Origin of the sequence: Marinifilum sp., assembly GCF_965230805.1 — a bacterium.
In the GTDB taxonomy this organism is placed as follows: domain Bacteria; phylum Bacteroidota; class Bacteroidia; order Bacteroidales; family Marinifilaceae; genus Marinifilum.
In genome coordinates, this window is the sequence record NZ_OZ246019.1 from 1,730,142 (window position 1) to 1,845,484 (window position 115,343).

Sequence of the window (115,343 nt, forward strand, 5' to 3'; positions counted from 1 at the left end):
TCCAAATTCATTCGAATTATAATAACTGACAGTTATTTTTTTTTCTTGAGCAGTAGTTGTTAGTGCTACAAAAGCAATTAAAAGTAATAATAATGTTCTTTTCATTTTAATAATTTAAATGATTAATATGTAATATTTTAATGATCTTAATATAAAAAATAAGGAGTTTAGAATAGTGCCTAATTTGATCAATATCCATAATATAATAATTGCGCATAACTATATATACATGTCCTAATACTCTGGCCATCATCAATAACAATAACATAATCTCTGTCATCTCCATCACCACCTTTTACTTTAGCTAATCCATCTTTACTAAGAATATCACCTGATTTTAATTTTGTTTTCAATTCTTTTAGTTTTTAATGTGTTATAAATTTGGTTTAATACACACAAAACTAGAAATCCAAAACCCTAATAGCAAATAAGTTTCAACTTCAAATCAATGAGAAATCTAATTACAAATACATCTTCTTTCTAATTAGAAATTATTACATTGTGCACCACAAAAGACTTATGTTGCATTTTTCACGTTGGGAAATAATTACTGATAGCTAAGAGTATTAAATGCACTCTTCTCTCTAATTACTTGGTTAGATTTTTGAATCATTACAATTAGAATTAACGGAACATATGAATAGAAAAGAAACAATCTTTTTTTTACTTTTAATTAATTTAGATTAGTTCTAATTAGACCATTATTGTACTTTTGTTAACAATGTTATATCTTGTAGAATACTGATTTTTTTAGTCGGCTTGTAGCCTTTATGATGTTAGTTCTTGCGCTACTTATTTTTTCGCAGGGGTTATGGCTCTGGCAACAATTAAACGAAAAAACATAATTGATAGTTTATTTATTAAAGGATCTAACTACAAGGAATCACAAAATATCTTCAACAAAACTCAATTTAGTTTTCCTCTCAGAACAACCGACACTTATACTTTTCGTTTCACATTTAAATTGAGAACTTTCCCATTCCTAAAACAAATGTTGTATACCATAAGTATTTCAGGAATTGCGATTATCCTGATTGCAATTTTTACGCTTTGGTTACTTTGGCTACTTCACCAACATATAGATCATTTATAATGGCGTGAACAAGCTGTCAGAGGTATTGTGCACGATCTAAAATCACGAATCTCCTATGTTTATACATTTGTAGATTATATTTTCAGTAAAGAGCAAAAGCCCTCAATAAAAAAACAGCTCCATTTTCTCCAGAAAAATAAACTGTTCCCTGATTGCTTGAAAGACCCAGATTTTTTTTATCATGATCCCAGATCCTGAAACAGGAAAGTTTAATGCAATAAAAAAGCCGTTTCATTTCTGAAACGGCTTTCATCCTAAGTACCCGGGGCGGGACTTGAACCCGCACGGCCAAAAGGCCACTGGATTTTAAGTCCAGCGTGTCTACCAATTCCACCACCTGGGCATCCTTATTGGATTTTGAGCGAGAAACGAGACTCGAACTCGCGACCCTAACCTTGGCAAGGTTATGCTCTACCAACTGAGCTATTCTCGCATTCTGCAATGCTTTAAGAGTGAACCCTTGTTCCCTCAATTGCGATGCAAATATATGCGTATTTTTTTATTCCGCAAAAGAAAAAAAACATTTCTGTCACTTTTTTTTAATCTATCGAAATACTTTTTCTTATTAACATTTTCTGATTGATTGAAAGTCAGACACTACACTGCTTAAGCCTTTAAAAATGCGCAACTCACATTTTTTTATCTTTTCCCCATTTCTAAATACCAGATATCTTTTTTATCTCATTTAATTTATTGAGTGCCTCAATTGGAGTGAGGTTATTAATGTCCAAACCTGTAATCTCTTCTCTAATTTGTTGCAGGATCGGATCATCAAGCTGAAAAAAGCTCATTTGATAACCTTCTCTCTGTTGAGCAATCTCATCAACCGGCTTGGCTAATGTTTCACTATTCTTGTCCCCTTCCAATTGAATTAAAATTTCATCGGCACGCTTAACCACCGATTTTGGCATTCCAGCCATTCTTGCTACATGAATCCCAAAACTGTGATTTGACCCTCCCGACACCAATTTTCTTAGGAAAATGATCTTGTTATTCACTTCTTTTACCGAAACATTGTAATTCTTCACCCGGTTGAATGATTTTTCCATCTCATTTAACTCATGATAGTGAGTAGCAAACAATGTTTTCGCTTTGGCTTTTACATTTTCATGAATATATTCTACTATCGACCAGGCAATGGAAATGCCATCGTATGTGCTGGTTCCACGACCTAACTCATCTAGCAGAATTAAACTTCGCGACGAAAGGTTGTTCAAAATACTCGCTGCTTCATTCATTTCAACCATAAAAGTCGACTCTCCAAGCGAGATGTTATCCGACGCTCCTACACGGGTAAAGATTTTATCCACATAGCCAATCTTGGCAGATTCCGCTGGAACAAAACTTCCAATTTGTGCCATTAACACAATTAAAGCAGTTTGTCGAAGCAAAGCCGATTTACCAGCCATATTCGGACCCGTAATAATAATCACCTGTTGGTTTTCATTATCCAAAAAAACATCATTGGCAATATACTGCTCGTCAATTGGTAACTGCTGTTCGATAACCGGATGCCTTCCCTGTTTGATATCAATCACCTGCGACTCATTAATCTCAGGACAAGAGTAATTGTTTTCTCTAGCCAAACGAGCGAATGACAACAAACAATCCAAACGGCCAATCATGGATGCGTTTAACTGAATAGAAGAAATGTAATCTGCAATGCTTAAAACCAAATCGTTGTACAACCTGGTTTCCAGTGCTAATATCTTTTCTTCGGCACCAAGAATTTTTTCTTCATATTCTTTTAACTCCTGCGTAATGTATCGCTCGGCACTCACCAAGGTTTGCTTCCTAATCCACTCTTCAGGCACTTTATCTTTGTGAGTATTTCTCACCTCGATATAGTATCCGAACACATTGTTAAAGCCTATTTTAAGCGAAGGGATTCCAGTTCTCTCACTTTCGCGAACCTGCATTTGCACCAGGTAATCTTTCCCTGAAAAGGCAATTTTTCTCAACTCGTCCAGCTCTTCGGAAACTCCATTGGCAATCACACCTCCTTTGCTCACCATATTGGGTGGATCAGCTTTTATTTCTTTTTCTATTTTTTCGCGGACATTGAGGCAAGGATTGAGCTGATCACCAATTTTAACAAGGCCTTCGTTTCCAGAGTTCAAACAAAAGTTCTTTATTGGCTCAATGGCAAGCAAAGCATTTTTTAATTGAACTACTTCTCTTGGGCTGACTCTTCCTACAGCTACTTTCGAGATAATTCTTTCCAAATCGCCAATTTGCCTGATTTCATCTTCTAAAGTTAGGGCTTCGGATTCTTTATTATAGAAGTACTTCACTACATCCAATCTGCTATTAATACGAGCTGTATCTTTTAAGGGTAACGCAATCCAACGCTTTAATAAACGAGAACCCATCGGGCTTAGTGTTTTGTCCATAATCTGCGAAAGCGTATGAGCACCATCATTTAAAACACCAAACAATTCCAGGTTTCGAACAGTAAACTTATCCAACCATACATAACGATCTTCCTCTATTCTAGAAAGCTGAGTAACATGTCCGGCCTCACTGTGCTTGGTGATATCCAAATAGTGCAAAACTGCACCCGAAGCAATAACCCCATTCCTTAAGCTTTGCACGCCAAACCCTTTTAACGAAGTGGTTTCGAAATGGCGCAACAACCTATCCTTGGCTGCACTTTCGGTAAACACCCAATCGTCCATTGTGAAAGTATAGAACTTGCCGCCAAACATTTCATGAAATATCTTTTCTTTTCCTTTTTGATACAAAACTTCCTTAGGCTGAAAGTTTCCCAATAGCTTATCAATGTATTCAAAATTACCTTCGGCTGTTAGAAACTCACCTGTCGACGCATCAAGAAATGCAATCCCTGCAGATTTTTTCTCTAAATGAATACATGCCAAAAAGTTATTTTCTCTATGCTCAAGCACATTGTCGTTGTACGAAACACCTGGGGTAACCAACTCAATAATACCCCTCTTTACTAATTTTTTTGTTTTTTTCGGATCTTCCAATTGCTCACAAATGGCAACGCGCATCCCTGCACGAACCAGTTTTGGCAAATAAGTATCTATGGCATGATGTGGAAATCCCGCTAACTCAACATAAGAAGCCGAACCATTCGCTCTTTTGGTTAAAGTAATCCCTAAAATCTCAGATGCACGAATGGCATCATTCTCAAATGTCTCATAAAAATCTCCAACCCTAAACAACAATATTGCATCAGGATGCTTTTCTTTCATCTGATAATATTGTTTCATCAAGGGAGTTTCGACTGCTTTCTTCTGTTTTGCCAAGGGAAATTATTTTGTATGATTGGAACTCTATTTCTATTTCGAACAAATATACTCATTCCACAAGAAAGTAGCGGAGAGGTTTTATGATTCAACAAAAGAAAAAAAGCCAAAATCTCATGGCAATTCAATATACAATGTTGTAATTTTAAGCTGATCGCATCTAAAATTTGACACTAAAAATCATGACTAACATTCTTATCATTGGAGCTGGTCTTTCATCCACAGATCTGATACAGTATTTGTTAAAACACTCCGAAAAATACAATTGGAAGGTAAGCGTTGGTGATATGTCGCTCGAACTTGCCCGACAGAAAGTTGGAAATCATCCTAATGGATCAGCTTTCCGATTTAATTTAAAAGATTTGGAACAAAGAGCCTCGGAGATTTCTGCTGCTGATATAGTAATCAGCATGGTTCCTGCCTCTATGCATATTATTGTGGCTCGCGAATGTCTTCAGTACAAAAAGCACATGCTAAGCCCTTCGTATGTAAGCCAGGAAATGTTGGATTTACATGAAGAAGCAAAAGAATTGGGGCTTAATTTTCTTAACGAGCTGGGCGTTGATCCGGGTATCGATCACATGTCGGCCATGCAGGTAATCGATCGAATTAAGAAGGAGGGTGGCAAGTTGTTGTCCTTTAAATCTTTTTGTGGCGGTTTAGTTGCTCCTTCTTGCGATGATAACCCTTGGCATTATAAATTTTCCTGGAATCCAAGAAATGTGGTGATTGCCGGACAAGGAACTGCACAATACAAAGAAGATGGTCATTACAAATACGTTGCTTATAACAATCTTTTTCACCAGCTTACAAAAACTTCGGTAAATGGATACGGAGATTTCGAAGTTTATCCTAATCGCGATTCGTTGAAGTATTGCAAGTTATATGATATAGAAGACATTCCTACCATTATGCGCGGAACCATGAGGCGTCCCGGCTATGCCGAAGCATGGAATGTATTGGTTCGGCTGGGTTGTACCGACGATTCCTACATCATGCAAGATTCGCACAAGCTATCAAATAACGATTTTATAAAAAGCTTTCTCCCTGAAAATGGCAACTGCACAAAAGAAAAGCTTGCTAATTTCATTGAGATTGATCCAGCATCAGAAATCATGGAGAAATTATCGTGGCTGGAACTTTTCTCTGATGATGTAATGGAAATAAAGGAAGCTACTCCAGCTTATTTCTTGCAAAAAATACTTGAGAAAAAATGGGCTTTAGGCGATAAGGATCGGGATTTATTGGTTATGCAACATCAGTTCGAATACGAAAATACTGGCATGAAAAAGAGAATCATATCATCTATGACATATGAAGGAACCGATCGCAACCACACTGCTATGTCATATACTGTGGGTACGCCTCTGGCCATTGCAACCAAGCTTTTAGCCGCAGGAAAAATAGATTTGCCTGGTGTTCACATTCCTACCACACCCGAATTGTACTCGCCTATTTTAAAGGAGCTGGATAATTTAGGGCTTAAATTTATTGAAGAAGAAAGTATCATTTAGTGATCCGTTTTTCTTCTTACGAATGCTAGCATTCTCAATTCTAAATCTTAGTTTTGCTGGCATTCAAGTTTAATTCTCAGGATATGACCAGGAAACATATTTTAGTAATATTTATCGCAGTGATATTGCAAGCTTGTGCCAGCTCAGTCAAGTTTACTTCCTATTGGAATTCAAATCACGATTCCTTTTCTCAGAAACAAGCTTTATTCTATCATTCAGCAGATAAAATCTCGATTAAAGTTTTCAACAACAACCAATTTGTTGATATCATTCTGGAGACCAATTCGCCCCTTACGCTGAGAAAAATTTACAACCTCGGACTAAGCTTGTGGATAGATCCTAATGGAAAATCGAAAAATGTTTATGCTGTAAATTTTCCTTTGCCAACTGATTTCCCTTACACCGATAAACAATTCAGATCCTATCTTTCGGGTTTCAATAAAGTTGAATACCAGGAAGAATTGTTAGACCGGTTTCAAGCCTATGAGATTATTGACAGCCGGATTAATGAAAGTGTTTTAACCAGTACCATTGCAAACGACGAAATAGTTAAAGTAAAACTAAAAACCACCGATCAGGTATTGTTCAGTTATCAATGCCGAATACCTGTTCAGATTTTATACCCAATTGATACTGATAAAAAAGTAATTAGTATTGGAATTAGCAGTGTAAACATGGCCAACGAAGAATACTATTCTGCAATGAGCAGCAAGCAAGTCATTCAAAAAAACCTTGACGAATTAAAAGCGGGTACTTACCAGAATAAATTTGAATTGGACGAATGGTGGGTGAATTTTATACTGGCTGACAATTCTGGTTTAATGATAAAGTGAGTCTCAACTTGCTTCGCTTATTAGAAAACAATCAAAACTTCAAATAAAAATCCTTTGTCAATTCTATATATTGGGGAGAATAAACATGACGTTGGCCATTCTCTACTATAAGTTCCTCATTCAAACATTCACAATCCTGCAAGCAAAGCTCCAGCAAGTATCTTTTTGCCGGTTTCCCGGGATTTGGCAAAACTTTACATTTTCTTTTCAAGCCAAAACCTGTTAGTTTTGCCAGCCGAATAAATAAATCTCCTTCTTCAATGGGCAGTACAACAGAAAAACTGCCTTTCATATTAAGTAGCTTCTTTACCCCTACCAGCAAATCTTCAAAGGGCAAGTGGTTGGCATTACGGGCTTTGGTTCTCGATTCTTCCTTGGCATTTAAACCATTCATAAAATAGGGAGGATTGCTTACAATTACATCGTATTTCTTTTTTGATATCAAACTATAATCCTGAAATGAATTATGCACGGCGTTTACTCTATCTTTCCAAGGACAAGCATTTATATTTTCTTCAGCTTGACGATATGCCGAATCATCTATTTCAATGGCATCAATAATGCTATCAGAATTGGTACGTTGGGCCAACATAATGGCGATTAAACCTGTTCCTGTTCCAATATCAAGTAGTTGTTTTGATTGTTCTACATCTGCCCAGGCACCCAAAAGAACTCCATCGGTTCCCACTTTCATTGCCGAAGCTTCTTGATGAATTGTAAACTGCTTGAATTTGAAATAATTGTTTGGCATTGATATAAGTAAAAGAGTAAATAAATAAAAATGCAAGTGAATGAATTGATGCAAGCCTTAAAACTTTTCAAATATTCCAAGGCCAAATAGTGCATAGTCATACTTTACAGGATCTTGCGGATCGAATTTACGCAGATTCATGGTGATTTCTTCCACAGCCGACCAATCGCTCTGCTTTCTCTTTAGCAAACCCAGTTTTCTACCCACATTCCCTGTGTGAACATCCAATGGCAAGAACAAATTTTTTGCTTCAATGTTTTTCCACAAACCAAAATCTATCCCTCTTTTATCATCCCTAACCATCCAGCGAAGGTACATGTTTAAACGTTTTGCCGATGATTTTTTTAAAACATTAGAAATATGCTTCTCAGTTCTTAAAAGGTGTTCCTGCTCAAAAAATACTTCCCTAAAATAAGCCAAAGCCGATTTCACATCCCCGGCTTGCCGATAAGCATTGGTAAAAACAGCTTCCAGTCCGCCATGTTTTTGATAAATATTTTTCAATGATTTGATAAAGAAAATACAATCATCGCCATTAAAAGTTCTGTGCTTAAACTCCTTGAACACCTCTAAATCCTTCTCGCTTGAATTCATTAAAAACTCATGGGGTTGTTGATTCATGAACTCCATTAATCGCTTGGCATTGCGAACAATTGTTGGCCGCTGCCCCCAGGCAATACTGGCAGTCAAAAATCCCGCAATTTCAACATCTTCTTTACCAGTAAATTGTTTTGGAATTTGTATCGGATCTGTTTCAATAAAAGTTTCACGATTGTACAAGTCATACTTCTCTTCCAGAAAATCCTTTAAATCAGTAAAATTCATACATTCAATTTTCAATCAGCCCGTCCGAGATCACAATTTTTCGATCCGACATCTCAGCCAGCTCCAAATCGTGGGTAACAATTACAAAGGTCTGATTAAATTTATCTCTCAGCTCAAAGAACAGTTCGTGCAGTTCCTGACGAGTTTTGGAATCCAGATTTCCTGATGGCTCATCGGCAAGAATCACCAAAGGATCATTAATCAATGCTCTGGCCACTGCAACCCTCTGCTTTTCTCCTCCCGATAATTCCGATGGTTTATGATCGATTCTATGGCCAAGCTTTAACATTTCCAGCAATTCCTTCGCTCTTCCACTTGCTTCTGCTTTTGATTTTTTTGCGATATACGCAGGAATACAAACATTTTCGAGAGCAGTAAACTCTGGCAATAAATGATGAAACTGAAAAACAAAACCAATGTTAGAGTTGCGAAATGCCGACAAGTCTTTTTCGTTTAAAGAAGCCACATTTTGCCCATCGTAAACAATAGCACCACTATCAGGCCGATCAAGGGTTCCCAAAATTTGAAGCAGAGTAGTTTTTCCTGCCCCACTGGCTCCTACCACCGATACAATCTCTCCTTTTTTAATGGTCAGGTCAACCCCTTTAAGAACATTTACTTCGCCAAAACTCTTTTTGATTTGCTCTGCAATAATCATATCTCATCCATTATTTTACAAAAACCAAATATACATACAAAAAGTAGGAAGAAAGCAGCAATATGCCTTTCCAGCGATGCAGTTTCCCTTTTTTTAATGGCAAAATCAGTAAAAACAACAGCACCGATACCGCCAGCATAAACAATGCATCAAAAGAAATAATTTCGGCACTTACTCTTATGTTCTTTATTATAGATGTTACACCCAATACACCAAGAATATTAAAAATATTCGAACCAATAATATTTCCTATCGAGATATCCATTTCTTTTTTATAAGCCGCAACAGCAGATGTTGCCAATTCGGGAACCGATGTTCCAAAAGCAACAATGGTTAATCCAATTACACGTTCACTTACTCCAAATTGAAACGCAATCGTTTTGGCACTTCCCACCAATAGGTTTGCACCAAAGTACAATCCCAATGACGAAATTGCAATAAGCAATACAGATACAGGAATGGAATATTTGCCAGGCTTTGTTTCTTCTAAAAGCTTTCGGTTTTCTCTTCTCGAATTCCAAATGGTCCAAACCATAAAGCAAATCAGTAATATCACACAAACAATTCCTTCGATGGTTTGCAATTTCCCGTTTAAGGCTAAAATGTAGAAAAGTACTGATGCTCCCATCATTACAGGCCAATCGTACTTTATAGAATTACTGCGAACCGGCAAAGGCAACAAAATGGCTGTAAAGCCAAGCACCAATGCAATATTCGATATGTTCGATCCAACAACATTTCCTATTGATATATCCGGACTACCTTCGAGAGCAGCTCCTAAACTAACAAATAATTCGGGCGCCGAAGTACCAAAAGACACCACGGTAACCCCAACCACCAAGGTTGAAACCTTAAAATGCGAAGCCAGGGCAACCCCTCCTTTTACAAGAAGATCACCACTATACAATAGGATTATAAATCCTAGTAATAAATAGATATAGTCCATTGATACAAATAAATTTATCCGGAAAGGATAAGAATGGCAATTGTCTGTTTTAAGAAACTGATTAAAATATTCTCTTGATTTTCATCGATAAAAAATCTAAAGATCCATTTGCTTAATTTTTATAGCTTTTTATTGATATCATCCTTAAAATCCTTAATGGTATCAAGAATATCAGTTTCATCTTTTATTTCCTTTTTGATATCGTCGGCCGCTCGTTTGAATTCCTTCATTCCTTTTCCTAATCCTTGCGCCAATTCAGGAATTTTTTTCGATCCAAAAAGTAGAAGAACCACAAGCAAAACAACTACAATCTCGGCTCCACTAATAAATAAAAGTATGCTTTCCATCTGATGAATATTTTTCACAAATATACCTAAGAAATTTCAAATTAAGACGATAGTTCGGGATACATGCTCCTTTAATACCAATTTTGTTATGGGTAGAGCCTTAACTTGTTTTGATATTTTTGAGTTTAATAAAGGCATAAAAGTGGAATCATAGCCTTAACTAGTGTGAAGAGTGTTAATAAAACGAATTAAAGTTTTTGAAAATATTTTTCTTTTTACAAGGCAAGGTTTACAGGCATAGCCGTAGCTACGGCGAAAAAGCTTAACGCAGTAGAAAGGAAAATAGGTCAAAAAATTAGTTCGGGGAATTAGCATTCTTTACACTAGGCCGGTATTTTTTTAAGGACGAATAAACTCATTAGAACAAAAGCAGGCAACTCTTTTCAGGATAATGCAGGTACCTTTGATTCATAAAAATATTGGCATAAATAACGTAAGTTCAACGTAAAATTCGTTCACAGTTTGATCTGATTTTGAGTAGAATTTTTATCAAATTTTCGAAGGAATATCGGGATATCTCAAGAAGATTTGAGGAAATTTATGCCGAAAGCAGGCAAATACATAATGGAAAGTTCTCTTTACGACATCTTCACATTAAAAGTTCCTCAAAATAGCCCGCTATTCTTTCCAAATTTTTAATGCAAATCTATCCCAAATATAACTATCTGTGGATAGAATGTTACGTCGAACTCACGTTATCTGAGTAGTGCAATGTATGCTTTGTTAAAGCAGCAAGCCGTGTAATTTATTCGACAATTGTTTCATTTATAGCGTTCAACTAGTAAAGTGCATCCTTCTGGCGATAATCGCCTCCCTTCCACCCGCCATCTTCGCTGTTCGAGCTGGCATTGTTTCACTATTTGTTAATAAGTGCATCGTTCTACCTCCCATCTGCACCCTTCGATCTGCCAAGTGCATCCTTCGTGTTGATAAATGCATTGTTCGTGTTAATAAGTGCACCGTTCTACCTGCCATCTGCGCCGTTCTACCTGCCAGGTGCAAGGTATTTGTTGATATCTGCACTGTATTTGTTAATAAGTGCAGTGCATTTGACAGGAAGTAGGGAAACAATGCCAGGTGGAACGGTACTTTTATCAGGAAGTAGGGAAACAATGGCAGGTAGAAGCATGCGTATCGGATAAATTATGGGAACAATTACAGGTAGAAGTGTGCAGATGGCCGGTCTCTTGCAAGCACTATTAGGCAGAATGCAAAAATTGACAAGGGGAAAGTACACAGCAGAAGGATGTTTGGATTAAGCACCTTCAGGGATTACAAGCAATAACGGGCTTTCTGCTGCAAGTATTTATTACAGGATTTTAATGGGGCTTTAGCCCTAAGATCTTAGCAGAATAAAAGAAGACTTGCTAATGCGAAGGGGCGCTAGCCCTGATCTCTTAAAAAACAAAACAGATGGCTTATTTTACCAGGATATCATTTTTCCCATTTGTCCGATGGAAGCCACTAAATCAACATTATCATTACCAAATATCTTTTTCGAATTGCGTGGATCATGCTCGTTTCATAAAAATACTGACACAAGTGCTTTATAAAGAAATTGCGGATGCAAGAAAGCACAATATGTAAGGGCAGGCTGAGAGGTATGAACTTAATTTTACCTCAATTTAAAACAAATTTATACGCTCAATTGTTAGAAATACATTGACGATTCGTAAATTAAAGAAAAGATTCTTTAATTTGTAAAAGATAAAAGAGTCCTTAATCCGAAAAGAAGAATAAACGGGCAAAATGGCACATTTTTTTTAAAAATCAAATGCAATGATGGATAGCATAAAACACATTCTCGAGAACGGAAAAACCAGAGTAGTAATTGTTGGCGGAGGCTTTGCGGGCTTAAAGCTGGCAAGACAATTGGCCAAAACAAAATATCAAGTAGTGTTAATTGATCGCAACAACTTTCATCAGTTTCAACCTCTTTTCTACCAGGTAGCAACCTCTGGATTGGAACCAAGTTCCATAGCATTTCCTTTACGCAAAATATTTCAGAAGAAGAGTAATGTGCATTACCGAATGGCCGATTTATTGGAAGTGAAATCGGAACAAAACGAAATTTATTCCAGTGTGGGAAAACTGAAATATGATTATTTGGTTTTGGCAACCGGGGTAAACACCAATTATTTTGGAAATAAAAATATCGAAGCGTTTTCGATTCCAATGAAAACAGTATCCGAAGCCATTTTTCTGAGAAACTCAATCTTAAGAAATTATGAGAAAGCACTGAATGAGTCTGACCCCGAAAAAGCTGCCAACTACATGAGCATTGTTTTGGTTGGTGGCGGCCCTACCGGTGTTGAGCTGGCAGGAGCTTTAGCCGAAATGAAAAGGCACATCCTTCCGAAAGATTATCCTGAACTGGACTTTAGTTTAATGAATGTGTACTTGTTCGAGGCTTCGGATAAGCTGTTGAATGGAATGTCGGATAAAGCATCAGCGAAAGCGAAAAAATTTCTTGAAAAATTGGGCGTGATTGTAAGAACCAATGCTAGAGTTGCCGATTACGACGGGCTAAGCATTCGTTTGGATGATGATGAAGAATTTAGGTCTTACACCATGGTTTGGGCTGCAGGTGTGGCGGCGCGACCAATCAAAGGAATCAGCGAAAATGCCGCTGTTCATGCAGGAAGGCTTAAAGTTGATGGCTTCAACAGAATTGAAGGAATGAACAATGTGTTTGCCATTGGCGATATTGCTTTTCAGACCGAAGGAAAGTTTGAAAGCGGGCATCCACAGGTAGCTCAGGTTGGTTTGCAACAGGCTGGAAATCTTGCAAAAAACTTTAACCGAATCGTTCGAAACAAAGAGATGAGGGCTTTTCGCTACCAGGATAGGGGTACGATGGCCACCATAGGTAAAAATTTGGCTGTTGCCGATCTTCCCGGAGTAAAGCTGCAAGGATTCTTTGCCTGGGTACTGTGGTTGTTTGTGCATCTTATGGCAATTGTTGGCGTAAAAAATCGATTTTTTATCCTGATCAATTGGGTTTGGAATTATTTTACTTCCGATCAATCCTTGCGGGTTTTAATCCGACCTAAAAAAAGAAGTTTTACCGATAAAGCCAAGCAAAAAGGGAAGGAAAACAATGTGCTGGCCTGATTAAAATTAAAACAATCATACTTTCTGAAAGTGCCGATTCATAAGGGATTCGGCACTTTTTATTTTTTTGGCACACGCTTTGCAAAAACTTAGCCAAAGTATACCGGGTAATTACTTTACGGATTCATCCCTACCATAGGATGACGATATTTTGCCAAAAACAATTACACAAGTAATGTTTTATTGCTGCTAGTTTGAGGAGAGCAGGATGGCTCTAACATTTAAATGCCAAAGCTATGAGAACGTCGAAGTATTACAAGTTGCTAGCCAGTATGGTATTGGTTTCAACAATCACATTATCAACCAGCAATGTGTTTGCTCAAAGAAGAGTTCACAACGAGGAAGCTGCCCGATACGAGGAAAGAAAAAGAAACAAACCGCTATACGACTATAACAAGAGAGATCGATACAAAAAAAGTATTTATAAGTATGATGATGATCGAAAATCACACAAAAAAGACAATCGATCAAAGCATAAGAAATCGTATTATCAGGAATCGTGACAACGATGCACACAAAAAACATTATAAGCACAAAAAGCATTTCAAAAAGCACCAACACGATAAGTATCACAAGTATCACAAACATGGGCATGTAGAAAGCAGGCATTATCATGGTGATTACTGTAGACACAAACACAGGTATCATCGCAAGCATAATTATCCCTTTTACAGATACAAGCACTATTACAATAAATATGGGCACTCTTGTTACAAGCATTCGAGATATGGTGAGGTAGTTTGGAGTTTTGCTTGTGAGCCAAGGGTGATTCACCATCACGATGGGGATTTTTACTATTCGGACGGATATTATTACAGGTACTACCCTGAATTTGGATTTGTTCATGTAGAAGCACCAAGATCGGTATATTTTACGCGCTTGCCAGGAGATTGTCATAGGGTACGAATTCGGGGTGATGTATATTACACCAATGGCGATTTGTGTTTTGCTAGATACCGAAAAGGATTCAGATTGATAACTGCACCTAAGGGAATCCATTTTTCGATCCGATTTTAGGCTTATATTTAACAGTATTGAATTGGAGAATATTTTATAAAATCCACACAGAGGGGTTAACATTAAAAATCCTGCAAAATTCTATTCGATTTTAACGAAAATGCACCCCTTTAGCTTTAAAAAATGACGTTTTTAGGATAGGTTAAGTCAAAACGGGGCGCATTAAAGATCTGTTATTTTTCTTCAAGTTCACGCCACGGTAAAAAGAGGATGAGATTCATAAATATTGATGATTTTAATGATTAAATGCCTTTTGAAAGGGGGTGAACCAAAAAAATAAGATTTTAACCGTCGAAAACGGTTTCGAAAAGCTGTTGCAAAACAGCTTTTTTTATTGTTTCAGAAGTAAAGATAAAGTGTTGAATCGCCTGATTTTATTGGGTATTTGAATGATTTTAGGCTAACATCCGAAATTCGCCAAACTTTTTGGAAAATATTTGTGTTCGCATCTATTTTTATCACAACAGCTAACAAACACAACAACTATTAAAAAAGTGGGCATATGACCAGAGAAGATTATAGATTAGATCCTAATAAATTGGTTCAGTTTCTAAAAAAACCAAGTTCGCAGTTTACAAAGGAAGATTTAATTGAGTATATCGTAGAGAATGACATTAAAATGATCAACTTTCGATATGTTGCAGAAGATGGAAAGTTAAAAACCTTAAATTTTATTATCACAGGCTTAGATCATTTAGATAGTATCTTGTCGACTGGTGAACGTGTTGATGGTTCAAGTTTGTTCTCATATATTGGAGCAGGATCGAGCGATTTGTACGTAATTCCAAGATTCAAGACAGCTTTTGTTAACCCATTTTCAGAAGTGCCAAGCCTGGATATTCTTTGTTCTTTTTACACAGCAGAAGGGAAACCACTTGAAAGTGCACCTGAGTATATCCTTAAAAAAGCAAACAGGGAGTTTAAAAAAGCCACTGGCCTTACATTTAAGGCAATGGGTGAGTTGGAGTACTATATTAAAAGTGCCAACCATACACTTTACCCTGATATTGATCAAAAAGGTTACCATAGCTCTCAGCCATTTACCAAGTGGGAGCAATTGCGCAGAGAGGCAATGGTTTTAATTGCCCAATGTGGTGGAAAAATAAAATACGGACACTCGGAGGTAGGGAATTTTACGGCTGGCGATGATGGGTATGAACAGCATGAAATTGAATTTTTACCGGTAGAGGCTGAGGATGCGGTTGAACAATTGTTAATTGCCAAGTGGATTGTTAGAATGCTTGCAGCCCGAGAAAAAGCATTGGTAAGCTGGGCGCCAAAGATTACGGTAGGCAAGGCTGGCAGCGGATTGCATATTCACATGTTGGTTGAAAAAGATGGCAAAAACATCTGCATTGAAGATGGTAAGTTAAGTGATACAGCAAAAAAAATGATTGCAGGCATCATGGATCTTTCAGGTGCATTAACTGCATTTGGCAACACCATACCAACCTCTTATTTAAGATTGGTTCCGCATCAGGAAGCTCCAACATATGTGTGTTGGGGAGATCGTAACCGTTCGGTTTTGGTGCGTGTTCCATTAGGATGGGTAGGAGCAACAGATATGATCAAGGATGTGAATCCCCAGCAGGATGCCGACCCAAGGGATTTTTCGAGCAAGCAGACTTTTGAGTTTAGAGTGCCAGATGGATCAGCTGATATCTATCAGTTGATTGCAGGCCTGATTGTCGCAGGTCAACATGGTATAGAAATGGAAAATAGTTTGCAAATTGCAGAAGAATTGTATGCTGATGTAGATATTTTTGCTCCTCACTACAAAGATAAATTAGAGAAACTTGAACAATTACCAACTTGTTGTTGGGAGAGTGCTGATTGTTTATTAGAGAAAAGAGAAATTTTTGAAAACAATGGAGTATTCCCAAAAGGGACAATCGATTCAGTTGCGAAGAACTTAAAGCTATACGAAGACAATGGTCTGAACGACCGCATATTGGGGAAAGTGGATAAGATTATGGAGATTGTAGATAAGTACATCCACTGTATGTAATCATCAAACTCAACTTAATCGAATCATCTAAAAATAAAGATCCTGCAAATAATTGTTGCAGGATTTTTTTTAATCAAAACTCTTTGTGGTTTATACATCTATTACCAGCATCACCTTACTCAATTGCATACAAAGAGTATTGAATGGGTTTGCGATTGTTTTTGTGGGCTGTTAAGCTTCTATCTTTTAATAAATTTGGTTTACAACATAGAAGCTTATTATCTTCGAAAGAAAAATTTCGAAATATGAATGTGCAAATTGAAGAATCCTGGAAGCTGAGGTTGCAAGATGAGTTTTCAAAAGATTATTTTAAACAATTGGTTCAATTCGTAAAATCAGAATATCATAGCAAGAATATTTATCCGCCAGGCAAGCTAATTTTTAATGCCTTTAATAAGTGCGCATTCGATAATGTAAAGCTCGTGATAATTGGGCAGGATCCTTACCATGGATTGGGACAAGCCAATGGTTTGTGTTTTTCGGTTAATCATGGCGTGGCTCTGCCACCCAGCTTGCAGAATATATTTAAGGAAATTCATTCAGATCTGGGTTTATCTGTGCCAAATAATGGAAATCTGGAAAAGTGGAGCGAGCAGGGCGTTATGCTTTTAAATGCTACATTAACCGTTCGTGCCAATCAGGCCGGATCTCACCAAAACAAAGGCTGGGAACAATTTACCGATGCCGTGATAAAGTGTTTGTCTGAAGAAAAAGATGGACTTGTTTTTTTGCTTTGGGGGGCATATGCACAAAGAAAAGGAGAGCAGATTGACAGATGCAAACATTTGGTATTAAAATCGCCTCATCCATCGCCTTTTTCTGCCGACCGGGGCTTTTTTGGCTGCAAGCACTTTAGCAAAGCCAATACCTATTTAAGGAAAAAAGGAAAAGCCCCAATTGATTGGAGCCTTTGATATTTTTAACGTGAGTTCGACGTAAAATTCTATCCACAGAAAGTTATATTTGCGATAGATTTGCATTAAAAATTTGGAAAGAATAGCGGGCTATTTTGAGGAATTTTTAATGTGAAGATGTCGTAAAGAGAACTTTCCATTATGTGTTTGCCTGCTTTAGGCATAAATTTCCTCAAATCTTCTTGAAATATCCCGATATTCCTTCGAAAATTTGAGAAAATTTCTACTCAAAATCAGTGCAAACTGTGAACGAATTTTACCTCGAACTCACGTTATTTAACTGATTCGTTAATCTTTTTCGATGTTCAACTGGTGAACAATGAATTTTCCATTCTGTTTTTTTAGCAGGAAACTTACACGGAAATTTCCTTTTCGGGTGAGAAGGTCACCTGTTACATACCTGGCGCCAGTTTTACCTCCGGTATGCTTCTTTTTGAAATCCGTTGGCGGAAAATCTCTAAAAAATTTCCCAATAATCTGTTTGGCTTGAGACTTGCTGTATATGGCTTCCTTATTTTGAATAGATAGTTCTACCCTATCGCCAAAATAATTTGATAAACTTACACTATTGCCTTTTTTAAAAGCCAATATTAAGTTATTTGGCAAATCGTTATTGTTTTGCGAATGAGCTCCAGATACAGAGACCAGCACAAATAGAATTCCTATAAATATGTATTTAATGATTCTCATCTGAATAGTTTTAATTCAATATCATTTACCTTTACACAAATTCTGTGCGAAAAACTTATCGCAAGATAAAAAAAATCTGATCTTCATCCTTTTTTTATGTAGAGTTTTGATTCTAAAACAAACCATTAAGCTGTTCTATGCGATAATGCATTGCTAAGGTTTATAGTAAATTTTGTTGAGATTAGATTCGAAAAATTAATAGATATATGAAAGCAACTCTTTTGGTTATTGGGAAAACAGATAAGGACTTTGTAAAAAAAGGCATTGAAGAATATCAAAAACGCTTGGTGCATTATTTGCCTTTCGATATTAAAATCATACCCGATTTAAGAAATACGAAGAACTTAAGTGAGAATCAGCAAAAGCAAAAAGAGGGAGAGTTAATTCTTGGAAAAATAAATTCTTCGGATACCTTAATCTTGCTTGATGAAAATGGCAAAGAATTCTCATCGATAGGTTTTTCGAAATTTATAGAACAAAAAATGATTAGTGGTACCAGAAATCTGGTTTTCGTTATTGGTGGCCCCTACGGTTTTTCCGAAGATGTATATAAAAAAGCTCAAGGAAAAGTGTCATTGTCAAAAATGACTTTTTCTCATCAGATGATTCGAATGATATTTATTGAGCAACTTTATCGTGCAATGACAATTATTAAAGGAGAGCCTTATCATCATGTTTGATGATTTAATTGAATTCTACTAATTTGTGGGAGGTTTAGCATGAATTTTGCAAATCGAAACAAGAAATTCAAAACGATTCAACTTGAAAAATAAACTTCTCAAATACATTCTGGGAATATCTGTACTGGTGTTCTTCCTATTGGCCATCTCTTCGGATTATCTCTATAACAGGGAGGATAGTATGATGCGATCTGCCAATCGAATTCAACAAATCTTTCAAGAGAAGGAACCATCATTAAAAAAAGATTTAACTGAATTGCGCAATGCAATCGCCAATAAAAATGGCGGTTTAAGCAACTACGATAATTTTACTGAATTTGAGCACGACCTTAAAAAGGATGGCTTTGTTCTTTTGGCCTTTAAAAAGGACAGTCTGGTTTTTTGGAGTGACAATACGTTTATTATACCTAAACTGAATCAATTTGAAGATGCACATGGCAAAGTCAGAAGATTTGAAAATGGATGGTATTACATTCAGAAACAAGCATATGATTCTATTGATTTATACGCCTTATTACTAATTAAAAAAATATACCCTTACCAGAACAGATACTTAAAGAATCATTTCGAACGAGAGTTTGATATTCCTGCAGAATTTAACATTTCTTTGAATCAAAAAAAGGGAGTTCCAATACATGATAAAGATGAGAACTACTTATTTTCGCTGGAGCATCGCGACTTTGGATACAGTGCTCCAAGGTTTCAAAACAGAATAGGGATCTTTTACGGAGTTTTTATATTGCTACTCTTAATTCTAATCAGTGTTCTAATTCTTGAAATCACTAATGTAAGAGTTGGTTTAAGTGTTATAATAGCTTGGGGAATATTATTATTAGTTCTCCGATACTTGATGATTCAGTACTCATTTCCGTCTGTTTTTTCCAATTTGGAAATATTCTCACCCATGCTTTTTGCCAAGTCTTTTTTCTTTCCATCCTTGGGTGATTTCTTCTTGAACATTTCGTTTCTGTATTTATTTACATGCACTTATGTATCTTATGGATGTAAGCATGATATTTTAAAAGGAGTATCTGAAATGGGATCTGCAGCACTTTTAAGCTTACACCTTTTATTATACTGGTTGCTTTTCTATTGCACAAACGGATGGGTAAATAGCTTGATGATTGACTCAAGCTTTAGTTTGCAAATGTTTGTTTTTCAAGATTATGGTTTTTATGTTTTTGTGGGCTTCCTGATATTACTTTTGCTAATGTATGCTTTGGGGTATTTTGCACATTTTATTGCCAAGTTGGCAAAGTCAAACTGGTCAATCAAAAAGTATTTGATATTTACTTTAGGTGTATCTGTGCCATTGATTATATACATCCTTCTGTTTTCTTACGATACTAAAGATTACCTTTTTCTTATTTTGCCATTGGTAATTTTACTTTTTGTTGGTTTTGCAAATTATAAAGCCGAAAAAGGAGCTTACCATTCTTTAATGATTGTTTTGCTTTTGTTCGTAGCAGTGGCTCTTACCGGTCGAATTAATGTGCTCTCTGATAAAAAAGAAGCACTTGATAGAAAGGAAGTAGCAATTGGTTTGTCTGCTGAATATGATCCAACTTCAGCAAACTTATTAATAAACATGCAAAGAAAAATTGATTCTGATATTCAATTGAAGCAAATGTGTCAAATTCCATTTAGGAACGATAACGAATCAAAGATAATTGAATATATCGCATCAAAATATTTTTCGGGATTCTGGGAACAGTATTACTTGCAGATTACCATTTGTGATCGCATAGATAAATTAGAAATTGAACCCGACAATGAAACTCGAAATTGTTTTGAATTCTTCGAAGAAATGATTCTTGAATCGGGCGAGAAAATTCCCAATACAAAATTTTATTACTTAAATGATTTTGATGGAATGGTATCCTATCTGGGGAAGCTTGAATATAAGACAAAACAATCGGGAGCAGTTAAAATTTTTATTCGTCTCGATTCAAAGCTTGGCAACGAAGGTATCGGATATCCCGATTTGTTGCTAGATGAAAAGATTGCTTTAAAACAAAAAGGAAATTACTATTCGTATGGGAAATATAAAGATGGCAAATTGATTGCCTCATCGGGTAAGTTCAATTACTATATGAATGAGAACGTTTTTGGCGAGAGTAGCGAAAAATACTTACATGTAAAGCTGGATGATTATGACCACTTGGTATATCGATTCGATAATAATACTGTGGTTGTTAGTTATCCCATAGTTAATTGGTACAATAGATTGATAACCGTTCCATACATTTTTGTGTTTTTGTATTTGTTTGGGCTGTTCATTTATTTGTTAAGAAACTTTCCTTGGAATTTTAAATTCAACATGAGCTTTAAGTACAGAATTCAATATTCAATTGTGGGTTTATTAATGTTGTTCTTTTTGTTGTTGGGCGGAGGAACTGTTTACTATACCATTGAAAGAGCCGAAGAAACAAATAATAAAAAGCTTGAAGAAAAACTTCAATTGGTAAAGCAGGAAGTGGTTTCAGGATTAGGTGAAAATTTAAATATTGATTATTTAACGGATAGATTACGGAAATTATCAAGCCTAATATATGCTGATATCCATTTGTATGATCTATCGGGAGAGCTGATCACTTCATCGCGTAGAGAAATTTTTGATAAAAACCTGCAATACAATAAAATGAACTTTGCAGCCTATTATCAGCTGTTTTTTAAAGAAAAAACAAGCTTCATCCACAAGGAAGAGATTGGCACAATGTCTTATCTTTCTGCATACGAAACCATTGTTGATGATAACAATGAGATTATCGCTTTTGTAAATTTGCCTTATTTTATAAAGAGTCAGGAGCTGGAAAGAGAGATGTTTAATTTGGTACTGGCAGGAGTAAATTTGCATGTTTTTATGATTTTACTTGCCATATTCCTATCTGTATTTATCTCCAATAAGATTACCTACCCCCTTCGGATCATACAAAATCGCTTAAAAGCAACTCGATTTGGTTCTTACGGAGATAAAATAGAATATTCAAAAGACGATGAAATTGGCAGTTTGGTAAAAGAATACAATCAAATGCTGTTGGAGCTCGGAGAAAGCGCAAAAAAACTGGCTCGTTCCGAGCGCGAATCAGCCTGGAGAGAAATGGCACGCCAGATTGCGCACGAGATTAAAAATCCCTTAACGCCAATGAAGTTAAGCATACAGTTCTTGCAAAAAAGATTTGAAGATAAATCGGAAAACCGTGAAGAGCATTTGCAACAAGTAAGCAAAACCTTAATTGATCAGATCAATGCCTTGTCTTCTATTGCAACAGCTTTCTCAAATTTTGCAAAAATGCCTACAGCCAATAACAAAACACTTAATCTGGTTGATGTTCTCAATCATGTGGTTTCGCTGTTCCGAAACGATGAATTGGATTTAAAACTTCAGTTGAATGGAATCGAATCGGCTAGGGTTTTTGTAGACCGGGAACAGTTTATTCGTGTATTTGTAAATTTAATCAACAACGCCATTCAATCCATTCCTGACAACCGCAATGGACAAGTAATTGTAGAACTGGAAGAGGAAAAAGACTATTATAAGGCCTGTGTAATTGACAATGGAAATGGCATTAGCGATGAGGATAAAGAAAGACTTTTTAATCCTAACTTTACCACCAAATCGGGAGGAATGGGTTTAGGTTTGGCCATTGTGAAGAATATTGTAAAAAATGCCAAAGGAGATATTTGGGTGGATTCAGAGCAAGGAGTTGGTTCATGTTTTAATCTTAGAATTCCTAAAAAGAGGGATTGGTAATGAGAATCAAAGTACTATTAGATAATACTGCGCTAGACGGATTTGTATCGGTTCATGGTTTCTCTTTGATTGTGGAAGCCGATGAAAAGATCTTATTCGATGTTGGCCCAAATGATTTATTTTTGGATAATGCACGCCGTCTTACTGAAGATCTTTCGGATATTGAATATGTGGTTCTGAGTCATGGACATTGGGATCATGGAAATGGATTGTTGCATTTATCGGGTAAGGAATTGTTATTGCATCCTGATTGCTTCATTACAAGATATCGTAAGCGAAATAATACTCCTGTTGGCTTATCCAAATCAAAAGAAGAGCTGTCCAAAAATTATAAAATCAAAGAAAGTAAACATCCTTACCAGATTTCGGAAAATATGGTTTTTTTGGGCGAAATTCCACGAAACAATGATTTTGAGTCTCAGGTGAGTCCCTTTCTCTTGCCCGACGGTTCGCCTGATTTTGTTCCGGATGATTCAGCCATCGCAATCACTATGGATAAAGGTTTGGTGGTAATTAGCGGATGTGCGCATGCAGGCATTTGCAACACGGTTGATTATGCCCAAAAAGTGTGCAAATGCAACGAGGTTTACGCTGTATTAGGTGGTTTTCACCTAAAAGAAATAGATGAACTTACTTCCAAAACGATTGACTACCTGCATTCCAAAAACATCAAGTTTCTGGGACCAACCCATTGCACAAGCTTTAAAGTTCGCGATGAATTTGCAAAGCATTTTAATGTTTTAGAATTGGCAGCTGGAACTGTCTTAGAGCTTTAGCTATTTTAACGTGAGTTCGACGTAAAATTCGTTCACAGTTTGATCTGATTTTGAGTAGAAATTTTCGAAGGAATATCGGGATATTTCAAGAAAATTTGAGGAAATTTATGCCGAAAGCAGGCAAACACATAATGGAAAGTTCTCTTTACGACATCTTCACATTAAAAATTCCTCAAAATAGCACACTATTCTTTCCATATTTTTAATGCAAATCTATCCCAAATATAACTTTCTGTGGATAGAATTTTAAGTCGAACTCACGTTATTTTACTTCGTCCATAGAGATGAGATTATTCAAAATTGCATAAACCGTTAAGCCCGAAACAGATTTAATCCCCAATTTGTGGGTTATGTTCTTTCGGTGGGTTACAACCGTGTGTATGCTTATAAATAATTGATCGGCAATCTCTTTATTTGTAAATCCAAGAGCAATGTGCTTTAGTATATTTTGTTCTCTGGCGCTAAGTGTTTCGTTTGATTTAGTATTCCGATCTTTTCCAGATTTTTGCTCAATAATTTCCTCTAAAAGCTTTAAGATATCTTTCTGGTTATCTTGATAATGGATAAAAGCGTCAGCTTTGTACTTTCTGCGAATCGAGTCATCACCGGATATTAAAACCAAACTCATATCTTCTGCTGATACAAAAGTCCTTTTTGCATCCTCATCCTCAAAATTAAGCATGTTAGGATTTACAATTAATATTCCCGGTTTCAATCTGTTTACAAGTTCGTACAATTCGTTTTTGTTAGTAACTGAATGAAGAATCTCAGCATTTCCAAGATTATGAAGTATAGCTCGAAGCCCTTTACGAATCAAACATGTGTTTTCTGCAATAAGAATGGTGGTTCTAGGCATATTTGAAGATTAAAACAGGTTTTGAATTGATTTCTCCATTAATATAATTTTGGGAATTAAAACCTTTTCCTCAATTCTTGAGTGGTGATTCAAATCTTCTTCGAGTCTGAACAAATCAAGAATAATGCTATGATATAATGTCGAATTTGAAGGCGGAGCCACATACTTAATCATGATGGTACGCAAATCCATTAGCTTTTCTTCCACATCATCATGATCTTCTTCATATTCCTCAATCGAAAACTGCTCAAATATTTCCTTGTTGATATCAGACATCGACTCTGATTTAATAATTTCGTCAACAGCCAAAACATACGGAAATACAACATCTTCTTCTCTCATAATATGATCGGTAAGCTCCGATTTGTATCCTTCAAAAAAGTTTCTGATTAAGGCTATGTGTTTTTTATCTTCACTACCTTCCATCTCCAGGCTTTTTATTTTTTGCTCGATATCAGTTACCGTATCGTTTAGGTAGCTTGCATGAGTCATCTTAAGATAAGCAACAATCTCGCCTACAGGTATACTTTGTAATTCTTCCTTTGGGAAATAATCCTGATCGTGATATGCATTTAGCAATTGCAAAAAAAAGTTTAAATCTACATTGCTCTCTTGGCAAACTTCACTCACGGTTTTATCTCCAAATCCTAATTCAATTCCAAATCGATGAATGACAGGAATCAGCATGTAATTCATCTGAATCACATCTGCCATTTTCATACTCTCTTTTATGTGCATGTCGGTGTTTTTATCGAATCTAAATTAGTAAAAAAAAGGAAATCGAATCAGAAGAAGGGAAAAATAGCAATCGAAAGCCGAAACCAAATGAGTAATAACACTAAAAAAGAAATACCATGGCAAAAGATTTCCTGAATTCACTTGGCCTCGGTTTCGGGAGCTTGTTTTTAAGTCAATACAAACTTAATCAGCTAAACTTGAGTTCGCAATACCAACATTTAGGTATAATCGCTTTTAACCTGATTTCGACTAACAATATTGTCACAGTTTGAACTGATTTGGAGTAGTGATTTTCTCAAATTCCCGAAGAAATATCGGGATATTGCAAGGGAATTTGAGGATGTTTATGCCAAAAGATGTGAGATGACTTTCTGTGGCGAATTTTTTTAATCGAAATCAGGTTTTTATTTTTCGAAATGGATTTTCTCTTTTATATTCAGAATTCTTGATTTTGAATACTCATAACGCTCGCCACCAATATCATTGGTTTGGTTGATGTACTTCGAATAGTATTGAAGCGCCTTCTTTTTATTGTCGCCAAACTCTTCGTAGGTGGTAGCAATTTCGTAAAGAATTTCCGGATTCGAATCATCAAGCTCAAAGTGCTTTTTATACTCTGCTACTGCTTTCCCGAACTCACGATTTGCACTATAGGCTTTAGCCAGATACAAATGCATGGATGATATAATAGGCGGAGTAATGTAATCTAAAGCGTTTGTAAGGTATACAATGCCCTTTTCGTTCTTGTTCAAACGCGAGTAACAAACCCCCAGGTAAAAGTTCAACATTGGATCTTTTTCAAATGCTTTGACGCAAGTCTGAAAAGATTTAATGGCTTTTTCATATTGTCGGGTTTGCATGTAGCAAACACCTAATTGTTTGTAACCGTTCTGATTAAGTTTTTTTCTCGATTCCAGATCTTTGTACATGTTTAAAGCATTCTCATACCATTCCAAGCCAACCAAACATTGTGCCTTCTTTTTTTGTATCAAATGATTATTTGGGTAAACTTCAAGTCCTTTATTGCAAAATTCCAAAGCTTGTTCAAGACCTTGCATTTCGTAAAATTTCTGAATCACATGCAGAATTGTAGATAAGTCCTTCGAATTAAGCTCATATGCTTTTAAATAAGATGCCAATGAACCAAGGTAATTTTGCATTCTATCTTTTAAATTACCTGCTTGTTTATGAAGATATGGATTTAAAGAGTCGCGCTCAATTAATTTATTATAGATTTCCAATCCCTTACGATAATTACTAAGATTAGCATAGGTTTTTGCCAGTAACAAATTGCCTTGATAGTGCATCGAATCAATAGATTGAAGTTTTAAAAGTTGTTTTTGCGATTCAGGAAAATTCCCCGATGAATAAAGGCAACTGCAATAATTAAATAGTATTGCAGTTGAATTTGCTTGCAATTTGTGTGCAACCTGATAATTCTCTATGGCAGCTACATACTGATTAAGATTTTGATAAACTTTCCCCAATCGAAAATACAATTTACCATTGGTACTATCCTTTGTAATCATCTGCTTAAGAATTGGAATTGCACTTTCATATTGCCCGTTAAAAAGCATTTGGTCTACCTTATTGATGCGTTGCGAAAATGCATTGGGAATAAATAAAATATTTGCTAGTACAAGGGTTAAAATTAAATGTTTCATAGTTTTCCTGTTTTTTACAATTATCATATAAAGATAACTAAATGATTAGTTTAGAAAAATAATTGTACAAATTTGAGAAAAAAAAAACCGACTCAGACTATCTGAATCGGTTACTATAATTGCACTTTAGAGTTATTTTTTTCTCATAAAAATCTGGATAGGAACACCTGTAAATTTCCAGTTTTTACGAATCTGGTTTTCAAGATATCTTTTGTAAGGATCTTTAATATACTGAGGCAAATTGCAGTAGAATGCAAAAGTAGGAGCCAAAGTAGGCAATTGTGTTACATACTTAATCTTAATAAATTTACCCTTTACCGAAGGAGGCGAAAATGCATCAATGGCTTCCTGCATTACTTTGTTTAGTTCAGAAGTTTGGATTTTACGAACCCTGTTTTCGTGAACTTCCAGAGCAGATTCCAATACATTCAATAATCGTTGTTTCGAAATGGCAGATGTAAAAATGATTGGTACATCGTTAAAAGGAGCTATTCTGTTTCTGATTTCCTGCTCAAACTCCTTCATGGTGTTGGTTTCTTTATCTATTAAATCCCACTTGTTTACCATGATCACCGCACCTTTTCTGTTTTTGATAATCAAATCAAAAATGCTCAAATCCTGGGCTTCCACACCGCGTGTTGCATCAAGAATTAACACGCAAACATCAGCCGTTTCGATGGTTCTGATCGAACGCATTACCGAATAGAATTCCAGATCTTCGTTAACTTTTGGTTTTTTACGAACCCCGGCAGTATCAACCATTACAAAGTCGTGCCCAAATTTTTGGAATCTGGTGTGAATCGAATCCCTGGTTGTTCCGGCAACATCGGTAACAATATTTCTCTCGATGCCGATTAGCGCATTTACCGTTGACGACTTTCCAACATTAGGACGGCCAACAAATGCCAGTCTTGGCAAATCGCTGTCTTCATCTTCGGGTTTTTCTTCAAAATCTGCAACAACAGCATCAAGCAAGTCTCCTGTTCCCGAACCATTCACCGAGGAAATTGGAAAAACAACATCTCCAATACCAACCGAGTAAAATTCGTTGGCAGCAAAAATCAAATTGCTATTGTCGGCTTTGTTGGCTACCAAGTATACCTTTTTGCTAGTTCTGCGAAGAATTCCGGCTACAGCTTCATCCAAATCAGTCATTCCATGTTGCACATCCAAAACAAACAAAATAGCATCTGCTTCGTCTATCGCCAACATTACCTGCTTGCGTATTTCTTCATCGAATACATCTTCCGAATTGAAAGAATATCCACCTGTATCTATTACCGAAAACTCCTGTCCGTTCCAATCTGCTTTTCCGTAATTACGATCGCGAGTTACCCCTGCAGTTTCGTTTACGATGGCTTTTCGGCTTCCTATTAATCGATTAAAAAGTGTAGATTTTCCAACATTTGGACGACCTACTATTGCAACAATATTACTCATACCTCTTAATTGTGAACTGTTTTACTGGTTGTACCCGAATCCTTTTAATTTATTTTCTTTATTTCTCCAATCTTTGGCAACTTTAACGTAAATCTTTAAAAATACTTTCTTACCAAAGAATGCTTCCATGTCTTTTCTGGCTTCGGTTCCAACTTTTTTAAGTGCTTTACCCTGGTGGCCTATGATGATTCCTTTTTGTGACATTCTTTCAACATTAATCACTGCCATAATGTTGATAATTTTAGGTTCATCTTTGAACTCTTCCACTTCCACTTCCACAGCATACGGAATTTCTTTATCGTAATTCATCAAAATTTTTTCCCTGATGATTTCATTCACAAAGAAACGAGATGGCAAATCAGTCAATTCATCCTTTGCAAAGTAAGGAGGCCCTTCAGGCAAAAGCTCCAAAATTCGATCAAATAAATTGGACACATTAAAATTCTCTTTTGCCGACATGGGAAAAATCTCAGCATTAGGTAATTTTTCTTTCCACAAATCCATTAATTCAACCAATTTATCCTGGGTGGTTAAATCAATCTTATTTAAAATCAGGAGTACCGGAATATCAGTATTCTGAACCTTTTTAAGAAATTCCTCATTCTTATCGATGGTTTCTACAACATCAGTAACATATAAAATAATGTCAGCATCAACCAATGCAGATGTAGAAAACTTCATCATCGATTCCTGAAGTTTGTAATTCGGTTTTAAAACTCCCGGAGTATCAGAATATACAATCTGAAAATCATCACCATTTACAATTCCCTTAATTCTATGGCGTGTAGTTTGCGATTTCGAGGTAATAATCGAAATGCGCTCTCCAACCAGTTGATTCATTAATGTCGATTTTCCAACATTCGGATTTCCAATGATATTTACAAAACCTGACTTGTGAGGCATAACTACTCCAATTAAGTGATTTAAAAATTTTTGCAAAGATAGAATAATTAATGTGATTAACGAAAATGGATGTCCATCGAAGACTTATGCCGTTTGTATCCTCCAGAGTTCTACATAACAGTTTAATCAGAATCGATTCCTTCATGATTTATATCTAACATACTGCATAGGTGCAAGTTTAATAAATTCCTAGAATTCCTCTCATGCCTTAATATTTTTAGGAGAACGAATTAATAATTTCAATCAATTCGCTTGTCATATAAAATAGAAATACCCATAAATAATTTAATATTAGAAAAAGATTAATATTTTTTTTGTATGATATATAAACAATCGTTAAATTTATGCGGAACGTCTATTATTTAAAATAACTATAATGTATACATCATTTAATGAAAACATGGAGAAGCATCGTATTTTACTATGGAATGCTTCCGGCGATACCGCCATTCAACCCCGTTTAGCTCTTTACGGATATACTTCTGAAAAATTGCAGGAAGGTCAAAGTCTTTGGGAAAAAACAAATTCTCTGGCACAAATGCAAGACCAAGAAATGGACGAACAAAAAGAAGCTACAAATCAATTCAACGAATATTTGCAACAGTCCATTTCCGAACTTAAAAAGTTTAAAAAACTAGCACGCCTGGTATTCGATACCAAACCCAATGCATGGAACATGCTAAAGCTCGATCGTTTAAATATTGCCAAATTCACCGATTGGTATGCCGATGCCGATATGGTGTTTACCAATATTTTGGATCACCCTGAGTGGATTACCAGCATGCAAACTTTTGGTTACAGCAATGAAACCATAACCAGCATGCAAAACAAGTTGCACAATCTTAAAAGTCTGAGGCAAGTGCAACAACAAGAAATTGGTGATGCTCAGCAAGCAACCAATCAAAAGTGGAATTCTTACAATCTATTAAAAGAGTTTTGCTACAAATTGTCCGAAGTTGCAAAAATTGAGTTCGAAAACGATGCCCAATTGCTCGAAAAATTAGGCATATTGGTTCGATCAAACTCATAAAATTCAACTTACTTGTAAAATCATATAGACGTATGCTGATTCTGCGGAATCAGCTTTTTTTTATCTAATCTTACTTTAGCATTCCGAAATGCCAAATGAAAGTTCCGAAATCACACTTGAGCAATCTGAAATCGCATTTGAACCATCTGAAATCATAAATTAGCATTCTGAAATTATATTTTAACAAGAAGAAATGACAGAGTGGCAGTTGAAAATGATTCCTCACCATTCTGAAATGACACAATAGCAGGTTAAATAAGCTCAGGAAATATGGCGCATAGGATTTTAATCCACAAAACAAATCGGCATTTGTTTTTAAAACTGAAACATCTATATTTGTAGCGGAAACAGTGCTTCAAACTCTGTTTCAACATATTTTATTGTTTCTTCAGGGCAGGGCGTAATTCCCGACCGGCGGTAATAGTCCGCGAATCTGTAAAAGGATTGAACTGGTGAGATTCCAGTACCGACAGTATAGTCTGGATGGGAGAAGAAAAACAATTGATCGATTTGATTGATTCATGTCATTGGAAAATTAATTCCAGTTGACATACCGTATACTAAATGCCCTGAATAGTGAATGCTGTTCAGGTTTTTTTTTGTAATTAGAATTTAAAATGTGTGATTGATTTTTAATGTAAGACAATCCTCATTAACACATTCAGAATAAAAATGAGCAAAGATTACGAGTATATGCACATGGCTTTCGAGCTTGCTAAAAAAGGAGTTGGGAAAGTAAATCCTAACCCTTTGGTTGGTGCTGTAATTGTAAAAGATGACAAAATCATAGGAGAAGGTTATCATGAATATTACGGCGGCCCTCATGCCGAGGTAAATGCTTTTCGTTCGGCCAAAGAATCGGTTGAAGGTGCTACAATGTATGTAACTCTTGAGCCTTGTTCGCATTATGGCAAAACACCTCCTTGTGCCGAAGCCATTGTAAAAAACAAAATTGCGAAAGTTATAATTGGTATGCTCGATCCCAACCCATTGGTGGCTGGACGTGGTGTAAAAATTTTAGAAGAAAATGGGATTGATGTTGATTTTGGTTACTTGTGCGAAGAGTTAAGAGAAATGAACCGCACTTTTTTAAAATTCATCCAATCTAAAACACCTTACGTGATCATGAAAACGGCCATGACCCTGGATGGAAAAATTGCCAGTAGAACAGGCGATTCCCGTTGGGTATCGAATGAAAAATCGAGAGCCAAAGTTCATGAATTGAGAAACAAGCTGGCCGGAATCATGATTGGTGTTGATACCGTAATTGCTGATGATCCCATGCTTACCACACGACTCGAAAATGGAAAGGGAAAGAATCCTATTCGTATTGTGGTGGATAGCAAAGCAAGAATCCCATTACATTCGAAGATTTTAAATACTTGCGATCGGGCAAAGACCATTTTGGCGGTAACGGAAAGTGCAGATGCTGATAAAATCCAACAGATTGAAAAGAAAGGAAATCAAGTTTTAAAGGTAGAGGCTTTAAATGAGAGAATAGATTTAAACAGTTTAATGAAAAAGCTGGGCGAACAAAATATCGATGGGATATTGTTGGAAGGTGGAGCTAGTTTAAACTTTTCAGCTTTGCAATCGGGCGTAGTTGATGAGGTGATTTCTTTTGTAGCACCAAAAATTATCGGAGGTACAGAGGCAAAATCCCCGGTAGGAGGAGAAGGCATTGAATTGATGAAAGATGCCATTGAATTGGATGAGATAAGATACGAGCAATTGGGACAAGACATGATGCTAATAGGAAAAATAAAAAAGTAGCTCTTTCTGATAACCGATAACTGATAACCGATAACTGATAACTGACAACCGATAACTGATAAATGTTTACAGGACTAATAGAAGAAATAGGACAGATAAAAGCCATAAAACAAGGAGCAAAATCGATTCGTTTGAGTATTGCTGCCAGTAAAATTATGGATGATGTGAAATTGGGCGATAGTATAGCTACCAATGGCATTTGTCTGACAGTGGTAAGCTTCGACACGGCCGGTTTTACAGCGGATGTAATGCCTGAAACCATGAATAGAACCAATTTTGGATCGCTCGGGCTTGGTAGCAAAGTGAATTTGGAGAGAGCTGTTCGCGTTGGCGACAGGTTGGGAGGCCACATGGTAAGCGGTCATGTTGATGGATTAGGCGAAATCCTAGGCCAGGAAAAAGATGATAATGCCATTTGGGTAAGTATTGCTGCTCCTAAAAACATCCTGAAATATGTAATTGAGAAAGGATCAATTGCCATTGATGGAATTAGCCTAACAGTGGCTTATGTAGATGATAAGGTATTTAAGGTGTCAATTATTCCTTTAACACAGGACGACACTACTTTAGTAGCTAAAAAGGTCGGAGAAAAAGTAAATCTCGAGTGTGACATGACGGCGAAGTACATCGAAAAATTCATGTTTCACCGAGAAGAGGAAAAATCACAGAAAACAGATATTTCGATGGATTTTTTAAGAGAAAACGGATTTGTATAAACAAAACAACAAACCAGATAAGGAATGGAATTTCATACTATTGAAGAGGCGATTGAAGACATCAAACAAGGTAAGATGATTGTGGTGGTGGATGATGAAGATCGCGAGAATGAAGGTGATTTATTAATGGCAGCCGAAAAGGCTACTCCTGAGACAATTAACTTTATGGCACGTCAGGCTAGAGGGTTAATCTGTATGCCAATAGTTAAAGAGCGTTTGGATGAGTTGGATATCGATATGATGGTATACAATAACACCGATGCCAAGCAAACTGCCTTTACCGTTAGTATTGACGCAGCTGATTGCAAAACCGGAATTTCTGCTCACGAACGTGCTCACACCATTAAAAGAGTATTGGAAAAAGATGCCAAGCCTAAGGATTTTACTCGCCCAGGGCATATTTTTCCGTTGGTGGCTCGTAAAAACGGAGTATTGGTTCGTGCAGGCCATACCGAGGCTGCTGTTGATTTGGCTCGCATGGCGGGCTGTTACCCGGCTGGCGTAATCTGCGAAATCATGAACGAAGATGGCACTATGGCTCGTGTTCCTGAACTAAAGGAGTACTGCCAAAAGCACAATCTTAAAATGATCTCTATAGCTGATCTGATTGAGTATCGTCGTAAGACAGAAAGCATGATCGAAAAGATTACAGAAACTGCTATGCCAACCAAGCACGGCGAGTTCAGAGCTCATGGTTATATCAATAAAATTACTGGCGAGCATCATGTTGCCCTGGTAAAAGGAAATGTAGACACCAACGAACCTGTTTTAACTCGCGTTCATTCCGAATGCCTTACCGGTGATGCTTTTGGTTCGCTTCGATGCGATTGCGGAGAACAGCTGCAGGAAGCTTTAAGAAGAATAGAAGAAGCAGGCCGTGGTGTTCTTTTGTACATGCGCCAGGAAGGTCGTGGAATTGGCCTGATCAACAAACTTCGTGCATACCAACTGCAAGATATGGGTATGGATACTGTTGAAGCGAACCTTGCTCTTGGCTTTAAAGCTGACTTGCGTGATTATGGAATTGGAGCTGCAATTCTGGCTGATTTAGGGGTTAAAAACTTAAACCTGATGACCAACAATCCATTAAAAGTTGCAGGCTTAAAAGGTTATGGAATCAAGATTGTTGAAAGAGAACAAATCGAAATGTCACACCACGAAAAGAATGAATTTTACATGATGACCAAAATGAAGAAGATGGGTCACATGTTGCACCAGGATGTGAAGTGGAACCTTCAGAACGACGATAAGAAAATAAAATAGCAAATGTGGGATGAGTGAATAACTTTAAGTACTCGAGCTACTTTAAGCAGTTTTTATAATATCTGTTTAGATTAAAAAAGTTCACTACTCACAATAAAAGAGAAAAATAAAATTAAAAGATATGAATACAATTGAAGGTAAATTAATTGCCGAAGGCCTTAAGTTTGGAATTGTAGCTGGCCGTTTTAACGAATTTATTGGCAGTAAATTATTAGGTGGCGCATTGGATGCAATCAAGCGTCATGGAGCATCAGAAAATGATGTGGATGTTGCTTGGGTTCCCGGAGCTTTCGAGATTCCCTTGATCGCAAAAAAAATGGTTAAGAGTGGTAAATATGATGCGGTAATCTGTTTGGGCGCTGTAATTAAAGGTTCTACTCCTCATTTCGACTATGTATCTAACGAGGTAACCAAAGGTGTGGCAAGTGTTTCTTTAGAATCGGAAGTTCCTGTAATTTTTGGAGTATTAACTGTTGATACCATCGAACAGGCAATTGAGCGTGCAGGTACCAAAGCAGGAAACAAAGGCTACGAAGCTGCTGTTTCGGGTATTGAAATGGCTAATTTATTAAAGCAGTTGTAATTTGTTTTCAGCAACAAGTTGCCAGATTAAAAAACTGCCATCTAGCTTGAGATTTTTTCTCAGTAGATGGCAGTTTTTTTAGCTGCGTGCTGTGAGTGGATCAGCGACAGCTGTCTTAAAAAAGCTTTAGCATTCTAACTTCTTCCTGAGTTAGGAATCTCCATTTCCCTCTTGGAATGTTTTTCTTGGTAATTCCTGCAAAGAAAACACGATCCAACTTTTCAACCGTATAGCCCAGGTGTTCGAAAATTCGGCGTACAATTCTGTTTTTGCCAGAGTGAATTTCGATACCTACCTGTTTCTTGTCTTTCTGATCTGCAAAACTAATAGCATCCGATTTGATAAAGCCATCTTCCAATTCCAATCCTTTATCCACCATATCCAGTTCCTCTTGCGAGATTTCACGATCGAGAAATACATGATAGATCTTTTTCTTATTATAGCTTGGGTGAGTCAAACGCTTGGTTAAATCACCATCATTGGTAAAAAGCAACACTCCGGTTGTCATCCTATCCAATCTTCCTACAGGGTAAACCCTTTCGGTGCAAGCATTTTTAATCAGGTCGATTACAGTTCTTCTTCCCATCGGATCATCCAAGGTGGTAACAAAATCTTTTGGTTTGTTCAGAACAAGGTACACTTTGGCTTCCGGACTCAATAAATTACCATCCATACATACCTTATCTTTAAGATTTACTTTGGTGCCAACCTCGGTAACTACTTTTCCATTTACACTTACTCGCCCCTCTGCAATTCTTGAATCTGCCTCGCGTCTTGAGCATTCTCCGGAATTGGCAATAAATCTGTTCAATCTAAGAATGCCATCTTTTGGCCCCCTCATTCTGGCATGCTCTAGCTGCTTCTTCTTGCTGTAATGTCTTTTTTGCAATTCCTCCTTGTTCGGACCATTTTCATCAAACCTTTTCTTTGATCTGGCTTTAAATGGCTTTTTTTGATCCGATTGTCTTGAAAACCTTTTCTTGCCATCCGGATTTTCTGAAAAATCTTTCTTCCTTCTTTCCCTTCCTTCTGAATCACCCTTAAAATCCGACTTCGATTCATCAGATTTATTTCCGCTATATCTTTTTGATCGGTAGTTTGTCTTTTCTCTCCTTGGTTTACCGTAAGTCTTTTCTTCCATTTTTTGACTGTATGATCAATGTTTTGAACTTGCAAAGGTATTAATTATCAAAGAATATATTTAAGCAATACCGGTTTTATTATGAAACTACCATGATTAAAATCATTAATAAACATGTACAATAACGTGAGTTCGACGTAAAATTCGTTCACAGTTTGATCTGATTTTGAGTAGAAATTTTCTCAAATTTTCGAAGGAATATCGGTATATTTCAAGAAGATTTGAGGAAATTTATGCCGAAAGCAGGCAAACACATAATGGAAAGTTCTCTTTACGACAGCTTCACATTAAAAATTCCTCAAAATAGCCCGCTATTCTTTCCAAATTTTTAATGCAAATCTATCCCAAATAGAACTTTCTGTGGATAGAATTTTACGTCGAACTCACGTTACAATAATGATTGTTTTAATTTATTCTTTTTAAAAGATGGAGGCATAATCCTATCTACTGTGATATCTTTTATCCTGGAATAAACTTAAAAGGATAAGAATACCAGGTTTATTTCATGCTAACATCTGGTATAAAATGTTAAAAAGTTGATTTTAGTTATTCCATATAATATTCTAGTTTTTTTTACATTTGTGCGAAGTGAATATTGTAGATTACAAATAGTTCAAAAGCCAAATATTGTATTGACTGTAAACATTAAATTAAAATAATAAAATGGCATTAATTAAATCAATTTCCGGTATTCGTGGTACGATTGGTGGAAAAGTAGGAGAAGGATTAAGTCCTCTTGATGTAGTCAAATTCTCTGCTGCATATGGCACTTGGGCATTGCGCCGACACGAAGGAAAAAAGATAAAAGTGGTTGTAGGTCGCGACGCACGCATCTCTGGCGAAATGGTAGATAAATTGGTTGTAGGCACATTAATGGGATTAGGAATTGATGTGATTGAAATTGGATTGGCATCAACTCCTACCACCGAGTTTGCGGTAACCGAAGAAAAAGCCGAGGGAGGTATTATCTTAACTGCTAGTCACAATCCAAAGCAATGGAATGCACTTAAGTTACTAAACGAGAAAGGTGAATTCCTAAACGATGAGGATGGTAAGCTTGTGCTAAGCATTGCCGAGCAAGAAGATTTCTTGTTTGCCGAAGTAGATGATTTAGGTCAGATTACTTATGCAGAAGATTATACTCAAAAGCATATCGACCATGTTTGTCAACTTGATTTAGTTGATGTGGAAGCCATTAAAAAGGCAAACTTTTCGGTTGCTGTGGATGCTGTAAATTCAGTTGGTGGAACTGCAATTCCCGGCATGCTAAAAGCATTGGGAGTGAAAAATGTTGTGGAATTGTACTGTGAGCCAAATGGTCAGTTCCCACACAATCCGGAACCACTTCCCGAAAACCTAACTGCCATTGCTGATGTTATGAAAGAAGGCAAGGCTGATTTGGGTTTTGTAGTCGATCCTGATGTGGATAGACTGGCTATTGTTAACGAAGACGGAAGCATGTTTGGAGAAGAGTATACTCTTGTTGCTTGTGCCGATTACGTATTGGCTAATACTCCTGGAAATACCGTTTCAAATCTTTCTTCGACAAGGGCATTAAGAGATGTAACAGAAAAACACAAGGGTGCTTATGAGGCTTCAGCAGTTGGCGAGGTGAATGTGGTTACAAAAATGAAAACCAACAATGCCGTAATTGGTGGCGAAGGTAATGGAGGAATTATTTATCCGGCCAGTCATTACGGTCGTGATGCATTGGTTGGCGTAGGCTTGTTCTTGAGTCACCTGGCAAAAACAGGAATGAAATCTTCTGAATTGAGAGCTTCTTACCCCAATTACTTCATATCTAAGAATAAGATCGAGTTAACTCCGGAAATTGATGTTGATGCAGTGCTTGTGGCAATGAAAGAAAGGTACAAGCATGAAAAAGTAAATGATATTGATGGCGTTAAGATTGATTTTGCCAATGAATGGGTGCATTTAAGAAAATCAAATACCGAACCTATTATCAGAATTTATTCTGAGAGTGAAAATGAAGAAACAGCAAACCAATTGGCCGAAAAAATCATTTCAGAAATCAAAGAGATCATTAATTAAGAAAATACAAGCTTTATTTAAGTTAAGTGCATTGATTTATTTCAATGCGCTTTTTTTGTTTATAAAAGAAAAAATTCCGTAACCGTTTGCGTATTGTCGATTCAATCTTCCCCAGCGTCAGAAATAAATTGCATGTCGGCAAAAACACCCTTTAACATTGGGCTTGCTTTTCGGTGCAATTGCTGTTAATACTAGAAGACCTCTTTATCGTTTATTCTTAAAATGCGATATAATGGTGTTTTCGTCCAGCTTAAAATCTCTAAATATGTCAGAAACTGGATGTTTATTGAGTATTTTTTATATATTTAAAAATAGCTGTTAAAAAGCAGGTCTTTTTCTAGTTCTAAATATGGCATTGTGTTTATATTTGCTGACGAATTAAAGAAAAAAATCTATATTAATTAAGAACCAAATAATAATGAATGAATATTGCTTAATCAATTTACTCCTGATAACTGGGATTATTTTAAGTAGATTGTAAAGCGCCTTACTAAAAACTTACTGATATGAAGATTACCGTAGTTGGTGCAGGGAATGTGGGGGCAACCTGTGCAAATTGTATCGCTCAAAAAGAGTTGGCTAACGAAGTGGTACTGGTGGATATTAAAGATGGATTGGCAGAAGGTAAAGCATTAGATATGTGGCAGACTGCTCCAATTATCTATTACGACACAAGAGTTAAAGGTGTAACCAACGATTATTCTGCAACAGCTGGATCCGAAGTGGTAGTGATTACTTCGGGAGTACCCCGTAAGCCAGGTATGAGTCGCGATGACCTAATTGCAACCAATGCGGGTATCGTAAAATCAGTTACCGAAAATGTAATTGCTTACTCTCCCGATGCCATTATTATTATTGTATCAAATCCTTTGGATGTGATGACTTATGCTGCATTTTTAACAGCAAAAAAATCATCAAACAAAGTGTTTGGTATGGCTGGTGTATTAGATACAGCACGCTACCGTGCTTTTTTGGCAGAAGAGTTAAATGTATCTCCTAAAGATATTCGCGCTTTGTTGATGGGAGGCCATGGTGATACTATGGTTCCACTTCCAAGATATACTACCGTTGCCGGTATTCCTGTTACTGATTTGATTGATGAAGATAAATTAAATGTCATTATTGAAAGAACTAAGTTCGGTGGTGGCGAACTGGTAAACCTAATGGGTACTTCGGCTTGGTATGCTCCGGGAGCGGCAGCAGCACAAATGGTAGAAGCTATCGTTCGTGATCAAAAAAGAATTTTCCCAGTATGTGCTCTATTGAATGGTGAATACGGAATGAAAGATATTTATCTTGGAGTTCCTGTAAAACTTGGTAGAAATGGTATCGAAGAAATTATTGAAGTTAAATTAAACAAAGACGAAATGGCATTGCTGAAAGATTCAGCAGCAGCCGTGAAGTCGGTTATGAAAGTTTTGGATGAAATGAACATTATGGCCTAATCGGTTCATTTTATTAAAGGGAAGAGGTTGTCTCATATGAGATGACCTCTTTTTTTGCATTAATAAAACCAGACTAAATCGCAAAATTCAAAATTAAATCCGTCTATCAACAAGAATTTTTAGTTCAGTAATCTTAGCACAAAATAAGTTTGCTTTTGCTATATTTGCTCACCTTTGCACAAAATGAAAAAAATGATTGAAATACCCATAGAAGTTGTTGAGCTGGAAGAGAATAGTTTTCACTTGTTGATTGAGTGTAAGATCAACTCAGATCAGAAAGGTGAAATGGTGATTGACACAGGTGCTTCGAAAACTGTGCTTGATAATAACTTTGTGGATGATTATCAAAAAATAGAAAAAGAAGAATCTGAAGTAAAATCAAGAGGCTTAGGAGCAGGAAGCATAGAAACAGAGATGGCCAAAATCGACAGGTTTAAAGTGGGAACTCTATGCATAAATCAATTTTCTTGCGCCCTAATTGATCTATCCGGAATTAACGAAATGTATCGCCAGTATTGCAATCGAGAGATATGCGGATTGCTTGGTAGCGACTTCCTTTTAAAGTATAATGGAATTATTGATTACAGCAGAAGAGTTTTACAATTAAGCACAGACAGAGTTGGCTGAATTTACAAAGGACTGTAAATCCATAAAATGCTAGTTATTATGGGACAAAGGAATTTGAAAAAAATTAATATATTTGTGCGTTAATTTGCGGTTGGAAATATAAAATACCACATAAAGTAAGAATTTATTTAAACCTAAACACATGCGAAATAAAGGAGCGATTCGTCTACTCGCTATTGTTCTTGCGTTAGTAAGTTTGTATCAATTGACTTTTACTTACGTAACGAAGAAAGTTGAAAAGGAAGCTCGTGAGTTTGGAGCTGGCGACATGAAGAAAGAACAAACCTATCTTGACTCGATAAGAGGAGAAGAGGTTTACAATTTCTTTTGGCTGAAAAAATACACTTATAAAGAGTGTAAGGAATTGGAAATGAACTTGGGGCTTGACCTTAAGGGAGGTATGAACGTTACAATGGAAGTTTCTGTTGTTGATATCATCAAAGCGATGGCTAACAACACAAAAGATGAAACTTTTAATGCTGCAATTGCCCAAGCTAAAAAAATGCAAGCAAACAGTGGTAAAGGTTTCGTTGAGTTGTTCGGCGAAGCATTCCAGAAAATCGATCCCAACGCACAATTATCTTCTCCTGATATCTTTGGTACTCTTGAGATGAAAGACAAAATTCCTTTTGGAGCATCAAATGCGGATGTGTTAAAGGTGATCAAAGAAGAAACCGACGGCGCCATTGACAATACCTATAATATCCTGCGTTCTCGTATCGACCGTTTTGGTGTTGCTCAGCCTAACATCCAAAAAGCCGACGTATCGGGTCGTATCATTATCGAATTGCCAGGTATTAAAGATCCAACTCGTGTTCGTAAACTTCTACAAGGAACTGCTAGTCTAGAGTTCTGGGAAACTTACAGCGCTCCCGAGGTAATGGCTTATTTAAATGCAGCCAATACCAAACTTGCCGAAATTAAAAATGCAGGCGAAGAAGTTGTAGAAGAAACTGCTAAGGAAGAAGAAGTAAAAGAAGAGGCAAATGAAGAAGAAGTTGCCCTTTTAGATAAAATTGAAGAAGAAGGTGCTCAAGACTCATTGGCTACATCGCAAGATGCCAAGGCAATGGCGAAAATGTATCCATTGTTCTCAATCTTAAGCCCAACTCAACAAGGTGGATCTTCTAAGGCTGTAATAGGTAGATCTCACATTAAAGATACTTCTGAAGTTAACAGCATTCTTAAAATGCCTGCAATCAAATCAGTTCTACCTCGTAATCTAAAATTCTTCTGGGGAGTTAAATCTATCGACGAAGGTGGTAACATATTCGAATTGTTTGCAATTAAAGTAACAAGCCGCGATGGCAAAGCCCCATTGGATGGCGATGCTGTTACTTCAGCACGCGAACAAGTTGACCAACAAACCGCCAAGTACGAAGTATCAATGAGTATGAGTGGCGAAGGTGCTAAAACCTGGGCTCGCTTAACTAAAGACAACGTAAACCGTGCCATTGCAATTGTATTGGACGGATATGTTTATTCTGCACCAAACGTAATTTCTGAAATTAAAGGTGGTCAGTCAAGCATTAGTGGCGACTTCTCTGTTGCCGAAGCAAAAGACTTGGCAAACATCTTAAAGTCGGGTAAGCTTCCTGCTCCTGCACATATTATTGCCGACGAAGTTGTTGGTCCATCTTTGGGTAAAGAGTCAATCCAAAAAGGGATGTACTCCTTTATCATCGCTTTCGTGTTGGTATTGGTTTATATGTTCTTCTTCTACAGTAAAGGTGCTGGTTTAGCCGCCAATATCGCATTGATTACCAACTTATTCTTCATCTTTGGTGTGTTAGCATCATTAGGTGCAGTTCTTACTTTACCAGGTATTGCAGGTATCGTATTAACAATCGGTATGTCGGTGGATGCAAACGTACTGATCTACGAACGTATTCAGGAAGAGCTCAAAGCAGGCAAAGGATTAGGCCTTGCCATTAGCGATGGTTACAAAAATGCTTACTCTGCAATTATCGATGGTAACATCACTACCTTGTTAACAGGTATCATTCTATACTTGTTTGGCGAAGGTCCAATTAAAGGTTTCGCAACTACATTGGTAATCGGTATCTTCTCATCACTGTTTGCTGCAATCTTTATTACTCGCTTAATTTTCGAAGCACAAACATCTCGCAATCGTAAAGTTACTTTTGCAACTAAATTTACCGATAACTGGTTAAGAAATTCTGCCATTACTTTCCTACAAAAAAGAAAAGTATTCTACGTAGTTTCTGCTATTGCTATCGTCTTAAGTGTGGTATCCCTTTCTACAAAAGGTTTGAACCAAGGCATCGACTTTACCGGAGGTAGAACCTACGTTGTAGCATTCGATCAGGCTGTTAGTGTTGAAGATATATCCAAATCATTGGAAAAAGTTTATGATCACGCTCCCGAAGTAAAAACATTTGGTGGCAACAACCAGGTTAAAATATCTACCAAATACAAAATCGACGAGTCGGGAACCGAAGTAGATGACGAAGTAGAAGGTTTACTATACGAAGGATTAAAATCCTACATGGCCGACGGAACAACCAAAGCCGATTTCTTGGAAAACAACCGTAAAATGTCGCAAAAAGTTGGCCCAACCATTGCTGATGATATTCGCACTTCTGCATTGTGGTCAATCTTAGGAGCATTAATCGTGATCTTCCTATACATCATGATTCGTTTCTCGAACTGGCAGTATGGTTTAGGCGCAGTAGCCGCATTGGCTCACGATTCAATCATCGTATTGGGTATCTTCTCTATCTTCTATGGAATTCTTCCATTCTCATTAGAGATCGACCAGGCATTTATCGCAGCAATCCTTACAGTAGTAGGTTACTCAATTAACGATACCGTGGTAGTATTCGACCGTATTCGTGAGTATCTGGGATTATATCCTAAACGCGATCGTGAAGAAACCGTAAACAAAGCCTTAAACAGCACAATGCGTCGTACATTTAGTACATCCCTTTCAACAATGGTGGTATTGTTGGCCATCTTCTTGTTCGGTGGTACTTCAATTCAAGGATTTACATTCGCATTGTTAGTTGGTGTTATGGTAGGTACCTACTCATCACTATTTATTGCATCACCTATTGCTTACGACACAAGCTTGCGTGTACAGAAAGTAGTAGACAAAAGAAAAAAATAATTGAACTTTCAATAAGCTTCATCCCCCGGCCTTTTGGTTCGGGGGATTTTTGTTTTAGGGCGTTCCCTCCTACCTCGGTCGGGCTTTCCGTTCCTACTCCTCGCTCCTTCCTCGCTGCGGGGTATCCACTACAATCCCTAACGCAAGGCAGCTGCAAAGCTTTTAATTAGCATAACGTGAGTTCGACGTAAAATTCGTTCACAGTTTGATCTGATTTTGAGTAGAAATTTTCTCAAATTTTCGAAGGAATATCGGGATCTTTCAAGAAGATTTGAGGAAATTTATGCCGAAAGCAGGCAAACAAATAATGGAAAGTTCTCTTTACGACATCTTCACATTAAAAATTCCTCAAAATAGCCCGCTATTCTTTCCAAATTTTTAATGCAAATCTATCCCAAATATAACTTTCTGTGGATAGAATTTTAAGTCGAACTCACGTTAACATAGGTTCATGGGCAGCGCATCAATATAAAAAGTTTGATGCTGCAATTACAGTAAGGGTATCAACTCTTTTATAAAAACTTCCCGAAAAAAGCCCTTCATTCCTTGTAAACCCCAAGGGTGCTTCATTCAAAACATCAAATACACATCATTTGCAATTGGTATAAATTTAAGAGATCAGGACTAAGGCCCCCTCGCATCTGCAAGCCTCTCTTTTCTACTTAGATCTTAGAACCAAAACCCCATTAAAATCCTGTAATCTAGCTCTGCCGAAGTAAGCCCGTCATCGCTTGTAATCCCTGATGATGATTCATCCAAACATCCTCCTGCTGTGCCACTTCCCCTTGTCAACTGCATCGTTCTAGCTACCAATTGTTGCAAGAGACCTGCCACCTGCACTCTTCTACCCGCCGTTGTTCCCATAATTTATGCGATAAGCATGCTTCTACCTGCCATTGTTTCCCTACTTCCTGATAAAAGTACCGTTCCACCTGGCATTGTTTCCCTACTTCCTGTCAAATGCACTGCACTTATTAACAAATACGGTGCAGATATCAACAAATACCTTGCACTTGGCAGGTAGAACGGCGCAGATGGCAGGCAGAACGGTGCACTTATTAACACGAACAATGCATTTATCAACACGAAGGATGCACTTGGCAGATCGAAGGGTGCAGACGGCAGTTAGAACAGTGCACTTATCAACAAATAGTGAAACAATGCCAGCCCGAACAGCGCAGGTGGCACAAAATACAAATGAAAATCTGCAAAAAAAGAGACCAATAGCTAAACAATGTCTTGCTTTTACATGAAACAACAAATCCGAAATACCAAGAAGATATTTCGGATTGCGCTTTATGTTTTTCCCTGTTATTAAGCCTCTTTCTTAGCAGCCACTACCGACATTTCTACCAATAATTCAGGACGAGCCATGCGCGCTTCCACACAAGCACGAGCTGGTTGATATCCATCCACAACCCATGCATCCCATACTTCGTTCATAGCAGCAAAATCTTTCATATCACGAACATAAATGGTAACCGAAAGGATGTGTTTTTTATCAGAGCCTGCTTTTTTCAATAACTCTTCTACTTTTTCAAGTGTTGTAACGGTTTGCTCTTTGATATCCTTGCTAGCATCTTTTGCTGTTTGTCCACAAAGGTAAATGGTGTTGCCGTGCTCAACAATACGGCTCATTCTCGGAGTTGAATCTGTTCTTTTGATACTCATTTTGATTAATGTTTAAGTCATTTTGTGGGGCGAAGATATAAAAAAGGCAAAAGCGATAAGATGAAAACTAAAAGTATTTTAAGGAAAAACAGATTGCCCCAAAGAGGATGCAAAATCTGGAACACAGATTTAACTGATCGGACCAATTTGTACGAATCTTATGCGTTTCTGCAGTGTTTTATGCAAATAAAAAATGCCGCTCCAAACGAAACGGCATTTTATATGTACAGTTGAGATGATCTCAATTACTTCATGCTGGCAATGCGCTCTTCCAAAACTTTAATTTTGGCTTCGGCATCTGCCATTTTCTTTTTCTCCATTTCAACCACTTTAGCAGGTGCGTTGTTCACGAAGCGTTCGTTGCTCATTTTCTTTTGAACAGAAGCAAGGAATCCTTGAGTATATTTCAACTCTTCTTCCAATTTCTTCAGTTCTTCTTCCACATCAACCAAATCGCCAAGCGGAATAAAATACTCCACTGCTTTAACGATGAACGACATTGCTCCTGTCATTTCATCATTGGTAGCTGAAATCTCGTTAAGATTACACATTTTAGCGATAACTGTATCGAAAGAAACATCGTAATCGCCTTCTTTCAAACGGTAATTCATAACCAATACATCTTTAAATGCAATGTTCTTTTGCTTGCGGATATTACGAACAGCAACAATTACTTCCTTTACCTGCTCGAATTTATCCAATAATGCTGCATCGTAAGCCTCAGGCTTAGGCATCACAGAAATCATGATGCTATCCTCATCATTTCTTTCAGCCAATAGCTGGTAAATTTCCTCGGTAAGGAAAGGCATGAATGGGTGTAGCAACTGCATTAACTTCTCGAACAAGCCAACTGTAGCTTCGTAGGTTTTCTTATCGATTGGCTGCTGATATCCTGGTTTCACCATTTCCAAATACCAGGATGAGAATTCATCGCGGAACAAGGTGTAAACAGTCATTAAAGCCTCACTAATTCTGTACTGTTCGAACTGCTCATCCAATGTTGCCATGGTTTTGTTCAAACGAGCATGGAATACTTCGGTTGCAATTCTTGCCGATTCAGGCTGCTCAATGTCAGCAACTTCCCAACCTTTAACCAAACGGAATGCATTCCAGATTTTGGTAGTAAAGTTACGTCCTTGCTCAGGCAAGTTCTCGTCGAACAACAAGTCACCACCTGCAGGAGAACAAAGTAACATACCCACACGAACACCATCAGCACCATACTTGGCAATCAAATCCAGTGGATCTGGTGAGTTACCCAATGATTTAGACATCTTACGACGTTGGCTATCGCGAACAATTCCTGTTAGGTACACATTGCTGAATGGCTTTTCGCCGATATATTCATAACCCGCAATCACCATACGTGCAATCCAGAAGAAAAGAATGTCCGGACCAGACACCAAGTCATTGGTTGGGTAATAGTATTTAATTTCTTCGTTACCAGGCTTGCGAATACCATCGAAAACCGAAATTGGCCACAACCACGACGAGAACCATGTATCCAATACATCCTCATCCTGGCGCAAGTCTTCTGCTTTATATTCTTTTCCTGTTTTTGCTTTCGCTTCAACAATAGCTTCCTCTACAGTTTTGGCAACTACATATCCACCTTCAGGCAAATAGTAAACAGGAATTCTTTGTCCCCACCACAACTGACGCGAGATACACCAATCTTTCACATTCTCCATCCAATGGCGGTATGTGTTTTTAAATTTAGTAGGATGCAATTGAATGTCATCATTCATTACATGCTCCAATGCTGGTGCCGAAAGCTCTTTCATTTTCAGGAACCACTGCATACTTAGCTTAGGCTCGATTACGGCATCGGTTCTTTCAGAAAAACCAACTTTGTTCACGTAATCTTCCGTTTTTACCAGGTTACCAGCGGCTTCCAGGTCAGGAATAATTAAATCGCGAACTTCGAAACGATCTTTGCCAATGTACAATTGAGCAGCTTCGCTCATGGTTCCATTGTCGTTGAAAATATCGATTGATTCAAGATTATGACGATCACCAATTTCGTAGTCGTTCAAATCGTGAGCAGGTGTAATTTTTAAGGCACCAGTACCGAACTCCATATCAACATACTCATCCTGAATAATAGGTACAGAACGGTTTACCAAAGGAACAATTACACGCTTGCCTTTCAGGTGAGTGAAACGCTCATCGTTTGGATTCACACAAACAGCGGTATCACCAAGAATGGTTTCCGGACGAGTGGTAGCAATTGTTACATACTCATCTTCGCTTCCTTCAATTTTATATCTTAAATAATAAAGTTTCGATTGTAGTTCTTTGTAAATAACCTCCTCATCAGAAACCGCAGTTTGTGCAGAAGGATCCCAGTTTACCATACGAATACCACGGTAAATTTTATCTTTCTTATACAAATCAATAAATACATCGATAACTGATTCGTAAAGAGATTCATCCATGGTAAAAGCAGTACGCTCCCAATCACAAGAAGCACCTAATTTCTTTAACTGCTCCAAAATGATTCCACCGTGCTTCTCTTTCCACTCCCAAGCATGTTTCATGAACTCATCGCGAGTGATATCTGCTTTAGCTATTCCTTCTTGCTTTAGTTTATTTACAACTTTAGCTTCGGTTGCAATCGACGCATGGTCGGTTCCTGGTACCCAACAGACATTCTTTCCCTGCAATCTGGCTCTGCGGACCAATACATCTTGGATTGTATTGTTTAGCATATGCCCCATGTGTAACACACCAGTGACGTTTGGTGGCGGTATTACAATTGTATACGCCTCTCTCTCGTCAGGTACTGAGTGGAAGAATCCTTTATCCATCCAATACTTGTACCACTTGTCCTCCGATTCTGCAGGATTGTACTTCGTTGGGATTTCCATTTGTTTAACTAAAATTTGTTAATTCTATAATTTCAAAAAAAATTTGGCTCAAAATTAAGAAATTATATGGGATATTACTTCACTGAATGACAATAAAATGAGGGGAATCAAAAATCTGATTTCGCAATTGTTTTTCCCTTTAAGATCATCCTCTGCTTCTTCCTAAGGGACAGTTTTTTAAATGTATGCTGAAAAGCAATAAAAATGATTTTTTTTACCTTCTTTTTTATCTATTTTTGGCAAACTCAGTTTCTAAGTACTTCGAGTACTTATGAGTACTTAAAGTTAAGCTGATTTAGAAGAATTTCTCACTTCAAGTCGACTTACACAACTATAAGTACTTTAGGCATTTTAAGTATTTAGGCACTCGTTAACAAATTATTCAAACACTTAAACATATTTATAACAAATGCCACAGATATCAGACAAAGGAAGATTGATGCCTGAGTCACCAATTCGTAAATTGGTTCCTTACGCAGAAGGCGCAAAAGCAAAAGGCAGAACAGTTTATCATTTGAACATTGGTCAGCCTGACATTAAAACTCCGGAAGTTGCAATGAATGCAATCCGAAATTGCACCGAGAAAGTAATTGAATATTCTCACTCAGCAGGTAATATTTCTTACCGTAAGAAGTTAGCCAAAATGTACCAAGGCATAGGTATTAATGTAAACGAGGAAGAGATGTTGATTACAACTGGTGGATCGGAAGCAATCACTTTCGCTTTAATGACTTGCTTGAATCCCGGCGATGAAGTTTTGATTCCCGAGCCATTCTACGCCAACTACAACGGCTTTGCAATTGCAGCTGGTGTTAGGGTTGTTCCTATTACTTCTAATATCGAGAACGATTTTGCATTGCCATCAATCGAAGAGTTCGAAAAATTGATGACTCCTAACACAAAAGCTATTGTTATTTGTAATCCTAACAACCCTACTGGTTACCTATACTCAAAGGATGAATTGAATCAATTGCGTGAATTAGTTATGAAGCACGATTTGTTCCTTTTCTCTGATGAAGTATATCGCGAATTCTGTTATGGTGGTGAAGAGCATTTCTCGGCTATGAACTTGGAAGGTATCGAGCAAAACGTTGTAATGATGGACTCTGTTTCGAAGCGTTACAGCGAATGCGGTGTTCGTATTGGTGCTTTAATCACTAAAAACAAAGATGTAATCAATACTGCATTAAAGTTTGCTCAGGCTCGTTTGTGTCCACCAGCATTTGGACAGATTGCTGCCGAAGCTTCTTTGGATACTCCAAAAGAATATTTTGATGAAGTTTACAATGAATACATTGCTCGTCGTGATTTTATGGTTGCTGCTTTAAACCAGATGGAAGGTGTTTATTGCCCAAGCCCGAAAGGTGCATTCTACACGGTGGTAAAACTTCCAATTGATGATGCAGATAAATTTGCGCAGTGGATTTTGGAAGAGTTCGAACATAAAAACCAAACGGTAATGGTTGCTCCCGCTACCGGATTTTATGCCACTCCAGGTTTAGGTAAAAACGAAGTTCGTATTGCATATGTATTAAAGAAGGAAGATCTTGCCAATGCTATGGAAACTCTTGCCGAGGCATTAAAGGTTTATCCGGGAAGAACCCTTTAATATAATAACAGCTAAAGCAAATATATAGAACACGGCTTCCAAGATTGGGAGCCGTTTTTCTTGTACCTTTCTGCTTATAGCATGATCAAACCAAATCGCATGCATCTGCTGGCATCCAGTGTTTGTCTTTTCCATCCCATTTTACATTACAACCAATAGGATTGGTAACAGGATTTGATACTTTATTATCTTGTAAGTATTCATCTATTGCGTTCTCCAAATTGCGCTCTGTAACTTTAGAAGTATCTTTTGGATTATCAACTGCCCTGCCTGTATATATTAGTTTTCTATTTTCATCGAATAAATAAAAATGTGGTGTCCTAAGCGCTCCATAACTTAAGGCCACGTCTTGCGATTCATCATATAAATATACCCAAGGAAAATCATTTTCTTCCATTCGGGTAACCATATGGTCGTAATCGTCTTCTTCGTATGTATTCGGTGAATTTGAATTAATTCCTACAAACTCAACACCATTTGGAATATATCTATCTGCTATGGCTCTTGTGTCCTCATCTGAACCTGTAACATAGGGACAGTGGTTACAGGTAAAAAAGACCACCAATAGTTTGGATGACTTAAAATCATTTAACTTATATCTAATACCATCCGTTGCAATCAAATTAAATTCTGGAGCTTTATCTCCAATTTGTAAGGTAAATGCCATTTTCAATTTAGTTTTAGTTCGTACTACACTAAAATTACCGATTATTTTGATGAGTTCTAAATAAATTATTCTCATTTTCTGCATTAAACTTCTATTAATTAAATATTATGCACTTCATTAAAATCATTTAATATTAACAGTCTTTTAATGGAGGATTTAGATACAACAGAATAGTATTTTTTAAACTTGTATACGAAACATTTCACAACTGTAAGAAGATGGAAAGTACTTTTAAGCGAGTAAATATTGACGAAGAAGTTGCTTTGAGTAAGGAAGTTGCACTCAATTCCGGTCAGGTTGATGATCAAATCACTGACTCTTTCCAATTGTATGAAATATCAAGAAAATTCGCACAGAAAGAAATTGTAGCCAGTAGTTTGGTTTACTCAATGAGGAGAAAGATGAATTTTCTTTACAATCAGCATTTGAGATTAATAAAGCCTATTCTAAATAAGTATCCAAGCTTTTGGAAATCATTAGAAAAGTCAGAACAAAACGCAAAAGCATTTACTGGTTGGCTAAATCATATGAAAAAATTCTATGATTTATTGATGAAAGATTCTAAATATCAAAAAGCTTTGGTCGAAAATAAAGTTAATTTAACCGATCTTAAGCAAGCGTATATACTTATTCCTGCTATTCAGCAGTCATATCGCAACTTATTAAAGTGTCAACTTCAAAAAAGAATTGCGAATAGACGTTTAAAGGATTTTGATTCAATAAGTGGAACTCAAGTACTCCAAACTGCTATGTATTTTGATAAGAAATCCCTCTGAAACAGGCCACCGGTTTTGTCAATTAAGTCGATACTACTTTCCTTTCGCCACCGGTGGTTCTGTTTCCGATTTCACCAATCAGGATAAATCAGATATTTTTTTCGAATTTGTTTGTAGGCCTCAAGTTTATCATGCCAGGACGCTCTAATGTCCTCTTCACTCATTCCTTTTTCTATTTGCTTCCGCAACACATTGCTTCCAGCCAGATTTTTAAAAAAAGCATTAAAAAAATTCGTATTTGCCGACAATTGCTGGTACGCCAGTAATAAATAGGATAAATCCAGTCTTTTCTTATTTCTAAACTCTTTTAATTCTATTTTGGACAAATCGACTCCATTGCAAATTTCACCCTTGAACTTTGGATACTTGCTTGCACCAGGAATGCTTTTAGGGGTGAAAGTAAAACCTGATGCCTTCATTTTAGGATGTCCAAAACATTGAAATGGCTGATCGGTACCTCGCCCTGCACTTACCACACTCCCTTCAAAAAAGCATAAGGATGGATACAAGGCTATGGACAAAGCATTTGGAAGGTTGGGAGATGGTTTTACAGGTAAATCATAAATTTGATTTCTATTCCAGTTCTTACAAGGTACTACCCTAAGATCGCATTGTAATTTTCCTTTAAGCCACAATTCCCCATTAATCATTTGTGCATATTCACCAATTGTTAATCCATACACAACCGGCACCGGATGCATCCCAACAAAAGATTCATAGTCTACATCCAAAACAGGGCCATCAACATAGTATGCATTCGGATTTGGCCTGTCTAAAATTAGCAAAGGAATGCTTTGCTCAGCACAAACTTCCATTACATAGTGTAATGTAGAAATATAGGTGTAGAATCGTACGCCCACATCCTGAATATCGAAAAGTATGATGTCGAGATCTTGAACTTCGTTTGCGCTGGGCTTAAAATGGTTTCCATATAATGAAACAATGGGAATACCTGTTTTTACATCCTTACTATTCTTCAGCTTTTCTCCGGCATCGGCTGTTCCTCTAAATCCATGTTCAGGACTAAATATTCTTTTGATATTGATCCCTTTGGAGAGCAAAAAATCAACCAAATGAATATTTTTAACCCAAGACGATTGGTTGCCAACAACACCAATCGACTTATTGGCTAAAATGGGTAGGTAGATATCATATCTTTCGGCAGCGGGTATTGGCCTCGCGTCCTTTTGAATTGCACATGACGAACTTCCATAAATCAAGCACATCAAAACTGTAAACAAATAATTTCTCACCATATTTCTCTTTTCGATTTTTGATTAGATGAAATTACTACTTTTGTGTTAATCTTAACAAAAAGAATATCAATTTGAATCTGGAATTATTTATAGCCAACAAGATTACTACTGGTGAAAAAGGCGAAATAAAAATGTCTCGCCCGATTATTAAAATTGCCAAACTTAGTATTTCCCTTGGAATCAGTGTAATGATTTTAGCCATTGCCATAGTTACCGGTTTTAAATCAGAAATTACAAACAAAGTAACTGGTTTCGGATCTCACATTCAGATTACCAATTACGATAACAACTCCTCTTTTGAGACACAACCCATCAGCAAGAGTATCATCGACACGAAGTTAATTAAACAAATCCATGGTATTCGTCATATCCAATCATTTGCCACAAAACCTGGAATTCTGAAAACAAAATCGGAAATACAAGGCATAGTTTTAAATGGAGTAGGGAACGATTTTGACTGGAGCTTTTTTGAAAAGAATCTGGTTGATGGAGACATTTTCCAACTTGGAGAAAAGAAAACTAATCAAATTCTAATATCCAAAAAGCTTTCAAAGCTTTTACAAGTAAAAGTTGGCGATAAAATATCCGTTTTCTTTATTCAGCAACCACCACGCGAAAGAAGATTCCGGATCTCGGGCATCTACAATACCGGAATGGAAGAATTCGACAAACTTTTTTTGGTTTGCGATATGCGTCATATTCAAAAACTGAATGATTGGAACGAAGATCAGATAAGTGGATATGAAGTGTTTATTGAAGATTTTAATGAAATATCGAAACTTACCTACCTGGTAAAACAAAGCACAGCTAGCTCTTTTACACAAGAAGGTGGTAGTATAAAAGTTCGAAATATTATTAGAAAATATCCTCAAATTTTTAGTTGGTTGGAAATGCTGGACATCAATGTTTGGATTATTCTTACACTAATGGTTCTGGTGGCAGGTATCAACATGATATCCGGATTGCTCATCATCATATTGGAAAAAACCAACATGATCGGAATTTTAAAGGCATTAGGCACTTCAAATTGGTCGATCCGTAAAATATTTTTGTACCAGGCAAGCATGATTATTGGAAAGGGAATGCTTTGGGGAAATGTTATTGGGATAAGTATATGTATTATTCAGCACTACTTTGAAATTATCCCTTTAGATCCAACCAATTATTACGTTAACACCGTACCCATAAATTTAAAACTTAGTCATTTGATATTATTGAACATTGGCAGTGCAATTGCCACAGTTTCCATGTTGTTAATTCCTTCCTATTTAATCAGCAAAATCAGTCCGGCTAAAGCAATTCGATTCGATTAATTATACCAGTTTTATTTCTGCCAACTGGCAACCGCCAAGCTTTTCTTACCATCCATTTTTATGGTAAGAGCTTTCTTAAACCTTACATGTTTTACGGCTCCATATTCAGCAATCAGATCTTGCTGGCTCAATAATTCATAGTCCACAAACGAAGTTTTGGAATGGTGATGTATTGAGCAATATCCAATATTCATTGAGGTTACATTGTGAAAGAAATGCGAGCCCGATGAAGCCTCCAATGGATAATCAGAAAAACTGGTCTCTACAATCAATTTTGAATTCGAAATATCATTCCATTTTACAGGAATCCCAATCCATCGATCTCTGGTACCCCATCTTCCAGGTCCAATTAACACATAGTTTTTATCCTTCAATTTCATTTTTTCGTTCACCGAAGAAATTATCCTTGCAATTTCGGGAGTCATTTCTTTTTTAAATCGGCCTGGATCAATGTAAATTACATCACAAACATGATCTACCAGTCCGTTTCCCATACTCATTTCGGAGAGCAGCATTAATTTCTTTGGATCTACCTGGTCTATATCCACATTATAATCTTCCACATTGCCAATTAAAGGTTTAATTTGCAACAAATAAAAAGACGCCTTTCCTTCCTTATCTTTTGTCAAGTCAACTGCAAATTCAATTTCAATAGGCGATCCCATGGCCTCTTTTACAATATCCAAAACCAATTCGATGGTTTTGGCCAACGGAATATGGTCGTATTTTAGGATATTGGCGAAATTTACAATTCGTGGTCCGTAGGAATCTAATCCCGGACTAATGGTATCGTTCAACGAATTGTAAACCGAAGCACAATGAGTAAGGTTTCCATGCTCCTCTGCAACATCAATTTCCAAACGAATTAATCCTGCAGTTTCGCCTTCCAGCAGATCAACATCTTTCTTTTTTAAATCGATTGCATAAAATTCTACTTGAGAGTTTTTAAACTGATCTTTAGGCGAATTGTTTTCAATATTTGGGAAAATCGGTGAAAACCTACAGGCTTTTTCTCCATCAACAACATATTTTCCCAATCCTACTGCAATAACAGCATAGCCCTCCTCGGGTTTCATATGCCCGTAAGGGTAATAATTGTAGGATTGAGCCACTCCCGAAATGTGGGGGTAAAAAGTATCTTCGTACCGATTGCCTACAACTTCTTGGATGACTACACCCATTTTTTCCTCTTCAAGTTTGTAATTTAAGGCCTGAACATTGGCGCGAGATTCCTCGGAGAAGATGGAAGCATACACCAACTTTATGCCATCGGTAACCTGCTTTACACGCTGATTTAAATCGGGATGATTGTTGGGAACCAAATAGGTTTGGAATACACCTGCCACAGGCTGTAATAAAGAATCTTCAAACAATCCTGAAGAACGAATGGCCAATGGCTGATTAAAATTCATTAACATGATCCTGATTTTCTGTACCAACCTTATGGTAAGGTCAGAAGCCAAAAACAATCGCTGTATCTCTTTAAAGTCGGGCATGTCTTTCGTCCTATCCAATAGATTATTTCTATCGATAAAGGATTCATACTCATCAACACCAATAACAGCTGTCATAGGTGCTTTAATGTTAATGTCTTTGATGTATCTACTTAATTCGAGATTAAACAACATGGAGTTGATAAATGCCAATCCTCTACCCTTTCCTCCTAACGAACCGGTTGAAAGAGTAACAATATTGTTGGCATTAAGCACCTGGTCGGAATTAAACTCAACCACCTTCCCTTTATTTTTCTCGTTACGATAATTTTGAATCACATTAATCAGGTAATCGCGAAGGTCTTCGGCTGATTTGAAATCCCCAATTTTATAGGGAGCAATCATTTTGGCAATGCGAATTTCGCCTCGTGCCATCAGCCAAAGCGAAAAATGATTCTTATTGGCATGATAAACCAACGATTCTGAAGGAATGTGGTAAAGATATTCCTCAAACTCTTTTAATGATTTTGCCGTTGCAATTTCATTTCCATCAGCATCTTTGTATATAAAATCGCCAAATCCCAGAAACTGGCGAATAAACAAGCGGATATCATGACGCAAGGTTTCTGAGTTCTTATTAATGAAGCTACATTTGAGTGTAAAAGCATGAGCTGCATTGGTAACATCCGAAGACTGCAAAATCACCGGAAGGTTAGGATATTCGCCTTTAATCTCCTTTACCAATTGAATTCCTGCATCCTCTTCAAAAACACCTTGTTTCGAAAACTTCACATCCGAAATTAAACACAACAAATACTCTTTAAACTTGTAGTAAATGTTCATTGCCTCTTCGTAATTCGAAGCCAATAAGATTTTCGGGCGCGCTCTTAACCTTAAAATTTTGTATTGTGCATCGGTACTAACATCATCAATAATTCGTTGGGTTTGTGCCAGAACGCTTTGGTAAAGCATTGGCATATACCGTGAATAATATTTGGTTGAATCCTCCACCAATAAAATCACCCTCGAAAGTCCAATTTTTGTATCATTATCAACATTCACTTTGTCTTCCAACGATTTAATCATGGCAAAAAACACCTGCGATTCACCATTCCATACAAACAATTTATCAACTGCTTTCAGTTCATTTCTTTGTTCTTCGAACAATGCAATATCAGCATCATTATTTAAAAGAAGAAAAATAGAAATGTATGGAAACTGGCTCTTAATTTTCTCGCTATATTCCATCGGGGTTTTCTTGTCCACACCAACCATCAGGATAATCATATCGAAATGCTTACTGTGCAATTGCTCCATGGTTTCTTCAAGAGTAGACACTCCGGTAATACGAGGCATAGAGGTAAGATTCAATTGCTGATATTCACCTGAAATCTGCTCTGCAAATCGCCCTTCCCTCTCAATGCAATAGGCATCGTATAAATTCGCCACCAAGAGAATTTCTTTCACCTTAAAAGGCATTAAATCATGATAAATATCTCTATCCGCATTGTTTTTATTCAGGAAGTTCTGAAGAAGTTTACGATTGGTTACAGGAACATAAGGGCCAATAATTTCCTTTTTTTCCTCCTTTTTCTTTTTTACTTGCGTAAGCAACTGCTTGCCGGTCTCACTATTGATGTATCCAACAATAATATTAGCAAGATTCTCAATCAAGTGTCTTTCTTCTTTCAAGAAAGGACCTTCATCCAGATTCTGAAATTTTTTTACGTAACAGATCTCAATTCTTCCACTTTTGTTGTCGATGGTTAAAAATTCCTGGGTCATGGTCCACTGCGACAATCTAAAACCCGAGCTTAGATATTCGCTTCCGTCAAAAATTATTCTGGCTACGGTAAACTCAGGATACTGCCAGGCTTTCGGAAGTATAAAGCAAATTTGCTGTAAGGTATCTTCAATAGATCTTCCTTCCTTAATAATACCTGTGGTTTGATTAATTGCAGCAAGTTCTTTAAGTCTTTCGATATTCTCTGCAATAATTCTGTTAATACCTTGATTATTATCTGATTCTGAATTCATAGGTGCGAGGCTTACTTAGATACAATAAAAATTAAATCATAAAATTCAATTCTTTAGCGCAAAAAACGGACTCTTTTAAAATTAAGGATTTTAAACGAATATAACAGCTTGACCTTGAACGAATTCTTTCATACCTTTAATCAATCGAGCAGTAATACAAGCATCTGCTTTCATATTTTACCCAAAATAATATTCATGTCTAACTTAAACAATTTGCATCATGACAACCATGTTCAAAGCCCCATCCAGTAAAGAATTTATGGATAATCTTATTAGTAGAACACCCGGTGAGACTGAATTTCATCAGGCAGTTCACGAAGTTGTAGAATCTTTGGTTCCTTTTCTGGAGGAAAATCCTAAGTACAGAACAGCAAAAATTTTAGAGCGCATTTCAGAGCCTGAAAGAGTAGTTATATTCAGAGTTCCATGGGTTGATGACAAAGGAGAAGTGCAGATAAACAGGGGGTATCGAGTAGAGATGAACAGCGCAATTGGGCCTTACAAAGGAGGGCTTCGCTTTCACCCTACGGTAAATCTTGGTATTCTAAAATTTTTAGCCTTCGAGCAAGTTTTTAAAAACAGTTTAACCACTCTGCCAATGGGTGGTGGTAAAGGAGGATCAGACTTTGATCCCAAACAAAAATCGGACGGCGAAGTAATGCGATTCTGCCAAAGCTTTATGACCGAGTTATCGAAACACATTGGCCCGAATACTGATGTTCCTGCCGGAGATATTGGTGTTGGTGGTCGCGAAATTGGTTTCATGTTTGGACAATACAAAAGGCTGCGTAACGAATTTACAGGTGTTCTTACCGGTAAAGGAGCCGAATGGGGAGGAAGTTTAATTCGTCCTGAAGCAACCGGATACGGTAATGTTTATTTTGCCGAAGAAATGCTGAATGCCAAGGGGGACAGTTTAAAAGGCAAAATTGTAAGTGTATCAGGATCGGGAAATGTGGCTCAGTTTACAGTAGAAAAAGTAAACGAACTTGGTGGAAAAGTGGTTACCCTATCCGATTCTTCGGGATTTATTTATGATCCGGATGGAATAGATGAAGAAAAACTGACTTATGTGATGCGTTTGAAAAACGTAAAACGAGGCAGAATTGAAGAATATGCTAAAAAATACAATGTTGGATACTTCCCAGGTGAAAGACCTTGGGGTGTAAAATGTGATGTTGCCTTACCAAGTGCAACTCAGAATGAAATTAACGATGAAGAGGCTAAAATTTTAATTGAAAATGGTTGTATTTGCGTTTCGGAAGGAGCCAATATGCCATCAACTCCCGAGGCCATTGAAGTTTACCTGAAACATGAAATCTTATTTGGCCCTGGTAAAGCAGCAAATGCAGGTGGTGTTGCAGTTTCAGGATTGGAAATGTCGCAAAATGCTATGCGCTTAAGTTGGACTCGCGAAGAAGTAGACAATCAGCTAAAACGCATCATGAAAGATATTCATACTACCTGTATTCGATACGGTAAAACCTCAAATGGTTTTGTGAACTACGTAAATGGTGCAAATATTGGAGGCTTTGTAAAAGTTGCCAATGCTATGATTGCGCAAGGAATTGTATAACTAACCTGATTGGTAATATTTAAAATGAGCTTGTTCCCATTACGGAGCAAGCTTTTTTATATCCCTAATCTCAACTCTGAATCAAAAACATTGATATTTAACGTGAGTTCGACGTAAAATTCGTTCACAGTTTGCACTGATTTTGAGTAGAAATTTTATCAAATTTTCGAAGGAATATCGGGATATTTCAAGAAGATTTGAGGAAATTTATGCCGAAAGCAGGCAAACACATAATGGAAAGTTCTCTTTACGACATCTTCACATTAAAAATTCCTCAAAATAGCACGCTATTCTTTCCAAATTTTTAATGCAAATCTATCCCAAATATAACTTTCTGTGGATAGAATTTTACGTCGAACTCACGTTATTTAATCCCAATTGTATTTTAAAAGATCTGATGAATCAGTTTGCCTGTTTCAATAATTGATTCCGATACCGACTCACAGCGTGTTTTTTATGGAGCGTTTAAAGCGCAAGATGCATTAGTATGTCCTGCCATCTGAGCTGTTCGAGCAGGCATTGTTTCACTATTTGTTGATAAGTGCATCGTTCTACCTGTCATCTGCACCCTTCGATCTGCCAAGTGCACCCTTCGTGTTGAAAAATGCATTGTTCGTGTTAATAGATGCACCGTTCTACCTGCCATCTGCGCCGTTCTACCTGCCAAGTGCAAGGTATTTGTTGATATCTGCACCGTATTTGTTAATAAGTGCAATGCATTTGACAGGAAGTAGGGAAGCAATGCCAGGTGGAACAGCACTTTTATCAGGAAGTAGGGAAACAATGGCAGGTAGAAGCATGCATATTGCAACAATTATGAGAACAATGGCAGGTAGAAGAGTACAGACAACAGGTCTCTCGTCACAATTGTCAGGTAGAAGAGTGCAGACGACAAGTAGAAAGGGTACAGCAATACAATGTTTGGATTAGGCACCCTTAGGCATAAAAACAACTTAGGTGCTTTCTGCTGCATGCTTTTATGAAAGAATCGATATCCCCACTGGAGTGAAATTATCAAACTCTCAAACTTGTTGTGGTTCTTTTGAAATCATGCTGATTCATGCCAGTATTGGTATAAAATCAATCTGATTTTTTTGACGGTAGAGACGCCTAAATTAGTTGTGTCTGCTACATGCTTATAATAATCGGGATATTTATACAAAGTCGCAATTTTGCAATACCATAATTAACGTTAGTTCGACGTAAAATAATAGTATTCAAAGTGTTCCCAATCTTGCTATTGATGCCTTGCTGTTGTTTAAAACATATGGACATAGTTTAGGCTATGCCTCTGTTTTTTGCCTTATCTATGCTCAAAATCAGTGCAAACTGCGACCATATTTTTAGTCGAACACAGCTTATTAAAACTGGTATTATTTCGGAGAAATCAAAAATGTTTGAAATTATTCTGCTAATTTTAAATCTCTTATTAAATCCTGTACAATTATGAACCAAATGAACTTAAACCCAGTCATCAAACAAGGATGGCTGCGTGCAATTTTAATTATTATCCCCTTTTTTATTGCATCTGCAATCTTTCAGGCAATTGGAGTTATGATTCACGCCGCTGTAACCGGCCAGCTTGATATTAACAGTCTTCAAAATATTAACATGTCGAGTGGAATCATGCTAACAGCACAATTTTCCGGAACTTTTGCCACATTAGCTATAGTTTGGATCTTTACACGATTCATCGATCGAAAAAGAATGCTTGATTTGGGATTTTCGATAAAGAACAGAACGAAAGATATCATTTACGGTTTGCTTGCCGGATTTTTAATGATGGGGTTTGGTACAATTATTCTGCGAGCAACTGGCAACCTTAGCATCCATTCGGTTCATTTTGCTTTACAGAGCTTTTTGCAATCTGTATTTCTATTTGTACTTGTATCTGTAAACGAAGAGGTTTTGGTACGCGGATATATTCTTCCCAATTTTATGGATTCTATGAACAGGTATCTGGCCCTGGTTCTTTCTTCCTTAATCTTTACAGGATTACATTTGTTCAATCCAAATCTATCATTTTTGGGAGTTACAAATATTTTTCTTGCCGGAATGCTATTAGGAATTGGGTACATTTTCACGAAAAACTTATGGTTTCCACTGGCATTGCATTTTAGCTGGAACTTTTTTCAAGGACCTATTTTTGGATTCGAAGTAAGTGGTGCAAATACCGAAACTATAATCACTCAAAGCATAGCAGGCAATGATTGGCTAACTGGTGGTAAATTTGGTTTCGAAGGATCATTACTGGCCAGTATTCTTTGTACAGCCTGTATCATTCTGTTTTGGTATATCTATAAAAAACAAGATTACAGATTGCAAAAATCCTAAACTGATGACAAAACTTCTTTCCCTAATCGTTCCTTTCCTACTGGTATCCTGCAACATTCAGGAAAAATCGATTCTAGATCAATACTCACCAAAGGATATTAAAAACATTTTTGACCATGAGAATGTTAAAGCTTGCTTTATCATTTATGATTTAAAGGCCAACAAATCGCTGATTCACAATCAGGAGCGAATAGATTCGTTATTTCTGCCTGCTTCCACTTTCAAAATTATTAATTCGCTGATTGCGTTGGAAACCGAGGTGATTAAAAATGAAAAGGAAATCATCAAATGGGACGGACAAAAAAGATTTATTGATTCATGGAATCAAGATCATAACTTAGCATCAGCAATAAAAAATTCTGTTGTTTGGTTTTACCAGGAGCTGGCAAGAAGGATTGGCAAAGAAAGAATGAGTTATTGGCTTAAGAAAGCAGAATATGGTAATCAAAATATTGGTGGCAAAATAGATTTTTTCTGGTTGAATGGAGATATTAGAATTACAACAAATCAGCAGATTGATTTTCTGAAAAGGCTGTATTTAAATCAGCTGCCTTTTTCACAAAAAAATCAGGAAACAGTAAAGGATATTTTAATCGTTGAACAGACAAAGAATTACACCATACGAGACAAAACCGGATGGGCTATGCGCAGCAAGAATCAAATAGGATGGTATGTTGGTTATTTGGAAAATAAAAATAAGGTATACTTTTTTGCTCTTAATATGGATATTAAAAACTCCAAGCAAGCAAAAAAGCGAACAGCCATCACCAATAAAATTCTAGAAACTTTAAAATTAACACATTTGTAAGCCAATTGGTGAAAGTCTAAAGTAAGGAGCAAGATTAAAATAATGGCTAAACAAACAGGTTAATAATTATTTTGATCTTGTGGCTTAGGTCTGACAAATGAAAAACATTATAACCAGCAATAAAGTATATCAAAACCACTTTTATTAAGCTTGTTTTTTACAGCAACTGCTTGCTTTGCCAATACTACCAATTATTTTGATTCGTGATTGGTACGATACCGGTATTATCAATTAACTAGATTGATTATTTGTAATAACCTGTCATTTATCATTTCCTGTGATATAAATTATACGTAATTTTTGTGCTTATTAATTTAACCTGAAATGAGTACGAAAATCACACCCAAACAAAATTATGAACTCACCCGACAACAAATTGGCTATGTAGACAGAAGGTTTGCAAAACCTGAAGACTATCGTCGAATTGGATTTAAGTCGGGTTTAGAAGTTCATCAACAACTTGCTACCAAAGAGAAGTTGTTTTGTCATTGCCCTTGTGGGGTATTTCAAAAAAACGAAGATTACGATGCCGAAGTAATCCGACACATGCGACCTGCCATGAGTGAATTGGGAGGATACGATGGAACGGCACTTATGGAGTTTAAAACCCGTAAGAACATAATTTATCGGATCAACAACGAAACGGCATGTACCTACGAAGTGGATGATACACCACCATTTAAAATTAATCCTGAAGCATTAGAAATTGCACTTAAAATATCCTTGCTCAGCAAGTTGAATATTGTAGGTGAAGTACATATTACCCGTAAGCAATATCTGGATGGAAGTATCCCAACCGGATTTCAACGAACTGCAATTCTTGGTGTAAATGGTCACATTCAACTTGGCAACAAAAAAGTAAATCTGATTCAGTTGAGTATCGAAGAAGATTCGTGCAGAGAAATTGCTGATATCGGTCACGAAAGATGGTACAAAACAGACCGCTTAGGGATGCCCCTAATAGAAACGGTTACTGCCCCCGAACTGGTAAATCCCGATGAATTGAGAGAAGCTGCTGAGTACATTCGCTTCTTAAACAGAAGCACAGGTTTGGTACGAACCGGAATGGGAGCCGGGCGCGAAGATGTAAATGTGAGCTGTCGTGGCGGTTCCAGAGTCGAAATCAAAGGGGTAGCCCACAACAAGTGGATTCCCGAACTTTCGCATAACGAAGCCTTTAGGCAATGGGCATTGCTTCACATCAGAAAATTATTGATGGAAAGAATAACAAAGGAAAAGTGGCAGGCCAAACACATGGAATTAGATCCCCATGAGTTTAAATTCACGTATCTACCATTGGTTGAATGCAAAGAGAAAAAGCACAAAATCGTTGCTATTAACCTGCCTGAGTTTAAAGGATTTCTTTCACATTTTACACAGCCAAACCAAGTTTTTGCTAATGAAATCTCGCAAAGATTAAAAGTGATTGCTTGTATCGAGAAACCAAACATGGTGCACTCAGAGCAGGAAGAGTGGGTTATTTCGGATCATGATTTTGCCACCCTAAGAACCAAAATGGGTGCAAAAAACAATGATGCACAAATCATAATCTGGGGTCCAGGAGAGGATATGGAAACAGCAATTGAAACCGCAATTGAACGTTGTGAAATGATTTTTGAAGGGGTTCCGAATGAAACCAGAAAATCACTCCCTGATGGCACTACCATATTCGAAAGAGTGCTGCCCGGAGCAGATAGAATGTATCCCGATACGGATTCATGCCCAATTCCACTATCCGATGAATACATCGCCCAATTAGGTAAAGATTTACCGCAAGACATATCAGAGAGAATTGAATTGCTAAATAAATGGGAAGTACCCAAGGATGCGTACCATTTTATTTTGAGTAAGAATATATTCCCTGTAATAGAAGAAATTTGCGAACGCTTTAAGTTCGATCCAAAACGTGTATCAATTTTCTTTGGTCATACTTATAAAAATATTTTAGGAAAACAGAAGGTTCATACCGATTTTAGTTACAGAAAATTGGTAGGCCTATTTAAATTTATCCACGAGAAAGATTTGCACATTAATATTGCAAAGTACTTGCTGCCAATACTGTATCAAAATCCGAGTATGGAATTTAATTCTATGCTAACCGCTTTAAAATTTAAGAAACGTAGTTTGGATGAATTAATTGCTCCAATCGACTTCCTTACTGAAAAATTCCGTGACATCAAGAAAACAGATGATCAGGATGAAGCTGCTAACTGGATCATGGGACAACTTCACAAACAGGCTATTGGAAATATTGAATTAAGAGACTTAAGAGAAATCATTGATAAACGCTTACAATAATGGAAGATCTTTTTCAAGGATATAAGGGCGATGCTCTGGAAACCCTAAAAAAATATAATGTTCGCGTATGGGGACAAACACATATCGTAACAACCAGAGGTGAATTTGACGGAACAATTTTGCCACGTGCCGAAAATGACGACGACCAGCACATCGTATTAAAAATAGCTACTGGCTACAACATTGGAATTAATGTAACAACCATTAAGGAAATGAAGGAAAAAGGCTACAAAAAAGCCAATTACAAAGTTCCGGAAAAAGAATTTCCTTACACCGATGGCCAGCCAAAAGTAAAACTATTTGGCACTGGGGGAACCATTGCCTCGCGCCTGGACTATAGAACGGGTGCTGTTATACCAGCCTTTTCTCCGGGAGAATTGTACGGATCGGTTCCCGAATTGGCCGATATCTGTAACTTAAGCACAGAAAAAGTATTTGCTGTATTTAGCGAGAACATGGGACCACAACAATACATTTCGTTGGCCATTGCCATTGGCAAGGAAATAGAAAATGGTGTAGATGGAATCATCATTGCGCATGGAACCGATACGCTGCATCATACAGCAGCCGCACTTACCTATATGGTTCAAAATTTACCTGTTCCTGTAGTTTTGGTAGGTTCGCAAAGATCATCAGACCGACCATCCTCCGATGCTGCTTTAAACCTGATGCATTCCGCAATTGCAGCTGGTCATGGAGATATCGCTGAGGTTATGGTTTGTATGTTCGGTCCAACATCCGATGAGTATGGATTTCTTCACCGAGGTACCAGAGTACGTAAAATGCACTCAAGTTATCGTTCTACTTTCAGAACATTAGGAGATACACCATTGGCAACAGTTACAAGAAAAGGCGTGAAAGCCATCAAGAAAAAATACAATCACCGCCGAAAAGACAAGAATGTGAAAATTGTTCCATATTTCGAAGAAAAAGTAACAATCCTTTACTATTATCCTAACATGCAACCTGATGTAATTGATGCCTTGGTTGCTTGCGGATATAAAGGAATCATTATTGCTGGGACAGGGCTTGGGCATGTAAACAAACCCGTGTATCCGGCCTTAAAACGAGCGGTTGAAAATGGTGTTCATATCTTCATGACTGTTCAAACCCTATGGGGATACACCCATATGTTTGTATATGATACCGGTAGAGATTTAATGGCCATGGGTATTGTTCCGTTAGACAATATGCTACCCGAAGCAGCTTACATTAAATTGGGCTGGGCACTGGGGCAAACCAACAATAGAAATGAGATAATTGATTTGATGCAAACTCCAATAAACGATGAGATAACGAAACGAGAGCCATACAATGGTTACCTACTTTATCAAGGAGGGGTTCCCGAAGTTGAACAGTTCGTTAAAAATTTTAGGAAATAATCTAAGCCTGGTCATATGCCAGGCCTTTCTATGATTTCAGTAAAGATTAATCATTTATTGACACCTCAGGAAAACTTTATTTCTATCTTTAAGTAAGATTTGAAAAAGGTTTTATGAGTTTATTAGATACTACTTTTGATTTAGAGGTGTTCAAAGCACAGTTGAATAAAGAACTTAATAAAGGTCTTCCTGGTTTCGGTGCGCAAAAAATAATGTCACCCTCAATTCGTGAACATGCCCTAAAAAAAAGTGATCCTTCTATAGCTATGGATAGCAGTGTACTTTTACTTTTCTATCCAAAGAATGGTCAACTGTATCTCCCTTTTATCAAAAGAACTTCTGGCAACACCAGTCATAGTGGACAAATCAGTCTTCCAGGCGGCAAATACGAAGAGAGTGACACCAATAGGACTGTAACTGCCATTCGTGAAACCAACGAAGAACTTGGTGTAGATTGTAAGAAGATTAAGATATTAGGATTCTTAACCGAATTGTATATTCCGGTAAGCAATTTTATGGTTCTCCCTGTTTTGGGATATTGCAAACAGCGTCCTAAGTTCAAAATGAATCCGTTCGAGGTGGAAGAAGTAATTGAGATGCCTGTTTCAGAACTTCTATCCGAAGACAATATTTCTGAATTTAGCTTTACTGCAAATAAGCTTGCAATAAACGCCCCATACTTCGATGCCAATGGGCACAAAATATGGGGAGCAACTGCAATGATTTTATCTGAACTTCGTGAGTTGTTTCTACGTGCTGACCTGATCCGTTAAAGCCATATTTTTATAATGCTTATATCGATCGAGGATCTTGATTACATACCAATAAGGTTCCCGGCCTCGGCAATATCCGTATTTTACCACCGGATCATTATAAAACTCAGGTTTCGATTTATTCAAAAGATAATAATCTACACTTCCTTTCCATTGATCAGGATTTTTTCCATTCTTTTGTGCCAATCTACGTGCATCAAGAATATGTCCCAATCCAACATTGTAGGATGCCAACAAGAACTCTAGCTTATCCGTTTTATCTACAAGAGTCTTATCAAGCTTATCCTCTAAGTATTTTAGGTGTTTTACACCAGCCTCTACATTCTCCTGTGGTGATGAAAGTGTATCAACATCATACCTGTAGGCAGTTTCAGGCATTAGCTGCATCAAACCAAAAGCACCAACCCATGAACGAGCTTCAGGATTAAAATTTGATTCCTGATACACAAGTGCTGATAGCAACCTCCAGTCCCAGCCAATCACTTTGGCATTTTTCTTTAGCAATTCGTCATACTCCGAAATCTTACCACTTTTCAAGGTAAAATATTCACTTTGAAGCATCTGTTCAATTCTACTACTTTTAAAATACCTCCTGTAAATCATTCGATATTCTTTTGTCTTTTGGAAGTCAATCAACCACATATTGATATCCTTTGTTAATTGGTCTGTACCTTTTCGTAAGGCCCAAGCCAAATTCTGAGGATCACTCAAATGAGTTTGGATATCAATATGCGGATAATAGCTTTGATTGACCATCGCTACATTTTCATCCGCAATTGTATATGAAATTTCTCTGTTCGCTACTTTCGAGATTAACTCCTCGACTTCAATTTTATCAACAGGAATAATTTTAATATCATCATTACCAGTATTTGAAATTGTATGCAATCTCTCTTCAAATGATGATCCTTTAGGTACATGGATTTGTTTCCCAAACAGTTGAGATTTTTCGCTCACATAACCTACTGGGTGAACTGAATCATTAATTTGGATTAATACCTGACGCGATTGGCTATGTGGTACCGTGAAATTAAATTTCTCTACTCGATCATCGGTTACCGCCAAGTTCATACCTAACAAATCCACATCACCATGTTCCAAAGCATTAAAAGCTGAAACCAGATCATTATTCACTGTTAGTTCAAGTTTTACATCCAAATGCTTAGCAAGAGCTTTTAGCATTTCATACTGAAAACCCATAGTTCTTCCCTTATAGATAAAGTAGTTGGTAGAATTGTAATCAGTAATCACTCTTAGTTTACCACGCAATTTTACATGCTTTAATTCCACAACAGGTTTCTCCTGCATTTCCACCTGAACCAGCTTACGTTGTTGATTACACGTCTGCAGAAATATCATGAAAATGACAGGTATAAGTAGCTTAATATATTTTACTTGTAACATAAAATTCTCCCTTCCTAATATTAAATTAGAAATAATCAGGTCTCGAACCAAGAAATATTTGATTTATATTCTTGGTTATTTTTAAGAATTCTTAATTGTAAAAAGTCCAAATCAAACCATACTTCAACATTGATGGATTGATTGGATAATGAAGTGCTGAAAAATAGTTTTTACTACCAATAGAAGCGTTGGCATGTTCATACATGATAAATAATCGCGTTCGTTTAATTCTAAAATTAAAGTACACATTCACTTTAGGATAATCTCCCAGTTCCTTTTCGTTTTGCAAATAGAACTGTCCTGTAGCAGGCATATAATTGGGAGAATAAAAACTTGTATTATAGCGAATCGACACACCAGTTTGTAATCCTAGTGCCCCGTCAAAAAACTCATTTTTATAATAGTTATTACTATAGATCGATAAAGATGGGAGTGGTAAAATACTTTCGTTCGAACTATTTTGACCAACCAAGCTTTGGTTTAGATAAAAGTTCCCCAACTTAAAATCTTTCTGTAAATAACCAGTTAAAACAGAAATTCCACTACTAGCTTGCTCAGGTGTAGCTTGCAAACCAAAATAGGTATAATTGTCTATCTGACTGAACTTTGCTCCAATTTTAAATTTATATTTCTTATTAAAATACTCAGCCCCAACGCACAATTCAGTTCTTTTATCAAGATCTAAATCCCATTGCTGATGATTTCCGTAATACTTCTCCAAAATAAAATCCGGAGTTGTTGATTCTAATCTTCCCGAAAGCTTAAAACCATTTCCTGAATCCTTTTGACCTATCCATTTTGTCATTTGGTAATCCAGTTCGAAATCATTTTGCCGATATCCTTCAAAAACAAACTTACCGACCGCTTTCCAATTTAATGATCCTCCAGATAAACTAAATAAGCTGGCAATAAGTTCATTGTTGTGGATGTTCTCATCTTTTTGCTGCCATGCATATTGAGATACATTTCGCCTAAGATTATATTTCAAAAATTCACTTTCAATTCCAAACCTGGCTCCTAAACGAATCCATTTATTCTCATTTTCATTAAAAACAATCTGAAAAGTATTCTTAATCGATGATTGCTCAACCTTATCAAAGGTTGTATTTTGATCCAAGAAAAAATTAGTACCATAATAATCTGTATTCAGATTATCATCCTTATACTGCCAACTATTATTCTCATAGCTTAAAGTGTACAATAGGTCAATCGGATACGAGTAGGTAGTATCTTTCTCAAATACAATTTCTTTTTCCTTTCCAATGCCATAAGACTGGTTTATGAACAAATTAAAATTTGTCAATTTGGATCTTGCATCAGTTAGATTAACTTGAATATTCTCTGCTTCTTCATCGGTATCTGTAATTAACGAATCCCTAATTACTCCACCATTTTCAGCCGCACTTATACGATTCACGTTAAGCACCATGTTCATGGCATAATTTGTTTTTTTATAGCTAGAAAAAATCGTAAAATCGTATAATTTTGTTTTTTGATTTTGATATTGACCATCACTTGATATCAAATCGTAGCTTATTCCAACATTCCAATTGGGATTAATATTTTGAGTTTGCAATACTCTTAGTAAATTTTCGGATTGCCCCTTTGGGCCGCCTGTTTCATAAAATAATCTCGTGTAAGGAGTAGTAGTATTAAAATACACAATATCATCAGGCTTTAACATATAAGCTCGATAAGGTTTAAAAAACAAGAAGTTTTCCTTATTTGTTCTATCAATATAAATATTGCTTTGATATGCTGATCCTAAATTCCCTAAATACGAATTTGAAATACTTGTTTGATAAATAGGATTGTAGTTTTGAATTTCTCCTAATATGGTATCCAACTTGAATGATTCAATACTAGAATTCATATGAGTTAATTTCCAAGCTTTAATAACCGATTCCACATTATATCCAAGACTATCCAACATACCTGAATCATCCTTATTTTGTTGTTGCCTTATCTGTCTGCCATCTGGTCCAATTGTAGCTCCAGTTAATTCTCTTTGTGCAAAAGAAGTTACCGAAAACCCAAATAAGAGAACTATTATTATGAAATATGTTTTCATAGCGTACAAAGATATACAAACTGAAGTGAACTTAAACAGAATGAATGCAAATATAGGTTAAAAAACATTAAGCATTAGTTAATGAATCCTAATTGCAGATAAAGAAGAATTATACCTCTTCTTCTTGTGTAATTATTGTAGTAATAATTATATAAATTCATGTATATAAAAAAGAGTCTCATTCCATCAGGAATAAGACTCTTTAAAGGTTGGCGTCGACCTACTCTCCCACATCTCTGCAGTACCATCGGCGCTAACGGGCTTAACTTCTCTGTTCGGAATGGGAAGAGGTGGAACCCCGTCGCTGTAAACACCTAAAATCGTTGTTGACTTTTCATTGTTAATCATCTCTTTTGTGATTAACTGTCAATCTAATATCATAGACATATTGAAAATAAAGTAAAAATAACCGCCGTTCGATTCAGCGATTGACCTCGCCACTCAGAAGCTTTCGGGTAATTAGTATTGCTCGACTTTGATGTTACCACCTTTACATCTGCAACCTATCAACGTTATCGTCTCTAACGACCCTTAAAGGAAATCTCATCTTGAGGTAGGCTTCGTGCTTAGATGCTTTCAGCACTTATCCCTGCCCAACGTAGCTACTCTGCTATGCAGCTGGCGCCACAACAGATACACCAGAGGTTAGTCCAACCCGGTCCTCTCGTACTAGAGTCAGATCCTCGCAAATTTCCAACGCCCACAACAGATAGGGACCGAACTGTCTCACGACGTTCTGAACCCAGCTCGCGTGCCACTTTAATGGGCGAACAGCCCAACCCTTGGGACCTTCTCCAGCCCCAGGATGTGACGAGCCGACATCGAGGTGCCAAACCGCTCCGTCGATATGAGCTCTTGGGAGCGATCAGCCTGTTATCCCCGGAGTACCTTTTATCCTTTGAGCGATGGCCCTTCCATACGGAACCACCGGATCACTATGCTCTACTTTCGTACCTGATCGACCTGTTTGTCTCACAGTCAAGCACCCTTGTGCCATTGCACTCTTCACACGATTACCAAACGTATTGAGGGTACCTTTAGAAGCCTCCGTTACTCTTTTGGAGGCGACCACCCCAGTCAAACTACCCACCACACACTGTCCGTCGTTAGACGTTAGACTTCAGATAAGCAAAGGGACGTATTTCAAGGATGACTCCAGAACCCCTGGCGAGGCCCCTTCATAGTCTCCGTCCTATCCTACACATCACTTACCCAAAATCAATGTGAAGCTGCAGTAAAGGTTCACGGGGTCTTTCCGTCCCGTTGCGGGTAATCGGCATCTTCACCGATACTACAATTTCACCGAGCTCATGGCTGAGACAGTGCCCAGATCGTTACACCATTCGTGCAGGTCGGAACTTACCCGACAAGGAATTTCGCTACCTTAGGACCGTTATAGTTACGGCCGCCGTTTACTGGGGCTTCATTTCAGATCTTCGCCGAAGCTAAACCCTCCACTTAACCTTCCAGCACCGGGCAGGTGTCAGGCCTTATACGTCATCTTTCGATTTTGCAAAGCCATGTGTTTTTGGTAAACAGTCGCCTGGGCCATTTCACTGCGGCCTCCCGAAGGAGGCGTCCTTTCTCCCGAAGTTACAGGACCATTTTGCCGAGTTCCTTAGCCATGAATCACTCGAGCGCCTTAGTATTTTCTACTTGACTACGTGTGTCCGTTTGTGGTACGGGTTTCTATTACCTGATGCTTAGAGGTTTTTCTTGGAAGTAAAATTACACGCACTATCAGCGCTGCCGTAGCATTGCTGTACTATCAGATTTCAGCTCAAAGACCGGATTTACCTGGCCCTCTCATAGCATACGTCATTCAACGAACTATTCCGTCAGTTCGCGGCGTTGTCATCTCTTCGTCACCCCATCGCAGTAATAGAAAGTACCGGAATATTAACCGGTTGTCCATCGAGTTCGCCCTTCGGCTACCCCTTAGGTCCCGACTTACCCTGATCCGATTAGCGTTGATCAGGAATCCTTAGTCTATTGGCGTGCGGGTTTCTCGCCCGCATTATCGTTACTTATGCCTACATTTGCTTTTCTAAAAGCTCCACAATACATTACCATACTGCTTCTGCGCCGTTAGAATGCTCCCCTACCAGTTAGAATAATTTCTAAATCCATAGCTTCGGTGGTATGTTTATGCCCGATTATCATCCACGCAAGATCGCTCGACTAGTGAGCTGTTACGCACTCTTTAAATGAATGGCTGCTTCCAAGCCAACATCCTAGCTGTCTAAGCAATCTCACCTCGTTTGTTCAACTTAACATACACTTGGGGACCTTAGCTGATGGTCCGGGTTCTTTCCCTCTCGTCTGTGGACCTTAGCACCCACAGGCTCACTGCCAGATATAAGTTATAGCATTCGGAGTTTGTCTGGATTTGATAGGCGGCGAAGCCCTCGCATCCAATCAGTAGCTCTACCTCTATAACTCTCGACTCTGACGCTGCACCTAAATGCATTTCGGGGAGTACGAGCTATTTCTCAGTTTGATTGGCCTTTCACCCCTACCCACAGTTCATCCGAACACTTTTCAACGTGTGACGGTTGGGCCCTCCACTCTGGTTTAACAGAGCTTCAGCCTGACCATGGGTAGATCACCAAGTTTCGCGTCTACCCCCACTAACTTTACGCCCTGTTCAGACTCGCTTTCGCTTCGACTTCGCACCTGAAGTGCTTAATCTCGCTAGTGAGGAGTAACTCGTAGGCTCATTATGCAAAAGGCACGCAGTCACACCATAAAGGTGCTCCTACCGCTTGTAGGCGTACGGTTTCAGGTACTCTTTCACTCCTCTGTTCGAGGTGCTTTTCACCTTTCCCTCACGGTACTTGTTCGCTATCGGTCTCTCAGGAGTATTTAGCCTTACCAGATGGTCCTGGCTGATTCACACAGAATTCCTCGTGTTCCGCGCTACTCAGGATACTACTAGAATTACTTCGCTTACGTGTACGAGACTATCACTCTCTTTGGCTTGTCTTTCCAAACAATTCCACTTCACTTAGTTCTTCATATTGCAGTCCTACAACCCTGACATTGCCGAAACAATATCAGTTTGGGCTAATCCCCGTTCGATCGCCACTACTAGGGGAATCACTTTTGTTTTCTTCTCCTCCGGGTACTTAGATGTTTCAGTTCTCCGGGTTTGCCTCCTTTTCAGGATACTCATTGCTGAGTGGGTTGCCCCATTCGGAAATCTACGGATCAAAGGTTATTTGCACCTCACCATAGCTTATCGCAGCTTATCACGTCCTTCTTCGCCTCTGAGAGCCCAGGCATCCGCCATACGCCCTTAATTACTTCTTTTTGTGCCAATAAAAGTATTAAACTTTCATCACGAAATCAATCGTTGTTTCTTTACTTTGGTTACTTCTACTTTACTACTTTCAATATGTCAAAGAACTTTTAAAATACACCATTTTGTATCTTTCGTGGAGAATATCGGAGTCGAACCGATGACCTCTTGCGTGCAAGGCAAGCGCTCTAGCCAGCTGAGCTAATCCCCCATATTACGTTTCACTTATTTAATTAATAATGAATATTGTGTAATTAATAATTACAACAGCTTTCCATTGTTAATTATTAATTGATAATTATTAATTAAACCTGTAGTCCTGCGCAGATTTGAACTGCGGACCCCTACATTATCAGTGTAGTGCTCTAACCAACTGAGCTACAGGACTAAATTAATAATCCATATGCTAGCGGTTAATCACCCTAACGCTATGGGTTATGGTATATTAAAATGAAAACAAGTAAAAAGTCAGGCAAAACAGAACAATACTCTGTCTTATCACCATAAACATTTTGTCGATATCCTGAATCTCCAGAAAGGAGGTGTTCCAGCCACACCTTCCGGTACGGCTACCTTGTTACGACTTAGCCCCAGTTACCAATTTTACCCTAGGTCGATCCTTAACGGTTACGAACTTCAGGTCCCCTCGGCTTCCATGGCTTGACGGGCGGTGTGTACAAGGCCCGGGAACGTATTCACCGTATCATTGCTGATATACGATTACTAGCGAATCCAACTTCACGGAGTCGAGTTGCAGACTCCGATCCGAACTGAGACCAGCTTTTGAGATTAGCATCCTGTCACCAGGTAGCTGCCCTTTGTACTGGCCATTGTAACACGTGTGTAGCCCTGGACGTAAGGGCCGTGCTGATTTGACGTCATCCCCACCTTCCTCTCACCTTACGGTGGCAGTCTCGCTAGAGTCCTCAGCATTACCTGATAGCAACTAACGATAGGGGTTGCGCTCGTTATGGGACTTAACCCGACACCTCACGGCACGAGCTGACGACAACCATGCAGCACCTTGTAATTTGCTCCGAAGAGAAGATCCGTTTCCAGATCAGTCAAACTGCATTTAAGCCCAGGTAAGGTTCCTCGCGTATCATCGAATTAAACCACATGTTCCTCCGCTTGTGCGGGCCCCCGTCAATTCCTTTGAGTTTCATTGTTGCCAACGTACTCCCCAGGTGGATTACTTAATGCTTTCGCTCAGTCGCGCACGGTGTATCGCGCACAACGAGTAATCATCGTTTACGGCGTGGACTACCAGGGTATCTAATCCTGTTCGCTCCCCACGCTTTCGTCCATCAGCGTCAATATCAGTTTAGTGAGCTGCCTTCGCAATCGGTGTTCTACGTTATATCTATGCATTTCACCGCTACATAACGTATTCCGCCCACCTCAACTAAATTCAAGACCTGCAGTATCAATGGCAGTTTCACAGTTGAGCTGTGAGATTTCACCACTGACTTACAAGCCCGCCTACGGACCCTTTAAACCCAATAAATCCGGATAACGCTCGAATCCTCCGTATTACCGCGGCTGCTGGCACGGAGTTAGCCGATCCTTATTCATACGGTACATTCAAACACCTACTCGTAGATGCAATTATTCCCGTAAAAAAGCAGTTTACAACCCATAGGGCAGTCATCCTGCACGCGACATGGCTGGTTCAGGCTTGCGCCCATTGACCAATATTCCTCACTGCTGCCTCCCGTAGGAGTCTGGTCCGTGTCTCAGTACCAGTGTGGGGGACTATCCTCTCAGACCCCCTAAACATCATCGCCTTGGTAAGCCCTTACCTTACCAACAAGCTAATGTTACGCATGCCCATCTTGTACCCCAAAAAGGTTTAAATCATCTCCCATGCGAAATATGATTGTTATGCGGTATTAATCCGGATTTCTCCGGGCTATCCCCCTGTACAAGGAAGGTTGCATACGCGTTACTCACCCGTGCGCCGGTCGTCATCTACTGCAAGCAGTAATGTTACCCCTCGACTTGCATGTGTTAGGCCTGTCGCTAGCGTTCATCCTGAGCCAGGATCAAACTCTTCGTTGTATAAAAGTTTTTATAAATTCTGTCTCATTCAGATTATCAAAGTTTAATGGTAATTTTTTATTGACAAGGTTGTATTCTTGTTTTTACCTAACTTCTTGTTTTCAATATTTTCAAAGAACGTTCCGTTCTGCTTTTTTCCTTCTAAACCCCCTGAAAAATCAGGCGGAAAAGCGAGTGCAAAGATAAATAAAACTTTCTCCTAAATCCAAATAAAATTTGAAATATTTTTGAAGTTTTTCTTACCCGATGCGATCTCCATCAGATCAGCACCTCACTCACAAAACTCTTTCTTACTCCTCCCGTTTGAGAAGCGGCTGCAAAGATAAATACTTTTAATTTATAATTGCAAATGTTTTTTAACTTTTTTTTCAAGCCTCATCCTCTCGAAAGCCTCATAGATACTAGTGCTCCAAAGAATCATCTCTCGTTAAAAGCGGCTGCAAAGATAAACGTTTTATTTTTACAATTCCAAAACTTTTTCAAAAAAAATCTAAAACTTTTCAAAATTGTAATTGCTATCTAAAATGTTATCGTGGATAAACCACTCCAAAATCCCTCAAGAATTACTCTAACGCCTTACCCTTGTAAAGCGGGTGCAAAGATAACTGAAAATAATTCCTAATTCCAAATTAAAACTTCAAGTTTATTGGCAAAAATAAATAGCTGCCTGAAAATCAGTAGCTATTTTTTTATGTGGAAAGGGAACTCCAAATTACGAAATCTAGTTGAGAAAGTCCAACTTAATTTTGAAGATTTTTTCGCATTAACTTTCTCTCCTCCTCAAATGATAGATTTGGCAGTTGTTTCTCCAAAATTTCCATCCCAGAAATGGTATTTTGAATAAATTTTTGATGCGATTCGGTGTCTGGATTAAACGGACGATGTTCTGCTGCGGAGATCATCTTTTTAATTTTTTTCATGTAATCTTTTGTTGGCTTATCCATATATACATCGGTAAAACGAGACCATATGTAGTTTACCGAAGTAGAATTCATGTGGATCATATCTTCATGATAGTACCTGTAATCTCTTAGTTCATCCATCACAATTTCGTAGGAAGGGAAATAGCTCACATGATCGAACAACTGAACCAACTGATTAATAGCCAACAGCAAAGTAGATTTACTCAACTGGTTGCCATGGGGACCATCTTTCCAATGACGAATTGGACTTACGGTAAAAACAATTTTTAAATGTGGATTGAAAAGAGATAAGGACAGGATCAAATCTTTATAGAATCGGACTATTTCGTCTACCTCTAAACGGTATCGATTAAATGATTTGGCCGATTGCTTGTGGCAATTGGAAACTATCTTTCCCGAATCAATCAGTTCATATACCCAGGAAGTACCAAATGTGATAAATAAAATATCTGCTGTAGCGAGATCCAGGGATGCCGATTGCATTTGTGTATTGATCTTTTTTAAGCATTCGTCAGAAGAAAGGGATGAAAAACTACCATGATGTGAGTAACTAAAGTATAAATCGTTGGCGAAATTCAGATCCTCTTCGGCGAATGTTTTGTTCTCGATTAGGAGTTGAAGGCTGTTCCCCACACTTATGGGGTTGTAAATTACTCCAAATGGATTCAGGCTTGTGTTGAATTTGTTTTGTACAAGCAGTTTCCCGATGTTCTCGACAAAACAAGAACCCAACATTAGTATTTTTGAATGGTAGGAAATCTTATAATCTGATTCCGGAATTTCAACAATCGTTCTGAACTGATCCATGGTCAACTATTTCTTGAGTAGTTTATTAATCCAATCGCAAATATAATCGAACACTTCCTGATTGAATGGTTCGTTGTGTAATTCATGGAAAGCTTTTTTCCATAACTTAAAGGTACAGTTTTCCTGATTCTTACTTGCAAAAAGTTCACTCACAGCAGAATCAGTTATTTCATCCTCATCGCCATGAATTAGCAGCAAAGGCTTTTTAATTTTTTGATTTGAATTCAAAATCAAATAACCTGCATCGTAAGCCCCCATAAACAAACGAAAAGATACCCAATGATGAACAAACTCATCTTCATCGTATTTTCGGCCAACTTCCCGATCATGCGATAACATACTTGAATCGAATTTTGTTTTGAGCCTGAATTGAGGAATGAGTGCATTAAAAAACCTGAGCAATGGAATGAGATTTTTTGGTGGTGCTGCTTGTGAAATGATCCAAGGGGAGGTTGAAATGACACCAATATAATTGCCAGTTCTCTTTAACAAGTGATTCAACACTTCTCCGCCTCCCATGCTATGCCCGTACAAAACAGTGGATAAATTGGGATATTTTTTCTCTGCTGTTTCCAAAACCAAATCGATATCCTTCATGAAATCTTCATAAGAAGAAATCACTCCTCTCTTTCCTTCGGATAATCCATGACCTCTTTGATCGTAGGACATCAGAGCAAATCCCTTACTCACAAATTTTTCTGCCCAATGCAAGTACCTCGAACTGTGCTCGCCAATGCCATGCACCAATACAACAAGCGCTTTGATTTCCTCGTTGGGAAGAAACTCCTGTACAAATAGTTGGGTATGATCGTGAGCCTGAAGATGGAAAATTTTGTGTTGCATTGAAAGAATGATTTGTATTGATTAAATGATATAAAAGTAGAAAGAAAATGCAAAAACAAATCATAATTCGCACCGATAAGCACAATGCTTTGTACGATATTATTTTGCAGCTTGAAAAAACTCTTGCAGAAAGTTGCATTCAATCTGGAGTTGTAAATGGATATGCACAGGTAGCAACTGCCGCAATCATGATACAGGAGAACTGGAAAGATTCCGAGCAAAACGATGTGGTGAAACTTCTGAAAAAGCGAACCCCTTCAAGGGTTTGGGAGCACGATACCCGGGTAGTAATGGCAATTCGCATTTAAAAGCCAGAATTGTTGATCCGAGTGAATGCATTCCTATTGTTCAGGGCAAAATAGGTTTGTCGACCTGGTAAGCTATTTTCTTTTGTGAATTTGATAATCCCCGAGAGGAGAGAAATATTATTGTGAGTTGTTTAGAAATCCAGAAAATCAAGATTTCGTTTGATTCCTTTAAATTTTGTTCTCTTGACAGCCGAATTTCTGAATATTTCGCCAAATTTATGTGCATCCATTTGCTGCCAATCGTCTTTTGACATGCTTAACAAATCGGGATTAGGTTCGAATTCGGGAACCTGATGAGCTTTCGACATGCGATTCCACGGACATACATCCTGGCAAATATCGCAGCCAAAGACCCTATTTTCGAATTTTCCCTTTTCTTCGACTGGAATATCTCCTTTTAATTCGATGGTATAATAAGAAATGCATTTGCTGCCGTTCACTACGTAAGGTTCAGTGATGGCTCCTGTTGGACAAGATCGGATACAGCGATTGCATCCACCGCAAAAATCGGCATAAGTAGGATTTTCGTATTCCAGTTCCATATCCAGAAACAATTCACCTAGGAAAAGGAAGGAACCAATTTTTCGATTAATGAGGAGTGAATTTTTCCCAATCCAACCCAAGCCGGCTTTTTTTGCCCATGCATGTTCGAGCACAGGAGCCGAATCGACAAATGCACGACCCGAGACTTTGCCTATTTCTGTATTGACATATTCGAGTAGCCGATTTAATTTATCCTTAAGGACAAAATGATAATCTTTCCCGTAGGCATATTTGGCAATGATAGGCGCCTGTGGATCGGTCTGTTGTTCTTTTGGGAAGTAATTTAAGCCCACAACAACAATGGACTTTGTATTTTCGAACAAGAGTCTTGGATCCAAACGCTTCTCGATATTGTTCGCCATATAGCCCATTTCGCCATGATAGCCCTTATCTATCCATAAAAGGAATTTTTCTTTTTCATCTTCCAGCAGTTCTGCCTTTACAATTCCGCACAAATCCAACCCAAGTTCTTTTGCCTTGGACTTTATCAGGTTTGATTTTGCTGTAAGAGCTAGATTCATTTTTTAAGTGTGAATAATAGAGACCTAACATGCTAGATCTTTACATGAGACACTATTTGCATAAATACAAAAAAGGACTGTAAAAACAGTCCTTTTAAAAATTTCTTAAAGAAAACCCAATTCGAGTTTTGCTTCCTCTGTCATCATATCTTTATCCCAGGGAGGGTCAAATGTAAGCACAACCGTTACATCCTCGACCATTGGCAGAGCCTTGACTTTCTCATTTACCTCTTCTAAAATCTGATCGGCCATCGGACAGTTAGGAGCAGTAAGAGTCATCAATACCTTTACTTCATCTTCTTCATAAAAGTCGATCTCGTAAATCAATCCCAGGTCGTAGATATTTACCGGGATCTCCGGATCGTAGATGGTTTTTAGAACCTCAACGATTATTCCTTCTGTTTCCTTTTTTCCCATCTTGCATTTTATTTTACATGATTGAAAGCAATTCCGTACATCTTAATTTGCTTCACCATTGATACCAAACCATTCGATCTGGTTGGTGAAAGATGCTGTTTTAAACCAATTTCATCAATAAAGTTCAAATCAGCATTCATAATATCTTCAGGAGATTGATTGTTGAACACTCTGATTAACAATGCAGCAATTCCTTTTACAATTATTGCATCGCTATCAGCTTCAAGCTTCACTTTTCCTTCTTCCAAACATGCATTGAACCAAACTTTCGATTGACAACCTTTAATCAAATTCTGATCGGTTTGGTACTTTGCATCCAATCCCTGCAAATCGGTTCCCAACTCGATTAGATATGCATATTTGTCCATCCAATCTTCGAATCCTGCAAATTCTTCAATAATTTCTTCCTGAATCTCGTTTATTGTCATTTCTCTAATAGTACTTAGTAAGCAGTATTTAGTAACTAGTTTTTAGAATTAAATACTCTATTTATTTTAATGGCACTAATGTACAAACATTTTGCAAACTTTTAGGATGCCATTATAAAGGGCATCGATTTCATCCTTTGTATTATAGAACGAAAAGGATGCACGAACGGTTCCATCGATACCAAAATGTTGCATAACCGGTTCGGTACAATGTGTTCCGGTTCGAACGGCAATTCCCATCTGATCTAAAAGCATTCCCATGTCGTAGAAATGAATTCCATCAACAAGGAAAGAGATTACAGATGTTTTGTGTTCGGCAGTTCCATATATTTTTAGTCCGTCGATACTTGATAATTTTTTGGTTGCATAAGCCAGCAGTTCCTGTTCGTATGCATCGATATTTTCGAGACCTATATTTTCTACATACTCAATGGCTGCACCCAATCCTATCGCATTAATATAATTAGGGGTACCTGCTTCGAATTTAAATGGCAATTCGTTGAAAGTTGTTCCTTCGAATCGAACCTCTTTAATCATTTCTCCACCACCTTGCCATGGAGGCATTTCGTTCAGTAAATCCTCCTTACCATACAAAACACCAATTCCTGTAGGGCCATATAATTTGTGACCAGAGAACACCAAAAAGTCGACATCCCATTCCTGCACATCCACTTTTACATGCTGCACCGATTGGGCAGCATCCACCAATATTTTTACTCCTCGTGCATGAGTGATATCGATAATCCTTTTGATTGGATTGATAGTTCCCAATGAATTGGAGATGTGATTTACTGCTACAATCTTGGTTCTGTCAGTAATCATATCATCCAGCTGATCAACAAGTAGCTCACCATTATCACTAAAAGGAAGAACTTTCAATACAGCATTTTTTCTCTCACAAACCAGTTGCCATGGAACAATGTTAGAATGATGCTCCATTTCAGAAACAATCACCTCATCTCCTTCACTGATATATCTATCCGCAAAAGAATTGGCAACAAGATTTACCGATTCGGTAGTACCTCGGGTAAAAATTATTTCGTGAAGATATTCTGCATTGATGAATTTCTGCACAATTTTACGCGCATTCTCGTTTCCATCGGTAGATTTATTACTCAAGTAATGAACCCCTCGGTGAATATTAGAATTGTACTTGTAATAATACTTCACCATTTCATCGATTACCTGCCTAGGTTTTTGAGTGGTTGCAGCATTATCGAAGTACACAAGATCTTTTCCATGTACTTTTTCTTGAAGTATCGGAAAATCTTTACGTATTTTTTGAATGTCTATGGTCATTCTATATTTAATTGTTGCAAGCTATTGCGCAAGTATTACATTTTGAGATTTCTCCACGTAATCTTTTATCAACCAATTCGTCAATTCTTTCTTTCAAAGGCTCAACCCTGATTTTCTCGATAATTTCGTGAGCAAAAGCAAACATCAACATCTGACGGGCTTCTTTCTCCTCGATACCTCTTGCACGCAAGTAGAACAATGCATCCTCGTCCATTTGACCTACGGTTGCACCATGGCTACATTTCACATCATCAGCATCGATTACCAATTGCGGCTTGGTGTTGATCACCGCATCAGCCGAAAGCAACAAGTTGTTGTTAGACTGATAAGCCTGAGTTTGCTGCGCATCTCTTCTAACGAAAATCCTACCTGCAAAAGCTCCCGAAGCCTGGTCGTCCATCACTCCTTTAAAGTGCTCGTTACTCAAACAGTTTGCTTTGGCATGATCAATTGAAGTAAAGTTATCCACATGCTGATCGCGATCCATCAAATACATCCCAAAAGTATTGTTCTCGCAATGTTCCTCATCCAAAATCACATGATGATTGTTACGAATGGTTCCTCCGTACAGAGAAATGGTATTCGACAATACATTTGATTGTGATTCCTGACGAATAAAAGTTGAATTCAAAATCACAGAATTTAAATGCTGATTTTGCAAGGTATACAAATCAAAAATTGCATTTCTAGCCACATTAACTTCTGTAACCGAATTCGTTAAATATTTGTGATGAGTTAAGGTATGATCGCACACAATAATTTTTGCCTGTGCATTTTCTTCAACTACAATTAAGTTTCTTTGAGTAGCCATTAGGTCACGATCAGAACGAAGCAGGTTCACTACCTGAATCGGTTTCTCAATCACAACCCCTTTTGGCACGTAAATAAAAAATCCATCCTTAGCCAATGCAGTATTTAAGGCAACCACACCGTCTTCATCGGTTTTGGCATATTTGCCGTAATGCGCATTAAATATTTCAGGATATTTTTCCGCTGCTTCCTGAACACCACAAACAATCACTCCTTTTGGCAGTTCAGTAAACTCTTTATTATTTCCGTAGTACCAACCATTAGTCAACAACACCATATTGGTATCCAATTCAGGCACATCACACTGGAAAATCTCATTCAAATCAACATCAACCTGCTGATACTTAAGATTTACATTGTATGGATGATTAAAAGCCGGAATCAAATTGGTGTACTTGTAATTCTCGTTGGCACGAGTAGGCACGCCTAATTTTGAAAAGTCCTGAAATGCATTCTTGCGGGTTTCGTTCATAAGATCCGACGACCCCTCTAACAACAATTCATTTCCTTGACTAAACAAATCAGCGAAATCCTTATTTATTGAATTAATATCGGCCATATTTTTAGATATTAGATTTGAGATGTGAGATCTGAGATCTCAGATTTGAGATAAATCTTTCTCTGATCTCTTTACCATCAACTATTTCCCGTTCTCTTCTTTAATCCAGTCGTATCCTTTTTCTTCCAGTTCAAGAGCCAACTCTTTTCCTGCAGTTTTCACAATACGTCCATCATATAATACATGAACTACATCGGGAACAATGTAATCCAACAAACGCTGATAGTGAGTAATTACAATTGTTGCATTATCGCGTGTTTTTAATTTGTTCACACCATTTGCAACCACACGTAGTGCATCAATATCCAAACCTGAATCGGTTTCATCCAATACTGCCAATTTAGGCTCTAGCATTGCCATCTGGAAAATCTCATTTTTCTTCTTCTCTCCCCCCGAGAAACCTTCGTTAACCGAACGGTTTGTTAATTTAGAGTCGATATCAACCAATGATTTCTTCTCACGCATCAATTTTAAGAAGTCAGAAGCCGACAACGGTTCCAAACCTTTGTATTTACGATGCTCGTTTACGGCAGTTTTCATAAAATTTACGGTAGAAACTCCCGGTATTTCGATAGGGTACTGAAATCCCAGAAAAACACCTTCTTTGGCACGATCCTCAGGTTCCATATCCATAAGGTCTTTGCCCTGAAAATGAATTTCACCTTCTGTTACATCAAACAAATCTCTACCTGCCAAAACTGCAGCAAGAGTACTTTTACCGGCACCGTTAGGTCCCATTATTGCGTGAACTTCGCCTGGCTTAACATCCAGATTAATTCCTTTAAGGATATCTTTTCCTTCGATGGAAACGTGTAAATTCTTAATGCTTAACATTTCTATATTTAGCTTTTGGCCTTTAGCTATTGGCTATAGGCTATTTACATTTATAATTAAGATTTGAGAAATAAGACTTTAGATTTGAGCATTTCCCAACTTTACTCTTTAAATCAGCTAAAAGCTAACTGCCAATAGCTAATCGCTATATTTTTATCCTACCGAGCCTTCTAAACTGATTTGAAGCAGTTTCTGAGCTTCAACAGCAAACTCCATAGGCATTTTATTAATTACTTCTTTTGCATATCCGTTTACGATCAGACCAATTGCATCCTCGGTATTGATACCACGTTGGTTACAATAAAAGATCTGATCTTCACCAATTTTGGAAGTCGTAGCTTCGTGCTCTACCTTAGCCGACTGGTTTCCAATTTCGAGATATGGGAAAGTATGAGCTCCACACTTATCTCCTAAAAGTAAAGAATCACACTGCGAGAAGTTTCGTGCTCCTTCACAATTTTTAACAACCTTCACCAATCCTCTGTACGAGTTATTACTCTTCCCTGCCGAAATCCCTTTCGAGATAATGGTAGACTTGGTATTGTTACCAATATGAATCATTTTGGTTCCTGTGTCGGCCTGCTGGTGGTTGTTGGTTACCGCAACCGAATAGAACTCACTCGATGAACCATCACCTTTTAAAATGGTAGAAGGATATTTCCATGTTACGGCAGAACCAGTCTCAACCTGAGCCCACATCAATTTCGAGTTCACCCCTTCACAAATACCACGCTTGGTTACAAAGTTGTAAATTCCTCCTTTACCATTCTTATCGCCAGGATACCAGTTCTGAACTGTTGAATATTTTACCTCTGCATTGTCTTTCACTATAATTTCGACAATAGCAGCATGCAGCTGGTTCTCATCGCGCATTGGTGCCGTACATCCTTCCAGGTAACTAACGTATGATTCATCCTCACATACAATCAAAGTTCTTTCGAACTGACCTGTATTTTCTGCATTAATACGGAAGTAGGTAGACAACTCCATTGGACAACGAACACCCTTAGGAATGTATACAAAAGAACCATCGGAGAATACCGCCGAGTTTAAAGCTGCATAAAAGTTATCCTGAATAGGAACCACGGTTCCCATATATTCCTGAATCAAATCAGGATGATCTTGAACTGCCTCGCTAAACGAACAGAAAATAATTCCTTTTTCTGCCAAAGCCTCTTTAAAAGTGGTTTTCACCGATGACGAGTCCATTACCACATCAACCGCCACATTGGCTAGAATTTTTTGCTCATCCAACGGAATACCCAACTTATCGAAAGTAGCACGTATTTCCGGATCAACATCATCCATACTCTCCAATTTTGCTTTTTGCTTTGGAGTAGAGTAGTATATGATATCCTGATAATCTATTTCAGGAATATCAAGATATGCCCACTTAGGCATTTTCATCGTTTTCCAATGACGGTAAGCTTTCAATCTAAAATCGAGCATGAACTTAGGCTCTTTCTTTTTAGCCGAGATCATGCGAATGATATCTTCATTCAATCCTTTACCTATGTCATCGTTCTCAATGTCGGTTACAAAGCCGTATTTGTATTCGCTCTCAGTAACCTCATTTAATATCTTATCTTGTTCTTCTTTCGCCATAATACCAAATATTAGATCCTGACCGATTTCATTCACTTTAGGGATATAAATTAAATACAAGTTAGTTTCAATTTTGTTCTCGAAACGATTCTTTCATAGGCCTTAAAAAACCAATGTTCTGCAACGCCATTAAGAATTTATGATGTATTCCCCTCAAGCCCCTCTGAAATCAAGTGCAAATATAAGAAAGTATTTAAATATCTTCATGATATGATGTAATAAAATACTTCCAAGTCTGTATTACCGGATCACCTATTTTTTTTAATGTCTTGATCCCTTTGCGTAAAAGGAATAGTTGCAAGTCAACAAGAAACTTTACCATTAAGAAAACCCGAAATAGGAAAACCCATTCATCCAATCAATCAATTTTTTACAGCAAATGAAAGCTTGAATTTACATAGTAATTGCCGAGTGATTTTCAACTCACAAACCTGATGCATGACGAATATTTTTATTTCGTTCATCAAAAAATGATTCGTACAGGGTTACCTTTTCGCATTTACAGGTATTAATGAATACAAATTAAATATTATAGGATTTTTATGAATTACGAAACAACTCTTAGCAGAGAAAAGCATTTAAAAGAATTAATCAAACAGGAAAGCACAGGAACACCTATCCAATTAGCAGCAAAATTAAACACATCAATCAGCACTGTATTCCGATTGATAAGGGCATTAAAACAAATGGGAGAACCCATTGTATATTCGAAAATTCGACAGACCTATTATTATAAATAATCCTTTATTTATTTAAAGTTTACGAACTTCTACATCCATTCTTATTTAGAATGGATTTTTTATTGATTATACACAAATCTTTTGTAAGCACTATTTAAATTGGATTTAATCAAGTTTTTTATTTTACAATGTAGACTTAATAAGAATAAGTAGGCTGTCACATAGTGATAGTTTACATACATAACTTGCTTGGCGAGTTCAATTAATTGAGTACGCATACAATTCACATTTTATAATAACCAATAAACTTATCCAAAATGAAAAACAACGACCTAATACAAGTAGTATTTACCGAAGAAGAATTGACCGAAATTCACAGTCATTTAGATGCACTAGTAGCCACATCGACAAGAGACGCTCCCGAACTATCGTCGGAAGAGAGAACTCTTTATGGGAAAATTAGTGGTCCAAACAAATTGCTGGTAGATAAGTCTTACCTGATCATGCTACAAAACCCAGGCTTGATACCCAAGTTTGTAAACATGGAAGAATTTGAACGAGATTTTAAGGCTCGCGAAGACATTGAAGCTATGCTGCAAAAGCTCGAAATCATTACCCGAAGATTGAGTGATACCAAAATCCTACTGGATAACGACAATTATCATGATACAATGGCATTCTATCGCGCCATTAGATATTACGCAAGTGAGCAAGAACAAATGGCTATACCAATCTACGAAGAACTAAAACAGTTCTTTCCGCACAAAAAGAAAGAAGAAACAAAAACTGATACTGAAAAGAACTAAATCCTCATCTCACCCTATTATTTTACAATCACGGAATCTTAACTACTTAAGGTTCCGTTTTGTTTTTATATACATGTAGATTGATAAAGAATGATAGAGCTTTAACAAACATCCTTATACCATAGCTTAGCATACTTCGAAGATTGATCCGCAAAGATAAAGGCTCGAATGGCAAAGCTCGAAGATTGATTTTCATGCTTCCATGATAGACAATCAAAGATAAAAGCATGATTTTCGATCTTCCAAGATTGATTGTCAAGCTTCAATCCGTACTTCCACCCAAAAGAAGCTTGAATTTCTATCTTCAACCAATCACTTCGATAAAAAGACCTAAGCAAAAGGCAAAAAATTATCGTTAAACTTTATCTGCAAAGTCGGGGAATAGTAGAAACCTGCCAGGTCAAATAATTTTCTCTACCTTTGCCTTCGAATTCAAAATATCGTAATTAGCATATCATGCAGGAAAACAAAGCACAAGGAACAGATATCTCAACATTGGGAGAGTTTGGTTTAATCAAGCAATTGACAAAGGGCATCGAAATAAAAAATAGTAGTACAAAAGTAGGTATTGGCGACGATGCTGCTGTTTTAGACTATCATAACAAAAAGACAGTGGTTACTACCGATTTATTGGTAGAGGGAATTCATTTCGATTTGATGTATACTCCCCTAAAGCACCTGGGTTACAAAAGTATTTCCGTTAATGTGTCGGATGTTTATGCCATGAATGCTTGTCCGAAACAAGTTACGGTTTCCATTGCCATTTCGAAACGTTTTACTGTGGAAGCCATTGAAGAGATTTATGACGGAATTCGCATGGCCTGCGAAAATTACAATGTTGATTTGATTGGCGGAGATACCACCTCGTCGCTTACCGGATTGTGCATTTCGGTAACTGCCATCGGCGAAGCTGAAGAGGATGAATTGGCTTACAGAAGTGGTGCTAAGGTGAACGACCTAATCTGCGTAAGCGGAAATTTAGGTGCTGCCTATGCTGGCTTGCAATTGTTGGAGCGCGAAAAAGCGATCTTCGAAAACAATCCGCACATGCAACCTGATTTATCGGGGCACGATTACATTTTGGAACGTCAGTTAAAGCCTGAGGCCAGAAAAGACATTTACGAAAGATTGAAAGAGGCTCAAATTATTCCTAGTTCGATGATTGATATTTCGGATGGTTTGTCATCAGAGTTGATGCACATTTGTGAGGAATCGAAAGTGGGATGTCAGATTTATGAGGAAAAAATTCCTGTTGACTATGAAACCCATAAAATGGCCGAAGAGTTGAACATGAATTACAGTACCTTCTCGCTAAATGGTGGGGAAGACTACGAATTGCTGTTCACAGTTCCATTAGACAAGTTTGATGATGTTGAGAAAATTGAAGATGTGAAGGTTATTGGACACATTACCGAAGCATCAAAAGGCATTTACATGATTACCCGTGACAATAGCGAAATCGCTTTGCAAGCCCAGGGGTGGAATCCTTTGAAGGAGGAGTAATAAATACCTCATTCTTTTCTGAAAAGATATTTTGAGTTCACAACTCAAATCAACCCGGGGAATTTCCTCGGGTTTTCTTTTATTTAGAAATTAAACTACCACTTCCTAACAGTAAGTTTAGTTGATTCGGACTGAAAGTCAGATTTAATTCAGCCCGAGGCATCGCCTTGGGTGATAAATCAATGGAAGGCTCGCCCTGTAAGGGCAAATTAATCTGTCCACAAATAGTCTTCATTATAATCTAAACCATACTCCTTTAAAAATAAGAGATATTCTTCTTGAAAACCCATTTTCTTATGGTGAGTTTCCTGGTTTTGTATGTACGCTTTAGTCTTGTCATGTAATGAAGAACTTACTGAGAATCCTGCGTACCCCGCTTGCCATGCAAATTTTGAATAAGCTGACCCTTTTGTTTTGATCCAGCGACTACTATGTCTTTTAACCTCTTCAACTAACTTCGCCAAAGTAATATTTTTAGACATCACACATAAAATATGCACATGATTGTCGACTCCATTTATGACAATTGGAATTGATTCATTGTCTTTGATTATTGCTCCCATATATGCATACAGTTCTGAACGAATTTCTTTTTTGATTTTAATGGTATTATGCTTCACATGAAAAATAATGTGCACATATAATTTTGAAAGTGATTGTGACATGAGATTTTAGTTTAAACTGCCCTTTCAGGGCGATCTTTAATTCATATTTTATAGCCCAATGCCTTGCTTTGGGCTGAAATAAAATTGCCACTTTGTGGCGTTAAAAACAACTAATAAGTTATTTAATTATAATTAATCCTTATTTAAAATTGAAACGAGCATGATTGAAATAATTATTAAACATACACGGTCATGATTATTATGATCTTGTGGCTTCCATCTGATGAATATAAAGAATGATAAACTGTTTAAGGCCTTACATTAGGCCGAATTAAACAGGCCGCTTCGTGGGGGTTCTAAAATTTAATCTCCTTAGTTTTGGGAATTAGGCTGAAAGCCTGATTTATTTTAGACCGAGACAGCGGCTCGGGAAATCAATCAATGAAGAATGCGCCCTGAAAGGGCAGCTAATCTATTTGTTGAATTGTTATAAACTGCCCTTTCAGGGCGATGGTTAATTATCGTTTTATGGTCGAATGAATTGCATTGGACCGAATTAAACTGGCCGCTTCGTGACATTAATCATTTGAATTAAACTCTATTCGTCCTATTATCGTTTTAATTAAATTGGTGAAACAAAAAAATGAGATCCTCTCACGCAGCTAATCTATTTGTTGAATTGTTATAAACTGCCCTTTCAGGGCGAGATCTCATTAAACTTTTTAATTTATATTCTAGCTTGCTTTGTGTTTACTCAGGGAAGTATCCTCTCATGATACCACGTTTTGAGTTTTTCACAAACAGAATAATTTCGTCACGCTCCGGTGATGCAGGCATTTCGGCTTCGATAGCTTCCAAAGCTGTAAAGTTGTTCATTCCTTTTTGGTAAAGGTATCGGTAAACATCCTGAATCTCGCGGATTTTTTCGTTTCCAAATTCACGACGACGCAAACCAATTGAGTTTACACCGATGTATGAAACCGGCTCGCGACCCGCTTTTACGAACGGAGGAATGTCTTTACGAACCAATGATCCGCCCGAAACCATTACATGCGATCCAATGTGAACAAATTGATGAACAGCCACCAAACCACTTAAAATAGCGTAATCGTCGATTACTACCTCTCCTGCAATTTGCGTTGCATTACCAATGATGCAGTTATTGCCTACAATACTATCGTGTGCAATGTGCACGTAAGCCATCAACAAACAGTTATCTCCAACAATGGTTTTGCCTTTTGCAGCAGTACCACGGTTAATGGTAACACACTCACGAATGGTTGTATTGTTTCCTATTTCAACGGTCGTTTTTTCGCCACGAAATTTTAAATCCTGCGGAATAGCGCCAATTACTGCACCAGGAAATACAGTACAGTTTTTTCCTATTCTGGTTCCTTCCAAAATAGTTGCATTCGAACCAATTCTTGTACCCTCCTCAATTACTACATTCTTATCGATAGTTACAAATGGCTCAATCACTACATTATCAGCTATTTTTGCCTCGGGATGTACATATGCTAACGGTTGCTTCATTTTCTTTGTATTAGGTGTTACACAAACTTCTGCAACATCAGAAATTTGCCTTGTAGTAGTTAATTTTTATTTATTTTTTGCGATTTGAGCCATAAACTCACCTTCGGCAACAACAGTATCGCCAACAAAAGCCAAACCGCGCATATTAGCAACGCCCCTACGAATTGGCGATAAAAACTGCAATTTAAAAATCAGAGTATCTCCGGGAACAACTTTTCTTCTGAATTTAATGTTGTTCTGAGTTAGGAAGTATGTTGAGTAATTCTCAGGATCATCAACCTGATTTAATACCAAAATACCACCACATTGAGCCATCGCTTCAACCATAAGAACCCCTGGCATTACAGGCTCCCCAGGGAAGTGTCCCACAAAGAAAGGCTCGTTCATAGAAACATTCTTTACCCCAACAATCGTATCTTCCTGAATGTCGATAATTTTATCAACCAACAAGAATGGAGGACGGTGAGGCAATAGCTTCATTACCCCGTTAATGTCTAACACAGGCTCTTGGTTTGGATCATAAGCCGGAACTGAATCTTTTCCCATTTCTTTTTTTATTCGTTTGATTAATAATTTTGCCATCTGGGTATTAGGGCCATGACCAGGACAAGAAGCAATCACTTTTCCTTTAATAAACTTACCACACAAGGCAAGGTCACCAATCACGTCTAATAATTTGTGCCGAGCACATTCATTTGCAAAGTAAAGCTCAAGATTACTCAGAATTCCTTCTTTTACTTCTACATGCTGATGGTCAAACAAGTCGGCAATACGATCCAACTCTTTTTGTTCCATCATTTGGTCCATGATAACAATTGCATTATCAAGATCTCCCCCTTTGACCAAATTGTTATTTAGCAGAAACTCCAATTCGCGTACGAAAACAAAAGTACGGCACATCGCAACTTCATCCTTATAATCGTTCAATGATGTTAATCGAGCATACTGATTGTTCAACACTTTTGAGTCGTAAGCAACCATAGTTTCAACGCTATACTCACTATCCGGCAGAATGGTTAATTCAGAACCACGGGCTTTATCTTTGTACACAATTGGCTCTTTTACTAGGTAATAATCCCTCTTAGCCTTTTGTTCCACAATTCCTACTTTCTCAATTCCCTCAACATAGAATTTTGCACTACCATCTAAAATAGGAGGTTCAGGAGAATTCATCTCAATCATACAGTTATCAACCTCCATTCCGTACAATGCCGAAAGGGCATGCTCTATGGTCTGAACTTTGCAGTCTCCTTTTTCCAATACAGTGCCTCGCGAAGTATCTCCAACGTAATCTGCAATTGCATCAATTACGGGTTCACCTTCTACATCCACTCTCTTAAACTTGTATCCATGATTTTCAGGAGCAGGCACAAATTTTATTGATACTTCCAAGCCTGTATGAAGCCCTTTTCCTGTTAAAGTAAATTCTTTCGCTAATGTTCTCTGCTTATCAGCCATACACAATTCAATATTTTTTCTTATTCCGGAAATGAATTCCTATTGATCCTCTTCCAGTTTCTTAACTTGTTTCTCCAAATCCATAATCTGCTCTCTCATTTTTGGCAGATTTTTAAACAATACATATGATTTTTGGTAAGGACCAAATTCGAATGCCGGCGATCCCTGAACAACTTCGCCTTGCTTTTTGATATTTCGACCAATACCCGATTGTGCAGCAATCTTCACCTCATCGGCTATCGACAAGTGACCCGCAATACCAACCTGACCCCCAAACATACAATGCTTTCCGATCTTAGAACTACCTGCAATCCCTGACTGGGAGGCTATTACAGTATTTTCATCAATTTCTACATTGTGAGCTACCTGAATCAGATTATCTAACTTCACTCCTTTTCGGATAATGGTAGATCCCATGGTTGCACGGTCGACACAAGTATTTGCTCCAATCTCAACATGATCCTCAAGAATCACATTTCCAACTTGCGGAACTTTTTTATAATCGTTGGCCGATGAAGGGGCAAAGCCGAAACCATCGGCACCAATCACCGAACCCGAATGTATGATACAATCCTTCCCAATTTTGCAATTCTCATAGATCTTAACACCTGAATTAAGAATTGTATTGTCTCCAATAATTACATTATCGCCGATATATGTGTGTGGATAAATTTTTACATTATTTCCAATCTTTACATTGCTACCAACATATGCAAAGGCTCCTACATAAATCTTCTCGCCAATTGTAGCCGATTTACTAACAAAAGAAGCTTGCTCAATACCCACTTTCTGAGGCTTGCTTTGTTCATACATTTCCAACAATTTGGCCAAAGCTTGATAGGCATCATCCACTCGAATTAAAGTAGCCTTAATTTCTTTGGCTGCATTAAAATCTTTGTTTACCAATACAATTGAAGAATTGGTTGTATAAATATGATGTTCGTACTTTGGATTTGCTAAAAAAGAAAGAGTTCCAGGCTTTCCTTCCTCAATTTTTGAAACATTGTTAACGGCAACCGAAGCATCGCCATCAACTTCACCCTGTAGAAAGTCTGCAATATCTTGCGCTGTAAAGTTCATTTGTTCTGCTTTTATCTCAGATTACAAGTTTGCCGGCTTATACCAGTATTATTTTCAAACTCATTTTTTATTAGGCACACATGGTCCAATATATCTGATTAATACGAAAAAAAATTTCTGCAAATCTAATAATTATTTAATGCCCATGAAATTTTTTTGCCTTGCAGACGGCAGATAACAAATATATACAACTGATTTAATGCTCTTTAAGACAAGGGAAATTAAACGTCACAATACATTTATCTTTGGATAACACAAATAGAATTTTTTGACCGTTTTTGAGAGCATGTCAATATTCATCATATCCGATGCTTCGGCAATATCACAAACAGATCCATCTTTATTAAGAATGTTAATATGATCTTCGGAGGAATATGCATTATTACTAATCATTCCATTAATCACAATAAAATCCAAAGCATGATCGGAACACCCAAAATAATTCTTAATTCCTGATCTCACTTTACAGATGTATTCTTGCGAAAATGGTGTTTTTTGCATTTCTATTTTAAACAACCTACGGTCTCTGATGCATTTGCACAGGTATGAGAGAACCCTATCCGAATGATTGGCCCATACCTTAATGGCTACCATAATGTCATCGTCGTCAAGCATAGCGAAAATATCCAAGGCACTATTTCCGTCAAACAGAGCCTTTTCACTTTCAAAATCATCAATTCCCACTTTATTGAACAGGAAATATCGCAAAGCAGGGGTAGCAAACAATTCCTCTCCACCTTCGGCCAAATATTTTGCCCGCTTCAATATATAAACCAACATTTCCTCTGCAGCAATTACTGTTTTGTGCAAATACACTTGCCAATACATCAGTCTTCGTGCAATCAAAAACTTTTCGATAGAATAGATGCCTTTCTCCTCAACTACCAGATTATCATTGCGAACATCCAACATTTTAATAATCCGGGCAGATCCTACCACACCTTCGGTAACTCCAGAAAAAAAGCTATCCCTCCTCAAATAATCAAGGCGATCCATATCAAGCTGGCTAGATACCAATTGATTCAAAAAACGCTTCGGGTATTGATGATTAAAAATTTGTATTGCGGTATCCAAATCACCTTCAAATTGCTTATTTAAACGATTCATTAACAATTCGGAAAGCCTTTCGTGAGTAATTCCATTAACGATGCTATATTCCAGGGCATGAGAGAATGGTCCGTGACCAATATCGTGGAGCAATATGGCTGCATGTACCGCCTCTGCCTCTTTATCCGTTATTTCATTGCCTTTGGATCGCAACACTTCAATAGCCATTCCCATTAAATGAGTAGCCCCTAATGCATGTTGAAATCTATTGTGAAATGCACCGGGAAAAACCAAATAGGTTAATCCCAATTGCTTGATTCTTCGTAAGCGCTGAAAGTAATGATGCTCGACCAGGTGATACGAAATGCCACTTGGAATATGAATAAATCCGTGAACCGGATCATTTACAATCTTTTTTTTAGGATTAAACTGTTCTGACATATCAATAAGAATTTGCTAGTAAACAAATGTATAAAAACCCAATATAAAAGCCTATACGCTAGTCATATTCAATCATCAAAGCAAATTCACCATACTGCTTCATCCCATCAAGCCACAGACAAACCATTTCAAGCGTTTCGCTATACGCTTGCCAGCTTCAAACTGACAAGCCCCAAAAAGCTTTTAAACGGATAATTATTTAGGAGACTGTTCCTTATAGATTTCTTATGCATAAGATTTTACCTCTAACTACCAATAAAAATCAAAAAATTTTTCTTTAGCAGTTAGAATACAATAATTTAGGGGAATGCCATTTGTTTTTTAAAACATTTATCTCTAATTTTGCATCGAAAAGTAAGAATAACGTGTACTTTAGGGGGCAGGAAGTCCCCTATTTTATTGACATTAACCGATATATGATTGATAAAAAAATTGTACTTGAAATTGTTGAAAAAGAAATTGCTAACACCGATCTGTTTATAGTGGAACTTAGCGTATCTGCAAGTAATACAATTTCGGTAATGATTGACAGCATGAATGGTGTTCCTATTAGCACCTGTATTGAGTTAAGTCGTGCAATTGAAAAGAACTTTGACCGCGAAATTGAAGATTTTGAACTACAAGTTGCTTCAGCGGGAATAGGTCAACCCTTTCAAGTAATTCAACAATACCACAAAAACATTGGGAAAGATGTTGAAGTACTTACCACCAACGGAATGAAACACAAAGGCAAGTTAATTACAGTTGGTGAAAACGAAATAGAAATTGAAGTTGAAGAAAAAGTAAAAGTTGAAGGAAAAAAGAAAAAACAAATTGTTGTTAGTCCTTATAGTTTTGCTTTTGATCAAATTAAATCAACAAAAGATATCATTACTTTTTAACAAGTAAACAGCTGAATAACATGAATCTTATTGAGACTTTTTCAGAATTTAAAGAATTGAAAAACATCGATCGTGCTACCATGATGAGTGTTTTGGAAGATGTATTTAGAAATCTTCTATTAAAGAACTATGGTACCGATGAAAATTTCGACATTATTATCAACCCGGACAAGGGTGACCTTGAAATCTGGAGAAACCGAGAAGTGGTTGAAGATGGAGAAGTAGAAGATGCTAATCTTCAGATCTCACTTACTGAAGCCAAGAAGATTGATGAAGATTATGAACTTGGAGAAGAAGTTACCGACGAGGTAAAGTTCCTTGATTTTGGTAGACGCTCTATCCTAACCTTACGTCAGAATCTATCGGCAAGAATTTTGGAACTTGAAAAGGATAACATTTTTAACAATTATAAAGACAGAATTGGCGAAATTGTAACTGGTGAAGTATACCAAATATGGAAAAAAGAAATTTTGATTTTGGATGATGAAGGAAATGAACTGATCCTTCCTAAAACAGAACAAATTCCTTCTGATTACTTCCGTAAAGGAGAATCAATCAGAGCAGTTGTAGTTCGTGTAGAAGTTAAGAACAACAGCCCGCTTATTATTATTTCAAGAACTTCTCCGGTATTCCTTGAGAGATTATTTGAGCTGGAAGTTCCAGAAATTTTTGATGGATTGATTACCATCAAGAAAATCGTTCGCATACCAGGTGAAAGAGCCAAAGTTGCTGTTGAATCGTATGATGAACGAATTGATCCTGTGGGAGCCTGTGTTGGTATGAAAGGTTCAAGAATTCATGGTATTGTTCGTGAATTAAGAAACGAAAATATCGATGTAATCAACTTCACTGCCAACAAGCAGCTTTATATTACCAGAGCTCTTAACCCTGCAAAAATATCTTCGATCCAAATTAACGAAGAAGATGCTCGTGCAAATGTTTATTTGAATCCTGAAGAAGTATCATTGGCCATTGGTAAAGGTGGTTTAAACATTAAACTGGCAAGCCAATTAACAGGATACGAGATTGATGTATATCGTGAAAAAACAGAGGAAGAAGCTGAGGAAGATGTAAATCTTTCAGAATTTACCGACGAAATCGAAGCTTGGGTTATCGATGAGTTAAAGAAAATTGGTTGTGATACCGCAAGAAGCGTATTAGAGCTTTCAGCTGAGGAACTAGAAAAAAGAACTGACCTTGAAATAGAGACTATTAACGAAATTTTAGATATTTTTAGATCCGAATTTGAATAATCGATTTATACAGGACAGTTGCTCACAAATTATTGAAAACGGCACATTTTAACAGTTAACTTCAAAATATGACAAAAGTCAATAAAAATATAAGACTTAGTAAACTAGCAAGAGAATTTAATGTTGGGATATCTACTATTGTCGATTTTCTGAATAAAAAAGGTATTGAGATTAATTCTAATCCTAATACAAAAGTTTCGGAAGATGCCTATGATATTCTAGCGAAAGAATATAGCTCTGATTTGAATCTTAAAAAAGAATCGGAGAAAGTAAATTTAAAAAGCACCCGAGAGAAAAAAGAAGCTGTATCTATTGAGGCGGAATCAGTAGAAGGTGCTAAAGAGGAAACTGTTGAAAAAATTGTAGAAGAAGCTCCGGCAAAAAATCCTGTTAAGGTTGTTGGTAAAATCGATTTGGACGCATTAAAACCAAAATCAAAACAAGAAAAAACAGAAAGCGAAATTCCTTCAAAATCTGAAGAGAAAGTTGTTTCTGCAGAAGCTTCTAAGGTTGAGGAAAAACCTCAACCCATTAAACACGAAGTAACTGAAAAACCATCAGCGCCGGCTAAGCCTGCAAAGGAAGATCAAACTGTTAAAATGGAAAGCCCTAAAAAAGAGGAACAAGCTCATACTGATAAGGAAGAGCCAAAAGTAGTAGGGAAAATTGATTTGGACTCATTGAACCAGAAAACAAGGCCTACTAAAAAAACAAGAGCGGAGAAAGAGGAAGAGAGAAAGGTCAAGAAAATGTCTGCTCCTCAGCCTCAACCTAAAGCACAACAACCAGGTAAACAAGAACCAGGTAAACAAGAATCGCATAAGACCGAAGCGCTGGAAAAACCTGCAGAAAAAGAAGAGATTTTTAAATCTGCTACAAAAAAACTTTCTGGTCCTACTGTTATCGGAAAAATCGAGTTACCAGTAGAAAAGAAACCTACTCCAAACAAAGAGAAACAAGGCAACCAGCAACGCAGAAAACGCAAAAGAATTAAAAAGGATAGCGAAAAAGTGAATGTTGGCAATCAGCAAGGTCAAGGCAGACAACAAGGTCAAGGCAGACAGCAAGGTCAAGGCAGACAGCAAGGTGGTCAGCAACAAGGTCAAGCCGGACAACAAGCCGGACAACAAGCCGGACAACAAGGTCAGGGGCAGAAAAGACAAGGTGGTCAGCAAGGCCAAAATGCACAAGCTAACAGATTTAAAAAACTAAAGAAGAAAAAAATAGTTAAGAAAGAGGTTAGCGATGAAGATGTACAAAAGCAAATAAAAGATACACTTGCAAGATTAACTTCGAAAGGTGGTAAGTCTAAAGGTTCGAAACACCGTCGTGAGAAGAGAGAGCAAGCAAGTGCTAAACAAGCTGAATTAGCTGAACAGGCAGCAGCAGAAAAGAATGTATTGAAGTTGACTGAGTTCGTTACTGTAAACGAATTGGCAACCATGATGGATGTGCCGGTAACCAACATTATTGCAACTTGTATGGGACTGGGCTTATTCGTATCAATCAACCAGAGATTGGATGCAGAAACCATTGCCATTGTTGCTGATGAATTTGGATACAACGCCGAATTCGTAAGTGTAGAACTTCAAGAATCAATAGAAGAAGAAGAGGACAAAGCAGAAGATTTGCTTGAACGCCCACCGATTGTAACAGTAATGGGTCACGTCGACCACGGTAAGACTTCTTTGTTGGACTACATACGTCATGCCAATGTAATTGCTGGTGAGGCTGGAGGTATTACCCAGCACATTGGTGCATACAATGTATCGTTGGATGACGGAAGAAAGATAACTTTCCTTGATACACCAGGTCACGAAGCCTTTACAGCGATGCGTGCTCGTGGTGCTCAAGTAACCGATATTGCAATCATTATTGTTGCAGCCGATGATAACGTGATGCCACAAACCATCGAGGCCATCAATCACGCAAGTGCGGCAGGTGTACCCATTGTATTTGCCATCAATAAAATTGATAAGCCGGGAGCTGACCCTGAAAGGATTAAAGGCGAATTGGCTAATATGAACTACTTGGTTGAAGACTGGGGTGGTAAATACCAATGTCAGGAAATTTCGGCTAAGAATGGAATCAATATCGAAGACTTACTGGAAAAAGTATTGCTTGAAGCTGAACTATTAGAAGCAAAAGCGAACCCTAATAAACGTGCAGTTGGTTCTGTAATCGAATCATCTCTTGATAAAGGTCGTGGTTACGTTACTACTTTATTGGTACAAGCTGGTACTTTGAAAGTAGGTGATGTGTTACTTGCAGGTAGCTACACGGGGCATGTAAAAGCCATGTTCAACGAACGGGGAAACAAGATAGATTCAGTTGGGCCATCTGAACCAGCATTGATTCTTGGTTTGAACGGTGCTCCTCAAGCAGGTGACAACTTTAACGTAATGGAAAGTGAGAAAGAAGCCCGTGGTATAGCTAACAAGCGTGAACAGCTTCAGCGTGAGCAAGGTCTTCGTACTCAAAAACACATTACTCTTGATGAAATTGGTCGCCGTATTGCTATCGGAAACTTCCAGGAATTAAACGTGATTGTAAAAGGTGATGTGGATGGATCTATCGAGGCACTTTCCGACTCATTGATCAAGCTATCTACTGAAGAGATTCAGGTAAATGTAATTCACAAAGCCGTTGGTCAGATTTCGGAATCGGATGTAATGCTTGCAACAGCATCTAATGCAATTATTGTAGGTTTCCAAGTACGTCCATCGGTAGGTGCACGTAGATTGGCTGAGAAAGAAGAAATCGACATCCGTCTGTACTCTATTATCTACGATGCAATTGAAGAGTTGAAATCAGCAATGGAAGGTATGCTGTCTCCTGAAATCAAGGAAGAGATTGTGGCTACTGTTGAAGTTCTTGAAACCTTCAAAATTTCCAAAGTTGGTACAATTGCCGGATGTATTGTTCGTGAAGGTAAAATCAAGCGTAGCTCTCAAATCCGCTTAATCCGTGATGGTATTGTAATCTACACAGGTGAACTTGGTTCGTTGAAACGATTCAAAGATGATGCGAAGGAAGTTGTGAAAGGATACGAGTGTGGGTTAAATATCGACAAATACAACGATATCAAAGTTGGTGATATGGTAGAAGCATTTGAAGAAACAGAAGTGAAAAAGAAATTGTAATACACAAACTCTAATATATTTGAAAAGCAGTCCAAACAGGCTGCTTTTTTTATCAATACCCCTAATAACTTGAAGAATGGGAAGTTAAGACCTGAGGGCTCATTCAAGATGAAGCTCTCCATAGCAAAACCTTGATGCCCTCTATCTTTGCAATTGTTAGGCATGAATAAGAGTATAAATAACGTGAGCTCGACGTAAAATTCTATCCACAGAAAGTTATATTTGCGATAGATTTGCATTAAAAATTTGGAAAGAATAGCGGGCTATTCTACTCAAAATCAGATCAAACTGTGAACGAATTTTAAGTCGAACTCACGTTAAATATCAATCATTATAATCCGTAATTGGCATTATGCCAGTAGAGATTTGAGCTACAAACAAAAAAACCCTCACACCGGTAGTGCGAGGGTTTCATAATATTTTCAGAATAACTTATAATAATTCTTTGTAAGCTTCAGCAGTAAGTAATTCTTCAAGCTCGTCTTCAGCATCCAATTTAATTTTAACAATCCAACCTTCGCCATAAGGATCCGAGTTGATTAGATCCGGAGCATCTTCCAACTTCTCGTTGAACTCCAAAACTTCACCACCAATAGGCATAAACAAGTCAGAAACTGTTTTTACAGCTTCGATTGTTCCAAATACTTCTTCCTTATCTAATTCTTCGCCTTCAGTTTCAACTTCAACAAAAACAATGTCTCCTAGTTCTCCTTGAGCGAAATCAGTAACACCAATAAAAGCTTTCTCACCTTCTACACGAACCCATTCGTGATCTTTTGTGTACTTTAAATTTTCTGGTACATTCATGATAGTATGTTGTTTTAAAAGAGGTTTATAAACAGACCCAAATTTACAGTTTTTTTTCAATAATAAAATAGTAATTGTGGAAATGTAGTAATGCGTTAATGCGATGTTTTTATGAAGTTTTAGCTCTCAAAAAAATTGATCCCGCTACTTGTTTTGCTCCTTCTCATTAGACAACAATCAAAACAAATTGACTAACTTAATTTGCCAGTGTAAACCTAACACTTGCACCGAATTCTGTTGTTGTAGTTGGATAAGAAAGTGATATATATGGCGTATTAACAATTCTATCATAATACAAACGCAAGTTAAAACGGTTACTTAAGACATAGTCTGCACTAAACTTTAATGTTACCACCTTTTGTCCCGAGGTTAATTGATCTACCTCATCAACAATTTTACGGATGATGGTACTATTTTTTCTAACTGATAAATCGGCACGTAAATTCAGATCAGAATTGTATTTCTTTTGGCGTGAACCCGAACCAACAATCATTCCAAAATTATCAAAGCGATATCCCATTCCAAAAATCATTTCATCCGATGCGACTTCGGTAAGCTGCGTATTCGAAAGGCTCAATATTAAATTTCGTGTACGCTTGATTTCAAAACTAGTTGAGAAATTGTTCTTCCAAATCATATCCACATTAATCAAAGGATTAAATTGTTCATTAATCGATATCGAATTGACATCGTACAAGTTGTAAAAATTACCAGTAATCTTATTTATTTCAAGAAATCCATCTTCATCCACCTCTGCAAATAAATTGCTTGTATAGGAACCAACATTATAAGATGATGTGTATCTATGATTCAAGTTAATGGATCTGAAATAACGCCTTATAAATGGAATTTTAGACAAGCCTTCGAAGGACACGCCCCAGTTTGGTTTCATTTTAGCAATTCCCGGAAACAATTTATTGAATCCACTCCCTACATTTCCATATGCTTTAAGGAAAGCAGGAACCAAAACTTCCTGAGAAGTTGCAGTAAACCCATTGTAATATCCTGTTCCTTCATCATTAGCATTCATAATTTCTTCGTCCTGATAAGATGTACCATAACGTTGCTGAGCTAATCTTAATGATTCAGCTTTGCGATTTTCCAAAAATTTGTTGAAATACTCCGACGAATAATTACCAGTATTACCAATGGCAAAAAATGCTGATTTTAAACTTAAGAAACTCATGCTAAAGTTTCCTGATTTAACAAGGTTCTCATTGTCAAACCCACCATCTTCATTATTGTAAATATAGTATTCACTTCGGTTTCTTGAATAGTTACGATTGGCATTTAAATCTATTTTTAGCCCCTTAACAGGTTCAATGGTACTTCGAATGGATAAGTTCTGAGTATGACTCATCACATAAGGGTCATTCATTGTTGGATCGGTTGTAATCCAACCTTTTTCTGCTGCCTTGCGTGCAAAGTTGATATCCTGGCCACCCGTTAAAAATCTGAATCCCGGAGCTTTGCTACCATTGAATGATTCTCCACCAAAGTAATTGGTTTGTGGCAAATATCCCGGTAAAGTGGTTGAGTTGATTTCAGAATAATTGATACTTATATTTCTCACGCTCATCAATGTCCTCAAAAAATTCTCACCAATTACAGTAAGTACATTATCCCTTTCGCTAAGCTTACCTGTAACCCGAACTCTTACATCTTTCACATTACGCGATGCTGTTATTTTTGCACGATTGCCTGTAACCGGTTTTACTTTTATTTTTATTTCTTTTCCTTGCTTATCGTATGCTTTAATGGCTATATCCTCGGTCATTAGCTTGTGATAAATGGAAAGGGGCTCGCCTGCTTTTAATTCGTCCACTCCTCCCTCATAATTGACCTTCTTATAAGATTTTGTTTTTTTCTTATACTTTCGGTTTGAATTATATTTCCTGTTTATTTTCTTCAATATGCCAAGTTTGTTATACAAACTCACCATTTTTAGCTGACCATTCAACTGAATGTTATTTGAGTTACGTATGGTATTTCCCAACACAATTGTATCGGCCGTAATTGCACCTGCATTCCAATCGTAAGAACCAGAATAACGTGCATTTAAAGATGTCCAATTGAACAATGGAATTTTATTAATTGGCACATTATAAGTAACATTAAACTTATGGTGATACTTAATATTTCTCCCCCCATCCATAATGTTATTCCAGATCGAATCTTTCCAAACATCATAAGCTTCCCTATCTCTGTGCTTATCTACTAATCCTTCTGGCTCATCGATACGAGAAGTGTTGGTAGCAGAGAAATCGAACTTTAATCCTTTGGTAAGATTGTATTTCAAATCGTAATATCTATACCAAATAAAGTCCTTGTCATATGATGGATCAATTTTTAATCTTGGTTCATTAATATTTCGTTTTTGAATTTCACGATAGTAACGCTGAATATCTGATCTAAAAGACAGCTGTGTAGGCAAATAATAGAAATTGAATTGCTTTAACAATCTAAAAGTCGGTTTTTGAAATGCTTTTACTTTTTTGAACGGCTCTACAAGTTTAGGACGTTCGGTATAATTGTAACTAAGTACCCCTCTATAATTTTTTTCTACATCACGCACTGTATTCACATCACGAGAATAGGTTTCGTTAAAAGAATAAGTTAATGCCAGATTAGAAACATCCAATAGCTTTGATTTTCCTTCTTTTTTTTCAATTCTAACATTGGTTAAATTGAAACTTTTTCGCTTTGTATATTCTTGCGACATATGTTTGATCGAATCTCTTTCCGCTTTAGAATCCGCATTGTCCAAAGCAACATCTAAAGGAATATCCGGATCCAAGGGATTGTATTCCGGACTTACCGTTTCCTCAGATATTGCATAATACATTGGAATTCTAACTCCTGATTTTTCGGGGAAGAACTTCCCTAACTCCAAACTTGCTGATAAATCATACTGGAAAATATCTGTATTATAACGTTCATTTACCCCATCTTCAATCCCACCAAAACCGGATGTTATTTGACTTCCTGCCCAGGTTACAGTACCCAAATCCGCCAACTTTGTTGTTACTCTTAAATTTGCAGCCCAACCACCGTCCTCATCAAAATCGGTTAAGCGCAATTCATTCATCCATACTTCTACCGACTTTGGTAAATTATCATCAATTCCTGTAAGGTCTTCCAATGGATTTTTTATTCCAATCATTATGGTACGAATATTGGCCAAATTGGGGTTACCTTTTATTCGAAGCCTATGACCTTCCTTAATTGGATCATTATCATTTGAAATATCATTTACATTAACTTCATAAACAGTCAAATAATCAACTGTAGATCCCACAGCTCTCATGGCATCATTCCGCAACTGCTTAATGGTTTGGAACAATCTTAATTTAAAATCAAATCTATTTTCATCAGGCCAAACCGCTAACCTATCATTTTCATTTTCCCCATTGTATAATCCCGGAGGAGTTAATTTTAATGGGATTTCATATTCGTAATAGTTATCCTGATAATCCGACCCTAAGCGAATAAAGGCCGTCAATTCATTATTGTTTAATGGCAACCCATCAATCTCTTCGGCATGAACATCCATTTTAAGTTTACCGTACTTGCGAACATCCATATTCAAAGTTTTGTAAGCTCCTTTTCCTTTGCCATTTTCCAGGTCAGTAACTTTTAATAAAATTGCCTGTTCATTCAATTGGATTAATTGTGGGTTACTTGGGTCAACTACCCTATCAATACCAGGAGGTAAAACATAGTTAACTGGTTCTTTTGATGCATTTTCTTCAATATTAATTGCATTTATATCAAATCTTGCATCCGAAACATCAGCATCATTCTCATCTTCGTTTAGTGCTTGTTCATATTTTCTCCAATCATCGCGCACCAAGTCAAGTGTTGCAAATCGAAGGATAACATCTTCATCAAAATTTTTCATGAACATTCTCATAAATCGAATAGAAGTAAAATCTGATATGTTACCCAATTGCTGTTCGAACTCATTCACAGGAATTTTAAATTGATACCAATTCACAGTTCCCTCTGTTCCATTAGCCAAATCTACATTACTTGTAATTTTATCGGTAATAAAATTATTACCAATTTCCATCTCCGAAGGCGTTAAATGCACTCGGTATTGATAATATGCTTCGGTTTCATTCAAAGTATTATCATGATTGATATCCTCAACATCAGGTAAAGTTGTAGCCGATGTTGGATAAGATTCGGATGATAATTCAGAGGTTGGTGAGTTACCTTCAGGCCCATTAAACCTTTTATATCGTTCTAACACACCAAGCTCATCTGCATCGTAATCGCTGCCCCTGAAATAATGATAATCATCACTCGATGGGTCGTTAATTGCATTCACATATGCCCCTGAACCTACTCCTAAATTAGCCGATAAGCCAATGGCCTGAATATAATCATCAAAATAGGTCAACTCATCATCAGTACTTAAACCATCCAAACCAACATCCTGATATCTTCTAGACTCCGTATTGTTATCGAAAGCATTCACCAAGGATTGAACCAGTGGAACACGTCCCCAAACAGTTGTATCAACTAATGTCACATCCTCATCAGTTGGCAATCCATTTTCGAATGATTTTCTTGAATCTCGAAGAATATCCTCTGATACATTACCAAGATTAAAATACAGATCTCCTCCTTTATGATCCTGATCATACACAAAAGGATCCATCATCCAAAATTCAATGTATGCAATATTTGCTGCTTCAAAATCATTTGTTTCTATCCTTCTCATGATCCCTCCCCATCTACTTTCGGGAACTTCAAGTGTACCATCTGGATTCATCCCCTGAGAAATTCCAGCACGACCATCTACATCGTAGTTATATGGTCCTTTTTCATCAGGGTAATAGGCAAGGTTTAATACCGAAATATTTGTAGGAACACCTGAGGCTCTTTCCTTATTGGGCCAGATTTCCTCTTCAAATATTTCACGAACAAAGTGATTTGATTGCTGTTCCTTATCGCCCTTAATATGCCCTGGAGTAGCAGAATTATTGCGCAAAAACAAAGGATCAATTACATACCAAGCCAGTTTTGCACGGTTAAAACCGTAGGCTAAATCCTCATTTAAATTCCCTTCGGGGAAAAGTTCATCATTGTTTTGCGGAGTACTGGCTAAAACCCATGAACTTAAACTCTTCATGTCAATTGAAGTTTCAGTTCCTTCAAAATCATCGATATAAGCTGTCCCCGAATTACCAATGCCATTATTATGGCCTGGCATTAATTGAGCAAACTCACCTTCAACAGAAATTTTCGAAGGTTCTTTGGTTTCGATAAATGGCAATTTATCAATCATCCTGGTTAAGAACATCGATTCAGTTTGGTAGCTACCATTAAAACCCCATATGGTATTTGCAATCGGTTCATCACCAATATTCACTTTCTGTGTTAAGGGCTGTTCTGACAAATGCATTACCGTTGCGCCCAAATTAAAATCATCATTAACCTGATAATCCATCTGAACACCCAGAAGTGTTTTGGTTTGAATATTAAATAATGAATTGTTCTCAGATTCGATACTAATCGGAGTATTCGCTTCCAATAAACTTTGGTTGATGATCTTCACACGCCCCAAAGTATAATCAACTGTATAATCAATATTCTCAACCAATTCTCTACCTCCAGCCTTTACTCGAACAGATCCAGGTTGAACATTTAGAGCATTTAAGGAAATTTCGGAACTTTTTGATGATTTATAGCTACCCTTTAAAGAAAACTTATTCTTCTCGGCAATCTGCTGAGCTTCGTTCTGTGTTAACTGATACAATTCCTCAAAAACATATCGTTTGGCAATCTGTTCACTACCAATTTGTTCCTTTAAGTAGGAACCAAATGGCTCGATTGCTGGAAATATAATTCGGCCGTTATTACTGTTAATGGTCACCCCTTCGATAAAATCAAACATTCCATCGGCACCTGGATCCAATTGAGAGTTTAATGCATCCAGATTTAATAGTTTAAGCAGAATTTCATTTTTTTCTTGATTAGCTCCGTCTTGCTGCACTTGAATATAGTTTATCTTTGAACCAGCCTGATCATCCTGATACAGGATATTTAAAACAAAATCATCTTGGTTTACCTGGAATGCTCCAATGTTATAAATGTTTTTCATCATCAAAGTCCAGGTAGGCATTTTAGGACTCAGATTGGTTCCTTTTAAAAGTTTCATTACCAAGGATTGAGGTGCACTAACTCCATCAGAGGTAAATTCACCCACCCTGTGCACTTCGCCTCGGTAAGTATACTCATAAGCCACTGCAAGCACTTCATCAGCATTCAATGACTGATTTAAGGAGATATAACCCAATTTTTCGTTTACCGTATATTCAGAATCTGATAGCTTACGTGCATTTTCAATTTTCTCATAATCATTACCACTAACAAAGCCAGGAGCCAAAGGAGATAAGGTTCCTGTCACCTGATTGATATCCCGGATGCCAGAATAGTTATTGGTCATTTGATCGTAAACATCATTCCGATTATTGTCCGGCAGATTTCCCGGATCTGTTTGCGAAAACAAGTCTGTATTAAAAATATTTCCGGCACTTTCTCCAATATCTACAAAGGCTACTATATTTCTTGAATCCTGAAAATTAGACGTTTTATTGGTTACCCATATCTCTACTTTATTAATTGAAACTGCAGAATTAATAACTGGTAAATTACGAAGAGCTTCATCGTAATGATCATAGAAATATTTGGAAAGGAAAAAATGTCGATTGGCCTCATATTGATCTACGGATAGTTCAAACTCATTCTTCTGAGCTCCATTTTCCATCTCTATAACCGATGTTTCCCCTTTTTGTTGCGAAAATACCGATGTTATCGATAGTTTTCCAAATTGCATTTGCGTTTTTACACCAAATAAATTCTGTCCGCCAGTAATCAGAGTATTGGAAATTGGCATAGAAACATTACCTGCCTCTACTTTTTTAATAATTTCATCTTCATCTCCAGTATATTCCAAACGCATTTGGTTTTCAAAATCGAAAGTAGCTTCGGTGTTGTAATTCACATCCATCTTCAACTTTTCACCTACAGTACCTGTAACGTTCATCTGTATTTTTTCATCGAAATCGAAACTAGTCGTTTTTCTTAAATTTTCAGGTAATGTTGGGTTCTCAACTTTAGTTGTGTTAATGCCAAATGTAAGCTCGGCGGATCCTTGAGGTTTTATTTTAATCGTATTGCTTCCAAATATCTTATCAATAAACTGTCCACCAAAATTAATATCAGGCACCAACTCATTGGTTCCTCCAACACCTTCGTTTCGACTTCTTTGCATCCAGTAATCACGAATCGTATTTTCTGCAACAAACTGCTCATATTCTCTTGCAGCCATTGCAGTAGCACGACGATAATTCATATTACCAATGGTTTTTACCAGAATATAATTACCCGTTTCCGCATCGTATCTAATTGTAGTTTGAATATTCTTCGGATCTTTTAAATACAGAGGTGATTTTTGCTTAGATCCAAACTCAACATTGTCATTCTCATCGTCGAAGGGATATGGTAGGGAATCATTTTTTGCATTCGGATTATCTTTAATAAATGGAGATCTTGGGTTGATGATCCTTTGATTTTTATTCCTTGAACGTAGAGTAGTAGTATCCTGTTGTTGAATTTCTCCAAATTGTAAATCAATCCTATGTGCAAGAGCATTAGCAAATTGATTTCCCTTTAATACAAAACAAAATATAACAATACAGAGACTTAGTGTATATTTAGATAGTTTTTTCAATTAAGCTTATTTTCCTTAAGGTTAGAAAAGCAATTACGTTCTTCGTTTACAATTGTTTCAGTGCTAATTTTATTATTTCTTCAACACTTGATGATGGATGAGCATTATATATTTTATCAACTACCTTATAAGCTGCATTTTTCGCAAAACCTAGCATCACTAAAGCTGATAACGCTTCTTCTTTGTTGGTATTGTCTTGAGGAAGCGATATTTCCAGAATTTCGGATTCTTTTCCAAGCTTATCTTTTAGTTCAATGATAATTCTTTGAGCTGATTTGGCACCTATTCCTTTTACTCCTTGCAAAGTTTTTACATTATTAGATAAAATAGCAGTTTGAATTTCAACAGGGTTTAATGATGATAGCATTACTCTTGCTGTGTTAACTCCTACTCCTGAAACTGAAATTAAATGACGGAAAATCTCTCTCTCTCCATGATCAATAAATCCATAAAGAATATGTGCATCTTCACGCACTACCTGATGCAGTAGCAATTGGACAGATTTATGACCTGATAAGTGTGTATATGTATTTAATGAGATATGAATAAAATATCCAATCCCATTGTTTTCTATAATAGCGGAAGTTGGTGTTAAATCAGTGAGTTCACCTTTAATGTACTCAAACATAAATTATGAATTAGATTAATCTGGAATTTTAGGATTTTAAAATATGCAAATTTATGCAATTTTAATAATGAAATATTGGCTTTTAACAAAAAAAGAAAGAGCGATTAACATTTAACCGCTCCTATTATCATTTTGTTAAGAATTTATTGCGTGTTTTTCACATTTTCGGCAGGTTTAAGCGGATTCTTATTTATCTGCTTATAAATGCTTCTGTTTTTGAAAACATCCAATGCCAAATAAAGAGCTTCTCGGAACGAGCTTTCTGAGGCTACTTTTGTTCCAGCAATGGAATAGGCTGTTCCATGAGCTGGTGAAGTTCTTATGCCTGAAAGGCCTGCTGTAAAATTCACACCCGAATCGAAAGCCAAAGCTTTAAAAGGTGCTAAGCCTTGATCGTGGTACATGGCTAAAATAGCATCAAATTTTGTGTAGTCATCCGAACCAAAGAAACCATCAGCCGAAAAAGGTCCCAAAGCCATTATGCTCTTTTCGCGTGCTTCGTTCAATGAAGGTATAAGAATATCCTGCTCTTCAGTTCCAATCAAACCATCATCTCCTGCATGAGGGTTCAAACTTAAAACAGCGATCTTAGGACATTGTATTCCAAAATCCTTTATCAATGACATGTTTAAGATTTCAAGTTTTTCCAGAATAGCTTCTTTGGTAATTTTTTCGGGTACTTTTGAAATTGGAACATGCCCTGCAACTACTCCCACTCTAAGTTTGTTACTTACCAAAAGCATTAATGATTTTCCCGATTCTAATTTAGCTTCAAGATACTCTGTATGTCCGGGAAACTCAAAATCTTTCGATTGGATATTTTTCTTATTAATTGGAGCAGTTAATAAAACATCAATAGCTCCTTTCTTCAAATCAGAAACAGCTGATTCCAAAGCCTGAAAAGCAGATACTCCCGCAGCATTGGTAGACTTTCCTAATTCAACTTTTATATTTTCGTCGACACAATTGATAATATTTGCTCGTTTAGGATGAGCTTCATGAGCCTCCTTTATATTATTCAAACTAAAATTATCGATATTTAATGCTTTCCGATGATAAGCTGCAACCTTTGGGGATCCGTATATAATTGGAGTACAAAGCTCAAACAATCTATTATCCATTAGCGTTTTAATAATTACTTCGTAACCTATTCCATTAATATCACCGTGAGTTATTCCGACCTTTATTCTGGTATTCTTCATAAGTTTAAGGTATTTAGTTTAGTGCGAAACGATTGTACAAAACAAAATTAATTCACTCCAAACAGAATTTAGAACCTATCAGTTCTTTTTGGCAAGATATTGCAATTCAAATATTAGCTTTACTTGCGTCTACAAAAATAGAAAGAATCCTTTAATCCCTGCTATCTTTTCAACTATTCCTTATGACTGATAGTTTTTAACAAAATCGTATATTAGACGAACACCAACTCCTGTACCTCCTTTCCCTCGATAGCTGTCGGATGCTCCTAAAAAAGCTGGCCCGGCTATATCGATGTGAACCCAAGGATAATCAGTAAAATGCTCAAGAAACTTACCTGCAGTAATAGCACCTCCATCACGACCCCCTATATTTTTCAAATCAGCAATATCTGATTTTATTAAGTCTCCATATTCCTCCCAAAATGGAAATTCAACTAATCGCTCATACGTCATATCCCCGGATCTTTTCAATTGCGACATTTTAGTTTCACTCTGTTCGTTCCCCATAGCCACCAAACCATATTTTCCAATTGCAACGGCTGCTGCCCCAGTAAGTGTCGCTAAATCAACAACAAATTCCGGATTATACTGTTTCGCATAACTCAAAGCATCTGCAAGAATCAGTCGTCCTTCAGCATCTGTATTTAAAACCTCCACATACATACCATTATACATTTTAATAATATCGCCAGGAACATAAGCGTTGCCCCCTGGTCGATTATCAGTTGCAGGTATTAAGCCAATTACATGCACGGGAAGTTTAGCTTTAGCGATTGCATACAATGCTCCTACTACGGATGCAGCTCCACCCATATCCGACTTCATTAAATCCATGCTATCTTTCGTAGGTTTTAAACTTAACCCTCCTGTATCATACACAATTCCCTTACCAACAAAGATTAATGGCTTTGTATTTTTTGCATTTTCAGGCTTCCACTCTAAAATCGAAAAAGTAGGTTCATCTATACTTCCCTTATTCACAGCTAAAAGTCCACCCATCTTCAGACTTTGAATCTTAGCTTTTTCAAAAACTTCAACACAAAAACCAGATTCTACAGCCAAGTTCTTAATTTCAACACCCAACTGTTGGGCTGTAAGATAACTTAACGGTTCATTTACCAAATTTCGAGCATGTTTTACACCTTCACATACTGCTTGTAGTTCTTCAATATTGTTAGAGTCCAAAACTTCACTTTGAACCTGTATCTCCTTTAAGTGATGCTGAACCTTAACCGAATCCTTTAGGTATTTTATAAACTGATAATTACTTAATGACAATCCTTCTAACAATGGTAAAACCATCTCCTTTTTTAGAGTTAAATCCACCACCACAAGTTCAGCTATTTTGCTCTCTTGAACTTTGCTATGCAAAGAACTACCTGTAATTCTCATTTTTTCATAATCCTTATGATTAGGTTCGTCATTCGAATTTACATGCACAAACACCTTTCTCCCATATTGATTGATCTCTATTAACGAATCCTCATTTTTAATTTGATCAGTAATAAATAGAAGTTCCATTTCGCTTAAGGGAAGGCTTTTGTAATTATATTTGTTGGTCAGGTAGACTACATTTTTTGAATCTACTGAAGTATTTGCAGTAAGTAAACTGATTTTCATTTGAGTATATTTTTTTAATTTATCCACTTGTTAAAACATACATGTCCAGACTAAAGTAAAAGTAGTAAAAATCTTTTCGTGGCTTCAAATCTTCAAAAAGAAAAACCGTAGCTTTTTACCACGGTTTAATTTGTTTATTTTTTTCCATTTGCCAGATGGAAGTCGCAAGATGAAAATAATCATTATCGAGTGTATAATAATTATTTTAATTTCGCTCGTTTCATTCTATAATTTTACGTTAGAATCGCGTTTTTAATCTGAATTCTCTTTAAAGTAATTTCGAATTAGAACTTTTTTTAGTTCCCTCAGAATTACTAGTTCTGCCAATAAATCTGATTTGGGAACATCAGGATATTGAGCTTCTGCATTCATCAATTGCTTTTCGCTTAAATCAATTTGATACAGCAATAAAATCAGCCTGTGGTAATCGCGATCCAGAAGCCATACTAAATGCTCTTTTAATTGTAAAAAAAGTTCATCATAAGCATAATCAAAATTTCCCGAAAACTGCACCTCTAAGCCAAACTGAGCAAAGTCCTTCTCAATCTGTGCAACAACCTGTCGTATAATTTCTTCACGACCACGATAAGGCTCTATGCTTAAATTGGTAAAATCGGGTAAACTCATTGATTATTTATTCAAATTTTCGTGGGAGTACATAATCGCTTCCAACTCCCTTAACATCTCACGCTTATTGTTATTTGGGTAGTATACATAGGAATCCATACAAATTACTCTATTGTTCTTTTCATCAAGATAGGTAATACTTACAAATGGACCTCCCATAAAGTCATTTTCTACTTTCCAAAGGCCACGTGTTTCAATAGCATAGTTACCATTAAAATCAAATTGTCGAGACAAAATCGGATAAAGGCTTTCTGTGCCCATATAACTTCCATCTGTTGGACCCGGCACATACTTTTTTAATAAATCATTTCTTCTTTTAATGATTTTATCTTTTGAGAACATATCTTCCGAAAGATATTCATATGAATAAATAAACATTCCTTGACTCGTTGTTGGCGTTTCATTACTTATCCAAAGAAAATCTGCTTCGTCTTTATTGATTTTATAACCTGCTGGAAAGGAAAGAGTAAACTGATATTTTGATTTTACTTTCTCAAAAATTTCCTGAACAACACTTCTTTTAAATGTTTTAATCTTTCTATTTCTTTCTCCAAGCAGAAAGTAAGCAACAATTTTATTCCTATTCTTCAATAATAACTGAATCATTGCCTGATTGTCCTTTGCTTCTAATTTCATAAAAGATTGGGTCTTTGCATAAAGCTCATCTTTTACTGCAAGATTATTCTTTTCAATTTCGGCAGATACCCTAAGATCTAAAATACTCCGATGCGTTTTAAACATACTGCCAAATCCGTTATGTGAAAGATGTATAATATCCATAACTGGCTCTTCCTGCGGTAAACCCAATTGTGTATCGTTAAGAATAGACTTTAAAGTATCACCAACAGCACTCTCCCAAAGCGCATCGTTAATCAAAACCAAAACTTCACCGGAACCACCAGTAACTACAGGCCTTAAGCCTTTTGTAGTCTTCTTACATGACGCTGCAATTAGAATAACAAATGCACAAAGAAGTGTTATATTTATAATTCTTTTCATAATTAGATGTTTATTTGGAATTCAATTATTATTCGTACTGAACTATTTTTAAAATCATACCTGGTTCAACCGCATTTGAATGAATCATGTTATTTACCTCGACCAAATCCTTTACAGATTCAACTTGAAATCTACTAGCAATAGATTGTAAACTATCACCATCCTGCACTTCGTAAAGCAAAAATTTACTCTTTTTTAAAAGTGAATCTCTTTCAGGTCTTTGCTTTATATTCTCGGATGGTTCTACCCAAATTTTCAAACGTTGACCAATATAAATATCTTGATCTTTCATGTTATTCCACTCCATAATATTGTATGTGGTACATGAATAATTCATAGCGATTTTATGAAAATATTCCCCTGCTTTGACTTCGTGATATATCGGAAATTTTCCTTTTATTGAAGATAGCTCCTTTTGCAGTTCCAGATACTTTTTAGGTTGCTCTTTCATTTTCATTGCATAAATCTCATCTTCATGATCAATATACAAACCTATTTTCTCAACAGGAATAACAATTTCAGCTGGAAGTTCTCCAACAGGAATAACATCATGCTTGTAAATTGGATTTAGTATTCGAATTTCTTCCAATGGAACATCGATTACAGTTGCAAGATATTTAAAACCTAGTCTTTTCTTAACTTTAACCGCTGAAACTCTAAAGTAAGGATATTGATTAGGTTTAGATATAATATTATGCTCCCTACTATAATTCATGATATAGGTTGCAGCAATAAAAATTGGGACGTAATTTCTTGTTTGTTCTGGCAGGTAAGAAGCGATCTCCCAAAAATCTGTTTTGCCTCCCGATCGCTGAATTGCTTCACGCACTACCCCAGGGCCACCATTATAAGCAGCTATTGCCAATTGCCAATCCCCAAAGATTCTGTGCAAATACTGTAAATATTTACATGCTGCCTCGGTAGATTTTTCAGGATCCATTCTTTCATCTACATAGGATGTAACCCTTAAATCAAACATTTTACACGAATTGTACATGAACTGCCATAGTCCCACAGCACCTGATCGTGATTTTGCCTTGGGATCCAGTGCTGATTCTATAACTGAAAGATATTTTAATTCTAAAGGCAAATTATACTTATCCAAACACTCTTCGAAAATTGGAAAATACAATTCGGATCGCTCAATAATTCTACTCGTTTTTTCACGATGACGAACGGCATAAGCTTCTATAAAACGACGTACAACAGGTTTGTAATCTAATTTTATTGGAGTTTGATTATCCAAGAGTTGTATTCTTCTTTTGTAAACTTCATCCGCAAACACAGGAATATAGTTTGCATCTAATAATTTATTCTCGGGAAGCTCTTCTTTGAGAATTTCATCTGTAAAATACATTAACCTTTGACTAACTTCTTCTTCATTCTCAGGTTTATCTTTTTGCAAAATATGAAATAAAGATTGAGCAGCAGCAGAACTCCCTAAAGAAGAAATTAACAAAAGAAATATGAAATTCTTCATGCAATCGAGCGGTTTAGATTTTTTCCAAATTCGAATTGAAAATAATTAATTTAAAGCTAGCATCCAAGTGAATTCACAAATTTTAAACTAGCTTCTTAGTTTGTTTGATTTTTATCAGAAAAATGAAAAAAGGCAGGTAAAAAAACCTGCCTTATATTAGTTTTCTGTCGAATCCTTTTCTTGATTATTATCTTTGTCTTGATCTGTAGCTTTTTTAAACTCTTTTACTCCTTGTCCTAATCCCTTCATTAGCTCAGGAATTTTTTTTCCACCAAAAAGAAGTAAGATGACAAAAACAATTATTACAATTTGCCAAGGACCAATCATTCCCGCTATTACAAAAAGGTTCATATCTGTTGATTTTTAGTATTAACAGTGCTAATATAGCACTTTAAAGTAATAATTACCAATTGGATACCCATTTCACCACATCGTTGGCATTTGCAAATATCAGCAAGCCGAATAGCAATATCATACCCGTTACCTGTGCATATTCCATGAACTTATCTCCAGGTTTTCTTCCTGTTATCATTTCATACATTAAAAATAAAACGTGACCTCCATCAAGAGCAGGAATAGGCAAAATATTCATAATTGCAAGAATAATAGAAAGGAATGCTGTAAGTTCCCAGAAAGCGTGCCAATCCCAAACCGACGGGAAGATACTTCCGATTGTCCCGAAACCACCAATGGATTTATACCCTTTAATATCTTTATCAAATATTAACCCGAACTGCTTTAGGTAATCATTTAATTTCTTAAATCCTTTTGCTATGCCAGCAGGAACAGCCTCTGCAAAACTATATTCAATCGCTTTGTATTCGAATCCACTTAGATCTAACAACGGTCGAAAACCAATTAAGCCCTTTTCTGTTGTAGTTAATTTTAATTTCACTTCCCGATTATCCCTTGAAATCAGAACTTCAATCTCTTTACCTGATTGCGTTTCCAAGTACTCCTTATATTCATCAAAGTATGTAAAGCTAACACCATTTACATTTCTAATCTCATCTCCCTTCTTTAACCCGACAGATTTAGCTGGCGAATTTTTGGCAACTTTCCCAACTTTCATTGGATGGAATGGATAACGCAAGCTAATGCTGGGCTCTACTCCAAATTTCTTACTACTACGTTCGATTAATGCCGGAATATAACTTGATGGAACCGAAACATCCATATTTGCTCCATCACGAATTACTTGAATCGTGTTGGGACGATTTAAAATAATTTCAGGCATTATCTGAGAGAATCTATCTACTTTTTTATTATCCAAAGCAATGATAATATCACCATCTTTTAAGCCAATACTCTCCGTTAATGAATCACATACAATTCCGTATTTAGCATTTTCAGCTGGAAGATATTGCTCACCCCAATAAAATAATACTACTGTGTAAATCACAAAGGCTAAAACGAAATTCACTAAAACACCCCCAACCATTATTAATAGTCTTTGCCAAGCCGGTTTAGACCTAAATTCATATGATTTTGGAGGCAAGGCCATCTGTTCTTTATCCATTGATTCATCAATCATTCCGGAAATTTTTACATATCCACCCAACGGAATCCACCCAATACCATATTCTGTTTCTCCCTTCTTAAATTTTACCAGTGAGAATCCTGGATTGAAGAACATATAAAACTTCTCAACCCTTGTCTTGAACAATTTTGCAAAAACGAAATGCCCTAACTCGTGTAATACCACAAGAATAGACA

The 115,343-nt window shown here is 37.2% G+C and carries 84 protein-coding genes, 4 tRNA genes, 3 rRNA genes and 1 riboswitch (2 of these 92 cut by a window edge); of the genes, 37 read left to right on the forward strand and 54 right to left on the reverse strand.

Going from position 1 to position 115,343, the window contains the following annotated elements; translation table 11 throughout:
- The 5 genes from ACO05S_RS06845 to mutS form a co-directional block, all read right to left on the reverse strand.
- Nucleotides 1-105, reverse strand: partial view of a hypothetical protein gene (locus ACO05S_RS06845; RefSeq protein ID WP_421920780.1) — the beginning only. 318 nt of this gene lie to the left of the window's left edge; 105 of the gene's 423 nt are visible here — the first part of the coding sequence; it begins with the start codon at nt 103-105; the stop codon falls past the left edge of the window.
- Nucleotides 106-188: 83 nt separating this feature from the next.
- Nucleotides 189-353, reverse strand: coding sequence for a hypothetical protein (locus tag ACO05S_RS06850; protein WP_421920781.1), 165 nt, complete (start codon nt 351-353; stop codon nt 189-191).
- 999 nt (nt 354-1,352) lie between these two features.
- Nucleotides 1,353-1,436: transfer RNA gene (locus ACO05S_RS06855), tRNA-Leu, on the reverse strand.
- Between the two features lie 17 nt (nt 1,437-1,453).
- Nucleotides 1,454-1,526, reverse strand: a tRNA-Gly gene (locus ACO05S_RS06860).
- A gap of 223 nt (nt 1,527-1,749) precedes the next feature.
- A complete protein-coding gene (gene mutS / locus ACO05S_RS06865) occupies nt 1,750-4,365 on the reverse strand; it encodes a DNA mismatch repair protein MutS (protein ID WP_421920782.1) in 2,616 nt (871 codons plus the stop codon).
- A gap of 182 nt (nt 4,366-4,547) precedes the next feature.
- Here mutS and ACO05S_RS06870 point away from each other — a divergent pair, with 182 nt between their 5' ends.
- Nucleotides 4,548-5,879: a saccharopine dehydrogenase family protein gene (locus ACO05S_RS06870; protein WP_421920783.1), complete on the forward strand. Its 1,332-nt coding sequence runs from the start codon at nt 4,548-4,550 to the stop codon at nt 5,877-5,879.
- A gap of 83 nt (nt 5,880-5,962) precedes the next feature.
- Nucleotides 5,963-6,712: a hypothetical protein gene (locus ACO05S_RS06875; protein ID WP_421920784.1), complete on the forward strand. Its 750-nt coding sequence runs from the start codon at nt 5,963-5,965 to the stop codon at nt 6,710-6,712.
- Nucleotides 6,713-6,743: 31 nt separating this feature from the next.
- Here ACO05S_RS06875 and ACO05S_RS06880 read toward each other — a convergent pair whose 3' ends face one another.
- From ACO05S_RS06880 to tatA, 5 genes are all read right to left on the reverse strand, one after another.
- Nucleotides 6,744-7,463, reverse strand: a complete 720-nt coding sequence (locus ACO05S_RS06880; protein WP_421920785.1) for a tRNA1(Val) (adenine(37)-N6)-methyltransferase — start codon at nt 7,461-7,463, stop codon at nt 6,744-6,746.
- A 57-nt stretch (nt 7,464-7,520) separates the two neighbouring features.
- Complete coding sequence (locus tag ACO05S_RS06885) at nt 7,521-8,288, reverse strand: TIGR02757 family protein (RefSeq protein ID WP_421920786.1); 768 nt, start codon at nt 8,286-8,288, stop codon at nt 7,521-7,523.
- Nucleotides 8,289-8,292: 4 nt separating this feature from the next.
- Nucleotides 8,293-8,946: an ABC transporter ATP-binding protein gene (locus ACO05S_RS06890; RefSeq protein ID WP_421920787.1), complete on the reverse strand. Its 654-nt coding sequence runs from the start codon at nt 8,944-8,946 to the stop codon at nt 8,293-8,295.
- A 10-nt stretch (nt 8,947-8,956) separates the two neighbouring features.
- Nucleotides 8,957-9,892 (reverse strand): calcium/sodium antiporter, encoded by a 936-nt coding sequence (locus ACO05S_RS06895; RefSeq protein WP_421920788.1) that lies wholly within the window; start codon nt 9,890-9,892, stop codon nt 8,957-8,959.
- A 119-nt stretch (nt 9,893-10,011) separates the two neighbouring features.
- Nucleotides 10,012-10,239 (reverse strand): twin-arginine translocase TatA/TatE family subunit, encoded by a 228-nt coding sequence (gene tatA, locus ACO05S_RS06900; protein WP_421920789.1) that lies wholly within the window; start codon nt 10,237-10,239, stop codon nt 10,012-10,014.
- Nucleotides 10,240-11,183: 944 nt separating this feature from the next.
- On the opposite strand from tatA, the gene ACO05S_RS06905 reads away from it, so the two are divergent.
- The 6 genes from ACO05S_RS06905 to ung all read left to right on the forward strand — a co-directional run bounded on the left by ACO05S_RS06905 (nt 11,184) and on the right by ung (nt 17,292).
- Nucleotides 11,184-11,381: a hypothetical protein gene (locus ACO05S_RS06905; protein ID WP_421920790.1), complete on the forward strand. Its 198-nt coding sequence runs from the start codon at nt 11,184-11,186 to the stop codon at nt 11,379-11,381.
- Between the two features lie 637 nt (nt 11,382-12,018).
- Entirely contained in the window at nt 12,019-13,353 is a 1,335-nt protein-coding gene (locus ACO05S_RS06910; protein ID WP_421920791.1) for an NAD(P)/FAD-dependent oxidoreductase, read from the forward strand.
- A gap of 236 nt (nt 13,354-13,589) precedes the next feature.
- Complete coding sequence (locus tag ACO05S_RS06915; protein ID WP_421920792.1) at nt 13,590-13,856, forward strand: hypothetical protein; 267 nt, start codon at nt 13,590-13,592, stop codon at nt 13,854-13,856.
- Complete coding sequence (locus tag ACO05S_RS06920; protein ID WP_421920793.1) at nt 13,783-14,370, forward strand: DUF6515 family protein; 588 nt, start codon at nt 13,783-13,785, stop codon at nt 14,368-14,370. Before ACO05S_RS06915 ends, ACO05S_RS06920 begins: the two co-directional genes overlap by 74 nt.
- Nucleotides 14,371-14,872: 502 nt before the next feature.
- Nucleotides 14,873-16,378 carry a glutamine synthetase family protein gene (locus tag ACO05S_RS06925; protein ID WP_421920794.1) on the forward strand — a complete coding sequence of 502 codons (1,506 nt, stop codon included), beginning with the start codon at nt 14,873-14,875 and terminating at the stop codon, nt 16,376-16,378.
- Nucleotides 16,379-16,623: 245 nt separating this feature from the next.
- Nucleotides 16,624-17,292, forward strand: coding sequence for a uracil-DNA glycosylase (gene ung, locus ACO05S_RS06930; RefSeq protein WP_421920795.1), 669 nt, complete (start codon nt 16,624-16,626; stop codon nt 17,290-17,292).
- Nucleotides 17,293-17,580: 288 nt separating this feature from the next.
- On the opposite strand, the gene ACO05S_RS06935 is transcribed toward ung, so the two are convergent.
- The gene (locus ACO05S_RS06935; RefSeq protein WP_421920796.1) at nt 17,581-17,982 is read right to left on the reverse strand and encodes a DUF4783 domain-containing protein; all 402 of its coding nucleotides are present in this window, start codon (nt 17,980-17,982) and stop codon (nt 17,581-17,583) included.
- Nucleotides 17,983-18,188: 206 nt separating this feature from the next.
- On the opposite strand from ACO05S_RS06935, the gene rlmH reads away from it, so the two are divergent.
- The 3 genes from rlmH (at nt 18,189) to ACO05S_RS06950 (ending at nt 23,192) form a co-directional block, all read left to right on the forward strand.
- Nucleotides 18,189-18,662, forward strand: coding sequence for a 23S rRNA (pseudouridine(1915)-N(3))-methyltransferase RlmH (gene rlmH / locus ACO05S_RS06940; protein WP_421920797.1), 474 nt, complete (start codon nt 18,189-18,191; stop codon nt 18,660-18,662).
- An 82-nt stretch (nt 18,663-18,744) separates the two neighbouring features.
- Nucleotides 18,745-22,416, forward strand: coding sequence for an ATP-binding protein (locus ACO05S_RS06945; RefSeq protein WP_421920798.1), 3,672 nt, complete (start codon nt 18,745-18,747; stop codon nt 22,414-22,416).
- On the forward strand, nt 22,416-23,192 hold the full coding sequence (locus ACO05S_RS06950; RefSeq protein ID WP_421920799.1) for an MBL fold metallo-hydrolase: 777 nt from the start codon (nt 22,416-22,418) through the stop codon (nt 23,190-23,192). The genes ACO05S_RS06945 and ACO05S_RS06950 overlap by 1 nt, the downstream gene beginning before the upstream one ends.
- A 262-nt stretch (nt 23,193-23,454) precedes the next feature.
- On the opposite strand, the gene ACO05S_RS06955 is transcribed toward ACO05S_RS06950, so the two are convergent.
- The 5 genes from ACO05S_RS06955 to era all read right to left on the reverse strand — a co-directional run bounded on the left by ACO05S_RS06955 (nt 23,455) and on the right by era (nt 28,793).
- Nucleotides 23,455-24,048: a LuxR C-terminal-related transcriptional regulator gene (locus ACO05S_RS06955; protein WP_421920800.1), complete on the reverse strand. Its 594-nt coding sequence runs from the start codon at nt 24,046-24,048 to the stop codon at nt 23,455-23,457.
- Nucleotides 24,049-24,057: 9 nt separating this feature from the next.
- The gene (locus ACO05S_RS06960; RefSeq protein WP_421920801.1) at nt 24,058-24,786 is read right to left on the reverse strand and encodes a hemerythrin domain-containing protein; all 729 of its coding nucleotides are present in this window, start codon (nt 24,784-24,786) and stop codon (nt 24,058-24,060) included.
- A gap of 404 nt (nt 24,787-25,190) precedes the next feature.
- On the reverse strand, nt 25,191-26,450 hold the full coding sequence (locus ACO05S_RS06965) for a tetratricopeptide repeat protein (RefSeq protein WP_421920802.1): 1,260 nt from the start codon (nt 26,448-26,450) through the stop codon (nt 25,191-25,193).
- 132 nt (nt 26,451-26,582) lie between these two features.
- Nucleotides 26,583-27,890, reverse strand: coding sequence for a ribosome biogenesis GTPase Der (gene der, locus ACO05S_RS06970; RefSeq protein ID WP_421920803.1), 1,308 nt, complete (start codon nt 27,888-27,890; stop codon nt 26,583-26,585).
- 21 nt (nt 27,891-27,911) lie between these two features.
- Nucleotides 27,912-28,793 carry a GTPase Era gene (gene era / locus ACO05S_RS06975; protein ID WP_421920804.1) on the reverse strand — a complete coding sequence of 294 codons (882 nt, stop codon included), beginning with the start codon at nt 28,791-28,793 and terminating at the stop codon, nt 27,912-27,914.
- Nucleotides 28,794-29,169: 376 nt separating this feature from the next.
- Here era and ACO05S_RS06980 point away from each other — a divergent pair, with 376 nt between their 5' ends.
- The 5 genes from ACO05S_RS06980 (at nt 29,170) to ribE (ending at nt 34,158) form a co-directional block, all read left to right on the forward strand.
- A complete protein-coding gene (locus tag ACO05S_RS06980; protein WP_421920805.1) occupies nt 29,170-29,823 on the forward strand; it encodes a hypothetical protein in 654 nt (217 codons plus the stop codon).
- Between the two features lie 380 nt (nt 29,824-30,203).
- Nucleotides 30,204-30,322, forward strand: a riboswitch (FMN riboswitch).
- A gap of 173 nt (nt 30,323-30,495) precedes the next feature.
- Nucleotides 30,496-31,596 carry a bifunctional diaminohydroxyphosphoribosylaminopyrimidine deaminase/5-amino-6-(5-phosphoribosylamino)uracil reductase RibD gene (gene ribD, locus ACO05S_RS06985; protein WP_421920806.1) on the forward strand — a complete coding sequence of 367 codons (1,101 nt, stop codon included), beginning with the start codon at nt 30,496-30,498 and terminating at the stop codon, nt 31,594-31,596.
- Between the two features lie 62 nt (nt 31,597-31,658).
- Nucleotides 31,659-32,312 (forward strand): riboflavin synthase, encoded by a 654-nt coding sequence (locus ACO05S_RS06990; RefSeq protein WP_421920807.1) that lies wholly within the window; start codon nt 31,659-31,661, stop codon nt 32,310-32,312.
- Nucleotides 32,313-32,336: 24 nt separating this feature from the next.
- The gene (locus ACO05S_RS06995; RefSeq protein ID WP_421920808.1) at nt 32,337-33,575 is read left to right on the forward strand and encodes a bifunctional 3,4-dihydroxy-2-butanone-4-phosphate synthase/GTP cyclohydrolase II; all 1,239 of its coding nucleotides are present in this window, start codon (nt 32,337-32,339) and stop codon (nt 33,573-33,575) included.
- Between the two features lie 121 nt (nt 33,576-33,696).
- Nucleotides 33,697-34,158, forward strand: a complete 462-nt coding sequence (gene ribE, locus ACO05S_RS07000) for a 6,7-dimethyl-8-ribityllumazine synthase (RefSeq protein ID WP_421920809.1) — start codon at nt 33,697-33,699, stop codon at nt 34,156-34,158.
- Nucleotides 34,159-34,273: 115 nt separating this feature from the next.
- Here ribE and ACO05S_RS07005 read toward each other — a convergent pair whose 3' ends face one another.
- Nucleotides 34,274-35,299, reverse strand: coding sequence for a pseudouridine synthase (locus ACO05S_RS07005; RefSeq protein ID WP_421920810.1), 1,026 nt, complete (start codon nt 35,297-35,299; stop codon nt 34,274-34,276).
- A 663-nt stretch (nt 35,300-35,962) separates the two neighbouring features.
- On the opposite strand from ACO05S_RS07005, the gene glmM reads away from it, so the two are divergent.
- The 4 genes from glmM (at nt 35,963) to secDF (ending at nt 42,553) form a co-directional block, all read left to right on the forward strand.
- The gene (gene glmM / locus ACO05S_RS07010; RefSeq protein WP_421920811.1) at nt 35,963-37,351 is read left to right on the forward strand and encodes a phosphoglucosamine mutase; all 1,389 of its coding nucleotides are present in this window, start codon (nt 35,963-35,965) and stop codon (nt 37,349-37,351) included.
- A 506-nt stretch (nt 37,352-37,857) separates the two neighbouring features.
- On the forward strand, nt 37,858-38,796 hold the full coding sequence (mdh, locus tag ACO05S_RS07015; protein WP_421920812.1) for a malate dehydrogenase: 939 nt from the start codon (nt 37,858-37,860) through the stop codon (nt 38,794-38,796).
- 183 nt (nt 38,797-38,979) lie between these two features.
- Nucleotides 38,980-39,423, forward strand: coding sequence for a retropepsin-like aspartic protease (locus ACO05S_RS07020; protein ID WP_421920813.1), 444 nt, complete (start codon nt 38,980-38,982; stop codon nt 39,421-39,423).
- A 142-nt stretch (nt 39,424-39,565) separates the two neighbouring features.
- A complete protein-coding gene (secDF, locus tag ACO05S_RS07025) occupies nt 39,566-42,553 on the forward strand; it encodes a protein translocase subunit SecDF (protein ID WP_421920814.1) in 2,988 nt (995 codons plus the stop codon).
- A 669-nt stretch (nt 42,554-43,222) separates the two neighbouring features.
- On the opposite strand, the gene ACO05S_RS07030 is transcribed toward secDF, so the two are convergent.
- The 3 genes from ACO05S_RS07030 to ACO05S_RS07040 all read right to left on the reverse strand — a co-directional run bounded on the left by ACO05S_RS07030 (nt 43,223) and on the right by ACO05S_RS07040 (nt 47,094).
- A complete protein-coding gene (locus ACO05S_RS07030; protein WP_421920815.1) occupies nt 43,223-43,417 on the reverse strand; it encodes a hypothetical protein in 195 nt (64 codons plus the stop codon).
- A gap of 450 nt (nt 43,418-43,867) precedes the next feature.
- On the reverse strand, nt 43,868-44,224 hold the full coding sequence (locus ACO05S_RS07035) for a RidA family protein (RefSeq protein WP_421920817.1): 357 nt from the start codon (nt 44,222-44,224) through the stop codon (nt 43,868-43,870).
- Nucleotides 44,225-44,469: 245 nt separating this feature from the next.
- Nucleotides 44,470-47,094, reverse strand: coding sequence for a valine--tRNA ligase (locus ACO05S_RS07040; RefSeq protein ID WP_421920818.1), 2,625 nt, complete (start codon nt 47,092-47,094; stop codon nt 44,470-44,472).
- A 409-nt stretch (nt 47,095-47,503) separates the two neighbouring features.
- Between ACO05S_RS07040 and ACO05S_RS07045 the strand changes: the two genes are divergently transcribed.
- On the forward strand, nt 47,504-48,703 hold the full coding sequence (locus ACO05S_RS07045; RefSeq protein WP_421920819.1) for a pyridoxal phosphate-dependent aminotransferase: 1,200 nt from the start codon (nt 47,504-47,506) through the stop codon (nt 48,701-48,703).
- A gap of 85 nt (nt 48,704-48,788) precedes the next feature.
- On the opposite strand, the gene ACO05S_RS07050 is transcribed toward ACO05S_RS07045, so the two are convergent.
- On the reverse strand, nt 48,789-49,370 hold the full coding sequence (locus ACO05S_RS07050) for a thioredoxin family protein (protein ID WP_421920820.1): 582 nt from the start codon (nt 49,368-49,370) through the stop codon (nt 48,789-48,791).
- A gap of 218 nt (nt 49,371-49,588) precedes the next feature.
- Here ACO05S_RS07050 and ACO05S_RS07055 point away from each other — a divergent pair, with 218 nt between their 5' ends.
- Nucleotides 49,589-50,146, forward strand: coding sequence for a hypothetical protein (locus ACO05S_RS07055; RefSeq protein WP_421920821.1), 558 nt, complete (start codon nt 49,589-49,591; stop codon nt 50,144-50,146).
- A gap of 71 nt (nt 50,147-50,217) precedes the next feature.
- On the opposite strand, the gene ACO05S_RS07060 is transcribed toward ACO05S_RS07055, so the two are convergent.
- On the reverse strand, nt 50,218-51,402 hold the full coding sequence (locus ACO05S_RS07060; protein WP_421920822.1) for an exo-beta-N-acetylmuramidase NamZ family protein: 1,185 nt from the start codon (nt 51,400-51,402) through the stop codon (nt 50,218-50,220).
- Between the two features lie 71 nt (nt 51,403-51,473).
- Between ACO05S_RS07060 and ACO05S_RS07065 the strand changes: the two genes are divergently transcribed.
- Nucleotides 51,474-52,715 carry an ABC transporter permease gene (locus tag ACO05S_RS07065; protein ID WP_421920823.1) on the forward strand — a complete coding sequence of 414 codons (1,242 nt, stop codon included), beginning with the start codon at nt 51,474-51,476 and terminating at the stop codon, nt 52,713-52,715.
- 11 nt (nt 52,716-52,726) lie between these two features.
- Here the strand turns inward: ACO05S_RS07065 and ACO05S_RS07070 are convergent, their stop codons facing one another.
- Complete coding sequence (locus ACO05S_RS07070) at nt 52,727-56,185, reverse strand: PEP/pyruvate-binding domain-containing protein (RefSeq protein WP_421920824.1); 3,459 nt, start codon at nt 56,183-56,185, stop codon at nt 52,727-52,729.
- A 229-nt stretch (nt 56,186-56,414) separates the two neighbouring features.
- Here ACO05S_RS07070 and gdhA point away from each other — a divergent pair, with 229 nt between their 5' ends.
- From gdhA to ACO05S_RS07105, 7 genes are all read left to right on the forward strand, one after another.
- Nucleotides 56,415-57,761: an NADP-specific glutamate dehydrogenase gene (gdhA, locus tag ACO05S_RS07075; RefSeq protein WP_421921280.1), complete on the forward strand. Its 1,347-nt coding sequence runs from the start codon at nt 56,415-56,417 to the stop codon at nt 57,759-57,761.
- Between the two features lie 714 nt (nt 57,762-58,475).
- Nucleotides 58,476-58,691, forward strand: coding sequence for a hypothetical protein (locus ACO05S_RS07080; RefSeq protein ID WP_421920825.1), 216 nt, complete (start codon nt 58,476-58,478; stop codon nt 58,689-58,691).
- Between the two features lie 516 nt (nt 58,692-59,207).
- Entirely contained in the window at nt 59,208-60,095 is an 888-nt protein-coding gene (locus ACO05S_RS07085; RefSeq protein WP_421920826.1) for a CPBP family intramembrane glutamic endopeptidase, read from the forward strand.
- Nucleotides 60,096-60,099: 4 nt separating this feature from the next.
- Nucleotides 60,100-60,903 (forward strand): class D beta-lactamase, encoded by an 804-nt coding sequence (blaOXA, locus tag ACO05S_RS07090; protein ID WP_421920827.1) that lies wholly within the window; start codon nt 60,100-60,102, stop codon nt 60,901-60,903.
- A 324-nt stretch (nt 60,904-61,227) separates the two neighbouring features.
- On the forward strand, nt 61,228-63,201 hold the full coding sequence (gatE, locus tag ACO05S_RS07095; RefSeq protein WP_421920828.1) for a Glu-tRNA(Gln) amidotransferase subunit GatE: 1,974 nt from the start codon (nt 61,228-61,230) through the stop codon (nt 63,199-63,201).
- The gene (gatD, locus tag ACO05S_RS07100; protein WP_421920829.1) at nt 63,201-64,583 is read left to right on the forward strand and encodes a Glu-tRNA(Gln) amidotransferase subunit GatD; all 1,383 of its coding nucleotides are present in this window, start codon (nt 63,201-63,203) and stop codon (nt 64,581-64,583) included. Before gatE ends, gatD begins: the two co-directional genes overlap by 1 nt.
- 113 nt (nt 64,584-64,696) lie before the next feature.
- Nucleotides 64,697-65,356, forward strand: coding sequence for an NUDIX hydrolase (locus tag ACO05S_RS07105; RefSeq protein WP_421920830.1), 660 nt, complete (start codon nt 64,697-64,699; stop codon nt 65,354-65,356).
- Here ACO05S_RS07105 and ACO05S_RS07110 read toward each other — a convergent pair.
- From ACO05S_RS07110 to ACO05S_RS07150, 9 genes are all read right to left on the reverse strand, one after another.
- Nucleotides 65,333-66,715 carry a transglycosylase SLT domain-containing protein gene (locus ACO05S_RS07110; protein ID WP_421920831.1) on the reverse strand — a complete coding sequence of 461 codons (1,383 nt, stop codon included), beginning with the start codon at nt 66,713-66,715 and terminating at the stop codon, nt 65,333-65,335. The genes ACO05S_RS07105 and ACO05S_RS07110 overlap by 24 nt on opposite strands.
- Before the next feature lie 136 nt (nt 66,716-66,851).
- The gene (locus ACO05S_RS07115; protein WP_421920832.1) at nt 66,852-68,831 is read right to left on the reverse strand and encodes a putative porin; all 1,980 of its coding nucleotides are present in this window, start codon (nt 68,829-68,831) and stop codon (nt 66,852-66,854) included.
- Nucleotides 68,832-69,038: 207 nt separating this feature from the next.
- Nucleotides 69,039-69,149, reverse strand: a 5S ribosomal RNA gene (gene rrf, locus ACO05S_RS07120).
- Between the two features lie 121 nt (nt 69,150-69,270).
- Nucleotides 69,271-72,143 (reverse strand): 23S ribosomal RNA (locus ACO05S_RS07125).
- 126 nt (nt 72,144-72,269) lie between these two features.
- Nucleotides 72,270-72,343: transfer RNA gene (locus ACO05S_RS07130), tRNA-Ala, on the reverse strand.
- Nucleotides 72,344-72,446: 103 nt separating this feature from the next.
- A tRNA-Ile gene (locus ACO05S_RS07135) sits at nt 72,447-72,520 on the reverse strand.
- A gap of 147 nt (nt 72,521-72,667) precedes the next feature.
- Nucleotides 72,668-74,193, reverse strand: a 16S ribosomal RNA gene (locus ACO05S_RS07140).
- The 16S, 23S and 5S rRNA genes sit together here with 2 tRNA genes alongside, the layout of an rRNA operon.
- A 740-nt stretch (nt 74,194-74,933) precedes the next feature.
- Entirely contained in the window at nt 74,934-75,923 is a 990-nt protein-coding gene (locus ACO05S_RS07145) for a GSCFA domain-containing protein (RefSeq protein ID WP_421920833.1), read from the reverse strand.
- A gap of 6 nt (nt 75,924-75,929) precedes the next feature.
- Nucleotides 75,930-76,766, reverse strand: a complete 837-nt coding sequence (locus ACO05S_RS07150) for an alpha/beta hydrolase (RefSeq protein WP_421920834.1) — start codon at nt 76,764-76,766, stop codon at nt 75,930-75,932.
- 47 nt (nt 76,767-76,813) lie between these two features.
- On the opposite strand from ACO05S_RS07150, the gene ACO05S_RS07155 reads away from it, so the two are divergent.
- Nucleotides 76,814-77,074 (forward strand): YjbQ family protein, encoded by a 261-nt coding sequence (locus ACO05S_RS07155; protein ID WP_421920835.1) that lies wholly within the window; start codon nt 76,814-76,816, stop codon nt 77,072-77,074.
- A 131-nt stretch (nt 77,075-77,205) separates the two neighbouring features.
- On the opposite strand, the gene queG is transcribed toward ACO05S_RS07155, so the two are convergent.
- From queG to sufB, 7 genes are all read right to left on the reverse strand, one after another.
- Complete coding sequence (queG, locus tag ACO05S_RS07160) at nt 77,206-78,138, reverse strand: tRNA epoxyqueuosine(34) reductase QueG (RefSeq protein ID WP_421920836.1); 933 nt, start codon at nt 78,136-78,138, stop codon at nt 77,206-77,208.
- Nucleotides 78,139-78,243: 105 nt separating this feature from the next.
- Nucleotides 78,244-78,555, reverse strand: coding sequence for a metal-sulfur cluster assembly factor (locus ACO05S_RS07165; protein ID WP_421920837.1), 312 nt, complete (start codon nt 78,553-78,555; stop codon nt 78,244-78,246).
- An 8-nt stretch (nt 78,556-78,563) separates the two neighbouring features.
- The gene (locus ACO05S_RS07170) at nt 78,564-78,983 is read right to left on the reverse strand and encodes a SufE family protein (RefSeq protein WP_421920838.1); all 420 of its coding nucleotides are present in this window, start codon (nt 78,981-78,983) and stop codon (nt 78,564-78,566) included.
- Nucleotides 78,984-79,058: 75 nt separating this feature from the next.
- A complete protein-coding gene (locus ACO05S_RS07175) occupies nt 79,059-80,282 on the reverse strand; it encodes an aminotransferase class V-fold PLP-dependent enzyme (RefSeq protein ID WP_421920839.1) in 1,224 nt (407 codons plus the stop codon).
- A gap of 7 nt (nt 80,283-80,289) precedes the next feature.
- Complete coding sequence (sufD, locus tag ACO05S_RS07180) at nt 80,290-81,651, reverse strand: Fe-S cluster assembly protein SufD (RefSeq protein WP_421920840.1); 1,362 nt, start codon at nt 81,649-81,651, stop codon at nt 80,290-80,292.
- 81 nt (nt 81,652-81,732) lie between these two features.
- On the reverse strand, nt 81,733-82,485 hold the full coding sequence (sufC, locus tag ACO05S_RS07185) for a Fe-S cluster assembly ATPase SufC (protein ID WP_421920841.1): 753 nt from the start codon (nt 82,483-82,485) through the stop codon (nt 81,733-81,735).
- A 153-nt stretch (nt 82,486-82,638) separates the two neighbouring features.
- Nucleotides 82,639-84,090 carry a Fe-S cluster assembly protein SufB gene (sufB, locus tag ACO05S_RS07190; protein WP_421920842.1) on the reverse strand — a complete coding sequence of 484 codons (1,452 nt, stop codon included), beginning with the start codon at nt 84,088-84,090 and terminating at the stop codon, nt 82,639-82,641.
- 542 nt (nt 84,091-84,632) lie between these two features.
- On the opposite strand from sufB, the gene ACO05S_RS07195 reads away from it, so the two are divergent.
- The 3 genes from ACO05S_RS07195 (at nt 84,633) to thiL (ending at nt 87,079) form a co-directional block, all read left to right on the forward strand.
- On the forward strand, nt 84,633-84,830 hold the full coding sequence (locus ACO05S_RS07195; protein WP_421920843.1) for a hypothetical protein: 198 nt from the start codon (nt 84,633-84,635) through the stop codon (nt 84,828-84,830).
- A 257-nt stretch (nt 84,831-85,087) separates the two neighbouring features.
- A complete protein-coding gene (locus tag ACO05S_RS07200; protein WP_421920844.1) occupies nt 85,088-85,576 on the forward strand; it encodes a hypothetical protein in 489 nt (162 codons plus the stop codon).
- A gap of 456 nt (nt 85,577-86,032) precedes the next feature.
- Nucleotides 86,033-87,079, forward strand: a complete 1,047-nt coding sequence (gene thiL, locus ACO05S_RS07205) for a thiamine-phosphate kinase (RefSeq protein WP_421920845.1) — start codon at nt 86,033-86,035, stop codon at nt 87,077-87,079.
- Between the two features lie 209 nt (nt 87,080-87,288).
- Here thiL and ACO05S_RS07210 read toward each other — a convergent pair whose 3' ends face one another.
- The 5 genes from ACO05S_RS07210 to ACO05S_RS07230 form a co-directional block, all read right to left on the reverse strand.
- The gene (locus ACO05S_RS07210; protein ID WP_421920846.1) at nt 87,289-87,744 is read right to left on the reverse strand and encodes a transposase; all 456 of its coding nucleotides are present in this window, start codon (nt 87,742-87,744) and stop codon (nt 87,289-87,291) included.
- A 690-nt stretch (nt 87,745-88,434) separates the two neighbouring features.
- On the reverse strand, nt 88,435-89,217 hold the full coding sequence (gene lpxA, locus ACO05S_RS07215; protein ID WP_421920847.1) for an acyl-ACP--UDP-N-acetylglucosamine O-acyltransferase: 783 nt from the start codon (nt 89,215-89,217) through the stop codon (nt 88,435-88,437).
- Between the two features lie 66 nt (nt 89,218-89,283).
- Complete coding sequence (locus ACO05S_RS07220; RefSeq protein WP_421920848.1) at nt 89,284-90,675, reverse strand: bifunctional UDP-3-O-[3-hydroxymyristoyl] N-acetylglucosamine deacetylase/3-hydroxyacyl-ACP dehydratase; 1,392 nt, start codon at nt 90,673-90,675, stop codon at nt 89,284-89,286.
- A 39-nt stretch (nt 90,676-90,714) separates the two neighbouring features.
- The gene (gene lpxD, locus ACO05S_RS07225) at nt 90,715-91,755 is read right to left on the reverse strand and encodes a UDP-3-O-(3-hydroxymyristoyl)glucosamine N-acyltransferase (RefSeq protein ID WP_421920849.1); all 1,041 of its coding nucleotides are present in this window, start codon (nt 91,753-91,755) and stop codon (nt 90,715-90,717) included.
- Between the two features lie 228 nt (nt 91,756-91,983).
- Nucleotides 91,984-93,243, reverse strand: coding sequence for an HD domain-containing protein (locus tag ACO05S_RS07230; protein ID WP_421920850.1), 1,260 nt, complete (start codon nt 93,241-93,243; stop codon nt 91,984-91,986).
- A gap of 416 nt (nt 93,244-93,659) precedes the next feature.
- On the opposite strand from ACO05S_RS07230, the gene rimP reads away from it, so the two are divergent.
- The 3 genes from rimP (at nt 93,660) to infB (ending at nt 98,520) form a co-directional block, all read left to right on the forward strand.
- Nucleotides 93,660-94,124 carry a ribosome assembly cofactor RimP gene (rimP, locus tag ACO05S_RS07235; protein ID WP_421920851.1) on the forward strand — a complete coding sequence of 155 codons (465 nt, stop codon included), beginning with the start codon at nt 93,660-93,662 and terminating at the stop codon, nt 94,122-94,124.
- Nucleotides 94,125-94,144: 20 nt separating this feature from the next.
- Nucleotides 94,145-95,377 (forward strand): transcription termination factor NusA, encoded by a 1,233-nt coding sequence (gene nusA, locus ACO05S_RS07240; RefSeq protein WP_421920852.1) that lies wholly within the window; start codon nt 94,145-94,147, stop codon nt 95,375-95,377.
- 68 nt (nt 95,378-95,445) lie between these two features.
- Nucleotides 95,446-98,520, forward strand: a complete 3,075-nt coding sequence (gene infB, locus ACO05S_RS07245) for a translation initiation factor IF-2 (protein WP_421920853.1) — start codon at nt 95,446-95,448, stop codon at nt 98,518-98,520.
- A gap of 432 nt (nt 98,521-98,952) precedes the next feature.
- Here infB and gcvH read toward each other — a convergent pair whose 3' ends face one another.
- The 10 genes from gcvH to rseP form a co-directional block, all read right to left on the reverse strand.
- Nucleotides 98,953-99,327, reverse strand: a complete 375-nt coding sequence (gene gcvH, locus ACO05S_RS07250) for a glycine cleavage system protein GcvH (protein ID WP_421920854.1) — start codon at nt 99,325-99,327, stop codon at nt 98,953-98,955.
- A gap of 196 nt (nt 99,328-99,523) precedes the next feature.
- Nucleotides 99,524-107,071, reverse strand: coding sequence for a cell surface protein SprA (gene sprA, locus ACO05S_RS07255; protein ID WP_421920855.1), 7,548 nt, complete (start codon nt 107,069-107,071; stop codon nt 99,524-99,526).
- Between the two features lie 46 nt (nt 107,072-107,117).
- Entirely contained in the window at nt 107,118-107,699 is a 582-nt protein-coding gene (gene ruvA, locus ACO05S_RS07260) for a Holliday junction branch migration protein RuvA (protein WP_421920856.1), read from the reverse strand.
- A gap of 143 nt (nt 107,700-107,842) precedes the next feature.
- A complete protein-coding gene (pdxA, locus tag ACO05S_RS07265; protein ID WP_421920857.1) occupies nt 107,843-108,901 on the reverse strand; it encodes a 4-hydroxythreonine-4-phosphate dehydrogenase PdxA in 1,059 nt (352 codons plus the stop codon).
- A 180-nt stretch (nt 108,902-109,081) separates the two neighbouring features.
- The gene (locus tag ACO05S_RS07270; RefSeq protein ID WP_421920858.1) at nt 109,082-110,521 is read right to left on the reverse strand and encodes a leucyl aminopeptidase family protein; all 1,440 of its coding nucleotides are present in this window, start codon (nt 110,519-110,521) and stop codon (nt 109,082-109,084) included.
- Nucleotides 110,522-110,773: 252 nt separating this feature from the next.
- On the reverse strand, nt 110,774-111,148 hold the full coding sequence (locus ACO05S_RS07275; RefSeq protein WP_421920859.1) for a hypothetical protein: 375 nt from the start codon (nt 111,146-111,148) through the stop codon (nt 110,774-110,776).
- A gap of 3 nt (nt 111,149-111,151) precedes the next feature.
- Nucleotides 111,152-112,147, reverse strand: a complete 996-nt coding sequence (locus ACO05S_RS07280; RefSeq protein ID WP_421920860.1) for a DUF4837 family protein — start codon at nt 112,145-112,147, stop codon at nt 111,152-111,154.
- Between the two features lie 28 nt (nt 112,148-112,175).
- Nucleotides 112,176-113,627 (reverse strand): transglycosylase SLT domain-containing protein, encoded by a 1,452-nt coding sequence (locus ACO05S_RS07285; protein ID WP_421920861.1) that lies wholly within the window; start codon nt 113,625-113,627, stop codon nt 112,176-112,178.
- A gap of 156 nt (nt 113,628-113,783) precedes the next feature.
- Entirely contained in the window at nt 113,784-113,978 is a 195-nt protein-coding gene (locus ACO05S_RS07290; RefSeq protein ID WP_421920862.1) for a Sec-independent protein translocase subunit TatA/TatB, read from the reverse strand.
- Between the two features lie 52 nt (nt 113,979-114,030).
- Nucleotides 114,031-115,343, reverse strand: the 3' portion of a protein-coding gene (gene rseP / locus ACO05S_RS07295) for an RIP metalloprotease RseP (RefSeq protein WP_421920863.1). Its footprint extends 40 nt past the window's final position; 1,313 of the gene's 1,353 nt are visible here — the last part of the coding sequence; its start codon lies beyond the right edge, outside the window; its stop codon occupies nt 114,031-114,033.

Coding starts and splice junctions, on each gene's coding strand:
- secDF (WP_421920814.1), top strand. CDS start 39,566: ATGCGAAATAAAGGAGCGATTCGTCTACTCGCTATTGTTCTTGCGTTA.
- ACO05S_RS06955 (WP_421920800.1), bottom strand. CDS start 24,048: ATGCCTAGAACCACCATTCTTATTGCAGAAAACACATGTTTGATTCGT.
- lpxA (WP_421920847.1), bottom strand. CDS start 89,217: ATGAAGCAACCGTTAGCATATGTACATCCCGAGGCAAAAATAGCTGAT.
- ACO05S_RS07175 (WP_421920839.1), bottom strand. CDS start 80,282: ATGACCATAGACATTCAAAAAATACGTAAAGATTTTCCGATACTTCAA.
- ACO05S_RS06875 (WP_421920784.1), top strand. CDS start 5,963: ATGACCAGGAAACATATTTTAGTAATATTTATCGCAGTGATATTGCAA.
- ACO05S_RS06995 (WP_421920808.1), top strand. CDS start 32,337: ATGGAATTTCATACTATTGAAGAGGCGATTGAAGACATCAAACAAGGT.
- gatD (WP_421920829.1), top strand. CDS start 63,201: ATGGAAGATCTTTTTCAAGGATATAAGGGCGATGCTCTGGAAACCCTA.
- ACO05S_RS06870 (WP_421920783.1), top strand. CDS start 4,548: ATGACTAACATTCTTATCATTGGAGCTGGTCTTTCATCCACAGATCTG.
- ACO05S_RS06910 (WP_421920791.1), top strand. CDS start 12,019: ATGATGGATAGCATAAAACACATTCTCGAGAACGGAAAAACCAGAGTA.
- ruvA (WP_421920856.1), bottom strand. CDS start 107,699: ATGTTTGAGTACATTAAAGGTGAACTCACTGATTTAACACCAACTTCC.
- ACO05S_RS06950 (WP_421920799.1), top strand. CDS start 22,416: ATGAGAATCAAAGTACTATTAGATAATACTGCGCTAGACGGATTTGTA.
- der (WP_421920803.1), bottom strand. CDS start 27,890: ATGAGTAATATTGTTGCAATAGTAGGTCGTCCAAATGTTGGAAAATCT.
- sufC (WP_421920841.1), bottom strand. CDS start 82,485: ATGTTAAGCATTAAGAATTTACACGTTTCCATCGAAGGAAAAGATATC.
- rlmH (WP_421920797.1), top strand. CDS start 18,189: ATGAAAGCAACTCTTTTGGTTATTGGGAAAACAGATAAGGACTTTGTA.
- blaOXA (WP_421920827.1), top strand. CDS start 60,100: ATGACAAAACTTCTTTCCCTAATCGTTCCTTTCCTACTGGTATCCTGC.
- ACO05S_RS06915 (WP_421920792.1), top strand. CDS start 13,590: ATGAGAACGTCGAAGTATTACAAGTTGCTAGCCAGTATGGTATTGGTT.
- thiL (WP_421920845.1), top strand. CDS start 86,033: ATGCAGGAAAACAAAGCACAAGGAACAGATATCTCAACATTGGGAGAG.
- ACO05S_RS07060 (WP_421920822.1), bottom strand. CDS start 51,402: ATGGTGAGAAATTATTTGTTTACAGTTTTGATGTGCTTGATTTATGGA.
- ACO05S_RS07155 (WP_421920835.1), top strand. CDS start 76,814: ATGCAAAAACAAATCATAATTCGCACCGATAAGCACAATGCTTTGTAC.
- ACO05S_RS07165 (WP_421920837.1), bottom strand. CDS start 78,555: ATGGGAAAAAAGGAAACAGAAGGAATAATCGTTGAGGTTCTAAAAACC.
- ACO05S_RS06895 (WP_421920788.1), bottom strand. CDS start 9,892: ATGGACTATATCTATTTATTACTAGGATTTATAATCCTATTGTATAGT.
- ACO05S_RS07030 (WP_421920815.1), bottom strand. CDS start 43,417: ATGGGAACAACGGCGGGTAGAAGAGTGCAGGTGGCAGGTCTCTTGCAA.
- ACO05S_RS06890 (WP_421920787.1), bottom strand. CDS start 8,946: ATGATTATTGCAGAGCAAATCAAAAAGAGTTTTGGCGAAGTAAATGTT.
- ACO05S_RS07270 (WP_421920858.1), bottom strand. CDS start 110,521: ATGAAAATCAGTTTACTTACTGCAAATACTTCAGTAGATTCAAAAAAT.
- infB (WP_421920853.1), top strand. CDS start 95,446: ATGACAAAAGTCAATAAAAATATAAGACTTAGTAAACTAGCAAGAGAA.
- lpxD (WP_421920849.1), bottom strand. CDS start 91,755: ATGAACTTTACAGCGCAAGATATTGCAGACTTTCTACAGGGTGAAGTT.
- ACO05S_RS07230 (WP_421920850.1), bottom strand. CDS start 93,243: ATGTCAGAACAGTTTAATCCTAAAAAAAAGATTGTAAATGATCCGGTT.
- ACO05S_RS07020 (WP_421920813.1), top strand. CDS start 38,980: ATGAAAAAAATGATTGAAATACCCATAGAAGTTGTTGAGCTGGAAGAG.
- ACO05S_RS07035 (WP_421920817.1), bottom strand. CDS start 44,224: ATGAGTATCAAAAGAACAGATTCAACTCCGAGAATGAGCCGTATTGTT.
- ACO05S_RS07115 (WP_421920832.1), bottom strand. CDS start 68,831: ATGAAAACATATTTCATAATAATAGTTCTCTTATTTGGGTTTTCGGTA.
- ACO05S_RS06935 (WP_421920796.1), bottom strand. CDS start 17,982: ATGAGAATCATTAAATACATATTTATAGGAATTCTATTTGTGCTGGTC.
- queG (WP_421920836.1), bottom strand. CDS start 78,138: ATGAATCTAGCTCTTACAGCAAAATCAAACCTGATAAAGTCCAAGGCA.
- ACO05S_RS07070 (WP_421920824.1), bottom strand. CDS start 56,185: ATGAATTCAGAATCAGATAATAATCAAGGTATTAACAGAATTATTGCA.
- nusA (WP_421920852.1), top strand. CDS start 94,145: ATGAATCTTATTGAGACTTTTTCAGAATTTAAAGAATTGAAAAACATC.
- ACO05S_RS07290 (WP_421920862.1), bottom strand. CDS start 113,978: ATGAACCTTTTTGTAATAGCGGGAATGATTGGTCCTTGGCAAATTGTA.
- ACO05S_RS07195 (WP_421920843.1), top strand. CDS start 84,633: ATGAATTACGAAACAACTCTTAGCAGAGAAAAGCATTTAAAAGAATTA.
- era (WP_421920804.1), bottom strand. CDS start 28,793: ATGCCTCACAAGTCAGGTTTTGTAAATATCATTGGAAATCCGAATGTT.
- ACO05S_RS06980 (WP_421920805.1), top strand. CDS start 29,170: ATGTATACATCATTTAATGAAAACATGGAGAAGCATCGTATTTTACTA.
- ACO05S_RS06965 (WP_421920802.1), bottom strand. CDS start 26,450: ATGAAACATTTAATTTTAACCCTTGTACTAGCAAATATTTTATTTATT.
- ACO05S_RS07110 (WP_421920831.1), bottom strand. CDS start 66,715: ATGATATTTCTGCAGACGTGTAATCAACAACGTAAGCTGGTTCAGGTG.
- ACO05S_RS06885 (WP_421920786.1), bottom strand. CDS start 8,288: ATGAATTTTACTGATTTAAAGGATTTTCTGGAAGAGAAGTATGACTTG.
- ACO05S_RS07275 (WP_421920859.1), bottom strand. CDS start 111,148: ATGAGTTTACCCGATTTTACCAATTTAAGCATAGAGCCTTATCGTGGT.
- ACO05S_RS07005 (WP_421920810.1), bottom strand. CDS start 35,299: ATGGAAGAAAAGACTTACGGTAAACCAAGGAGAGAAAAGACAAACTAC.
- ACO05S_RS07200 (WP_421920844.1), top strand. CDS start 85,088: ATGAAAAACAACGACCTAATACAAGTAGTATTTACCGAAGAAGAATTG.
- sufD (WP_421920840.1), bottom strand. CDS start 81,651: ATGGCCGATATTAATTCAATAAATAAGGATTTCGCTGATTTGTTTAGT.
- tatA (WP_421920789.1), bottom strand. CDS start 10,239: ATGGAAAGCATACTTTTATTTATTAGTGGAGCCGAGATTGTAGTTGTT.
- ACO05S_RS07150 (WP_421920834.1), bottom strand. CDS start 76,766: ATGCAACACAAAATTTTCCATCTTCAGGCTCACGATCATACCCAACTA.
- ACO05S_RS07055 (WP_421920821.1), top strand. CDS start 49,589: ATGGAAAGTACTTTTAAGCGAGTAAATATTGACGAAGAAGTTGCTTTG.
- ACO05S_RS07085 (WP_421920826.1), top strand. CDS start 59,208: ATGAACCAAATGAACTTAAACCCAGTCATCAAACAAGGATGGCTGCGT.
- gatE (WP_421920828.1), top strand. CDS start 61,228: ATGAGTACGAAAATCACACCCAAACAAAATTATGAACTCACCCGACAA.
- ung (WP_421920795.1), top strand. CDS start 16,624: ATGAATGTGCAAATTGAAGAATCCTGGAAGCTGAGGTTGCAAGATGAG.
- ACO05S_RS07080 (WP_421920825.1), top strand. CDS start 58,476: ATGCATTTGACAGGAAGTAGGGAAGCAATGCCAGGTGGAACAGCACTT.
- ACO05S_RS07045 (WP_421920819.1), top strand. CDS start 47,504: ATGCCACAGATATCAGACAAAGGAAGATTGATGCCTGAGTCACCAATT.
- ACO05S_RS07210 (WP_421920846.1), bottom strand. CDS start 87,744: ATGTCACAATCACTTTCAAAATTATATGTGCACATTATTTTTCATGTG.
- ribD (WP_421920806.1), top strand. CDS start 30,496: ATGAGCAAAGATTACGAGTATATGCACATGGCTTTCGAGCTTGCTAAA.
- ACO05S_RS06960 (WP_421920801.1), bottom strand. CDS start 24,786: ATGCACATAAAAGAGAGTATGAAAATGGCAGATGTGATTCAGATGAAT.
- ACO05S_RS07170 (WP_421920838.1), bottom strand. CDS start 78,983: ATGACAATAAACGAGATTCAGGAAGAAATTATTGAAGAATTTGCAGGA.
- ACO05S_RS06990 (WP_421920807.1), top strand. CDS start 31,659: ATGTTTACAGGACTAATAGAAGAAATAGGACAGATAAAAGCCATAAAA.
- ribE (WP_421920809.1), top strand. CDS start 33,697: ATGAATACAATTGAAGGTAAATTAATTGCCGAAGGCCTTAAGTTTGGA.
- pdxA (WP_421920857.1), bottom strand. CDS start 108,901: ATGAAGAATACCAGAATAAAGGTCGGAATAACTCACGGTGATATTAAT.
- ACO05S_RS06925 (WP_421920794.1), top strand. CDS start 14,873: ATGACCAGAGAAGATTATAGATTAGATCCTAATAAATTGGTTCAGTTT.
- ACO05S_RS07040 (WP_421920818.1), bottom strand. CDS start 47,094: ATGGAAATCCCAACGAAGTACAATCCTGCAGAATCGGAGGACAAGTGG.
- ACO05S_RS06920 (WP_421920793.1), top strand. CDS start 13,783: ATGATGATGATCGAAAATCACACAAAAAAGACAATCGATCAAAGCATA.
- gcvH (WP_421920854.1), bottom strand. CDS start 99,327: ATGAATGTACCAGAAAATTTAAAGTACACAAAAGATCACGAATGGGTT.
- rimP (WP_421920851.1), top strand. CDS start 93,660: ATGATTGATAAAAAAATTGTACTTGAAATTGTTGAAAAAGAAATTGCT.
- ACO05S_RS06880 (WP_421920785.1), bottom strand. CDS start 7,463: ATGCCAAACAATTATTTCAAATTCAAGCAGTTTACAATTCATCAAGAA.
- ACO05S_RS07280 (WP_421920860.1), bottom strand. CDS start 112,147: ATGAAAAGAATTATAAATATAACACTTCTTTGTGCATTTGTTATTCTA.
- gdhA (WP_421921280.1), top strand. CDS start 56,415: ATGTTCAAAGCCCCATCCAGTAAAGAATTTATGGATAATCTTATTAGT.
- ACO05S_RS07050 (WP_421920820.1), bottom strand. CDS start 49,370: ATGGCATTTACCTTACAAATTGGAGATAAAGCTCCAGAATTTAATTTG.
- ACO05S_RS07145 (WP_421920833.1), bottom strand. CDS start 75,923: ATGGATCAGTTCAGAACGATTGTTGAAATTCCGGAATCAGATTATAAG.
- mdh (WP_421920812.1), top strand. CDS start 37,858: ATGAAGATTACCGTAGTTGGTGCAGGGAATGTGGGGGCAACCTGTGCA.
- ACO05S_RS07285 (WP_421920861.1), bottom strand. CDS start 113,627: ATGAAGAATTTCATATTTCTTTTGTTAATTTCTTCTTTAGGGAGTTCT.
- sufB (WP_421920842.1), bottom strand. CDS start 84,090: ATGGCGAAAGAAGAACAAGATAAGATATTAAATGAGGTTACTGAGAGC.
- ACO05S_RS07220 (WP_421920848.1), bottom strand. CDS start 90,675: ATGGCTGATAAGCAGAGAACATTAGCGAAAGAATTTACTTTAACAGGA.
- ACO05S_RS07105 (WP_421920830.1), top strand. CDS start 64,697: ATGAGTTTATTAGATACTACTTTTGATTTAGAGGTGTTCAAAGCACAG.
- glmM (WP_421920811.1), top strand. CDS start 35,963: ATGGCATTAATTAAATCAATTTCCGGTATTCGTGGTACGATTGGTGGA.